At 53.2% G+C, this 92,867-nt stretch carries 90 protein-coding genes and 1 CRISPR repeat array; of the genes, 24 read left to right on the top strand and 66 right to left on the bottom strand.

Annotated features, from left to right (window positions below; translation table 11 throughout):
• Positions 1-29: 29 nt before the first annotated feature.
• Genes HY272_14285 through rluC form a run of 3 tightly spaced genes read right to left on the bottom strand, consistent with a single transcriptional unit; the run spans position 30 to position 2,696 of the window.
• Complete coding sequence (locus tag HY272_14285; protein ID MBI3773849.1) at positions 30-1,061, bottom strand: S49 family peptidase; 1,032 nt, start codon at positions 1,059-1,061, stop codon at positions 30-32.
• Positions 1,062-1,083: 22 nt separating this feature from the next.
• A complete protein-coding gene (locus HY272_14290; protein MBI3773850.1) occupies positions 1,084-1,746 on the bottom strand; it encodes an HAD-IA family hydrolase in 663 nt (220 codons plus the stop codon).
• Positions 1,746-2,696, bottom strand: coding sequence for a 23S rRNA pseudouridine(955/2504/2580) synthase RluC (rluC, locus tag HY272_14295; GenBank protein ID MBI3773851.1), 951 nt, complete (start codon positions 2,694-2,696; stop codon positions 1,746-1,748). Before rluC ends, HY272_14290 begins: the two co-directional genes overlap by 1 nt.
• A 646-nt stretch (positions 2,697-3,342) precedes the next feature.
• On the opposite strand from rluC, the gene rne reads away from it, so the two are divergent.
• Positions 3,343-5,757 carry a ribonuclease E gene (gene rne, locus HY272_14300; protein MBI3773852.1) on the top strand — a complete coding sequence of 805 codons (2,415 nt, stop codon included), beginning with the start codon at positions 3,343-3,345 and terminating at the stop codon, positions 5,755-5,757.
• Between the two features lie 65 nt (positions 5,758-5,822).
• On the opposite strand, the gene HY272_14305 is transcribed toward rne, so the two are convergent.
• Positions 5,823-6,302: a low molecular weight phosphotyrosine protein phosphatase gene (locus HY272_14305; GenBank protein ID MBI3773853.1), complete on the bottom strand. Its 480-nt coding sequence runs from the start codon at positions 6,300-6,302 to the stop codon at positions 5,823-5,825.
• Between the two features lie 90 nt (positions 6,303-6,392).
• Here HY272_14305 and HY272_14310 point away from each other — a divergent pair, with 90 nt between their 5' ends.
• Positions 6,393-6,665: a hypothetical protein gene (locus tag HY272_14310; GenBank protein MBI3773854.1), complete on the top strand. Its 273-nt coding sequence runs from the start codon at positions 6,393-6,395 to the stop codon at positions 6,663-6,665.
• Here HY272_14310 and kdsB read toward each other — a convergent pair.
• The 6 genes from kdsB to HY272_14340 are packed head-to-tail and all read right to left on the bottom strand — an operon-like array spanning position 6,657 to position 12,006.
• The gene (kdsB, locus tag HY272_14315) at positions 6,657-7,412 is read right to left on the bottom strand and encodes a 3-deoxy-manno-octulosonate cytidylyltransferase (protein MBI3773855.1); all 756 of its coding nucleotides are present in this window, start codon (positions 7,410-7,412) and stop codon (positions 6,657-6,659) included. The genes HY272_14310 and kdsB overlap by 9 nt on opposite strands.
• A complete protein-coding gene (locus HY272_14320; GenBank protein ID MBI3773856.1) occupies positions 7,409-7,591 on the bottom strand; it encodes a Trm112 family protein in 183 nt (60 codons plus the stop codon). The genes kdsB and HY272_14320 overlap by 4 nt, the downstream gene beginning before the upstream one ends.
• Positions 7,581-8,570, bottom strand: a complete 990-nt coding sequence (locus HY272_14325; GenBank protein ID MBI3773857.1) for a tetraacyldisaccharide 4'-kinase — start codon at positions 8,568-8,570, stop codon at positions 7,581-7,583. The genes HY272_14320 and HY272_14325 overlap by 11 nt, the downstream gene beginning before the upstream one ends.
• A 28-nt stretch (positions 8,571-8,598) precedes the next feature.
• Positions 8,599-9,015: a biopolymer transporter ExbD gene (locus HY272_14330; protein ID MBI3773858.1), complete on the bottom strand. Its 417-nt coding sequence runs from the start codon at positions 9,013-9,015 to the stop codon at positions 8,599-8,601.
• A complete protein-coding gene (locus HY272_14335; protein ID MBI3773859.1) occupies positions 9,012-9,647 on the bottom strand; it encodes a MotA/TolQ/ExbB proton channel family protein in 636 nt (211 codons plus the stop codon). Before HY272_14335 ends, HY272_14330 begins: the two co-directional genes overlap by 4 nt.
• Before the next feature lie 55 nt (positions 9,648-9,702).
• Complete coding sequence (locus HY272_14340) at positions 9,703-12,006, bottom strand: DNA internalization-related competence protein ComEC/Rec2 (protein ID MBI3773860.1); 2,304 nt, start codon at positions 12,004-12,006, stop codon at positions 9,703-9,705.
• Between the two features lie 58 nt (positions 12,007-12,064).
• On the opposite strand from HY272_14340, the gene HY272_14345 reads away from it, so the two are divergent.
• Positions 12,065-12,613: a DUF2062 domain-containing protein gene (locus HY272_14345; GenBank protein MBI3773861.1), complete on the top strand. Its 549-nt coding sequence runs from the start codon at positions 12,065-12,067 to the stop codon at positions 12,611-12,613.
• 57 nt (positions 12,614-12,670) lie between these two features.
• Here the strand turns inward: HY272_14345 and lolD are convergent, their stop codons facing one another.
• Both lolD and HY272_14355 read right to left on the bottom strand, forming a co-directional pair.
• Positions 12,671-13,351 (bottom strand): lipoprotein-releasing ABC transporter ATP-binding protein LolD, encoded by a 681-nt coding sequence (gene lolD / locus HY272_14350; GenBank protein MBI3773862.1) that lies wholly within the window; start codon positions 13,349-13,351, stop codon positions 12,671-12,673.
• Entirely contained in the window at positions 13,344-14,591 is a 1,248-nt protein-coding gene (locus HY272_14355) for a lipoprotein-releasing ABC transporter permease subunit (GenBank protein MBI3773863.1), read from the bottom strand. The genes lolD and HY272_14355 overlap by 8 nt, the downstream gene beginning before the upstream one ends.
• A 234-nt stretch (positions 14,592-14,825) precedes the next feature.
• Between HY272_14355 and HY272_14360 the strand changes: the two genes are divergently transcribed.
• A complete protein-coding gene (locus tag HY272_14360; protein ID MBI3773864.1) occupies positions 14,826-15,227 on the top strand; it encodes a hypothetical protein in 402 nt (133 codons plus the stop codon).
• On the opposite strand, the gene HY272_14365 is transcribed toward HY272_14360, so the two are convergent.
• The 8 genes from HY272_14365 to HY272_14400 all read right to left on the bottom strand — a co-directional run bounded on the left by HY272_14365 (position 15,221) and on the right by HY272_14400 (position 22,247).
• Positions 15,221-15,910: an endonuclease III domain-containing protein gene (locus HY272_14365; GenBank protein ID MBI3773865.1), complete on the bottom strand. Its 690-nt coding sequence runs from the start codon at positions 15,908-15,910 to the stop codon at positions 15,221-15,223. The genes HY272_14360 and HY272_14365 overlap by 7 nt on opposite strands.
• A 50-nt stretch (positions 15,911-15,960) precedes the next feature.
• Positions 15,961-16,797 carry a pseudouridine synthase gene (locus HY272_14370; protein ID MBI3773866.1) on the bottom strand — a complete coding sequence of 279 codons (837 nt, stop codon included), beginning with the start codon at positions 16,795-16,797 and terminating at the stop codon, positions 15,961-15,963.
• A gap of 198 nt (positions 16,798-16,995) precedes the next feature.
• Positions 16,996-17,784 carry an SMC-Scp complex subunit ScpB gene (scpB, locus tag HY272_14375; GenBank protein ID MBI3773867.1) on the bottom strand — a complete coding sequence of 263 codons (789 nt, stop codon included), beginning with the start codon at positions 17,782-17,784 and terminating at the stop codon, positions 16,996-16,998.
• Positions 17,768-18,592: a segregation/condensation protein A gene (locus HY272_14380; GenBank protein ID MBI3773868.1), complete on the bottom strand. Its 825-nt coding sequence runs from the start codon at positions 18,590-18,592 to the stop codon at positions 17,768-17,770. Before HY272_14380 ends, scpB begins: the two co-directional genes overlap by 17 nt.
• A gap of 39 nt (positions 18,593-18,631) precedes the next feature.
• Positions 18,632-19,849: a tryptophan--tRNA ligase gene (locus HY272_14385; protein ID MBI3773869.1), complete on the bottom strand. Its 1,218-nt coding sequence runs from the start codon at positions 19,847-19,849 to the stop codon at positions 18,632-18,634.
• Between the two features lie 38 nt (positions 19,850-19,887).
• On the bottom strand, positions 19,888-20,541 hold the full coding sequence (locus HY272_14390; protein MBI3773870.1) for a site-2 protease family protein: 654 nt from the start codon (positions 20,539-20,541) through the stop codon (positions 19,888-19,890).
• Between the two features lie 60 nt (positions 20,542-20,601).
• A complete protein-coding gene (locus HY272_14395) occupies positions 20,602-21,189 on the bottom strand; it encodes a threonylcarbamoyl-AMP synthase (protein ID MBI3773871.1) in 588 nt (195 codons plus the stop codon).
• 200 nt (positions 21,190-21,389) lie between these two features.
• Positions 21,390-22,247 carry a PHP domain-containing protein gene (locus tag HY272_14400; GenBank protein MBI3773872.1) on the bottom strand — a complete coding sequence of 286 codons (858 nt, stop codon included), beginning with the start codon at positions 22,245-22,247 and terminating at the stop codon, positions 21,390-21,392.
• Positions 22,248-22,355: 108 nt separating this feature from the next.
• On the opposite strand from HY272_14400, the gene HY272_14405 reads away from it, so the two are divergent.
• From HY272_14405 to HY272_14420, 4 genes are read left to right on the top strand one after another with little or no spacing between them, the layout of a single operon-like run.
• Complete coding sequence (locus HY272_14405; GenBank protein ID MBI3773873.1) at positions 22,356-22,910, top strand: septation protein A; 555 nt, start codon at positions 22,356-22,358, stop codon at positions 22,908-22,910.
• The gene (locus HY272_14410; protein MBI3773874.1) at positions 22,910-23,209 is read left to right on the top strand and encodes a YciI family protein; all 300 of its coding nucleotides are present in this window, start codon (positions 22,910-22,912) and stop codon (positions 23,207-23,209) included. Before HY272_14405 ends, HY272_14410 begins: the two co-directional genes overlap by 1 nt.
• Positions 23,209-23,487 (top strand): BolA family transcriptional regulator, encoded by a 279-nt coding sequence (locus HY272_14415; protein ID MBI3773875.1) that lies wholly within the window; start codon positions 23,209-23,211, stop codon positions 23,485-23,487. Before HY272_14410 ends, HY272_14415 begins: the two co-directional genes overlap by 1 nt.
• A gap of 18 nt (positions 23,488-23,505) precedes the next feature.
• Entirely contained in the window at positions 23,506-24,339 is an 834-nt protein-coding gene (locus tag HY272_14420; GenBank protein ID MBI3773876.1) for a peptidyl-prolyl cis-trans isomerase, read from the top strand.
• 56 nt (positions 24,340-24,395) lie between these two features.
• Here HY272_14420 and HY272_14425 read toward each other — a convergent pair whose 3' ends face one another.
• Positions 24,396-26,324, bottom strand: coding sequence for a cytochrome c/FTR1 family iron permease (locus HY272_14425; GenBank protein MBI3773877.1), 1,929 nt, complete (start codon positions 26,322-26,324; stop codon positions 24,396-24,398).
• Positions 26,325-26,418: 94 nt separating this feature from the next.
• Positions 26,419-26,940: a peptide deformylase gene (locus tag HY272_14430; protein MBI3773878.1), complete on the bottom strand. Its 522-nt coding sequence runs from the start codon at positions 26,938-26,940 to the stop codon at positions 26,419-26,421.
• Between the two features lie 175 nt (positions 26,941-27,115).
• Here HY272_14430 and HY272_14435 point away from each other — a divergent pair, with 175 nt between their 5' ends.
• Positions 27,116-27,739, top strand: a complete 624-nt coding sequence (locus tag HY272_14435; protein ID MBI3773879.1) for a peptidoglycan binding protein CsiV — start codon at positions 27,116-27,118, stop codon at positions 27,737-27,739.
• 87 nt (positions 27,740-27,826) lie between these two features.
• A CRISPR array of direct repeats spans positions 27,827-28,259; the repeat unit is 36 nt; unit sequence GTTCCGGTCAGTGCGCATATCCCGATGATGTATACT.
• A 71-nt stretch (positions 28,260-28,330) separates the two neighbouring features.
• On the opposite strand, the gene cas2 is transcribed toward HY272_14435, so the two are convergent.
• Genes cas2 through cas9 form a run of 3 tightly spaced genes read right to left on the bottom strand, consistent with a single transcriptional unit; the run spans position 28,331 to position 32,739 of the window.
• Positions 28,331-28,657, bottom strand: coding sequence for a CRISPR-associated endonuclease Cas2 (gene cas2, locus HY272_14440; GenBank protein MBI3773880.1), 327 nt, complete (start codon positions 28,655-28,657; stop codon positions 28,331-28,333).
• Between the two features lie 6 nt (positions 28,658-28,663).
• Positions 28,664-29,593: a type II CRISPR-associated endonuclease Cas1 gene (cas1, locus tag HY272_14445; GenBank protein MBI3773881.1), complete on the bottom strand. Its 930-nt coding sequence runs from the start codon at positions 29,591-29,593 to the stop codon at positions 28,664-28,666.
• Positions 29,594-29,598: 5 nt separating this feature from the next.
• Positions 29,599-32,739, bottom strand: coding sequence for a type II CRISPR RNA-guided endonuclease Cas9 (cas9, locus tag HY272_14450; protein ID MBI3773882.1), 3,141 nt, complete (start codon positions 32,737-32,739; stop codon positions 29,599-29,601).
• A 545-nt stretch (positions 32,740-33,284) separates the two neighbouring features.
• On the opposite strand from cas9, the gene yjjJ reads away from it, so the two are divergent.
• Complete coding sequence (gene yjjJ, locus HY272_14455; GenBank protein ID MBI3773883.1) at positions 33,285-34,685, top strand: type II toxin-antitoxin system HipA family toxin YjjJ; 1,401 nt, start codon at positions 33,285-33,287, stop codon at positions 34,683-34,685.
• A 100-nt stretch (positions 34,686-34,785) separates the two neighbouring features.
• Here the strand turns inward: yjjJ and HY272_14460 are convergent, their stop codons facing one another.
• The 11 genes from HY272_14460 to HY272_14510 form a co-directional block, all read right to left on the bottom strand.
• Positions 34,786-35,526: an S-methyl-5'-thioinosine phosphorylase gene (locus HY272_14460; GenBank protein MBI3773884.1), complete on the bottom strand. Its 741-nt coding sequence runs from the start codon at positions 35,524-35,526 to the stop codon at positions 34,786-34,788.
• Between the two features lie 141 nt (positions 35,527-35,667).
• Positions 35,668-36,219 carry a hypoxanthine-guanine phosphoribosyltransferase gene (locus tag HY272_14465; protein MBI3773885.1) on the bottom strand — a complete coding sequence of 184 codons (552 nt, stop codon included), beginning with the start codon at positions 36,217-36,219 and terminating at the stop codon, positions 35,668-35,670.
• A gap of 14 nt (positions 36,220-36,233) precedes the next feature.
• Positions 36,234-36,596: a DsrE family protein gene (locus HY272_14470; protein MBI3773886.1), complete on the bottom strand. Its 363-nt coding sequence runs from the start codon at positions 36,594-36,596 to the stop codon at positions 36,234-36,236.
• Between the two features lie 9 nt (positions 36,597-36,605).
• Positions 36,606-37,655, bottom strand: a complete 1,050-nt coding sequence (locus HY272_14475) for a c-type cytochrome (GenBank protein ID MBI3773887.1) — start codon at positions 37,653-37,655, stop codon at positions 36,606-36,608.
• Between the two features lie 8 nt (positions 37,656-37,663).
• Complete coding sequence (locus tag HY272_14480; GenBank protein ID MBI3773888.1) at positions 37,664-38,770, bottom strand: mechanosensitive ion channel family protein; 1,107 nt, start codon at positions 38,768-38,770, stop codon at positions 37,664-37,666.
• A 53-nt stretch (positions 38,771-38,823) separates the two neighbouring features.
• Positions 38,824-39,867 (bottom strand): beta-N-acetylhexosaminidase, encoded by a 1,044-nt coding sequence (nagZ, locus tag HY272_14485; GenBank protein ID MBI3773889.1) that lies wholly within the window; start codon positions 39,865-39,867, stop codon positions 38,824-38,826.
• A 184-nt stretch (positions 39,868-40,051) separates the two neighbouring features.
• On the bottom strand, positions 40,052-40,861 hold the full coding sequence (locus HY272_14490; protein MBI3773890.1) for an ABC transporter permease: 810 nt from the start codon (positions 40,859-40,861) through the stop codon (positions 40,052-40,054).
• Positions 40,858-41,787 (bottom strand): ABC transporter permease, encoded by a 930-nt coding sequence (locus HY272_14495; GenBank protein ID MBI3773891.1) that lies wholly within the window; start codon positions 41,785-41,787, stop codon positions 40,858-40,860. Before HY272_14495 ends, HY272_14490 begins: the two co-directional genes overlap by 4 nt.
• A 231-nt stretch (positions 41,788-42,018) precedes the next feature.
• A complete protein-coding gene (locus HY272_14500; GenBank protein ID MBI3773892.1) occupies positions 42,019-42,522 on the bottom strand; it encodes a L,D-transpeptidase in 504 nt (167 codons plus the stop codon).
• Positions 42,506-43,996 carry an ABC transporter substrate-binding protein gene (locus tag HY272_14505; protein MBI3773893.1) on the bottom strand — a complete coding sequence of 497 codons (1,491 nt, stop codon included), beginning with the start codon at positions 43,994-43,996 and terminating at the stop codon, positions 42,506-42,508. Before HY272_14505 ends, HY272_14500 begins: the two co-directional genes overlap by 17 nt.
• Before the next feature lie 17 nt (positions 43,997-44,013).
• The gene (locus tag HY272_14510) at positions 44,014-44,493 is read right to left on the bottom strand and encodes a CYTH domain-containing protein (GenBank protein ID MBI3773894.1); all 480 of its coding nucleotides are present in this window, start codon (positions 44,491-44,493) and stop codon (positions 44,014-44,016) included.
• Positions 44,494-44,577: 84 nt separating this feature from the next.
• Between HY272_14510 and HY272_14515 the strand changes: the two genes are divergently transcribed.
• Positions 44,578-45,450, top strand: a complete 873-nt coding sequence (locus tag HY272_14515; protein MBI3773895.1) for a hypothetical protein — start codon at positions 44,578-44,580, stop codon at positions 45,448-45,450.
• Between the two features lie 17 nt (positions 45,451-45,467).
• Positions 45,468-46,466, top strand: coding sequence for a zinc-dependent alcohol dehydrogenase family protein (locus tag HY272_14520; GenBank protein MBI3773896.1), 999 nt, complete (start codon positions 45,468-45,470; stop codon positions 46,464-46,466).
• 174 nt (positions 46,467-46,640) lie between these two features.
• Here the strand turns inward: HY272_14520 and rlmD are convergent, their stop codons facing one another.
• The 21 genes from rlmD to mtnA form a co-directional block, all read right to left on the bottom strand.
• Positions 46,641-47,966: a 23S rRNA (uracil(1939)-C(5))-methyltransferase RlmD gene (gene rlmD, locus HY272_14525; GenBank protein MBI3773897.1), complete on the bottom strand. Its 1,326-nt coding sequence runs from the start codon at positions 47,964-47,966 to the stop codon at positions 46,641-46,643.
• Between the two features lie 13 nt (positions 47,967-47,979).
• The gene (locus HY272_14530; protein ID MBI3773898.1) at positions 47,980-48,759 is read right to left on the bottom strand and encodes a 3'-5' exonuclease; all 780 of its coding nucleotides are present in this window, start codon (positions 48,757-48,759) and stop codon (positions 47,980-47,982) included.
• Positions 48,760-48,776: 17 nt separating this feature from the next.
• A complete protein-coding gene (cysM, locus tag HY272_14535) occupies positions 48,777-49,667 on the bottom strand; it encodes a cysteine synthase CysM (protein ID MBI3773899.1) in 891 nt (296 codons plus the stop codon).
• Between the two features lie 61 nt (positions 49,668-49,728).
• Positions 49,729-50,607, bottom strand: a complete 879-nt coding sequence (gene galU / locus HY272_14540) for a UTP--glucose-1-phosphate uridylyltransferase GalU (GenBank protein ID MBI3773900.1) — start codon at positions 50,605-50,607, stop codon at positions 49,729-49,731.
• 2 nt (positions 50,608-50,609) lie between these two features.
• The gene (locus HY272_14545) at positions 50,610-52,484 is read right to left on the bottom strand and encodes a polysaccharide biosynthesis protein (protein MBI3773901.1); all 1,875 of its coding nucleotides are present in this window, start codon (positions 52,482-52,484) and stop codon (positions 50,610-50,612) included.
• A 57-nt stretch (positions 52,485-52,541) separates the two neighbouring features.
• A complete protein-coding gene (locus tag HY272_14550; protein ID MBI3773902.1) occupies positions 52,542-54,005 on the bottom strand; it encodes a mannose-1-phosphate guanylyltransferase/mannose-6-phosphate isomerase in 1,464 nt (487 codons plus the stop codon).
• A 29-nt stretch (positions 54,006-54,034) separates the two neighbouring features.
• Positions 54,035-54,319: a ComEA family DNA-binding protein gene (locus HY272_14555; GenBank protein ID MBI3773903.1), complete on the bottom strand. Its 285-nt coding sequence runs from the start codon at positions 54,317-54,319 to the stop codon at positions 54,035-54,037.
• A gap of 50 nt (positions 54,320-54,369) precedes the next feature.
• Positions 54,370-55,095, bottom strand: a complete 726-nt coding sequence (gene pyrF, locus HY272_14560) for an orotidine-5'-phosphate decarboxylase (GenBank protein MBI3773904.1) — start codon at positions 55,093-55,095, stop codon at positions 54,370-54,372.
• On the bottom strand, positions 55,095-56,261 hold the full coding sequence (gene lapB, locus HY272_14565) for a lipopolysaccharide assembly protein LapB (protein ID MBI3773905.1): 1,167 nt from the start codon (positions 56,259-56,261) through the stop codon (positions 55,095-55,097). The genes pyrF and lapB overlap by 1 nt, the downstream gene beginning before the upstream one ends.
• 6 nt (positions 56,262-56,267) lie before the next feature.
• Positions 56,268-56,555, bottom strand: coding sequence for a LapA family protein (locus HY272_14570; GenBank protein ID MBI3773906.1), 288 nt, complete (start codon positions 56,553-56,555; stop codon positions 56,268-56,270).
• A gap of 30 nt (positions 56,556-56,585) precedes the next feature.
• Positions 56,586-56,894 carry an integration host factor subunit beta gene (locus HY272_14575; protein MBI3773907.1) on the bottom strand — a complete coding sequence of 103 codons (309 nt, stop codon included), beginning with the start codon at positions 56,892-56,894 and terminating at the stop codon, positions 56,586-56,588.
• Positions 56,895-57,028: 134 nt separating this feature from the next.
• Entirely contained in the window at positions 57,029-58,792 is a 1,764-nt protein-coding gene (rpsA, locus tag HY272_14580; GenBank protein ID MBI3773908.1) for a 30S ribosomal protein S1, read from the bottom strand.
• A 50-nt stretch (positions 58,793-58,842) separates the two neighbouring features.
• Positions 58,843-59,529, bottom strand: coding sequence for a (d)CMP kinase (locus HY272_14585; GenBank protein MBI3773909.1), 687 nt, complete (start codon positions 59,527-59,529; stop codon positions 58,843-58,845).
• A 3-nt stretch (positions 59,530-59,532) separates the two neighbouring features.
• The gene (aroA, locus tag HY272_14590; GenBank protein MBI3773910.1) at positions 59,533-60,843 is read right to left on the bottom strand and encodes a 3-phosphoshikimate 1-carboxyvinyltransferase; all 1,311 of its coding nucleotides are present in this window, start codon (positions 60,841-60,843) and stop codon (positions 59,533-59,535) included.
• A 243-nt stretch (positions 60,844-61,086) separates the two neighbouring features.
• Complete coding sequence (locus HY272_14595; protein MBI3773911.1) at positions 61,087-61,956, bottom strand: prephenate dehydrogenase/arogenate dehydrogenase family protein; 870 nt, start codon at positions 61,954-61,956, stop codon at positions 61,087-61,089.
• 26 nt (positions 61,957-61,982) lie between these two features.
• The gene (gene aroF, locus HY272_14600) at positions 61,983-62,999 is read right to left on the bottom strand and encodes a 3-deoxy-7-phosphoheptulonate synthase (GenBank protein MBI3773912.1); all 1,017 of its coding nucleotides are present in this window, start codon (positions 62,997-62,999) and stop codon (positions 61,983-61,985) included.
• A gap of 47 nt (positions 63,000-63,046) precedes the next feature.
• Positions 63,047-64,135, bottom strand: a complete 1,089-nt coding sequence (gene pheA, locus HY272_14605; protein ID MBI3773913.1) for a prephenate dehydratase — start codon at positions 64,133-64,135, stop codon at positions 63,047-63,049.
• Between the two features lie 9 nt (positions 64,136-64,144).
• Positions 64,145-65,320 carry a phosphoglycerate dehydrogenase gene (locus tag HY272_14610; GenBank protein MBI3773914.1) on the bottom strand — a complete coding sequence of 392 codons (1,176 nt, stop codon included), beginning with the start codon at positions 65,318-65,320 and terminating at the stop codon, positions 64,145-64,147.
• Between the two features lie 36 nt (positions 65,321-65,356).
• Entirely contained in the window at positions 65,357-66,439 is a 1,083-nt protein-coding gene (gene serC / locus HY272_14615; protein MBI3773915.1) for a 3-phosphoserine/phosphohydroxythreonine transaminase, read from the bottom strand.
• Positions 66,440-66,457: 18 nt separating this feature from the next.
• The gene (gene gyrA, locus HY272_14620; protein ID MBI3773916.1) at positions 66,458-69,019 is read right to left on the bottom strand and encodes a DNA gyrase subunit A; all 2,562 of its coding nucleotides are present in this window, start codon (positions 69,017-69,019) and stop codon (positions 66,458-66,460) included.
• Positions 69,020-69,170: 151 nt separating this feature from the next.
• The gene (mtnA, locus tag HY272_14625; protein MBI3773917.1) at positions 69,171-70,226 is read right to left on the bottom strand and encodes an S-methyl-5-thioribose-1-phosphate isomerase; all 1,056 of its coding nucleotides are present in this window, start codon (positions 70,224-70,226) and stop codon (positions 69,171-69,173) included.
• A 121-nt stretch (positions 70,227-70,347) separates the two neighbouring features.
• Between mtnA and HY272_14630 the strand changes: the two genes are divergently transcribed.
• From HY272_14630 to hpnD, 6 genes are all read left to right on the top strand, one after another.
• Positions 70,348-70,911: an OmpA family protein gene (locus HY272_14630; protein MBI3773918.1), complete on the top strand. Its 564-nt coding sequence runs from the start codon at positions 70,348-70,350 to the stop codon at positions 70,909-70,911.
• 87 nt (positions 70,912-70,998) lie between these two features.
• Entirely contained in the window at positions 70,999-72,330 is a 1,332-nt protein-coding gene (locus HY272_14635; protein MBI3773919.1) for a TRZ/ATZ family hydrolase, read from the top strand.
• A 192-nt stretch (positions 72,331-72,522) separates the two neighbouring features.
• Positions 72,523-73,248 (top strand): bifunctional 2-polyprenyl-6-hydroxyphenol methylase/3-demethylubiquinol 3-O-methyltransferase UbiG, encoded by a 726-nt coding sequence (ubiG, locus tag HY272_14640; protein ID MBI3773920.1) that lies wholly within the window; start codon positions 72,523-72,525, stop codon positions 73,246-73,248.
• Positions 73,249-73,309: 61 nt separating this feature from the next.
• A complete protein-coding gene (locus HY272_14645) occupies positions 73,310-73,996 on the top strand; it encodes an HAD-IA family hydrolase (protein MBI3773921.1) in 687 nt (228 codons plus the stop codon).
• A gap of 8 nt (positions 73,997-74,004) precedes the next feature.
• Complete coding sequence (locus HY272_14650) at positions 74,005-75,156, top strand: DNA recombination protein RmuC (protein ID MBI3773922.1); 1,152 nt, start codon at positions 74,005-74,007, stop codon at positions 75,154-75,156.
• A gap of 71 nt (positions 75,157-75,227) precedes the next feature.
• Positions 75,228-76,094, top strand: coding sequence for a presqualene diphosphate synthase HpnD (gene hpnD / locus HY272_14655; protein ID MBI3773923.1), 867 nt, complete (start codon positions 75,228-75,230; stop codon positions 76,092-76,094).
• Between the two features lie 206 nt (positions 76,095-76,300).
• On the opposite strand, the gene HY272_14660 is transcribed toward hpnD, so the two are convergent.
• Positions 76,301-78,046: a type II/IV secretion system protein gene (locus HY272_14660; protein MBI3773924.1), complete on the bottom strand. Its 1,746-nt coding sequence runs from the start codon at positions 78,044-78,046 to the stop codon at positions 76,301-76,303.
• 201 nt (positions 78,047-78,247) lie between these two features.
• Here HY272_14660 and HY272_14665 point away from each other — a divergent pair, with 201 nt between their 5' ends.
• The 5 genes from HY272_14665 to HY272_14685 all read left to right on the top strand — a co-directional run bounded on the left by HY272_14665 (position 78,248) and on the right by HY272_14685 (position 82,726).
• Positions 78,248-79,192, top strand: coding sequence for a GGDEF domain-containing protein (locus HY272_14665; protein ID MBI3773925.1), 945 nt, complete (start codon positions 78,248-78,250; stop codon positions 79,190-79,192).
• A 63-nt stretch (positions 79,193-79,255) separates the two neighbouring features.
• Positions 79,256-79,543: a hypothetical protein gene (locus tag HY272_14670; protein MBI3773926.1), complete on the top strand. Its 288-nt coding sequence runs from the start codon at positions 79,256-79,258 to the stop codon at positions 79,541-79,543.
• A 74-nt stretch (positions 79,544-79,617) separates the two neighbouring features.
• On the top strand, positions 79,618-80,646 hold the full coding sequence (locus HY272_14675) for an agmatine deiminase family protein (GenBank protein ID MBI3773927.1): 1,029 nt from the start codon (positions 79,618-79,620) through the stop codon (positions 80,644-80,646).
• 12 nt (positions 80,647-80,658) lie between these two features.
• Positions 80,659-81,549 (top strand): carbon-nitrogen hydrolase, encoded by an 891-nt coding sequence (locus HY272_14680; GenBank protein ID MBI3773928.1) that lies wholly within the window; start codon positions 80,659-80,661, stop codon positions 81,547-81,549.
• A gap of 55 nt (positions 81,550-81,604) precedes the next feature.
• On the top strand, positions 81,605-82,726 hold the full coding sequence (locus tag HY272_14685; GenBank protein MBI3773929.1) for a 3-deoxy-7-phosphoheptulonate synthase: 1,122 nt from the start codon (positions 81,605-81,607) through the stop codon (positions 82,724-82,726).
• A 158-nt stretch (positions 82,727-82,884) separates the two neighbouring features.
• On the opposite strand, the gene HY272_14690 is transcribed toward HY272_14685, so the two are convergent.
• Complete coding sequence (locus HY272_14690; GenBank protein MBI3773930.1) at positions 82,885-83,679, bottom strand: glutamate racemase; 795 nt, start codon at positions 83,677-83,679, stop codon at positions 82,885-82,887.
• 354 nt (positions 83,680-84,033) lie between these two features.
• Between HY272_14690 and HY272_14695 the strand changes: the two genes are divergently transcribed.
• Complete coding sequence (locus HY272_14695) at positions 84,034-85,359, top strand: hypothetical protein (GenBank protein ID MBI3773931.1); 1,326 nt, start codon at positions 84,034-84,036, stop codon at positions 85,357-85,359.
• Positions 85,360-85,427: 68 nt separating this feature from the next.
• Here HY272_14695 and HY272_14700 read toward each other — a convergent pair whose 3' ends face one another.
• The 7 genes from HY272_14700 to HY272_14730 form a co-directional block, all read right to left on the bottom strand.
• A complete protein-coding gene (locus HY272_14700; GenBank protein ID MBI3773932.1) occupies positions 85,428-86,363 on the bottom strand; it encodes a hypothetical protein in 936 nt (311 codons plus the stop codon).
• Positions 86,364-86,621: 258 nt separating this feature from the next.
• Positions 86,622-87,050, bottom strand: coding sequence for a hypothetical protein (locus tag HY272_14705; protein MBI3773933.1), 429 nt, complete (start codon positions 87,048-87,050; stop codon positions 86,622-86,624).
• Between the two features lie 86 nt (positions 87,051-87,136).
• Positions 87,137-87,751, bottom strand: coding sequence for a class I SAM-dependent methyltransferase (locus tag HY272_14710; GenBank protein ID MBI3773934.1), 615 nt, complete (start codon positions 87,749-87,751; stop codon positions 87,137-87,139).
• A gap of 104 nt (positions 87,752-87,855) precedes the next feature.
• Entirely contained in the window at positions 87,856-89,634 is a 1,779-nt protein-coding gene (mutL, locus tag HY272_14715) for a DNA mismatch repair endonuclease MutL (GenBank protein ID MBI3773935.1), read from the bottom strand.
• 64 nt (positions 89,635-89,698) lie between these two features.
• The gene (locus HY272_14720) at positions 89,699-91,084 is read right to left on the bottom strand and encodes an N-acetylmuramoyl-L-alanine amidase (protein MBI3773936.1); all 1,386 of its coding nucleotides are present in this window, start codon (positions 91,082-91,084) and stop codon (positions 89,699-89,701) included.
• Positions 91,085-91,315: 231 nt separating this feature from the next.
• On the bottom strand, positions 91,316-91,783 hold the full coding sequence (tsaE, locus tag HY272_14725; protein ID MBI3773937.1) for a tRNA (adenosine(37)-N6)-threonylcarbamoyltransferase complex ATPase subunit type 1 TsaE: 468 nt from the start codon (positions 91,781-91,783) through the stop codon (positions 91,316-91,318).
• Positions 91,784-91,873: 90 nt separating this feature from the next.
• Positions 91,874-92,614: a cytochrome b/b6 domain-containing protein gene (locus tag HY272_14730; GenBank protein ID MBI3773938.1), complete on the bottom strand. Its 741-nt coding sequence runs from the start codon at positions 92,612-92,614 to the stop codon at positions 91,874-91,876.
• Positions 92,615-92,867 lie beyond the last annotated feature (253 nt).

The following is a 92,867-nucleotide window of genomic DNA, read 5'->3' on the forward strand; positions in this document are numbered from 1 at the left end:
AATCGCCCCTACGTAATCCCAACAAACTGTTAACGCAGTTCTGTCGGCCCTAACCCCACAATTTTCGCAAACGTAGCCGCCATCGACATGCCGAGACCATGGGTAAACTTCTCAAAGGGATCAGGTGTACGCGTGTAATCGACTATTTTCTCCTCGCCGATAATCTCCCGCGCCACGTAACTGGCACTACCCAAACCATCCACCAGGCCTAATTCGATACCCTGCTCGCCCGTCCAGACCAAGCCCGTAAATAATTCATCGCCACCCTTCAGGCGATCACCACGGCCTTCTTTCACCGTTTTGATGAATTGCGCATGGATATTGGTCAACATCCCTTTCACATGCTGCACATCCTTATCCTTCATCGGTGAAAATGGATCCATGAATCCTTTGCTTTCGCCCGCAGTCAACAGACGACGTTCAACACCCAGTTTGTTCATGGTCTCGACAAAACCAAAGGTGCTCATCAACACACCAATCGAACCTACCATGCTGGCCTTGTCCGCATAAATTTCATCAGCAGCCACGGCAATGTAATAGCCACCCGACGCGCAGACATCGCTAATTACCGCATAAATCGGGGTTTTCGGATATTCTTTGCGAAGACGCTTAATTTCGTCGTTAATGTATCCCGCCTGCACTGGGCTACCTCCGGGACTATTAATCCGCAAAATGACACCTACGGTATTCTTATTTTCAAAGGCATCACGCAGACTGGGAATAATATTGTCCGCACTGGCTTCGGAGTCGGAAGCGATTACACCATTCAAGTCTATCAACGCCGTATGTTTCCCAACAGAAAGATTTCCATCCCCCGACGACAATAGCGCGAACAATATCACCACCAGATAAAGCGCCATAACTGACTTGAAAAAAATGCCCCAGCGCCGGGCGCGGCGTTGCTCTGTCACCGCCGCCATTGCCAGCTTGGAAAGCACTTCACGTTCCCAATCCCGGTTCTTGTCCGGTTCAACATTGTTTTTTTCGGCGGGCGTGGTTTCGCTTACCTGTGGATTATTGGTCCACGGATCCTGAGATGTGGGCTTTTGTTCTTCCGTCATATGCTGTTTCGCCTCAATTAAATCAATTCAAATTTGATAATAACCATTGTCTCATATGCGCAATACTATCAACACAGCCCAATGCCCCGAATTGTTTCAGGCGCAGCGGTTCATGGGCGCCATACGATACCGCCAGCGAAGCGACTCCTGCTCGACGCGCCATGTCCAAATCGTATTCGGTATCCCCGACCATGAGGGTGTTATCGGGAGCAACCCCTAAATCTTCAATAATTTCTCGCAGCATTTGCGGATCAGGTTTGGAGCATGTTTCATCGGCGCAACGTGTGACCTGAAAATAGTGGTGGCTCCCGGTTTCGGTTAACACCCGATTCAATCCGGCGCGGCTTTTGCCCGTGGCAACAGCCAACAGGCGGTTATGGGTGCGTAGCTCTTCCAACAATGGAATCACGCCCTCGAACAACGGCGCCGGGGTTGGACAGGCCTCCAAATAGTGATAGCGATAGCGTTCCACAAAACGGTTATAGGCAACCACATCAAGATCCGGGTACAAAGCCATAATCGCCTCGCGCAATCCCAGGCCAATGACATTCCGCATCTCGACCTCGGTCAATTCCACCAAAGCCAGATCGACGGCTGTCGCCCGCACGGAATCGACGATGCGCCCCGCCGAATCCATCAAGGTGCCATCCCAATCGAAGATGATAAGATCAAAGCGTGAGCGCATTACTTCGGAAGCCGTTTTAATACTGCGCTCAAATCTTCATCAAGTGGAGCGCGGATTTCCAACATCTTCCCGTCATCCCCCCAGGGGAAACGCAAGACTTGGGCATGCAAAAATAGCCGCTTCAAGCCAAACTCACGCATTTGCTTATTAAATGTCTTGTCACCGTATTTTTCATCTGCCGCCAAGGGATGACCACTATGCGCAGCATGCACCCGGATTTGATGGGTGCGACCGGTATAGATATCGACTTCCATCAAAGTGGCATCGGCAAAGCGCTGTAGCGGCGTGAATCGACTCTCGGACGCCTTGCCATCGGCGCTCACCGTAACCATCCGTTCGCCAGAGCGTTGCACATTTTTCCGGAGCGGGACATCGACCCTCCCCCCTTTCCAGCGCCCCATACACAAGGCCAGATACTGCTTTTCCATCTGACCATCGCGCATCAGTTCGTGCAGCTGACGCAGGGCACTCCGGCGCTTGGCGATGAGCAGGCATCCCGAAGTTTCACGGTCCAGCCGATGCACCAACTCCAGATGATCCTTCTCCGGCCGCAAGATCCGCAGCGCCTCGATCACCCCAAAGCTTAAACCGCTGCCCCCATGCACAGCCATCCCCGAGGGCTTGTTGATCGCTAATAGGCCGTTGTCTTCATAGAGAATCGTCCCCTCAAGCTGCTCCTGGGCACGCCTGGTGGGCACCACCGCCTCCGGGGTATCACTGGTTCTGACAGGCGGGATTCGAATCTGATCCCCCGCCTCCAGGCGATAAGAGGGCTTGATCCGCCCCTTGTTCACCCGCACCTCGCCGGTACGCAGGATACGGTAGACAAGACTCTTGGGGACACCCTTGAGACAGGTCATCAAAAAATTGTCGATGCGTTGACCTGCCCGGTCAGCGTCTACTTCAACAATACGAATACTTGGGGTATCAGGGTCTTTAATATCGGTCATCGGGGACGGTTGCTCAGTCTTTCATGGCGCGAGGGATCATGTTATAGTACGCCGTGGTGGTTACTGGGCTTGTGGTTAAAATTGCCTTTAGCTCATGCACTTAGCTACCGGTTGAGGACGCACTTGGAGATCGGTGCTGCCCACTAGAATAGAGTGTGCGGATCATCTTCACTGGGTATCAAACGTGTCATCACGTTCGCCCCGCTTCAATGCCGTAAGAGTTTACCATCTTCAGCCGTTAGTATAAATGGCTTGAAAGATGTGATGTAAAAACGCCCGGCGCTGACAATAAAATTTCAGCGCGGCATAGTGAACACAAACTGATATTGAAAATAATGCTCCTGTGCGTTGCGCTGGAGATGCTGAATAGGCGAAACGATATTAAGGCTGTTGGACCGCGTGTTGGTCGAAAGAGCTAAGGAAGTGCTGATTTATCCGCTTAAGCGGTACTTCCCTGACGAATTTACCGCCGGTGCCGCCCCGATACATGACATGGCTGGCACGGCCGACAATTTGACGACCCTCCGTCCATCATCAGTCTTAGCTGAGATGGCTACTTAAAACGCGAACTCCGCGTTGCCATTCTTGCGCCTGACAATTTAGCACTCCTCTCGCGGCCCGCAGCTGAGCCAAGGAGAAGCTATTAATGAAAAGAATGTTGATTAACGCAACTCAAAAAGAAGAGTTGCGCGTTGCGATGGTTGATGGACAAAGACTCTACGATCTCGACATAGAAATCCCCGGCCGCGAACAGAAAAAGGCCAATATCTATAAAGGTAAAGTAACCCGCGTCGAGCCCAGTCTTGAAGCGGCGTTCATCGATTACGGCGCCGACCGTCACGGTTTTCTGTCCCTGAAAGAAGTCGCGCCCTCCTGCTTTATGGGCGCCGTTCCGCAGGAAGGCGGTCGCGTCAACATCAAGGAAGTGTTGAAGGAAGGCCAGGAATTATTGGTCCAGATCGACAAGGAGGAGCGCGGCAACAAGGGCGCAGCTCTGACCACTTACATCAGTCTCGCGGGTCGCTATCTGGTACTGATGCCCAATAATCCGCGGGCTGGCGGGGTCTCTCGCCGCATTGAAGGCGAGGATCGGACCGAGATCCGTGAAATCATGGCCGCGCTCGCCATCCCCGAAGGCATGGGGCTGATCGTACGTACCGCCGGCGTTGGCAAAAGCAGTGAAGAACTGCAGTGGGACTTGGATTACCTGTTGCGCCTATGGCAGGCCATCGATCAGGCCGGCAAGGAGCGTTCGTCCCCGTTTCTGGTCTACCAGGAAAGTAGCCTTATTATCCGCGCCATCCGCGATTATTTTCGCCAGGATATCGGCGAGATCCTGATTGACGACAAGGACGTATACGACAACGCCCGCAACTTCATGCAGCAGGTCATGCCGCATAACCTGCGCAAGTTGCGTCACTATGAAGACCATGTGCCGCTCTTTTCGCGTTATCAGATTGAAAGCCAGATCGAGACGGCATTCCAACACGAGGTACGCCTGCCCTCCGGCGGGGCGATCGTTATCGACCGCACCGAGGCCCTGGTCTCAATCGACATCAACTCTTCGCGTGCCACCCAGGGTGGCGACATCGAGGAAACCGCGCTCAATACCAACCTTGAGGCCGCAGACGAGATTGCCCGCCAATTGCGCCTGCGTGACTTGGGCGGCCTGATTGTCATCGACTTTATCGATATGACTCCCACCCGCAATCAACGCGAAGTCGAAAATCGCATGCGCGATGCCTTGAAGATGGATCGGGCGCGGGTGCAGGTAGGCCGGATCTCGCGTTTTGGTCTGCTGGAGATGTCACGCCAGCGCCTGCGACCATCACTAGGGGAATCGATTCAGGTTGCCTGCCCGCGGTGCAAAGGCGAAGGCTCGATCCGCAACGTGGAATCGCTGTCACTGGCGATCCTGCGTCTGATCGAAGAAGAAGCCATGAAAGAAACCTCAGCCCGGATCGAGGCGCAATTGCCCATCGCGGTGGCGACCTTCCTCCTCAATGAAAAACGGGCGTCGGTATCGGCGATTGAACGTCGCCATGGCACGCATGTCGTGCTGATCCCAAATCCTGATCTCGAAACACCTCACTATGATGTCAAACGGATTCGCGTCGATGAGGTGGAGGCCGAAGATTCTGTTGGCACATTGAGCTACCAGAAGATCAAACCGCTGGACACGGAAGATGAAATTAGCGCCTTTCGTAAAGTGAAAATCCGTGGCGAAGAGCCTGCGGTGCGTGGTGTTCAACCGGCGACGCCGGCACCGGTCGTTGCCACCCCCGACGCCGCCCCGGGCACTACGCCAGCGGCTTCCACCGCTCAACGTGAGGCCGAAGCTGGCTTCCTGAAACGCTTGTGGACTGGGTTATTCGGGGCTGCCAAGCCAACAGAAGAAACTGGCGAACAAACGCGGGATACGCAACAAACCCAACGCACCGAATCAGGACAACAGCGACGCCAGGGTCAAGGCCGTGGCACCACTACTACTGATCGCCAAGGCCGCACCCGTCGCCGTGGCGGACGTAACCAGCGTGATCGTGGCGAACGCACCGAGCGTGGCGATCGTAAACGCGTAGATCGTCCTGAACTCAGTGCAACACCGGCTGAGCAAACGCCTGTTCAAGCCCTCAGCCAGGCACCTGAACCGGTCATGGCCGAACACCTACCAATGATTATTACCCCTGACACTGGCGAAACCAGTGCTACGCCAGTCGCAGTGACGGGGGAGACTCCACGCCGTGAAGGCGCGGGTCGCCGCGGCCGTCGTGGTGGCCGTCGTCGCGGGGGGCGCCGTGATCGCAGCAATCCTGACGCTACGGGACAAAATGCCGGCCAGGAAAGTGGCAGTGCATCGTCTTCTCAGCACGACAGCGAAACATCGTCTCGCACCGAGTCCAGCGGCAATGGCAATGGTAACAGCGATGCCCCTCGGGAATCCCGTTCTTATCAGGCCTCGTTTGATCTAGATGCCAGCAACCGGGAACGTAGCGCTGGCGAAACCAGCGCTCGTCCGGCCGTGACCGAATCGCCCTCTGGCAGCGGCGCAAGCGATCATTGATCACTCATCGCCTGACTCGTCAGTAAGCGTACGCGTAGGGGCGATTCATGAATCGCCCCTATAATTCACCGCAGATGTTTTTCGCGGATATCGTCTAACAGCCCCTGCGCTGCTGCCTCGACTAGATCAAGCACCTGTTCAAAACCGCGCTCACCGCCATAATACGGATCGGGCACTTCCTCTTCCGGTAAATGCGGGGCGTATTCGAGAAAGAGCTGTAATTTATACTTATATTGAGCAGGACATTGCTCAACGATAATTTCGAGATTATCGTTGTCCATCGCCAGAATGTAATCGTAATAGCCGAAATCACTCTGCTGCACCTGGCGTGCCCGTAACGGACTGAGATCAACACCCCGCCGCAGGGCGGCGGCCTGTGACCGCCGATCAGGTGCTTTGCCGATGTGGTAGGCATGCGTTCCTGCAGAGTCGACTTCGATGTGATCGCTAACAGACTGATCTGCAATCAGTTTGAGAAACACACCGTGCGCCGCGGGAGAACGGCAGATATTGCCCATGCAGACAAAGAGTACTTTCACCATCATCAGTCACCCAACATTCTGTGATCCAGTTAACGTTTTTAATTCCCGAAATGGGTAGTATAATTAAAATTATTTTAAACAAAATGATTGCTTATGACTGACCTTATCATTGACATCGATGTCAATCGGCTTGCTGTTCTGATCGGGCGCGAGGTTAACTATAGTGGCAATCCGTGCCAGATAGTCGAAATACTGGAAGACGGCCCGGCCTTGGTGTTGCAATACCACAACTACACCATTCAAGCCGATCAGCATGGCGAGGCACATCGCAAAGCGCCCAACACGGTCATTATTCCGATCTACGATCATGAAGGCAATGGCTGGCATCCGGAGTTTGCCGCCCTACGCCTGACGCATCTACTTTAATTTCGAGCGTACCCGTTCCAGATCCTGCTCCGTATCCACCCCCGGAACCGTTGCTGTGGCTACCTCAGCCACATGTATACGATGACCATGCCATAGCGCCCGTAATTGCTCCAGTGATTCCTGCGTCTCCAAGGCCACGGCTGACCAGGTGACATATTCACGCAAAAATGCGGCACGGTAGGCATACATGCCGATATGGCGATAGTGTTCGCCTGTCGGTGGCAATGTTGATTTGCTCACCGCGAAGGCATCACGATCCCACGGAATCGGCGCGCGACTGAAATAAAGTGCATAACCCTGGTGATCGAACACAACTTTAACGATATTCGGATCGAATAATTCTGCCGCACCGGTAATCCGTTCACACAATGTTGCGATACTGGCGTGTGTAAACTGCGCTAAATTGGTGGCCACTTGCTGAATCAATTGCGGCGGCATCAGCGGTTCATCGCCTTGTAAATTGACGATGATCTCATCTTTTTTCCAGCCACGTTGGGCACTGACTTCGGCAATACGATCAGTACCCGATCGATGTTCACTCGATGTCATGCAGACATCGGCACCGAATCCCTGTACCGCATCAAACACCGCTGAATGATCTGTCGCAATCACGACTTCGTCAGCACCACTTTTTAACGCCTGACGATAGACATGCTCGATCATCGGCTTGCCGGCAATCAGGGCCAGCGGTTTAGCCGGTAAGCGCGTTGAGGCATAACGCGCCGGAATCACAACCTTGAAACTCACCGCACTTCCTCGTCGGAAGCCAGACGACGAGCGGAATCTTCAAGCATCACCGGAATATCATCATGGATAGGATAAGCCAGTCGGTCGGCAGCACAAATTAATTCTTGTTCGGATTTGCGATACAACAAGGGCCCTTTGCAAACCGGACACACTAAAATGTCGAGCAATTTACTGTCCATGCGCGTTCCTCAGTTTCGTTAGCAACCGATGTTCGAATTCGGCTGGCAATTGCGCCACCACAGGAACATACCAATGTGCGAGGGTGGCATATGGGCGGTATTTTACCGCATCCTTCTCGGTCATCAGCACTGGTAAATTATCATTAAATTGCATATCTGCGGCCTGATAGGGGTGGTGATCCGGAAACGGATGCTCGATCACTTGCAGCCCCCTCTGCCGCAGCTGGGCAAAAAACCGTGCGGGATGACCAATACCGGCTACTGCATGCACCCGCTCCTTCGCAAAATCCAGTAGCTCCCGGGCGCTCCCCTGCCCCTGTAAGGCGTGCGCCGGCCCTTGGATGAGCGTCATTAACACTTCTCCTGATCGTGCTCCGCCATTGGCGATCACAAAATCGACGTCCTCTAACCTGGCAGGTGGCTCACGCAAGGGGCCCGCCGGTAGACAGTGGCCGTTGCCGAGACGGCGTTCGCCATCAATGACAACAATTTCAATGTCGCGCTGGAGACGATAGTGCTGCAAGCCATCGTCGCTGACGATGACATTGCAACCTTGCGCTAACAATTGCTGCGCGTCCTGCACGCGATCCGGCCCGGCAACGATGGGACACCGGCAACGTTGCGCCAATAATACAGACTCATCTCCCACTAGCACCGGATCACTGGTCGCGGTTACCGATTGCGGCCAGAGCTTGGCCTGGCCGCCATAACCGCGTGTGATAATTCCCGGCCGATAACCGGCGTGTTGCAAGCGCTCGACCAGCCAGATGACTAACGGTGTTTTACCCGTGCCACCGACGCTGATATTACCGACGATAATTACTGGCACAGGCAATCGCACGCGTTTTTTCAGACCACTGCGATAGGCCCATCGCCTGAGCGCGGCAATACCACGGAACAGCCATGACAGCGGCAACAAAGGCCAAATGGGCCTGGAACCATACCAGGATTTTTCGATTGCTTTCACGTTGTTGACGATCTCTCAGCTTACCAAGAGATCATTGTGATCAATCACTATTGCGCGTGGCAATAGATAACTGCGTGAGACCTACTTGGCGGGCGGCATCCATGGCGGTGACCACGGATTGATGCGGCGCCTGACCATCGGCGCTGATGATCAGCATGGGATTGGCGGGTTGATCGGCCATCACCTTGCGCAGGGCACGGCGTACCGTGTCGAGCTGGGTGTTGATCAATAATTGTTTATCCACATAGTAGCGACCGTCCTTGTCGATGGTAATTTCCAAGGCCTGTGGCGGCTTGTCAGCGGGATCATTCGAGGCCTGAGGCAGGGTGATCTGCACCTGAGCCTCATTCTTGAATGTGGTGGTCACGACGAAAAAGATCAACAACATGAGCACCACATCGATCAGTGGAATCAAATTGAGTTCGATCTGATCGCGGCGCTGCTTGCGAAAATTCACCGCCCGCTCTCCATCGGTAAATCGCGTTCACGCATTCCGGCCAACACTTCAACCAATTTCAGTGCTTCCTGCTCCATGGAGAGCACAAGCTCATCAACGCGGCGTTGAAAATGACGATGAAACAGCAATGCGGGAATTGCGACAAACAAACCGCCAGCGGTTGTAATCAGCGCCGTGGAAATCCCGGCCGCCAATTGATGCGGGTCACCCATACCGGAGGCGCCGACCACCGAAAAGATATTGATAATTCCAAGTACCGTACCAAACAGGCCGAGCAAGGGAGACAATACGGCGATACTTCCCAATGTTGTCAGAAATCGCTCCAGCTCCACCACTACCTGGCGCCCCGTCTCCTCAATCGCTTCTTTCATTACCGAACGATCGTGCGCACGATTGATCAAGCCCGCCGCCAGTATCCGGCCCAGCGGGGAACCCGCCTGCAGCTGCTTGATGTGTGCGCTATCCAGTTCATTGTTCTTGATCCAGGTCCACACCTGCGCCAACAAGTGCTTGGGACAAATCTTGTTTTGCTGCAGGGCCCAGAATCGCTCGCCGATAATGGCCAGCGCAAATATCGAACTCAGGATGATGGGGATCATCACCCATCCACCTGCTTTGACTATCTCCAGCACTTTGCATTTCTCCCTTGTAACGATTATTAAATCATACTCGATCTACGACGCTGATTCACTCTGGAATCCGGTGGTGCCAATAGCGGCGGCCGGTCTCACGGTATTGAGTGATTCCCCCGATCCCCGAATGGCTGTCCACGCGTATATTAACGGCACCCATGCGCCCAGACTGAAATCCGATGATATCCCGGGCCCGGTAACGTGCCAGCACATCCGCCTTGGGAAACCGGAAGCGATTATAGTAACCGGCCGGGAACAACGCATAACGCGGGGCAACGGCATCGATAAACTCAGCCGTTGAGGAGGTCGCGCTACCATGATGCGGCACGACCAACACATCTGCCCGCAAATTTTGCCCACTCTCCAGCAAGAAACGTTCGGCCGGTTTTTCAATATCGCCCGTGATCAAGATGGCATTTTCGCCCGCGATTATCCGCATGACGCAGGAATTATCATTCTCGCTGGTCAGCGCATCACTCGATGGGTGTAACACCTGAAATTCGACGCCATCCCAGCGCCACTGTTGCCCCCTGGTGCAACGTTCTACATGATTAGAGGGGAGCTTTTCGGGCACGCTGCTGAGCACCCTTGTCACCGGCAATTGCGCCAGTAAGGCACGGGCGCCGCCGATGTGATCGTTATCGCCGTGACTGATAACCAGTGTATCAACTTGATCCCGTCCCTGGCTGCGCAAAAAGGGCAGTATCACGGCCTTGCCTGTATCAAAGTCTTCACTGAACTGGGGGCCGGTATCGAAAACCAGGACGTGATTTCGGGTCTGCGCGACGGCTGCCAATCCCTGACCCACGTCCAACAGGGTAAACCAGACCTCCCCCTCGCGCGGCTGCGGATAGGGCACCAGAAATGCTGACGCCAACCAGATTCCGCCCACCCACTTTCCCGGCACTCCACGTGGTGCCAGCAGCCACAACGCACCGATCATGGCGGGTATCACTAACCAGGGAGCAGGCATGGCGTAATACATCTGCGCCAGATCCCGTGCCGCGAACCATTCCAACAACGGCCAAATCCACGACAAGGTTTGCTCGGCAGCGATCAACAAACTCTTTCCTAGAAACGGCACCACATCCATCAACGTCGCACCGAGCAGCGTCAGCGGCGTGACAACAAAACTGAGCCAGGGAATGGCAAAGAAGTTGGCAATCGGTGAAATCAGCGACGCCGTCTGAAATAAAACAAGCGTCACTGGCATCAATAACAAGGCGATGGCGACATGAATTCGCCCCCAGCGCCACCAGATCCCCTGCGCTGCCGGACGCCCACCCATGCTGAACAAAATGGCAGCGACGGCAGCAAACGATAACCAGAAACCACCGTCCATCACCGCCAATGGATCAAACAACAATACACCCAACAATGCCAGCGCCAACGCATGGCTTGTCGTTTGAAAGCGCTGACTCAGCGTACTCACCAGCACTGCGGCGAGCATGATGACTGTCCGTTGCGTGGGAATCGCAAACCCAGCCAACGCTGAATAAATCAGTGCCGCAACCAATCCCGCGACCGCCCCCGCCTTGACCGCGGGCCAGCGTAGGCATAGCCGTTCCGAACGTGACCATGCGCGCTGCACCAACCAGAACAACAATAACGCCACCATACCCACGTGCAAACCTGAGATTGCAACGAGATGATTTGTTCCTGTCTTTAGAAAGACATCCCACTGATGGGCATCAATCCCATCCGCAACTCCGATCGCTAATGCGACAATGACACCCGCCCCCGGACTATTACCAAGAATGGAATGCATACGGTCATACAAATGTTGCCGCACTCGCTCAATGCGATAACCAGAAACTTCCGATTCAACACGCACATTGTCTTCGCTGCTGCGCACATAACCCGTGGCGCGGATTCCATTGCGGAATAACCAAGCTTCGTAGTCATAACCTCCTGGATTCATCAGGCCATGCGGCTGTTTCAGCCGCACCTTGAGCCGCCAGCGCTCACCCGCACGTAACTGCGGTGCATCCTGGTACCAACCAAGGCGAATCCGTGATGGAAGTTGATGCAGATCAATCTCAGGCTCTTGCACTGTGGAAACATCAAGCATGAATCGTTGCCCACGCTCAACGGGTTCCGGGATCGAGGCCACCACGCCGGTCACGATCAAATCGCGCCCTTCTAATGATGGATCAAGCCCTGACGACATCAGGCTTTGTGCGTGTAACAACGCCACCAGAAAACCATTCACCAGCCAAAATGGCCAGCGTAGTGGTGACAATCCTAAACTTAGTGGTACGCTTGCCAGTAATAGCCAGGCCCAACGGCCATCAGGCATTTCAGCCAGTTGCTGAAAAACCAGGACACCAAGTAAAAAACTGATCGCAGCCAGCCGCATATTTTGCTGCCGTTGACTCAAACAAGTGAAGAAGAATTATTAATACACATTCTGCTAAATGCCAAAAAAATTCATCAAGCGCTTTTTACCTGATCATCGCACGATACGCGATCACAAACATCTGAAGATGTTTGGTCGGCTGTTATATGATCCCAATTTATGGCATCTCAACCGACATTCCGTACCTGGCGCATTCTCGGTCGGCCTGATCGCGGCCTTCGTACCGCTGCCGATGCAAATGGCGCTAGCCGCTGCCGGGGCGATAATTTTCCGGGTAAACTTGCCGATTGCAGTCGGCCTGGTTTGGTTGACGAATCCCTTCACCATGCCACCACTGTTTTACCTGCAGTACAAGATCGGCGCCTGGTTGCTGCAAGCACCGGCCACGCCCGGCGTTAGCTATCAACCCGAAACCAAGATCACCGATTTCTCATTCGACTATCTGATACACGAACTAGGCGACATCTGGCAACCCTTCCTGCTCGGTACTGTAATTCTGGCGCTTGCCAGCGCCTTAATCGCCAACATAGCCATCCGTGCCTTGTGGCGGCTACATATCCATCGCTATTTGAGAAAGCGGCGGGGGCGCACTACGGGTTCACACTAAAACGCGACCAGGTGACTCGCCCCTACATAAACCCGCGATACACGCCGCAGCGCATTTTCAGCAGACGGTTAATACGCCATCTGCCAGCCGATAACGCCGCTCCGCACGTGCCGCCAGCTCAGTATCATGGGTAACGATCACCAGACTGGTTCCCAGTTCACGATTGAGTTGCAGCATTAATTCAAAAACATGCGCTGCAGTTTGGCGATCAAGATTTCCCGTCGGCTCATCGGCTAAGACACAGCCGGGGCGCGTCACGATCGCCCGCGCCACGGCAGCACGTTGCCGTTCACCGCCGGAGAGTTCACCGGGTTTGTGTTGCAGACGATGACCAAGCCCGACACTTTCAAGTATGGCCTTCGCCTGTTGCCGCGCATCCGGTACGGTATCACCGCGGATCAACAACGGCATCGCCACGTTTTCCAACGCGGTAAATTCCGGTAACAAATGATGGAACTGATAGACAAAACCCAGTTTTTGATTGCGCCAACGACCTAATTCCGCTTCACCCATGCCAGATAAATCGCGACCACCGATTTTAATCTCACCCGAGGTGGGACGATCCAGCCCGCCGAGCAGATGCAGCAAGGTACTCTTGCCGCTACCGGAGACACCCACAATGGCGACGCACTCGCCACGCTGCACGCTGAAATCCACACCCAGTAAAACATCCACCTCCAGCGGCCCTTCGACGAAGCGCTTGCTCACGCCACGGCATTCCAGCACGATCTCACTCATAACGCAGCGCCTCCGCCGGCTGGGTACGCGAAGCACGCCAGGCAGGATAAATCGTAGCCACCAGACTTAAACCGAATGAAAGAGCACTGATCAAAATCACATCTGACCAATGCATCTCGGAGGGTAAATCACTGATGTAATAAACATCTGGCGACAAAAACTTAACATTAAAGGCCTGTTCGATTGCGGGCACCAGTGTCTCGACATTTTGCGCCAAGGCAACGCCACCGATAACACCGAGCAAGGTGCCAAAGACACCAATCACCACCCCTTGCACCACGAAGATCAGCATTACACTGCGCGGACTAATACCCAAGGTTCGTAAGATTGCAATATCAGATTTTTTATCGGCGACCACCATCACCAAGGTCGAGATGATGTTGAAGGCTGCCACCGCAACGATCAAGGTCAGGATCACAAACATTACCGTCTTTTCGGTCTTCACTGCCTTGAAGAAGTTGACATGCTGCCGCGTCCAGTCAGTGACCACGTAACCATACGGCAACTCCTGCACCATCTTATCCGTCAACGCCGGGGCCGCGAACATATCCTCAAGCTTTAAACGCAGACCAGTCACCTCCCCCGGCACTAAAAATAATTTAGCCGCATCGTCGAGATGAATCAGCGCCAGCGCACTGTCGTATTCATACATGCCTGCTTCAAAGATGCCGACGACGTTAAAACGCTTGAGTCGCGGCATGATGCCCACTGGCGTCATCGTCGCCTGCGGCGTTACCAGCGTCACCTTATCCCCAGTCTGCACCCCCAGCTTGCGCGCCAGTTCGATGCCCAGAATGACATTGAATTCGCCAGGCATCAGGTCTTCGAGCCGCCCCACCACCATATCCTGCGCCAGACTCGAAACCTTAGGCTCATCTGCTGGCAATATCCCGCGCACCAGACTGCCGCTGACACTGCCATTGGCGGTGAACATGCCCTCCGCGCCGATGTACGGCGCCATTCCCACAATCTCGGGATAATGCTTGAGCATGGGGGGCAGAAGTTGCCAATCGCGCATCCCGGCGTTGGCCGAGGTGATCACCGAGTGCGAGGCCACGCCCAGGATACGGGTGCGCAGCTCATGCTCGAAACCATTCATCACCGACAACACCGTGATCAAGGCCATCACCCCCAGGGCGATGCCCGCCATAGAGATAAAAGAAATGAACGAAATGAAGTGATTACGCCGCTTGGCGCGGGTATATCGCAGACCGATAAAGATTTCTAGAGGACGGAACATGGGCACACATTAAAGCACAGCTCACCATAAAATGCGCCTGCTTCCGGCTTAATAAATACTGACTCGACCCACCATCGAATCCCTGCTCATTTAACTTTTTTTTACAATTGCCGACAACCATATCCCGCACGAACAAACGGCGAATGTTCAACAGTCCTCCCCGGCCAGCGATTCCCCGGGATCGCTGGCGGATAACTACCCTCCTTATTGACCATGCCATGTAAAGGGACTTGTATGCAAAAATCACTAGCTGCAGTTAGACAAAGTTTCGGGCGGGCGCTGACCAAGCGTAGCTTCATGCCCCGGTTCTATGAAATTTTCACCAAGAGCAACCCGAGCATACCCGCGATGTTTAGTAATACCAATTTTGAAAAACAACATGAACTCTTGAGCCAATCGATCAATATGGCGATCTTGTTCGCCCAGAACAATATCATCGCCAAAAACGCCATCACCAGAATCAGGCAATCACACGATCATGAACATCTCAAGATAAAACCTGATCTATATCCACTGTGGATTAATAGCCTGATCGCGGCCTTGAAAGAGTCTGATCCAGAATTTAGTCCAACCCTGGAGAAACAATGGCGCGAGATTCTTGCGCCCGCGATTGATCACATCACGGCCGGTTACTGATCCAACGACGACGGACAGCTCGACTTTAGGCAACAAGTACCGCACCGGGGCTTGGTGCGGCAAACATCCTTGCCATGACACACGATCAAGGCATGGTATTCGTTAAAGAGTCTGATCCGTTGCTGGCGGCTGCCACGCGCCAAGGCCTTTTCAAAGATCTGCCGCAGTTGCTCATAGGTTTCATCGCCGGCGATCAACCCTAAGCGCGAAAAAATCCGCCGGGTATAAGCATCGATGACAAACACCGGCCGCTCACAGGCATAGAGCAAGATATCATCCGCCGTCTCCGGGCCAACACCATTCACGGCCAGTAATTCGTGGCGCAATGTTTTGTCATCCAGAACTGCCATGCCCTTTTCGGCGCCGACGGCGAGATACCAGGCACAAAAATTATGCAGACGTTTGGCTTTGACATTGAAATAACCGGCCGGACGGATCAGCGCTGCCAGACGGGCGGGTGTGAGCGCCATAATACGTTCGGCATCGAGGCAATCATGGTCACACAGATTGGCGATAACCTTTTCGACATTGGTCCAGGCCGTGTTTTGCGTCAACACGGCACCGATCATGATCTCAAACGGTGTTTCACCCGGCCACCAATGTTGGGGGCCGCAATGTTTGAAGAGTTGTTGATAAACGGATCGAAATGTCACCTTGGTATTAACCTGGCCCGCAACATACATCCAATTAAGTTCCCTCCCCCTTTCAGGGGGAAGGCGTTTTCTGACTACCGTTAATGACGCCGCCGCGCAGATGGTCCTCTTTCACGTCCCTGCCGCGCACCCGGCAGTTTCCTTTGCATCCGTCGCGGGGCTGGGGCTTCATCCAGCAGCGGCGCCAAACCAACACTCACCCGCAAAGTATCGATTGTTTTCTGATCCAGCTCATCGAACTTGCCGGGTTTAAGGCCACGGCGCAACGTGATTGCTCCATAACGCACACGAGTCAAGCGGCTAACGACCAGACCTTGCGACTCCCACAAACGCCGCACCTCACGCTTGCGACCTTCACGGATAATCACGTGGTACCAGTGATTGGCGCCTTGACCGCCGACATCGACCACCGATTCAAAATGCGCTTTGCCGTCTTCCAGCTCAACACCTTGTTGCAGGCGCTGAATAATTACGGCATCGACCTCACCCATCACACGCACGGCGTATTCACGTTCGATCTGACTCGAAGGATGCATCAATCGATTGGCGAGTTCACCGTCGGTCGTCACCAGCAACAGACCACTGGTATTGATATCCAGCCGACCGATGGTAATCCAACGGCTACCTTGCAACTTCGGAAGATTGGCGAAGATAGTCTCCCGGCCTTCGGGATCGGAGCGGGTGCAAATTTCGCCTTCCGGTTTGTTGTAGGCCAGCACACGATGTTTGATGGTCGCCTGCGGGCGCAGTTTGATGATCTGGCCATCGACACGAATGGTATCGCTCGGCTCCGCCTTGGCGCCGACGTTCACTACGGTGCCATTGATACTGATGCGCCCGGCCTCGAGCATCGCCTCGATTTGACGGCGTGAGCCAATGCCCGCTGCTGCCAGCAGTTTTTGTAGACGTTCTGCCATGTCCAGTTTTAATCTCTATGGGTTATTGACGCGGTATCACTCTCTCCCGGCCCTTAGGGCCACCCCCTCTCCCGCACGCGGGAGAGGAAATGCTTGCTCAGCAGCAGACTCTTCGAGAGCTGCCCCCTCTCCCACTTGTGGGAGAGGGTTGGGGAGAGGGCGGGAATTTCCTAAATGAATCTATTGAGCAAGCCGGGTTCAGTTTGAAGCCATAGCCTCAGTTTCGAGTTCTTCTTCCTCGACATTTACTTTTTCCATTTCAAAAACTAATGCTTCTTCAGTCTCAGCCGTTGTTGCCAATTCCGCCGATGCGGGCATTGCTTCGCCGTCTGCGGGAGTTTCTGTTTCCAGCAACGACTCCAGCACCTCGGCACCCGCCGCCGCTGCATCGGGCTCGTTGGCAGCATCTTCCTTGCCAGGTTCAGGACCAAAATCAAGCGCATGCTCGATGCTGTCGATGTTCTTGAGATCCGCCAGCGTCGGCAGGTCGCTCAAGTTCTTCAGATTGAAGTAATCCAGAAATTGACGCGTGGTGCCGAACAAGGCGGGTTTACCCGGCACATCGCGATGACCCACAATCCGCACCCACTCACGTTCCATCAAGGTCTTGACGATATTGGAGCCAACGCTGACACCGCGAACATCTTCGATCTCGGCACGAGTAATCGGTTGCCGGTAAGCGATCAGCGCCAACGTCTCCAGCACGGCGCGTGAATAACGCGGCGGCTTTTCTTCCCACAAACGCGCTATCCAGGTAGCAAGCGCGGAACGCACTTGATATCGGAAACCAGTAGAGACTTCCACCAATTCCACCGCCCGTGATTCGCAATCGGCCTTCAGGCTATCAATTGCTTCACGAATTTCTTCTCTTGACGGCTGTTCTTCATCCATAAACAGCGATAAGAGCTGATCAATACTCAGCGGTCGACCTGCCGCCAACAACGCACCTTCAACAATCTGCTTCAATCGATCACGATTCATGGACATGTTGTCTTGCCTTCACATAAATAGGGCCAAAGGGTTCGTTCTGAATTAATTCAATCAACGATTCCTTGATCAATTCGAGTATGGCAAGCAGTGTCACCACCACTCCCATGCGCCCTTCCTGGACATTGAATAACGATGCAAATTCGGTAAATACATCGGGCTTTACCGCGGCCAGGACATTGGTCATGCGCTCACGTACCGACAACGCCTCGCGCTGTACATGATGATGGGCGAACATCTCGGTGCGCACCAGGACATCCTTGAACGCCAGCATGATTTCTTTCAAATCGACCTCAGGATGCGGCTTGACCAGCTTCAGTTCAGGCGCCTTGGCGCTGGTTTCAAACACATCGCGTCCCACGCGCGGCAGCGTGTCAATGTCTTCCGCCGCTTTTTTGTAACGCTCGTATTCCTGCAAACGGCGCACCAGCTCGGCACGCGGATCTTCTTCTTCGCCCTCCGCCGCTGCCGGTCGCGGCAGCAACATCCGCGACTTGATCTCGGCCAACATCGCCGCCATCACCAAATATTCCGCCGCCAGCTCCAGCCGCATGTCCTTCATCAGCTCGATGTACTCCATGTACTGGCGGGTAATCTCGGCGATGGGAATATCGAGGATGTCCAGGTTCTGCCGGCGGATCATGTACAACAGCAGATCCAGCGGACCTTCGAAGGTTTCCAGGAACACCTCCAGCGCATCCGGCGGGATATAAAGATCCTGCGGCAACTGGAACATCGCTTCACCCCTGATAAAGGCGAAAGGAATTTCCTGTTGCAGGGCAATTTCGGTTGTTACGGGTTCGCTCATGTTTTGCCTATATTTATCGGACGGGTTTGAAACCCGCCCCTACCGGTATTCCAGCCCCATCGCCTGGCGCACTTCTTCCAACGTCTTACGTGCTTCGTCGCGCGCCGCCTCGCAGCCTTCATTGACTATGCGCCGCACCATCTGTGGATTGCGGATATATTCTTCGGCACGCTCCTGGATCGGCTTTTGCTCCAGCAACACGGAATCGATCACCGGCTGCTTACACTCCAGACAACCGATCCCCGCCGAACGGCATCCCTGCTGCACCCACTGCTTCACCTCCTCAGAGGAATAGACCAGGTGCAATTGCCAGACCGGACACTTCGCCGGATCACCCGGGTCCGTGCGCCGCACGCGTGCCGGATCGGTCGGCATGGTGCGCATCTTCTTCTCCACCTCTGCCGGCACTTCACGCAGGCTAATGGTGTTGCCATAGGACTTGGACATCTTCTGTCCGTCCAGGCCGGGCATTTTTGAAGCCGGTGTCAGCAACGGTTGCGGCTCGGGCAGGATGACTTTACCGCCCCCCTCAAGATAACCGAAAAGCCGCTCCCGGTCACTCAATGTGACGTTCTGCTGACCTTCGAGCAGCGCCCGCGCCGTGGCCAGCGCTTCATGATCACCTTGTTCCTGAAATTTAGTACGCAACTCTTTGTAAAGTTTTGCGTTCTTCTTCCCCATTTTGACAATAGCCGCTTCAGCCTTGGCTTCGAAATCCGGTTCGCGACCATAGAGATGGTTAAAACGCCGCGCCACTTCGCGCGTCAGCTCGATATGCGCCACCTGATCTTCACCTACCGGCACTAAGCCAGCGCGATAAATCAGGATGTCCGCACTCTGAAGCAGTGGATAGCCGAGAAAGCCATAGGTCGAGAGATCGCGATCTTTGAGCTTGTCCTGCTGATCTTTGTACGTCGGTACCCGTTCCAGCCAGCCCAGCGGCGTCATCATCGACAATAGCACGTGCAGTTCGGCGTGCTCCGGTACCTTGGACTGAATAAAGAGCTTGGCCGAACCGGGATTCACGCCCGCGGCCAGCCAGTCGATCACCAAGTCCCAGACGCTCTCAGCAATGATCGCGGGATGTTCATATTGCGTGGTCAGCGCGTGCCAGTCGGCAACAAAAAAGAAACACTCATATTCGTGCTGCAGCCGCACCCAGTTCTTGAGCACGCCATGATAATGGCCCAGATGCAATTTACCGGTGGGCCGCATCCCGGAGAGGACGCGCTGATGATGAATGGCTACTGTATTCAAAGAGTTAATATTCCAAGTTTATGTTAATTATTATGGCCTCAACCACCCACCAAACTGATGACCAGGTTGTTCATGATATCCATGAGCGGTTGCATAATCTTACCCAATAAACCCGCTGCCAGCAGACCCAAGATGATAAAGAAACCATAAGGTTCTATCTTGCTATATGGGATCGCATAGCGAACCGGCAACAGACTGGTCATGATCCGTCCGCCATCCAAAGGTGGCAATGGCAACAGATTTAACACCATCAAGGCAATATTGATGGTAATCCCGATACTGCCCGTCAGTACCATCCACTCGCCGTACATGGGCTGGCTGGCAGCGACGCTGATACCGATCTTGGCGACCACCGCCCAGAAAATGGCCATCGCCAGATTCGCCATCGGCCCCGCCAGGGCGACGAAGGCCATATCGCGTTTCGGATGCCGCAAATTACTAAAATTGACCGGCACCGGTTTGGCCCAACCGAACAAAAAACCACCCAGCGCCAACAACAATATCGGAACTAACACCGTCCCGATCGGGTCGATGTGTTTCAGTGGATTCAGCGACAAGCGCCCCATCATATAAGCGGTCGTATCGCCATAGTGGCGCGCCACCCAGCCATGCGCCACCTCATGGAGTGTGATGGCAAACAAGACCGGCAACACGCCGATGGCAATCTTCTGGATCAGACTCAACTCTATCATCTGTGCAATAAGTTAATTATATTTAATAGGTTATCATTAATAGTTAATGTCGATTATAAATCATGCCGCACTCGTGTCACCTACAACCAAATCAATCCGCTGCGGCGGATCGACACCGCAATAGCCACCGTCAATCACCAGCTCCAGGCGATTACCTAAGGTCGCCTCGATGTCGTAAGGATCGGTCAGCGGAATATCGTCCCCCGGCAACAGCAAGGTGGCACACACCAGCGGCTCGTCCAGCGCCTGCATCAAGGCCATCGCGATTTCATTTTTCGGCAGGCGTAATCCTACCGTTTTTTGTTTCGATTGCCATAACCGGCGCGGCAATTCCCGGGCCGCAGGCAAAATAAATTCATAGGGCCCCGGCACCTGACCGCGGATCTGGCGAAAGGCAACATTATCCACCCTGCCATAGCGCGACAGTTCCGCCAGATCACGGCACATCACACTCAGCGGAAAGCGCTCATCTGCCCCCAGAATCCGCCGCAGCCGCTCTTCACCGGCCTTGGCATTCAGGGCGCAGGCCAAGACATAACAAGCATCTGTCGGCATGGCGATCACCCCACCCCGGCGCAAGATATCCGCCGCTTGCTTGATCAATCGCGACTGGGGATTGTCAGGGTGTATTTGCCAAAGCTGACTCATAACCCTGAAAACAACCTGTGAACCACAGAGGCACGGAGAACACAGAGAAAATCCATAACGCAATGCGCGTGCAGGATCGGCCGTACCGCAATCGCGCCAAAGACAACTTTCCATTGTAAGCCAAGGGAAAGCGGCGCTGTTGAGATCGAAGTTTTATCTTCTCTGCGCACTCTGTGTCTCTGTGGTAAATAATTTAGGAATTAAAGTGAACCCCACGTGCTCCAGATCGGCATACACCCCTCCGGCAACACTGGCAACGCGGCCATCTTGAGCCAGGTCTGGCTCGGCCCGTGATAATCCGTGCCCCGCGAGGCATAAAGCTCATGGCGTTGGGCCAGCTCCGCCATATGACGGGTGTGAACACTGTCCTGGCTTCCCGAGACCACTTCAATCCCGATGCCGCCCACCGCTTTAAATTCTTCGATCAGGGTGCGAAGCTTGGTTGCCGTCATATTGTAACGCCCGGGATGAGCAATCACCGCCTGCCCACCGGCCGCCGTAATCCAGGACACCGCCTGCGCCAGTGTCGCCCAATCGCTGCCGACATAGGCCGGCTTGCCCTGGCCGATGTAACGGTCAAAGGCGCCTTGCAGGGTTTTTACGAAACCCTGATCGTGGAGAAAACGGGCAAAGTGGGTACGACTCAACACTCCACCGTTGGCAAGCGCCTGAGCTCCCGCCAAGGCTCCGGCAAAGCCCAGTTTTTCCAGGCGCCGCCCCATCTCTTCGGCCCGCTCCATTCGCATCTGACGCAATCCGGCCAGCCCACGCTTCAATTCCGGGTACTCCGGATCAAAGCCAAGCCCTACGATGTGAACCAGATATTTCTGCCAATTAACCGAGATTTCCACGCCATTGATGAAACCGATACCGGCCGCTTCGGCCGCCAGCCGTGCCTCAGCCAGTCCGTCGGTGGCATCGTGATCGGTGAGCGCCAGCACCTCCACCCCCGAGGCGGCGGCATAGGCCACCAGGGCGGCGGGCGCCAATTCGCCATCAGAGGTGGTCGAATGATTATGGAGGTCATAACGCGCCTTGCGGGTCTGCGAATCCGTCATCACCGTGAAAAACCACCCTCAAGAACAAGACGCGCTATGATAAGATGTTTGACTGATTAAAGCCATTAAACGCCCAATATCAAACCACAGTAAGGAAGAGAATTTTTAATGAAGTTTCTATTCGATTTTTTCCCGATATTACTCTTTTTCGTCGCCTACAAGGTCTCCGGTATTTTCGTCGCCACCGCAGTGGCGATCGTCGCCTCGTTCGCGCAACTGGCGTGGTATTGGCTACAACACCGGCGCTTTGAAACCATGCATCTGGTCAGTTTCGGACTGATCGCTGTGTTTGGTGGCGCAACACTGGTGCTGCAAGATGAAACCTTCATCAAATGGAAGCCCACCGTCTTGTTCTGGCTGTTCGCCGTGGTCTATCTTGGCAGCCAATACATCGGCAAAAAGACGATCATTCAACGTATGCTCGAAGCCAACATGTCACTACCCTCGCCAATTTGGAAACGACTCAATCTGGCATGGACCGCATTTTTCGTTGCCCTCGGTTTCATCAATCTTTATGTCGCCTACAATTTCAGCACCGACACCTGGGTCAACTTCAAAATGTTCGGCTCGACGTTATTGATCCTGGCATTTATTTTCGGCCAAGCAATGTACATCGGTCGTTACGCCAAAGATCCGGTTGCCGACAATCAGGAGAATTCCTGATGCTCTACGCCATCATTGGTGAAGATGTTCCTGGCAGTCTGGATAAACGCCTGAGCGCAAGACCTGCGCACATCGCACGCCTGCAACGATTGAAAGATGAGGGCCGCCTGCTCCTGTCCGGGCCATTCCCGGCCATCGACAACAACGATCCCGGTCCGGCTGGGTTTCTTGGCAGCCTGATCGTAGCCGAATTCGATTCACTCACCGCAGCCGAAACATGGGCCGCCGCTGACCCCTATATCGAAGCCGGGGTTTACGCCCACGTCAGCGTCAAGCCCTTCAAGAAGGTGTTACCCTGATGACCACTGATCGCGTTGCCATGATCCGCAGCCGGCTGGAGCAGGCACTTGCGCCTACGCAGCTGCAAATCGTCGATGACAGCGCCAAACATGCTGGCCACACCAGTGCTGGCGGCGCCGGTCACTTCAATATACTCATTATTACCCCCGCCTTTTCCGGAAAGGGCTTGTTAGAACGGCATCGAATGGTCTACGCTGCCGTTGCGGATATCATGCCTCATCATATCCACGCCCTCAGCATCAACGCTAAAACACCGGAAGAGATCAACACATTCTAACTATTAAAGGACTATCCCATGTTTAAACGCTCAACCCTCGTTGCCTTAGTTTCCGCCGTCATTGCCGGCGCCTCATTAACCTCCCATGCTGCCACCGACCCTGTGGTTGCCGTCGTGAATGGACAAAATGTGACGCAATCACAATACATCACATACGTCCGTAGCGAGACCCCAAACAGCAATCTTAATCTCAACGATCCTGCGGTCCAAAATCAGTTGTTTGATACCTTCCTCAAGCGTGAAATTCTATTCCAGGAAGCGCAAGCCAAAAAGGTTGATCAAGATCCAGGCGTGATCGCCGTCCTTGAAGAACAACGCCGTGCTGTCATTACCAAAGCACTGGTGGGGCAGCTGCTACAAGCCAACCCGATCAAAGAAGAGCAGGTTAAGGCCTTTTACGATAAAGAAGTTGCTGGCAAAAGCACCCAGGAATACAAGGTACGCCACATCCATGTCGAGTCTGAAGATGCGGCCAAAACCACCATTGCCCGCCTCAACAAAGGCGAGGCATTTTCCAAGCTGGCCAAGGAAGTTTCTAAAGACGCCTCTGCGACCAATGGCGGCGAATTGGGATGGCTGCAACCCGAGGCATTGCCGGCACCGGTTGCAACCGCCATCAAAAACACGCCTGCCAAACAGTACACCCGCACTGCCATTAAAACCGATAATGGCTGGCATATCATGATGGTCGACGAAACCCGGCCGCTGACTCCGCCGCCCTTCGACTCCATCCACGACCGGATTGCGGGCATGCTGCAAGGCCAACTCATTGATAACTACGTTAACAGCCTGTCCCAGAAAGCCAAGGTTGAAATCAAGCTGCCGACCAAAGACGCAGCCAAACCTAACTAATTTCTTTTTAGACCCGAGATCTACGCCCCGGAACATAAATTCCGGGGTGATTTTTGTTAATTGATTTGCTGTCGCTGATCTCGATATCGCGAAAACAACATCCACCCCACCGCCAACACCACCAACACTAATTGCAGTCCCACGCCCTGAATGGTGGGATACACGCCCAGGAATTCCACTTGCGGGACATTCAAGGGATTGACCGCCAACTTACCGGCTGCCTGCAATACCGCAACTCCCTTGCCCGCGAATACTACCGCCAACACAAACAACAGGGCTGCGTTAACGCGGAAAAACAAGGCCAATGGCAAACGCACGCTATAGCGGAACAACAGCCAAGCCACCAGGACCAATAACGCTGCCGCAATGGCAAAACCGGCAAGCACATAACCGCGCCCGCCTTCATCCACTTGCCACCACAGCGTTTCATAAAACAGCACCGTCTCGAATACTTCACGATACACGGCGATAAACGACACCAACACCAAACTCCACATCGTGCCTTTATCCAACACCGTGCTCACTTGGTCATGGATAAAACCCTTCCAGCGTTTGGCGTGCGAATAGTTATGCAACCAGAAGCCCACATAGATCAGCATCGCAGCCCCCACCAGGGCCATGACACCCTCGGTCAATTCACGACTCGCACCGCTGAATGACACCAGATATTTCGCGACCGCCCATGTCACGCCACCCAACACCAGTGCCACAATCCAGCCGATATGAATGTAACGTACCGCATTCTGACGCCCAACCTTGTTCAAAAACGCCACAATCGCGGCCAATACCAGGATCGCCTCCACGCCTTCGCGCAGCAAAATGACCATGGCGCTACCCATGGCCGCTGCCGGTGAAAACTCCTTGTTGCTCACTTTGGCATCGGCTTCGGTCAAGAGATGATTGATGTCCGATAATTGCACTGTAATCTCATTAACAGAGACTCGATCACGAATCGATTGCCGGAAGGCCGCCATCTTTTGTTCAATGGTTGCCTTTAACTCCGGAGCACCAACACGCAAACCCGGTTCTGCCAATTCAAAACCTTCAAGATAAGCACTGACGGCCAGGTTATAGGCCACATCAGGCCGTCCGGCACGATACTCTTCCAGGCTCTTGGCCAAGTGATCTCTGGCGATATCCAGTGGCGCTGAACTCTTTGCCTGGGACTGTGGCAACACTTCGGGATGTTGCCGCAAATATGCCAATACCGACGCGCCATCACCACCAAATCGCCGATCGATCGCTTCAGGCGTTGTCTGTGTCAAATCTGCGAGCGAAGCAATCATCTCGCGACCTTTCCCGCTCTGCCACAACTGTTCTCCGCGAAAACGGTCATCCGGAGCAGCAAGGAAATTACTGACATAAAATGCAAGCGCCCAGCGTTCCTCCTCACTCAGCTCAGTAAACGGGCGCATTTTGGTTCCGGTCACACCCAACGAAATGGTGCTGTAGAGACTATAAATATTGCGTTGTTCTTGCCGTTCCCGCTTGTGGAAATTGATGGGCGGCGGACTCAACCCGGCACCCGCCGGGCCATCCCCAAAACCTTCAGCCCCATGACAGCCTTTGCAATTACGCTGATAAAGCGCTTCACCCACCCTCAGTGACGGCGCCTTTGTCGGAACAATGACCACCTGATACGCAGTCACAAACGCTGACGCGAGTTGCGCACACAATTGTTTTACCTCTTCGCCTGGACGCTTGGCTTCGATAGCCGCCACCAGTTGCTCGGCACGTTGCTGTAGCATTGGCTTTTCATTTACTTCAGGCGATTCAGCAATCAGTTTACGGACTTGAAGCACGAATTCATGTTGCTCCGAATATTCGTCTTGATTAAGCACAGCGCCATTTTGGACAACACCAGGGTAATCCACCGCGACGTAATCCAGCGCGTGTAAAACAGTCTGAGCGGAATCTGCCGCCCAGACATTTGGCGCCCCCACCAATAACCAAACCAGAGCCCAGATAAACTTTCTCGCAAACATGACTGATCATCCAATGCAAATACGAATCGTTCTCAGTAAGATTTTAAAGCGGATATCGGGGTTTTGCAAGCCCTATTTCACTTATTTTGACGCGTTATTTTGAAGTGGCCGCCAGCTCTTCAACAAAGCCGAACTGGGTAAAATCCCGCAGGCGGCGGGGATAGAGAATGCCATCCAGATGGTCGACCTCATGCTGGACGACACGGGCATGGAACCCCTCTGCCAGACGCTCGAATTTTTCACCTTTTTGATCATAGCCCCGATAACGAATCCGGGTATATCGAGGCACCCGGCCGCGCAGCCCCGGCACACTGAGGCAGCCCTCCCAATCCTCGTTGAGCTCATCATCGAGATATTCAAGCTCCGGGTTAATCAGCACCGTCATCGGCACCGGCTCCTCGTTTGGATAGCGAGGATTCTTTTCGACGCCAAAGATCACCACCCGCAGACTTTCGCCGATTTGCGGTGCGGCCAACCCTGCCCCATTGCGATCGGCCATGGTATCGAACATATCCTGGATCAACGTATCCAGGGCCGGTGTGTTAAAATTCGCCACAGGTTTGGCGACCTGCAACAACAATGGATGCCCCATACGTAACACTTGCCGTACTGCCATCTTTACCTCCGAGATATGGCCGATGAAAGATATTTTAACCGGCCAATGAAATTTCACACCCCCTCTCCCGCACGCGGGAGAGGGCTGGGGAGAGGGCCACGACTTCAAGTCTGACTGGAATGATTATAACGTGTGGACGCGATATTTGACTTTAGCAGCAAGCACAGGAGCACCCTTGAATAACATCATTCGTTTGTTTGTCCTTTTGTTCGGCATCAGCCTGATAGGGGCCGCTCATGCCCAAGATAATAGCGATGACTGGTACGACGTGGAAGTCATTGTTTTCGAGCGCCTCAATCCGCAAGACTATGCCCCGGAAAAATGGCCCCAGGGACCTGGATTCCCCGATTTGAATGGTGCAGATGAAATTACCGCCGCAGAAACCAGTCCACATCGCCTGTTGCCGCGAGAACGCTACCGCCTCAATAATGAATACGACAAAATCGCCAAGAGCAAAAACATACGCCCGTTAATTCATATTGCCTGGCGCCAACTCGTCCCCAACCGTGAGCGCGGCGACCGTGTTCATCTGCATAGCTTTAGCGGCTCCGGCAAAACGACCAGCAATCGTCAGGCAACCCCGCTTGATGGCGTGATCAGCATTGGCAAAGGCCGCTATTTACATATCGATTCAGATCTTGTGCTGCACAGAAACAATTCAGGCAGCACGGGCACACCCGAGTTTATCCGCATGAAAGGCGATCTGCGCATGCGCAGCAATGAACTGCACTACCTCGATCATCCGATGGGGGGAATGTTGATTCAGTTTACGCCGGTGAAGGCGAAAGCGGGGACTTAATCGTCTAATATAATCCTGAAAACCTGCAATAAAATGGCCGCTAATGCGGCCATTTTATTGCAGGTTTTCGTACAATCACTTTCTCGTGCTCCGGTCAGTGCGCATATCCCGATGATGTATACTTCGAGGACGATGCCTGCACCTGCACAATTTAGTTCCGGTCAGTGCGCATATCCCGATGATGTATACTCGTGACAGTCACGGCAGCAAGAGAAAGCGAGTTCCGGTCAGTGCGCATATCCCGATGATGTATACTTCCGGTAAAGAACGCTCGCAGGAAGAACTGGTTCCGGTCAGTGCGCATATCCCGATGATGTATACTACAAACTCACACTGGCATCGGCTAGCATGAGTTCCGGTCAGTGCGCATATCCCGATGATGTATACTGCGGAATGTCGTGAGTCAAAATCAACTTGAGTTCCGGTCAGTGCGCATATCCCGATGATGTATACTTTTTAGATACCTATGTCGCCGCCCTTGAAGGTTCCGGTCAGTGCGCATATCCCGATGATGTATACTACGAATGGCATAACCCACTGAATTGTCAGTGGGTTTTTGTCTTATCAGGCTTGAAAAATGGGCGTCCATATTCAGAACAAGTTAAATTGATCCGGTGATTTTTTGGCGGCTTGCTTGGCCTTGCCACAGTAAGAAATGATTCGTTCGTATTGTTTATCGGTAAAGATGAGAATATTGACCTTCCCTCCCTCTGGCAAGGCCTGTTCCACCCGTTTGCAGAAAGTGTCTATCTGCGCCTGGCTGGTACAGAAACGCATATAAACCGAGAACTGCGCCATTTCGAATCCCATATCCAGCAGTGTATTGCGAAAATCGGTGGCTGCCTTGCGCTCACTCCTTTCCACTACAGGCAGATCGAACATTACCGTAACCCACATTAGTCGATACCCGCTAAGCATCACGCTTCAGTCATCAGACAGACTTGCCGCCATGGAGAGCGGAAGCCCTGGCAAGGGGAGATCGAGCTTGTCCCGATCGCCAAGGTAAACCTGAGCCAGAGACACAGCCAGGCGCTGCATACAGACCATGACGGGCGTGGCGCCTGAACTGGTTTGCATGTCATCGTAGAGAGTACGCACCAAAGAGCGTTTGGTATCTGACGTGACATTAACCTCTCCTGTTCGTTGCAAATGCCACACATGCAGGTCCATAACGGGGCGGAATGGCTCCATCAGATCATCAACTAACCGCATCGGATTGCCTTCATTGGAGTGATGCAGCCCCAGCGTAGGATGAAGCCCCGCTGCAATGACGGCACGTGCGGTAGCAGCACGCAGCACTGTGTAGCCGTAATTAAGCAAGCTGTTAAGCCCTCCTCCATTCTGATCGCGCCGAAAATCGTCGCCAAACAGTAGCCCCCAATAACGGCGAGCCCCCTGAGCCTCCAGATTATCTGGATCGCCAGAGCGTACCTTAGCTGTCAGCGCCGCCAATGGAGCAACGGGTGCCCCCGCTGCTTCGAGGGCAGCAGCCTGTTGTTGCAGCTTGCTGCGCACCACCTCTGCCCACAGCCGTTTGTGGGTGGGGCGCGATGCTGCAATCTGCGCATCGAAACGTTTGGCTTGCTGAAAATTACCGTCCACCGGCCACAACATGCCGATGGCATTGTGATTGGCCGCACACAGCACAAACGGTGCACCACGCTCAGCCAATGCCACCAGCAGGTTGTTGGTGTAACTCAAGCCATGCGCATTGACGATGACAGCCGCAATATCATCCAGCGGCACCTGCCCCAGCTCTTTACGCTCCCCCTCCGTATCCTGTACAACCATAAAACCACGGGAAACAAACAGGTGCCGCCGGTCATCGGCCACTTCAACGATGCGGCCTATCATGGTGATTACCCTTTGAAGCCTGGATCACGCAGGTCGCCTATAGGTGACAATGTAATCTTACGGGCCCTACCTGCTTTCAGATCAGACACCCCAATTTGGGACAATACAAACTCATCATTCAAGGCAATTCTTTCCACCGTACTAATCTGATCGACTGTTTTTCCCTCTTTTTTGATCAGATTTCTGGCCTTCCTTCTCTCATCATATCGCTTGCTAACATTGGCCTCGCTCAGCTCTGTAAATGTCGCACCACCTTCTACGCTCATCTTCACAACAGATAAGAGGCGATTCTTGATGCCTTTATAATCCATGCGAATTACATCACCAGGCATAAGCTTCATAATCAAGCTTCCTGGCTTGCTTGATAATTTTGTGTTGATCATTTTGTGAAGAACGTGTGCTTGATAAACTTTCCCATAACCAAACTCTCGTGCAAACTGATATGCCTTGAAGACTGGAATCGTTTCCATCACCCATTCTCCTGCATCGTCCTCTATGATCTCCAGGCAATAATTTCCATCCGGCGCATAGCCCTTATATGGTCTAGGACCGCCATCTACTGAGGTTCCATGTCTCGCCATCTGATTCAGTGAATAAACTGGAACAACATACTCAATCGTTCTAGTTTTTCCACCCTCATCTCTCTTCTTCTGAATTACCGAACCATCTGGCCTTATGCCATAAGCCGTATCTTTAAACATGGAGCCTTCAAAACCATGATCCGGTTTATGACTAACAACAATATTGTTCAGCGCCCGCTCTACATGCTCGCGGTAATTAACCCACGGCAGTGGCATCTCCTCAACCAACCGGTCAAGCTGTCTTTCCCGCGCACTGGCACTGGCCTTGGCAAAGCGCTGCAACAACCCTTGATCGGTAATACCAATCACGGCGGCATCGAGCGCATGGTGGCGATGGTCATTACGGTTCTTTATCTCGGAGCCTGACAGCAGTTGATTGAGGCCAAACTTGCCGCGCAGCAATGCCGTCATACGGCCAGGAATGGCACGCACACTGTTGGGCGGGCAAATCAGCGATAGATACTCCTTGGCAATACGCGACAAATAGGCGGTATCGTTCAGCGACCTGGCAAGAAAATCTTTATCTTCTTTGAGCCAGCGCTGGTAACCATCGGGCGCAAAACGCTTGGCTTTTTCCTTGGGCATGAGTGCTGCACGCTGAAGGATGGCGACATAGTCATACTCGCTGTTATCGGCAAATGCCTCATAGGGCGCGCGATTACCTTTGTCGCGGTTGGCTCGACGTAACGACACCGTTTTGTTGTTCATACTGTCATCCAGTGTTTTGGAGAAGGGCAGAATATGCTCGATCTCTACATCATTGGATAACAACCGCTCAATACTGATCTGCTCACCTGTATAGGGGCATTGCCGGTCAGCAATGTTATTAATATTGAGCTCTCTCCAGAGCTGCATTTTTTGCGATAGTTCACGGCGCTTGGCCTTATCGAGATTGTCAGGAGTCAGCCCCAGCACCACACATGCTTCGGCGACATGCTTGTTATTGAGGTCTTGTCGCTCCTTTTGTTCACGCTGTATTTCCTGCTTTCTTTCATGGCCAAGCTTAAGATCACGCGCCACCTCCACAATAATTTCGCTGGGATGGCCATAACGCTTGATGAGAGTATTTACCACCTTACGCAGCTCGTTCAGGCCAATATGCACCGTAGGGTTGGCGATCTTGCCATAACGCTCTTCATCATTACGCGGGTTGTCCTTAGCGAAAGCGACATGGCGAAGTAATGGAATGCCGTAATAGGGCAGAGACTCCATGATCTCGCCAGTTTGCTGCGCATGTGAAAGTTCACTGTGGCTATCAAACCCTGCCCGCGTAACTGCTCCTGAGTAAACAACCACATCATTGACCAGCTCTGGTAGTATCCGAGCCAGGGCTGCACGACTCAAACTGCCATAGCCTTCTGGCAGACCGACACTGGCAATGCGTTCTGCCGTTGGCTCATCCACGCCGGTATTATCCTGTAACCACGCCACCAGCGCAGATTCGCTGGCTTCATTCAGCAACTTTTCCACTATATTGTCTTGCAGTTCAGGAACAAAGCCATGCCACCGATCGCCGAAGGTCATCTCTTTTGAAAGCATTACCGAGGTAACATTACCCTTCAAGCGATCACGCTTAATGTCCTCAAGATTAAATTTGGTAGTTCCCGGTAATTTCAGCTTCTTAAGCATCGCCGTAAATCTCACTTCACTCTGATGTTCAAGAAGATCAATGATCTGATTTCGCTGCTCAAGCGTTAACTCCTGTTCCCGCAGGTCAGAAGTTAGGTATCGCAGGTTATTGACCTCCTGATAAATGCGGAAGCGTTGTGTACTTGGCAGGGCCTGCGGCGCGCGCTCCTCATTAGGCAACAGCGTACAGCGTCCTGGTTTGATCGGCTTGAGTGGACGCTGATGCAGCAATATATCTTTGAATTCATCACGGGCTGCATCATTGAACAGCAATGGATTCAAGCTATTCTGTTTGGCCCATAGCATATCGAATTCATGCTCGATCATAGCTCGGTTAGCATAAAAATCGTAAGCCTTGTCCTTCTGGGTTTTGCCGCGCAAACGTGCCCGCACACTTAGGCGCGCCTCATGGCGTTTTGCTAGCCATTCGCCCAGGGTCTGACAGTTTTCCTGTTCCAGTTTGGTGTACAAATCCTTGATAGCCTTTTTGAGTGCGCCACTGTCGTTGTCTTTCTTGTCTGTCTTACGGTTACTTAAAAACCCACGCCGCTGGTTGATGTGAAACAAGGCACGGGCGAATTCGGGGCCGCTCAGGGATTCGTACAATCCCTTTTTGCGCAAGGCATAGGGATCGAGCTTCACCAGCTCTCGACGTTGACCATCATCCTTCGGAAAAAAACCAAGCTTAATCAGCGATGCCATCATGCGTTCTTTGCGTTTCAACAGCCGGTCGCGGCGGCGGCGCATCTGGCGGGCATTGCGGCGGGTGACGGCAAGAGAGCTGCCATCTTTGGGATTCCGCCCATCGGAGAAGATGCGAACCCCCATCCTGATAACGGCAATGGGTTCATCGTTGGCATTCAATCGAATCAGACACCAGCCGATTGACGTTGACCCCATATCCAGAGCCAACCGGTATCGCATTTTCGGTAGCATACTTCCCCTCCCGTTGATTTTTATTGAACCACCACTTTATACTGGTACCCGTTACTACATCGGGATATGCGCTCTGTCCGCTAACAAGCTGAAAGATGCACCAAATGAAAGGCCGCTATATGCGGCCTTTTTCATGTTTGGCGATATAAACCTTATAGATAATACTTATTGTCGTTGGGTTGGTAAATGTGTATTTTTAAGCAACTTTTCGAATAAACCAAACCCCCAGTGATTATCAATTCCTCGTCACAGAATGGTCGTTCTAACGAGTATCTCCAACATCTCGCACACTTGACTACAGCTTCCCTTAAGACAGTTTTCGATTTCTTCCATGATAACCACTCCACTGCTGTGGTGAACGGGATAGTATGGCCATCGCCATGCCGGGGGTGACTACCCCGGCGGGAACACCACAGATAAGCAAGGGTGAAAAAATTCAAATAGTTATTAAAGTCATAACTGACAACATAATTAAACAAAACTAATTGACTATTAATAAGTTAATATCTATTATTTTTATCATAACTAATTAACTAACTACCCTCATGAGACCCCAAAACCAAGCGGCAAGAAATCAATTGACCACGGAATTGCGGCGAAACGCCCCTGTTTCGGCGGCTGATCTGGCCGGTCACCTACGGATCAGCGTACCTACGGTTTTGCGCATACTGCGGGAACGAGGGGATCAAATCGTCCGCATCGGCACAACAAAGAAAGCGCGCTATGCTTTACGCCGCCCGTTGCGCGGTATCGCACACTCTATTCCTGTCTACCGCATTGATATTCAAGGCAAGGGTCATAGCTGTGGAACACTGGAGCTCGTGGAACCCCATGGCTCGGTCATGGATCTGGAGATCATGGGTTGGCCTGTCGATGTTGAACATAGCAGCGGTTATTGGGATGGCCTGCCCTACCCGTTGTACGACATGCGGCCGCAGGGCTTTCTCGGTAGAAGTTTCGCGCGTCAGACCTACCGGGATCTTGCGCTTCCTTCCAACCTGAGTGACTGGTCAGACGATGATATTGTGCACGCGCTTAGTCAGCGCGGGTCAGATACTATCGGCAATTTGATTGTGGGCGATCACGCCTATGAGCGCTGGCTAACAAGTGTTGCCAGTCCTGAAGCCCCCCCACTGCCTGAATCTGGGCTGGCTGAGTGTTATGCGGACCTTGCCGTTCGTATCATGAACCTGGGCATTGCCGGATCGAGTGCAGCAGGTGAATTTCCCAAGTTCACGGCCAGCCGCGAACTGCCGGGGGCGGCGGCACCGCACGTCATCGTTAAATTTTCAGGCACGGAGGATTCAGGTGCGGTCAAACGCTGGTCAGACCTTTTGGTGTGTGAACATATCGCGTTAACAACCCTGAGGGAAACTACACGTTTACCTGCCGCTCATAGCAGAATCCTGAACGCGCAAGGGCGCACCTTTCTTGAAGTGGAACGCTTTGACCGTCACGGAATGTTTGGCCGCAGCGAAATCGTGACCTTGGCGAGTATCGATGCCGCATTTCTGGGCAGTGCGGAATCGCTCTGGCCAGAATCAATCCGGCGCCTAACCAAGATTAAGCTGGCCAATCAGCTTCTGGAAAACAAGGTACGTGTGCTGTGGTGGTATGGAAAGCTCATTGCCAATTCCGATATGCACATGGGTAATCTGTCTTTCACCTTTACACCAGAACCGGGTAAGCAGCCTGAATTAAGGCTGGCGCCCACCTACGATATGTTACCCATGTTCTATGCGCCTCTCGCGGGAGGGGAAGTTCCTGTGCGCACTTTTGAACCCGTGTTGCCGTTACCGAAGGAACGGGAAGCCTGGTTGATGGCATGTGCAGCAGCGCTACATTTCTGGCAGCAAACGAGTACCGATACACGCATCAGTGATGCATTCAGAAAAGTTTGTGGTGAGAATTACCAGCGATTAAACAACTTGGTACAGCTGGTTTGATGAACAACCTCCCCGGGTTACGCCGCTTGCGCGGCTAATCCAGGCTACATTAATCCCTCACCCCAACCCTCTCCCTGAGGGAGAGGGAGTTAGTAATTTTTTACAGAATCGGTACGAGCTTCTCCAACATCGCACGCACTTGGTCCATGCCACCCTTGAGGCAGTTTTCGATATCTTGCATGGTGATTACGCCACCGCTACGGCCTGCGGCCCAATTGACGCTGACGGCGCAAGTGGCATACGCCATACCCAGTTCGCGTGCCAGTGCCGCTTCCGGCATGCCGGTCATGCCGACCATCGTACAACCGTCACGCTCCAGACGATTGATCTCGGCGGTGGTTTCCAGGCGCGGGCCTTGGGTAGCTCCATAGGTTCCGTACTCACAGCAGTCGATCTTGGCTTGTTTGCTGGATTTGATCATCAGCTGCCGCAAACCTTCATCATAGGGATTGGTGAAATCGACGTGTACGACTTCGTTGAGGCCTTCTTCGAAAAAGGTGTGTTTACGCGACCAGGTGTAATCGACGATCTGATCAGGAATGGCAATGCGCATCGGCGGCAAGTCTTTATGAATTCCCCCGACAGCGGCGACGGCTACGATACGTTCGACGCCGACGTGTTTGAGCGCCCAGATGTTGGCGCGATAGTTGATTTTGTGAGGCGGGATGGTGTGGCCATAGCCGTGACGCGCGAGGAATACCACTTCTTTGCCGCACAATACCCCATGCGTGAGCGGCCCGGAGGGTTCGCCATAAGGTGTGTGCACGACTTCACGCTTAACAATTTCCAGATTCTTGAGTGAAGTAAGTCCGGTACCGCCGATGATGGCGACGTTGCTCATGTGTGGTTGTTTTTCCATTGTGGACATTCACTCCTTTGAGTTAGAGGTAAGGATATTATGGTTTATCCCCTCACCCTAACCCTCTCCCGGAGGGAGAGGGAATAAAAAATTTCTCGGTTTCAGGGGAAATACCCCGCCCTTTTATTCTTTAACGGCATAAATACCGGCAGCATTACGCAGATATCCCTTGTAATCCATGCCATAGCCAAACAAATAGCGGTCTTCGACTTCCAGGCCGACAAAATCAGCCTTAATCATTGCCTCTCGCTTACGAATCTTTTCGACCAGGACCGCTGAATACACTGCCTTTGCCCCGGCATTGCGGCAATCTTCCACGATTGCCTGTAAGGTTAAGCCTTCATCGAGGATGTCGTCGATCAACAAGATGACCCGGTCTTTGATCGGCTGCGAAGGACGGACGATCCAGTTCAGATGCCCGCCCTGCGTTTTGTTTCCATAACGAGTGGCATGGATGTAATCGAGATTCAGAAGAAAATCCAAACGTGTCAGTAGCGTTCCGGCGGTGATTAATCCTCCGGTCATGACGCAAAGCAGCAAAGGATCCTGATCGCCGATTCGGTCTTTGATTTCGACGGCCATTTTATCCAGCGCTGCCTCGACTTGCTGATGCGAACAGAGCAGATCGGCATCTTGCAGGATTTTTCGTGATTCTTCTCGATATTGTTGTGACATAGTCCGACTTTCTTCTAATAGGTAAATGTTACCGTGGCACTATCCATCGCTTCGCTGATGATATAAGCGCCCCCCACGGTTTCGCCAATTTCCGGAATAATATCTTCGCCCCAGTATTCCAGTCCCATCGCACACACCTTGAAACTAACACCGGCAGCGACGGCTTCCTTGATCACATCATACACACTGCGCCCTTCTTTCAACCGCAATCGTTCGGCATGACCTTTACGAACAATGCCAGCCGCGCGCCCGGAAAAAATCACTTCCACATCAAACTCCATTGCAGCAGCGACGGTGGCCTGCGCCAGTGGTGGCACCAGCTCCATGGCGTTTTCCGGATCGCTGTTCATCATGACAATAATTAGCTTATCGGCCATTGTTCACTCCTAGTCGTCGTGTCCGGCCAGCGCACTACGATTAGGCGTCTGGGGTAAGCGTGGCAGGCGAATCTCCGGAAATTCACCCGTCAAGGTATTAAGAAAAGCGACAATATCCGATATCTGCGCATCAGACAGTTCCCGTTTGAGCTGGGTCATCGCCATGACACGCACGGCTTCATCCAGTGTTTTTACCGCTCCGTTATGAAAATATGGGGCGGTGACCGCAATATTGCGCAAACTCGGCATGCGCCACATGCGTTGATCACCTGAATCGAGCGTAAGGTGATAACGCCCCAAGTCCTGGGCTAAATTATAGCGCCGTTCATAGTCGGTGCCTGGATAATTGGGGAAAAGCTCGTAAAAACCTTCGCCCTGCTGAAACGCCAAGCCGGGGATGGGGCCTGCCAAATTGACCCAGAAGTGGCAGGAGGCACAACCTATATCAACAAATTCCTGGAATCCACGCTTGGCCGATGCTGAGATGACAGTTTTATCGCCACGCAGATAGCGATCAAACGCGCTATTGGGTGTGACCAAGGTGCGCTCGAAACTGGCAATGGCGTTGGCCATGTTGTCATAGCTGAGTCCGTCGCGACCGAATACTTGTTCAAACTGGCTGCGATACCCCGGAATGGTATTGATTCGTGCTACCAGTGTCGCGCCATCCGCCATGCCCATGATGCGTGAATCGAGCACATGGCCTTTGAACTGTTCTTCCAGCGTCTTGGCGCCGCCATCCCAATTATGTGCCGTGTGATAGGCCGCATTCCAGATGGTTTGTGTATTTCGCATCCCGACCCGACCATTCACTCCCGTCGAAACAGCACGACCGTCTTCGCCACCGGCACTGATGTTATGGCAACTGATGCAGGCGTGTGTGCCGGTGATCGAAAGCCGCGGGTCAAAAAACAATTGTTTGCCAAGTTCGATCTTTTCTGCCGTTTGCGGATTATCTTTTGGAATTGGCGGTTGCGCTGGCAAGGGTTGAAACGGTTCGATTGCCTGAGCGACAATGCTCATCCCCAATAAAATAATACTGCCTAAAAACTTAACCATAACCCCTCTTAGTTGTTCTGAGTCAGCGCTTGTCCATGAGCGGATTTAAGCGCGATTTCGTTGGCGATGTGAATCGTTGACGTTGGGAAGGCGATGTCGGCGCCGTGTTTACGGATTACGGAATAAATCGCGAGTAGAATTTTATGCTTATCCCGATGATATTCGTGTACCTCGGAAACCGGGGTATATACAGACACCAAAATATCCAATGATGACGGTCCAAAGGCATTAAAACTAATGATCATCTTTTCTTTATGATCGACTTCAGAAGAGTTTCTCAGCATTTCACGTATGTCGTCGACGATAGCATCGATCTTTCCGGCATCTTCATAACGTAAACCGATGGTCTCGGAAATCCGGCGATGGCTCATGCGCGAGGGGTTTTCGACGGCGATGTTTGCGAACACCGAGTTGGGGACATAAAGAGGGCGTTTGTCCGGCGTCATGATGCATGTCTGGCGCCAGCCGATAGTTTCAATCGTACCTTCAATATTACGATCCGGAGAGCGCACCTGATCTCCGACGGCGAAAGGCCGATCAAGATAAATCATCAAACCGCCAAAGAAATTGGCGAGCAAGTCCTTGGCAGCAAAACCGACGGCGATACCACCGATGCCGCCAAAGGCCAGAATGCCGGAGATGCTATACCCCAATGTCTGGAACATCACCAGTGCGGCGATGATCACCACGGTGATGCGCAGCACTTTGGTGACGGCATCAACGGTCGTGCGGTCGATCGCTTCACCGGCCTGTATTCGGCGGCCGATAACTTCGCGCTGGGCATTATTAATGAATCGCAGCAGGAACCAGGCGATGATCACAATCACACCCATATCGCGCAATGGCGCGACTGCCGAGAAAATTGCGGCACCGGTGGATCGCTCAACGATGTTGGCGGCAAAGGCCAGGCCTACGATCCAGATCAATACTGATAGCGGCCGCTTGAGCGCTTCGATCAGTGCATCATCCCAAAGGGTCGCCGTTTTGGTGAAATACAGGTGCGCCCGGGCTATGATCCGGCGTTGCAACCAGTTAACGAGGATAGTGATTACAATAACCGCCAGCACCTGGCTTACCCAGATGTCCCAGTGTTTGTAATCGAGAATATCCTTAATGAGTTGGTCGAACACTGAAATGCCTTGGCCTGAATTAATTGAGTCCGGCGATTTTACAACAGATCAATGGGCTTGGGCTCGAAACAACACTCGAGTGAATGAAGTGCCTGCTTCCAAAGTGGGTCATTGTGCAATTGGTCGCGGTGATAACCCTGGCGGCCATGCATCCGCACCAGGCGCAGCTGTGATGCCGGACTTTCGTAAGCCTCGAGCCGCTCCAGGGTGCTGGTGATGGCATCAAAATCCTTACACACCAGGGCCATGTCACAACCTGCCTCCAGCGCCGCGACGGCGCGATCGCTCACCGAACCCGCCACTGCTGCACCTTCCATCAATAAATCGTCGCTGAAGATCACACCCTGGAAACCCAGGCGCTTGCGCAACACCTCTTGCAGCCAGAACGGAGAAAATCCCGAAGGCCGGGCATCGACATTGGGATAAATCACGTGCGCGGGCATGATGCCGGCCAGGCCATTCTGGATCAGACGCGAGAAGGGAATGATGTCTTCCTGTTCGATGTCGGCATAGCGGCGCTGATCACGGGCAATCGCCTCATGGGTATCGACCTCAACCGCGCCATGACCGGGGAAGTGTTTACCGACCGCCGCCATCCCCGCCTTGTTCATGCCATGCATGTAGGCGACCGCGAGATCGGTCACGACGTTCGGATCGCGATGAAACGAACGATCGCCAATCACCTTGCTAACGCCATAATCCAGATCCAGCACCGGGGCAAAACTGAAATCGACGCCGACGGCGCGTAGCTCTGCGGCCATGAGCCAGCCTGCCGTCTCGGCTAAATGCTTGGCACGTTTCGGTTCTTGCTTATAAAACTGGCCGATCGTCCCTGGCGGTGGCAGCCGGCTGAACCCCTCACGGAAGCGCTGCACGCGGCCCCCTTCGTGATCCACACTCACCAATAAGTGCGGGCTGCGTAAGCCATGAATTTCGGCGACCAGGCGTTGAATCTGCGCCGGATCCTGATAATTGCGCGTGAACAGGATCACGGCCCCGACCTTGGGATGCCGCAACATCTCCCGTTCTTCGGCGCTCAATTCCGGCCCGGCTAGGCCGACCATAACTGGTCCTAATGACATCGCAATTACTCCATTAAAATCTAACGCGGAGGCGCAGAGGACGCAAAGACAGTACTGGTTTTCACGATTGCTTGCTGAAAAACTTCCACTCTCGCGAGGAGCGTATTAACCAAATTTGTCTTCATACTCTGCGTCCTCCGAGCCTCCGCGTTAAATCTATTATCAATCATGAAATCTATGTCGATCATACCCTACCCCGTGGCCGCGCCCGCACATCCATCCAGTCGCGCAGGGCATCGCCCAATAGATTTACTGCCAATACTATCAGCATCAGCGCTACCCCCGGTGCCAGCACCATGTGCGGCGCGACCAGCAGGTAGCGGGCGCCGTCGCGGATCATACTGCCCCACGAGGCTTCCGGCGGCTGGACGCCCATCCCCAGGAACGATAGCCCGGCCTCGGCGATGACGACACCGGCAATGGCGAAGGTCGCCTCGACGATCAGCGGTGCCAGGATCAGGGGGATAATGTGACGGAGGATGATGCGCGCCGGATTGCTGCCCAGGGCGCGGGCGGCGACGACATGGTCGCGATGTTTGACGGTGAGCACCTGCGCCCGCGCCAGCCGGGCAAAACCGACCCAACCGACCACGCACAGGGCGATCACTACGTTATTAGTGCCGGGCCCAAGCAAGCCGGCCAGCGCGATCGCCAGCAGAATGCCGGGGAAGGCGAGAAAGATGTCGATGATGCGCACAGTAACATGATCCCACCAGCCACCCAGATAACCACTCACGGTGCCGATCAGCGTGCCTAGCACCACCGAGATGCTGACCACCATCACTGCGACCAAGAACGAGGTCTGCGCACCATCGACCAAGCGATCCCAGATCGGCCGACCAAGGTCGTCATAGCCTAACCAGGCAACTTGACCGGGCGTGAGGAGAATTTTATCCAGTTCGATCCGGTTGGGGTCTAACCCCAATAATCCGCCGCCCAGCGCAAACAACGCCCATAATGCGACGATAGCGGTTGGCCACCAGCGCCGCTTCATGCGCCCTCCTCCAACCGCACACGCGGATCGAGCCAGCCGTAGACGAGATCGGTAAGCGTGTTGACGAGCACGTAAGTCAGACTAATCAACAGGACACACGCCTGCACTACCGGATAATCGCGAGACTGGATCGATTCCACCGTCAGCTGGCCGAGGCCGGGCCATGAAAACACGACTTCGGTAATCACCGCACCGCCGAGCAAGGCGCCTAACTGCAAACCCAACAACGTGACAATCGGCAACATCGCATTGCGCATCGCATGACGCCAGATGACTACTCGTTCGCTCAAACCTTTGGCGCGCGCAGTACGGATGTAATCTTCATTCAAGACTTCGAGCAAAGTTGCACGCACCATGCGTGACAAAATTGCGGACATCGCACTGCCTAAGGTTAGCGCAGGCAGTATGATCGACCCTGCCCCTTCACGACCACTGACCGGAAACCAGCCCAGCCACAATGAGAACACCAGGATTAAGATCGGGCCCAACAAGAAATGCGGAATCGAGACACCCAGCAGCGATAACGACATCGCGCCTTGATCCCAAACACTGCCTTTGCGCACGGCTGCCAGCGCGCCTAATGGGAAAGCGATGGCTACCGCGACCAACAACGAAACCAAGGCCAACTCCGCCGTCGCTGGGATGCGTTCCAGCAACACATCAATGATCGGACGCTTGGAATACAGCGATTCGCCAAGATTGAGATGGAGCAGATTTGAAAAATAATTACCAAGCTGTGTCAGTAATGGCAGATCCAGTCCCAGTGCATGCCGTAGTGCTTCACGATCCGCCGGTTGTGCGGCTTCGCCGAGCATCACTTCGACCGGATCACCCGGCACCAGATGCAGAAACATGAACACCAGGCACGTGACGCCAATGATCACGATCAGGGCGCTGAGCAAACGTGAGAACAAAAAATGAACCATGTGTAGTATCTATCTCATGTGGTTTTATCAGCATTGCTATTAGACGCACCTATGGTCTCATCCTCTCCCCCTCTTTGAGGGGGAGGGTTAGGGTGAAAAGCCCGGAAATGCCCTGCAATTCGCCCTCTCCCCAACCCTCTCCCGCCAGGCGGGAGAGGGAGCGTCCTGTGTACTCTTTAGCTGTGTCCCAAATATTTTGGATCAGCATTCCGATGTTGAGTTAGGTGCTTGCTATTCAGTGATCAACACTTTCGTCCCCACCGGCACCCGTTCAAACAACTCGATGATCTCACGATTACGCATCCGCACACAGCCGTGCGAACCCGGCGCACCCATCGGCACTGAATCCGGTGTACCGTGGATGTAAATGTAACGGCGCATGGTGTCGACCTCGCCCAGACGATTACATCCCGGCTCCAAGCCGCTGAGCCACAGGATGCGAGTTAAAATCCAATCTCGTCCCGGCCCGCTGGCGGCAAGTTCCGGCGTATAGATTTCGCCTGTCGGCCGGCGGCGGATAAACACGGTATTTTCCGGTTGCCCGGCACCGATCTTGGCGCGAATCTTGTGCCAGCCGCGCGGCGTACATTCGCTGCCGCGACATTCACCGGGACCATTCTTGGCGGTGGAGATAGCGATGTCCATTAACACCTGATCACCCCGCCGCAACCACAAATGTTGCTGTGCGATACTGATCTCGATCCATAATTCATTAGAACTAATGGCGTGTGACATATTTCAATCCATCAAAATTACCATCACGTGCGATGCGATATCCTTCAAGCCCACGCCGTGCGATATACACATGATCTTCATACCACAACGGCACATAAGGCAATTGCTCCAGCAACCGTGCCTGAATCTGCCGGTAACCGGGCACTTGTGCCTCGGTCGTGGCATTGACTTCCGTCTGATCGATCAGTTGATCCGTTATCGGGTCGGCGTAACGGCCGCGGTTCGCCCCATCCGGCGGGATTGCAGTACTATAAAAAGCATAGTGAAAGATATCCGGCGTCTTGATCCCGATCCAGCTCAAACTGAACATCTGAAAACGTCCCGCCTTGATATCGCCATAAAACGTACCCCAATCATAACTGCGCAGATCGACATCAATCCCCACTTCATTGAGTTGCTGCTGTATCACCGTCGCCAGCCGAATCCGAAACGGATCGCTCGAAGTCTTGTACATAATCCTGGGCCGGCGACCACCGGTGTAGCCTGCCGCCTTCACCAACTGCCGCGACTTGTCAGGATCATATGCCAGCAACGGCAAATCCGGATTCCCCGCCCACAAGTCCGGCGGCAACAAGGCACTGGCGGGGCGCGCTGCATCACCCAATACATATTTGATAATCGCAGGCCGATTGATGGCATGGGCGATCGCCTGCCGCAGTTTGAGATTACGGGTCACCGGGTCCTGCATGTTAAAACCCAGATATGTGAAATTCGAACCTGCACCGCGAATTACCCGCACCGTATCCTGTTGCTCCAGATAACGCACCAGCTCCGGCGGCATATCGTTCTGAGTCATATCGATCTCACCGCGCATCAGCTTTAACGCCATTACCGTCGGATTTTTTACTTCAATGAAGTCCAGCAATTGGCCATCGTTACGCCGCCGCAGTTGCAACACGCCTTCCACCGGCCAGGCGACAAGCTCAAAAGTACCACTACCCAGTGCTTTCGTATTGAAAGAATAACCCGCCACCAATTGCCGCGCGGGCATGATGCCGATCACCAAGCGGCCAGGAAACAGCGGATCAGGTTTGCTGAGATGAAAATCGACCGTGTTATCGTCCACCACCTCTACCCGAGCGAGCATGTCAAAGATGGCGCTGTGCGGCGAGGCTGTGGCCGGATCGAGAATAGCGTCATAAGTCGCCTTCACATCGCGGGCCGTCAGGGTGTTGCCATCGTGAAAACTTGCCCGATCTGGACGCAAAATGAACCGATATTGAGTGGGCGTCAGCAATTGCCAATCCGCCAGCGCCGGAACCGGCCGGTAACTGTCATCGAAATCCACCAGTCGTTCGTAGAACAAACGATTGATCCGCGCCGAAGCGGCATCGGTGGCAAAACGCGGGTCCAGCGTCAGCGGGGCACGGGAAATGCCAAAGCGCAGGCTCTCGCGCGGCGTCTGGTCACAACCCGAGCATAGAAGCGCAATAATGCCCGCCAGGGCCAATCCGATCCAGAAGCGCCAACTCAATCGACCGCTTAATCGAATCAGGGGTTATCCTTCCATTCCTTGTAGGGATGCTGCGCCAAACAGACGTTATAGTAGCGTGAATCATGGGAAACTTCCTCCCCCGCCCATGGCGGCAGTTCGAAAGGCTCGTCCTCAGCCTGGAGCTCTATCTCCGCTACCACTAGCCCGGCGTTGTCGCCCTCGAAAACGTCAATCTCCCACAGATGACCGCTATGCTGCACCCGGTAGCGGGTCTTCTCGATCAGCGGCCCGACGCAGAGGTTATTCAGCATCTCCTCCGCCTCCGCGAGCGGGATCAGATACTCGAATTCGTGGCGCCGCACACCAAGGGTCATACTCTTGATATTGAGATAACCCTTCCCCTCCGCCGCTCGCACCCGCACCGAGGCACCCTCAGAGTTCGCCAGATAGCCTTGGCGGTAAAAGGCCTGGCCCGCCATATTCGCCCGCCACTGATCATTTACCACCAGGAACTTACGTTCAATTTCAGTCGCCATACTCAATTCCGCTTCCAATCACGTTGATTTTAATTAAAATAGCAGCCTACAGTAAAACTGCTTACGCAACCGGAGTAGCATCGCGTGAATGACCCCAAACCACCTTTTACCCAACCCGTGTCCCAGAACACGTACGAAGATGAGATCAGCCTCGTCGACTTATGGCTGACACTGGCCAAACATAAGACCGTCATTCTCTCCATCGCCGCGACCTGCACCCTGGGCGGGATGGTCTTTGGCTTTATCAGTTCCGTCAAACATACTTATGTCACCGCCATTCAGCTGGGCACACCCAGCCTCGAGTCGACAAAATCAACCATCACCAAACTGGAAAAGCTGTTTATCCCAACGACACAAGCCGCTCTCGATTCTCCCGTCGGCCTCAAGGTCGACTCGCCGGACGATAAGTTAATTCTTTTGGAATCCACGACTACAGAAGATAAAGTGGACGCCGTGCGCACCTTGCACACAGCGATCAGCAAACGACTGATTGAGGATCACGCTGTCCTTTTTGAGAAACAATTAACTTCGCTAAAAACCTTGGCTGACAACTACGCCACCACCCTCCGCGACCTGCAAAACAATAACTATGCGGGTGCTCTGGGTGAAAACATTAATGCATTGAAAGATAAAATCGCTCACACCAAGAGCGCAACCGATACGCAGGATCGCCTCAAGCTCGAACTCAAATTCGCCCATTCCGAACTCGCCCGCGAACAGCAACAGATCAAAGTGGCCGGCATCGATACTCAGACCAAGCTCGATCAGTTGCGCATGCAAATCGCCACCGCTCAGAACACCTCGCTGATTTCAACGGCCAGCGAATATGAACGCAAGGGTAAATCGCCACTCGTCATGGGCGTTCTGGGCTTGGTACTGGGGGGAATTTTGGGAGTTTTTGCCGCCTTCCTGATGGAGTTTGCCCTTAAGGTTAAATCTGCCAAAGCACAGGCATAGCGCTTGAATCTATGAAAATGCGTGCTGTTGTCATGAATACTCCGGGGAAGCCGGAGGTATTGCGACCCGCCGAAATCGCACGTCCGGTTATTACCCAGCCGCAGGAAATCCTGGTCCGCCTCAAGGCCGCCGGTGTTAATCCCGTCGACACCAAACTCCGGGCGCGGGGCACTTATTATCCTGATCGCTATCCGACCATTTTGGGATGTGACGGTACCGGCATAGTCGAAGCCATCGGCTCAGCTGTGACTCGATTCAAACCCGGCGATGAAGTTTATTACTGCTACGGCGGCATCGGCGGCACACAGGGCAATTACGCTGAATATGCGGTAATTCCTGAATACGTTGCCGCGCTTAAGCCGAAATCACTAAATTTTGAACAGGCTGCTGCCGCACCACTGGTACTCATTACCGCCTGGGAAAGCTTGTTTGACCGCGCCCACTTGCAGCCAGGCCAAACTGTGCTCATCCATGCCGGCGCCGGTGGCGTCGGCCATGTCGCAATTCAGCTCGCGCATGATAAAGACGCACGCGTGTGCACTACCGTGGGCAACAGCAGTAAGGCGGAGTTTGTGAATAGGTTAGGTGCCGAAAAGGTCATCGATTACAAGCAACAAGACTTCGTCACCACCGTACTCGACTGGACCAATGGTCAAGGTGTTGATATCGCCTTCGACACCGTGGGTGGCGAAACATTTAATCGAAGTATTTCGGCAGTACGCTATGGTGGTGATCTAGTGACGCTGTTACAACCAGAGGATACTGCCTCGTGGAAAGAAGCGCGCACACGCAATCTGCGCATCAGTCTGGAGCTCATGTTAACCCCCATGCACCAGGGACTCACAGACGCATTGCGCCATCAAGGTCAGATCCTGCAACGCTGTGCGCAACTTTTCGATGAGGGCAAGCTTAAGATCCACGTTGCCCATACCTTCCCGCTCGCCGAAGCGGCAGCAGCCCACCGTCTGATAGAACAGGGTGGAATGACCGGCAAAATCGTGCTGACGATTGATTAAATACAAAAATCTAACGCGGAGGCGCGGAGGCGCAGAGAAAAACAAAAATACCACTCACAAAGGGCACCAGGAAAGAATAGGTAAATTATTATAGAATAGCTTTATCTTCTCTTGCGATCTTGGCAATCAACTTTCCTCTGCGCCTTTGCGTCTCCGCGTTGGATTTTGATCTCATTACCGCTCAAACAGCGCAATCGACTCGACATGCGTGGTATGCGGGAACATATCCATCACCCCGGCGCTCACTAAACGATAACCCGCCTCATTGACCAAGACACCGGCATCACGCGCCAGCGTCGCCGGATCGCAAGCAACATATACGATCTTTTTCGCACCAAACTCGGCAATGTGCTGCACGATCTCATACGCTCCAGTACGTGGTGGATCAAGCAAGATCTTATCAAAGCCCTGCCCAAACCAGGGCTGCGCGTGCGGCGCAAGCGTTAAATTCGCGCCATGGAACTCGACATTAACCAAGCCATTACGCCGCGCATTTTCTCGCCCCTGTTTGACCAGCAACTCATCACCCTCGACGCCGACCACATGGCGAGCGTGGCGCGTTAGAGGTAAGGTGAAGTTACCCAGCCCGCAAAACAAATCCAGCACCCGATCCTGGGGCTGAATATCCAGTAATTGAATTGCCCGGCTGACCATCGCCGGATTGATCGAATAATTAACCTGCGTAAAATCGGTAGGGCGAAAAAACAATTCAAGATCAAATTCTGACAAGCGGTAGCTCAACTCCGAATGATCCGGCCACAACAAATGCACACTGTCCGGCCCCTTGGGTTGCAAATAAATATGAAATCCGGTCTTGACGCCGAAATCGCACAACTTGGCCAGATCATCCTCTATCAACGCATCCAGGTGACGAAACACCAGCGCTGTAGCAGTATCACTCACCGCTAGTTCGATTTGCGGAATTCGATCAAAAATCTTCAGACTATGCACTAAGACCCGTAATTCATCCAACCGCTGACCAATAGCAGGATGCAACACCTCGCATGTTTCCAGATCGGCAAGAAACGCACTCCGTTTTTCCCTAAACCCGATTACCATTTTCTGTTTCTTAATGACATATTTGCAGCCCAGCCGCGCCTTGCGCCGATAACCCCAAACGTCACCCGTTAATGGCACCAACACTTCAGTCGGTTCAACCTTGCCAATGCGACGAAAATTCTCGAGCAGAATTTTCTGCTTGACCAGTATCTGATCATGAGCATCGAGGTGTTGCAGACTACATCCACCGCAGATCTCGAAGTGTTTACACTGCGGCGCTACACGTTGTGGCGATGGTAGTTTAATTTCTACCGACACGCCCTCGTCAAAATGCCTGTGCCGCGCCAAATACTTGAACATCACCTCCTCACCCGGCAAGGCCCCCTCAATGAAGATCGTTTTGCCCTCAATGTGCGCAACACCACGACCATCATGAGATAGCGATCCAATCACCGCCGGGAACGTTCCCGCGGGTACAGGCTTGAAGTTTCTGCGGCTCATGCCTGATAAATCCTTACACTTCGCCGCCAGTCCAGGCGTTAAGAAACTCGATGAAATGGGGTTTGGCCTCGTGCGTCAATACTTCACGCACCAATCGGCATTCAGCAGTATATTCCTCGATTGTCAAATTACCGCGCATCAATTCAAAACGCAGATACACAAGATAGGTATTGAGCACATCGGTCTCACAATAATTGCGAATACCTTCCAAGTCACCCGCCTGAAAACTGTCCCACACCTTGGCGCCACTCATCCCCATCTTGCCGGGAAAACCCAATAAGGTCGCAATGTCATCCAGTGGCGCATTGGCGCGCGGCTGATAGGCTGCCAACACGTCCATCAGATCGGTATGTCGATAATGATAGCGGCTAAGATAATTATTCCATTTGAAGTCCCGGTCACCCTCGCCGACATCCCAATAACGCGGCGCCACCACGCCATTGATCAGTCCTCGATAATGCAACACCGGCAGATCAAAGCCACCGCCATTCCAGGAAACCAATGTCGGTGTGAATTTATCGATGCCATCGAAGAAGCGTTGAATCAATTCTTTCTCGGAAGACTCAAGCGTTCCCAATGACCAGACCTTGAGTTGATCACGGTTACGAAATACCGCAGAGATTGCCACGACGCGATGTTGATGTAATGGCAGGAAATCATTGCCCGTGTCCTGCCGACGGCGATGAAACATGACCTCCGCAACGTCCTTATCTGCCAAGCCATCCAAATCATAGAGTTTGCGGCCACCCGCAACATCCGGCACAGTTTCAATATCAAAGACAAAGACATTCATGCGTGACTCTCGGAAGCTTACTCAGGAAACACACCCGTCGATAAATAACGATCACCGCGATCACAAATAATCGCGACAATCACGGCGTTCTCAACCTCTTGTGCTAAACGTAAAGCCGCGCTTACGGCACCGCCGGATGAAATCCCGGCAAAAATTCCTTCCTGCGCCGCCAGAGCCCGCGTAGTTTCTTCCGCATCTTGCTGAGTGACATCAATAATTCGATCCACCTGTGCCGGTTCGTAAATCTTGGGTAAATATTCAACTGGCCAACGACGAATACCCGGGATACTGGCGCCATCCACCGGCTGCACTCCGATAATCTGAATCTTGGGATTTTGCTCGCGTAAATAGCGGGAGGTCCCCATAATGGTGCCGGTCGTACCCATTGCGCTGACGAAATGCGTTATCCGGCCCTGGGTATCGCGCCAGATTTCTGGGCCTGTGCCTTCATAATGCGCCAGTGGGTTATCAGGATTTGCAAATTGATTGAGTACCCGGCCCTCACCGCGTGACTCCATTTCACACGCCAGATCAATCGCTGCTTCCATACTACCTGCCTTAGGCGTCAGAATAATCTCAGCGCCAAATGCCTTCATCACCGCCCGCCGCTCGACGCTCATATGCTCGGGCATAATCAACACCATGCGATAGCCCTTCATTGCCGCCGCCATCGCCAGGGCAATACCTGTATTGCCGCTCGTCGCCTCAATCAGCGTGTCACCTGGCTTGATTTCGCCACGCGCCTCAGCGTGTTTGATCATACTCAAGGCAGGACGATCTTTGACTGAACCCGCCGGATTGTTTCCCTCGAGCTTTACCAGCAAAGTATTGGTGCTGGCACTCAGCATGCGCTGCAGACGCACTAAAGGCGTGTTACCAATGAATTGTTCCAAGGTAGGAAAGGTCATGTTGTGGATTTTACCGGAAGCCGATCAAACGGGCGAATTTGCCCCATGGATAGAGGAGTCCTCAATCCACGGTACAAATAAAGGATTTCAAATATCCGCGAAATGCACCACCAAGCTCCGGATGCTGCAAGGCATACTCCACCGTTGCCTGCAAGTAGCCGAGTTTGCTACCGCAATCATAGCGTTTACCCGTAAATTGATAAGCCAGCACCTGCTCTTGTCTTAATAGCTCGGCAATCGCATCGGTCAGCTGAATCTCACCACCCGCACCCCGCTGCGTCCGTTCCAGCAAATCGAATATTTGCGGCGTGAGAATATAACGCCCCACCACAGCGAGATTGGAGGGTGCAACTTCGGAACGAGGTTTCTCGACGATTCGATCAACCTTCCCCAAACGCTCATGGAAACTACCTGTTTTGACGATGCCATACTTATCTGTATCTTCCGCCGCAACGGGCTCGACCCCTAAAACACTGCACCGATGCTGTTCATATACCTGAGCCATCTGCGACATGCAGGCCCCTCCCGCACCATCGATCAAATCGTCGGCCAGAATCACGGCAAATGGCTCATCTCCGACCACAGGCCGGGCGCAGAGCACCGCATGCCCCAATCCCAACGCCTCTGGCTGCCGCACATAGACGCAGGAAATTCCCTCCGGCACTACACTACGAACCAGACTTAGCAACTCATGCTTGCCGCGCTTTTCAAGTTCGGCTTCAAGCTCATAATTTTTATCAAAATGGTCTTCAATCGCCCGCTTGGAACTGCTGGTCACAAAAATCAATTGGGTGATACCGGCTGCAATCGCCTCTTCTGCCGCATACTGAATCAGTGGCTTGTCGACAATCGGCAACATTTCCTTGGGATTTGCCTTCGTTGCAGGCAAAAATCGTGTTCCCATGCCTGCCACTGGAAATACCGCCTTTTTGACCTTCATAGTTATGCCGTCACCTTTTCAAAGGGAATCACGTTGTTCTGATTAGATTGCATGGGGAGTACCGACGCCATTTCAGGCACCAATCCATGAAGCAATGCCGTTAGTCGCTCTATGTCATACATTGCGCACGATTGCTCCATATCAATCAGTACGGAATCGACAAGCTGACACTCGACCGAGCGGCTGTGAGCTTGGAATATTTTCTCATGCGCGGTCTCGGCAAGATTCTCCTGATCATGAAACAATTCTTCGTACAGCTTCTCGCCAGGACGCAAACCGGTATAGACAATCTCAATATCCTGCCCCGGTACTTTGCCCGACAAACGAATCATTTGTTCCGCCAGATAATTGATCTTGATCGGCTCGCCCATATCCAGCACAAAGATCTCGCCGCCATCCCCCAACACAGCCGCTTGCAAAATCAATTGCGAAGCTTCCGGAATCGTCATGAAATAACGGGTAATATCAGGATCGGTCACGGTCACCGGCCCGCCTGCCTCGATTTGGGCGCGGAACAAAGGCACCACGCTACCGGCAGATCCGAGGACATTCCCAAAGCGCACGGTAATAAACTTCGTCTGCGAATGTCGGCTCAGCGTCTGACACAATATTTCAGCCACCCGTTTGGTTGCACCCATCACATTCGCCGGATTGACGGCCTTATCGGTCGATACCAGCACAAATATTCCGCAACCATGGCGATCCGCGGCCGATGCCAGAAGATGACTGCCCAACACATTGTTACGCACTGCTTCGCGAACCTGCGCCTGTAACATCGGCACATGTTTGTAGGCTGCCGCGTGGAAAACCACTTCTGGCCGGTACTCTTCAAACACGCGTTCAATCGCAACCTTGTCACAGACATCTATCAAACAGGGATAAAGCACCAAGTTTGGAAAATGTTGCCGCAGCTCCAGCTCGATAGAATAGAGATTGAATTCCGACCTCTCCACAATCACGAGTTTGGCAGGCCCCAAACGGGCAATCTGGCGACACAACTCTGACCCAATGGACCCACCGCCACCGCTCAACAAAACAACCTTGCCCGCCAGGCCGTCGCTAATCCGTTTCCAATCAAGTGCCACGGATTCACGCCCCAGCAGATCATCAATCGATACATCACGTAATTCCTGCAATACCGAATATCCGGAAACCAGATCCTGCAACCGGGGCAAGGTACGAAACGGCACACCCGCCGCATTACACAAAGCCACTACGCGCCGCATCTGGATACCCGTCGCCGAAGGTATCGCAAGCATCACAATATCCACACTCCGTTCAGCCACCACATTTCCCAGGCAATCGACCGCGCCGAAGACCGGTAAGCCGTGAATGTTTGCCCCTTTTAGCCGGATGTCATCATCGAGAAAACCAATGGGTTGATATTCTCTATTGCGACGCATATCACGCACCAGCATCTCACCGGCCCGTCCGGCACCAATCACCAACACTCGTTTCGCTTCGGAAATTTTGATCTTGAGCCCATGATCCTTCCATAAGCGATAACAGAGGCGCGGCCCTCCTAACAAAAAAACCAGAAACAAGGGATAGAGCATCAGTGCGGTACGTGGCACACCTGCCATTCGATTGAATAGAAACAAGGCAAGCGTAATCGCCAAGGCACCCAACACTGCGGCTCGAATAATATTCCAGAGGTCCGGAATGCTGGCAAAACGCCATACGCCACGATAAAGACCGACCTTCCACAACACTGCTCCTTGCGCCAACAATACTGTTGCAATCACGCCAGGACTGGGCATTAATCCAATGGAATACCCTTCATAACTGCCACGAATCAGGTTGGCCAACATCCACGCCACCATGACCATAAAAACATCATGCACTAGAACCAATGTGCGTCGATTGATTTCTCGCATACGCGATGCCCCTATCCCCTTATATGCAATATTTGATTATCTGAATGATTTTGAATATTAGCGCCCATAGACATCTTCAAACCTGACAATATCATCCTCGCCCAAATAGCTTCCCGATTGCACCTCGATCAACTCCAAGGGAATTGTTCCTGGATTTTCCAAACGATGTTTCATTCCCACCGGGATATAGGTCGATTGATTTTCACTCACCAACAGGATTTCATCCCCGCGCGTCACCTTGGCCGTCCCCTTAACCACAATCCAGTGCTCGGCACGATGATGGTGCATCTGTAACGATAATGCCGCCCGGGGATTAACGGTAATACGCTTGACCTGAAAGCGCTCGCCATTGTCGATCGATTCATAACATCCCCATGGGCGCGAGACACGACGATGGGTTTGGTATTGAGTTTTATTGTTTCTCTTTAATTCTTCGACAATCTTTTTGATATCCTGCGAGCGGTCTTTGTGGGCCACCAGCACGGCATCCGCCGTTTCAACCGCAATAATGTCTTCCAAGCCCACCGTCGCCAGCACCCGATGCTCGGCAATCAGCACATTATTTTTCGAATCAATCGCGTGTACATCGCCTTTTTTGACATTTCCCGCCGCATCATGCTCACTCGCCGACCACAAGCTGGCCCAGGAGCCCACGTCCGACCACCCAGCATCCAGCGGCACAACAACAGCATCCCCGTGCTTAGCCGATCCAACAATTTTCTCCATGACTGCATAATCGATGGAATCACTGGGGCAGGCAGCAAACACTTTCGCGTCAACGCGAAAGAAATCACGATCCGCCGCACCTTGTTCAAAGGCCTGCACGCAACTTTGTGCAATGTCGCTGCGATATTGTTTGATTGCCGTCATCCAGGTAGTAGCCGTCATCATGAAAATGCCACTATTCCAGAGATAGTCACCGGAGTTGAGATATTTTTCTGCAGTCTTTAAATCCGGTTTTTCGACAAAGGCGGCGATGGTAAAGGTATCACCATCGCCCTGACGCGCGCCCTTTTTGATGTAACCGAAACCCGTTTCTGGCGCATCCGGCACAATACCAAAGGTCACGACCCCCCCCGCACGGGCATGCGGAACCGCCAACACAACTGCCTGGTGAAACGCCGTCACATCCTTGATTAAATGATCAGCGGGCATGACGAGCAAAATCGGATCCGTCTCACTACCAGCGGCCGCCAGCGCCGCCAAGGTCATCGCTGGCGCGGTATTGCGCCCAACAGGTTCCAGAATAATTTTGGAATAATTTTTCTTGATTTGCCGGACCTGCTCTCCGACCAAAAAACGATGTTCTTCGTTGCAGATTATCAGCGGATTGAGAACGTTGACTTCATCGCTCTGCGTCTTAGACAGGCGGCTATCCAGTCCATCCATACGCATCACCGTATTCTGCAATAGACTCAATTCGCCAAACAGGGCGATCAATTGCTTGGGGAAATGTTCGCGCGACAATGGCCAGAGCCGGGTTCCTGAGCCACCGCTAAGAATTACAGGCTGCAAAATCATCTTTCTCGTATCCAATTACTGTTTCAGCTTCATTGCGAAAACTCATCGGAGTCCGCGACCACAATCTTGGCACGATTTTTCTCGATGAGTTTGGGACCAATCCCTTTTACCCGGGTTAGATCGTCGGCCGATTTGAATGGCCCATGTTGCCGCCGTTCCGTCACGATGGCCTTGGCCTTGGCGGGACCGACCCCCACCAATTCCCGATCCAATGTTGCGGTATTGGCGCGGTTGATATTCACCACCTCTGCCGCAGCGGCAACGCCAACCAGCGCTATCAACAAAATCCCTAAAATGGCTTTCACGGAGCGCACTCCTTTACCTCCGATTCCTGTCTTTAAAACAAAAGGATGCCGAAAAATCCCTATTTAGTCAAGGCATTAGCGATTCCTAACTGAATCGACCGTAGTGCCGCCAACGGATCCGGCGCCTGGGTAATTGGCCGACCAATCACAAGATAGCTCGCCCCCGACTTGAGCGCCTCACTGGGGGTCAATACCCGATTCTGGTCGCCTTTGTCACTCCCCGCCGGACGCACTCCTGGCGTCACCAAACAAAATTCCGCCCCGATTGCTTGGCGCAGCAAAGCTGCTTCTTGCGGTGAACAGACCACTCCATCCAAGCCACTACTCTCGGTTAACTGCGCCAAGCGCAAGACGTTAGCCGCAAGGTTCCCCCCCAGCCCCGTTTCATGGATCTCGCGTTCAGTCAGGCTGGTAAGAATAGTGACCGCGATCAACAAGGGCCGATGCTCACCCGCCGCAGCTACGGCCTCCCGCGCCGCTTCCATCATCCGCCGCCCGCCCTGGGCATGCACATTCAGCATCCACACCCCAAGATCAGCCGCGGCCGCACATGCGGCCGCGACAGTGTTGGGAATATCATGGAATTTGAGATCCAGAAACACCTCATAACCGGCGTTCACTAAGCGCTTAACAAAAGCAGGCCCCTCACGGGTAAACAACTCCTTACCTACCTTCACTCGACAACCGCGGGGATCGAGTTTTTCAACCAGCACCCACGCCCGGTCGGCAGTGGGAAAATCCAAGGCAACAATGATCCGTTTGGGATCAGTCTCAAAAAACGGCATTAATTGATAACTCCACGCTCCTGAACTGAACGAATACTCGACCAACGCTTACAACTCGGGCAAGACCAATGCATGGCATTTCCAGTAAACCCACAGTTAGCACAACGATATACAGGCTTCGCTGCCAATAATTTATTTAAAGTCGTTTTGATCAGCGCATAGTTCTCGGAAACGGGCGGCTGACGCTGCATTTCCAACTCCAGCATATAATTCACTCCATGCAGCGAAGGACGTTTGCTAATTTCCTGCCCCAAAAAATTTGCCGCCGCAGACTCGCCCTCAAGATCAAAAATCATGCGCGAGGCAGCCAGTAACAACTCAACATTGGAATGATGATGTATTACTTTTTTAAGAAACCCGAGTAATTCTGCTCGCTGCCCGCAAGCTTCATGACATTTCACTAATGACGCCAACACTTCGGCCAAATATTGAGGTGCCCGTTTTTCCAAGCGCTGATAATGTTGGATTGCACCTGACCAATCACCTGCATCACGTCGCAAATCCCCTTGCATGATCATTGCCCTTGCACAGCCATCATCCTGCGCAATGGCCCGCTCCAGCATCCGTTCGGCCTGAGCGATATCGCCTTTTTTCTGGGCATTATCAGCAATTTCACAATAATACTGCGCGATTAATTGATCTTCCGCCTTACCGGTGCAAGTCTCGATTTTGCGCACAACATCCACTGCCCGGAACCACTCTTTTTCCTGTTCGTAAATATCGCGCAATAATTTCAGGGCGGGTAAATGTCGACTCTCGGAATCGATAATTTCCTGACACAACTCTTCAGCCCGATCCAGCAAACCAGCACTCATATAATCCTGCGCCAGCTCAAACAAGACCTGACCGCGTTGCACCGCAGATAAATTGGAACGTACAATCAGATTTTGATGGACGCGTATGGCCCGCGAGACTTCACCGCGGCGCCGAAAAAGACTGCCCAAGGCCAGATGAATATCGACGGTATCTTTATCGACCTCGAGCATCCTGACGAAGACATCGATCGCTTTATCCGGCTGTTCATTGATCAGGAAGTTCAGACCCTTGAAATATTCTGGATTAAAACTTCTCGCCTCAGCCTCCAGGCACTTACGATATTCACGTCGTGCCACAAGCCAGCCGGAAACAGCAGCAACAGGCAACAATAACCAGATTAGCTCCTGCATAATCGACTATGACTCCTTCGTCGCGGAGCGAGTGTGCGTCAAGCGGCGCTCAACGTGTTTCATGCCTTTCTTCAGCTTGCTGATTTCTCGCTTCAGCCGAATAATCACACCCACACTACCGAGCAAGCCTAATATTGCACCTGTCCCCAGCGTCAGCATTAACGCCAAGGACAATGGCAAATCCCAACTCCCAAAATAATAATTGAGATGCACCACTTGCGAATTGAGAACGGAAAAACTAATCCCGACCAATAATATGAAGGCCAGGAAGATCAGGGTGAAGATACGTGTCATACCTTACGCCCCTCCGAGGACACCTGAAATTTAATTGTCGGTAATGGGAACTCGGGTAACACTTTCGTTAACCCGCTCCCGCATTTCCTTACCCGGTTTGAAGTGGGGGACGTATTTTCCGGTCAAGGGCACCGATTCACCCGTTTTAGGATTACGTCCTACACGCGGCGGACGGAAGTGCAGTGAAAAACTACCAAATCCCCGGATCTCGATGCGATCCCCGGTGGCCAAGGTTAGAGCCATTTGCTCAATCATGGTTTTGATAGCGAATTCAACGTCTTTCGAAGTCAAATGACTCTGACGTTGCGACAAAATTTCGATCAGCTCAGATTTTGTCATTATTAGTCTTCCCCTGGTTGCTAGGGGCCAGAATCACCCCCTTGGTCAAGCTATAATACTGATAAGACAAGTGTTTTCGCAACTCCCCCCTGAAAAAAAAGCCGGTCACTGGGACCGGCTCCGGGTTGGTGCGATTAGACGTTCTGTTCGCCCTGAGTTTCCATCTTTTCTTTAAGGATATCACCCAGGGTAGTGGAGCCAACACCGCCGCGAGTGTATTCCTGAATTGCTTCGGCCTCTTCGTCACTATCTTTAGCCTTGATCGACAGCATGATAGTACGGTTCTTGCGATCAACGCCAATGAACTTGGCTTCAACCGCATCCCCCACGTTCAGCAGCGTACGCATATCTTCGACATGCTCACGCGACAATTCAGAAGCGCGCAGATGACCTTCCACGCCTTCTGTCAGTGTGATCACGGCACCCTTGGCGTCAACTTCAGCGACCACGCCTTTCACGATGGTGCCTTTTGGATGCTCACCAACATACTGGGAGAATGGATCCTGATCCAGCTGCTTGATACCCAGCGAAATACGCTCGCGCTCAGGATCGATTGCCAGAATGACGGACTCGAGTTCATCGCCCTTCTTGTATTTACGAACGGCGTCTTCACCGGTCTCATTCCAGGAAATATCAGACAAGTGCAGCAGGCCGTCGATGCCGCCTTCCAGACCAACGAAAATACCGAAATCGGTGATCGACTTGATTACGCCCTTGATCTTCTCGCCCTTGTTATGGGTGACCGAGAAGGATTCCCACGGATTCATCTGGCACTGCTTCATGCCCAGAGAAATACGGCGACGCTCTTCGTCGATATCCAGCACCATAACTTCAACTTCGTCGCCAACGTGTACAACCTTGGACGGATGGATGTTCTTGTTGGTCCAATCCATTTCAGAAACGTGTACCAGACCTTCAACACCTTGTTCGATCTCAACAAAGCAACCGTAATCAGCAATGTTGGTGACTTTGCCGAACATGCGGGTACCTACTGGGTAACGGCGCGAAATTGCAGACCATGGGTCATCGCCCAACTGCTTGAGACCCAGAGAAACGCGTTGACGCTCTTTGTCGAACTTCAATACTTTAACGGTGATTTCGTCACCGACATTGACGATTTCTGACGGCTGACGTACACGACGCCATGCCATATCGGTGATATGCAACAGACCATCAATACCGCCCAGATCAATGAAAGCGCCGTAATCGGTGAGGTTCTTGACCACACCCTTGATGACTTGGCCTTCGACCAGATTGTCGAGCAGCACTTGACGCTCGGCGCTACCTTCTTTCTCAACCACAGCGCGGCGTGACACAACAACATTGTTACGGCGGCGATCCAGTTTGACAACCTTGAATTCAAGGGTCTTGCCTTCAAGATGCGCTGCATCGCGCACGGGACGTACATCAACCAAAGAACCGGGGAGGAAGGCGCGGATACCGCTCATTTCGACAGTGTAGCCGCCTTTGACCTTGCCGGTGATGACACCGATCACGGCCGTAGATTCGTTCATTGCTTTCTCGAGATCAACCCAAGCCTGGGCGCGCACGGCTTTTTCACGTGACAAGCGAGTTTCGCCGTAACCGTCTTCAACGGTTTCCAGAGCGACTTCGATTTCGTCACCGACGTTAACATTGACTTTACCGGTTTCGTTGTAGAACTGTTCGACCGGGATTGCGCTGTCTGATTTCAAACCGGCATTAACAACGACGACGTTGTCATCGATGCTCAATACAGTCGCGCGCAAAATTGCGCCAGGCTGCATGCGCTCGTTAACCAGACTTTCCTCAAGAAGTTTTGCAAAGCTTTCCATTGATGGTTTACCTTTTCCTCGCCGGGACTGACGTCCTGACTTTGATTGCTGTTGCACCGCAAGAATGCGGTGTGTGTTTATCATCGGTCTGGCGTTGCCAGACCCCCGTAGTAATATTGCGTAACGCGTGTGCCCTAACCTGAAACCTGCTGCCAAAGTGCCTTCACCCGCGCCAATACTTCGGCTACGGGTACACCGGAGGTATCCACCACAACGGCATCTGCCGCCGGCATCAGCGGGGCTACCGCCCGCTCCTTATCGCGCGCATCGCGCTGGGCAAGTTCCTGATAAAGGGCCGCCATATTAACATTAACCCCCTTTTCCTTCAACTGCTTATGGCGCCTGGAGACGCGCTCATCCAGACTTGCAGTCAGGAAGATTTTAAGCTTGGCATCCGGAAACACTACTGTTCCCATGTCACGGCCATCGGCCACCAGTCCCGGTGGCTGACAGAAGGCCCGTTGCCGCTCCAGCAGCGCACTGCGCACCATAGGAATCACGGCCACCTTCGAGGCATCATTACCACACTCCTCGCTACGGATGACATCGGTAACTTCTTCTCCCTCAAGGAAAATTCGGGTCGTGGCGCCGGTGTCGTCGCCCGTAAACTGGACATCCAGGTGGGCCGCCAGGGTTTCCAGCCCCACCGCGTCCCCAAAGGGAATCGAATGCCAGCGTGCGGCAAGTCCCACCAGGCGGTAAAGCGCTCCACTATCCAGAAAATGCCAATCCAGATCCTGGGCCAGAAGACGGCTAATCGTGCCTTTGCCCGATCCGCCAGGACCATCGATGGTAATTACCGGGGGTTTTTCTTCTATCATGGCTTAACCCTTGATCTCCAAGCCTGCGCCACGCGCCAGCTGAATAAAACCCGGAAACGAGGTCGCCACATTGGCACAATCGTTGATAACGACCTCTCCTTCCGCCCGCAGTGCCGCCATGGCAAAGGACATGGCGATCCGGTGATCACCATGACTATCGATCTCGGCACCTCGCAGACCACCGCCCTGTATCATGATCCCATCCGCTGTCGGGCGAGCGTCAATACCCATTTTGAGCAGCCCATCGGCCATCACCTGAATCCGGTCACTTTCTTTCACCCGTAGTTCTTCGGCACCGGTCAACACGGTTTGGCCTTCGGCGCAGGCCGCTGCCACGAACAGTGACGGAAATTCATCAATCGCCAGCGGCACCAATTCTTCCGGAATTTGAATACCACGCAACTTAGATGCACAGATACGGATATCGGCCACCGGTTCGCCTCCGACTTCACGCTCATTCATGACTTCGATATTGGCACCCATCAAACGCAAAATATCGATCACACCCGTACGTGTCGGATTGATGCCCACATGTTCGAGTACGATGTCTGAACCGGGCGCGATGCTGGCACCGACCATGAAAAATGCGGCAGACGAAATATCGGCCGGTACATCAATCGCCGTCGCCTTGAGTTTGCCGCCACCGACCACACAGGCAGTCGCACCACGACGTTCCACAGGATAACCAAATCCTGTCAACATACGTTCGGTATGATCGCGCGTCGGCGCAGGTTCGGTAATGCAGGTTTTTCCTTCGGCATACAAACCTGCCAATAACAGCGATGACTTCACCTGTGCACTGGCCATCGGCATGATGTAGTCAATGCCTTTGAGTTTGGCGTTGGCCTGGATATGTAAAGGTGGCGTTCCTTTTTCTGTCGCATCGATCCGCGCGCCCATTTTTGCCAGCGGATCAGTGACGCGCCGCATCGGCCGTTTTGACAGAGAGGCATCGCCGATCATTTCAACTTCAACACCAGCACCCGCCAGCAACCCCGCCATCAATCGCATCGAGGTGCCGGAATTACCTAAATCCAGTGCCTTGCTTGGGCGCTTTAGCCCATGCATACCAACACCATGGATCGTGACGCGACCTTGATCCGGTCCTTCGATCTTGACCCCCATATCGCGAAACGCGCGCAAGGTACAAAGACTGTCTTCGCCTTCCAGGAATCCGGTAACGTGAGTCACGCCTTCCGCCAGCGCACCCAACATAATCGAACGATGGGAGATGGATTTATCGCCAGGCACGCGTACCCGGCCATTCAGGGCACCGCCTGGCTTCACAAAAAAACGAACGTTTGATCCACTCATTGAAACTCTATCTCTTGGAATATTTACTCACCACAGAGGCACAGAGTACACAGAGTGGTTACCATTCGTAAGCAGAAAATACCTTGCTTCATCTCAAATACATTATTGCAACACAGAAAACTGCATCTATTTAAGCTTCTATTACCTGCCACACTCTACACTTCTCATTACCTCAAATAACTCGGCACCATCAAAATCTCTGTGTTCTCGATGTCTCTGTGGTAAATAATCAATAAATCCAGATTAATTCTCGAGCTGTTTCGCGTAACGGTCACGCGCGTCTTTGGCACGACGAAAAACGGATTCCAGTGCCGCACCATTACCATCGCGCACGGAACGCGTAAGCTCGGCAAGGTCCTCTGAATAATGTGCCAGTACTTTGAGAATTGCTTCCCGATTGGCAAGGCAAATATCGCGCCACATCAATGGATCACTGGAGGCAATGCGGGTAAAGTCACGAAACCCGCCAGCGGCAAAGCGGAAAATTTCTTCGCTTTCATCCATCCCCACCAACGAGTCCACCAACCCAAAGGCTAACAGATGCGGCAAATGACTGGTTGCGGCCAGAACCTCATCATGATGCTCAACGTTCATTTCTTCGACCACGGCACCGGTTTGTTCCCACATCTGGCGCACTTTGGCTACCGCACCAGGCGCCGACTCCGGCACAGGGGTCAGAATCACTCGCCGCTTATGAAACAATTCCGTAAATGATGCTTCAACTCCGCTTTTTTCCGTGCCTGCGATAGGATGTCCAGGCACAAAGCCTGCCGGCAAACGCCGAAATGCAGCGCGAGCAGCAGCCACAACACTGGCTTTGGCACTGCCGACATCAGTAATGATTGCATCATCGGCGACATGACCTGCCATGGCGCGAAAACACATTTCCATTGCACCCAAAGGTACTGCCAGCACTACAACATCAGCGCCTTGAACCGCGGTTGCGATGTCGGTGCTGGCACGATCAATCACGCCCAACTCAAGCGCACGTTGTAATTGAGATTGATCGCGAGCACAGCCAACCACTTCCTGGCAATAACCGGCCGCCTTTAGCGCCCGCGCCAGCGAACCGCCGATCAAGCCTACGCCAATAATGGTCAGTTGTCTGATCATGATCGATAGCTAAATCGAGACCTTACTTACAGCTCGCGGCCAACCACTTGGGCAATACCACGCAATTCACCCATCAAGACTTCGAGTTGCTGCGGGCTCAGCGCCTGATCGGCATCACACCAAGCCTCGGAAGGACAAGGATGCGCTTCGATCAATAAGCCATCGGCACCGGCCGCAATCGCAGCTCGGGACAAAGCAGGCACCATCCACGCCTTACCACCGGCATGGCTGGGATCAATAATTACCGGCAAATGCGTTTCCAGCTTCAACACTGGGATTGCCGTGACATCCAGCATATTGCGGTAATAAGTTTCAAAGCTGCGCACACCGCGCTCGCAGAAAATAATATTGTGATTGCCTGCGGCAGCGATATATTCCGCCGACATTAGCCATTCGGAAATCGTCGCCGACATACCTCGCTTTAAGATAACAGGTACTTGTACTTTGCCGACCTCCTTGAGCAGGTCAAAGTTCTGCATGTTGCGGGTACCAATCTGGATCACATCCACGCCATATTCAAGGAAGGTATCCAGCATTCGCACATCCATTAACTCAGTCACAATCGGCAGCTTGTGTTTGCGCGCTGCGGTCTGGAACATTTCCAGCCCCTTAACGCCAACACCTTGAAAGGTATAAGGACTGGTGCGTGGTTTAAAGGCGCCACCACGCATCAGACGACAACCGGCCTTGGCCACTGCCGCTGCCGATTTATCCATCTGATCCTGGGTTTCGACCGAACAGGGGCCAGCAATGATTTGAATTTGTTTGCCCCCCAACGGGATGCCTTTGATATCGATGATGGTATCTTGCTTGTGTGATTCACGGGCCACGATCTTGTACGGCTTCATTACCCGCACAACATTTTCGACCATTGGCAACGCTTCGAGCGCCTCTTTATCGATCTTGCGCTCATCGCCAATGGCACCAATCACCGTCCGCTGGATACCTCGCGACACATGCGGCTGCATCCCCATGGCGAGCAACTTTTCTTCCACGGCGTGGATCTGCTCGTCGTTCGCTTCGGATTTCAAAATAATAATCATTGGGACATCTCCAGATGTGTCTAACTCAATTCAATAAAAATTTAAAGTCACAGGACTGCAACCGGGTACGATCCCAACACTTTCAACATCGCGGCTTCCTTGCGCAACATATCCAGCGCAGTAGCGACCTTGGCATCAATAGCATGCCCCTCGATATCGACAAAAAACACATAATCCCACATACCGCGTCGTGACGGACGCGATTCAATCCGCGTCATCGAAATACCTGCTTCGGCTAACGGCACCAACAATCGCGCCAAAGCCCCCGGCCGGTTGGTGGTGGATAATAACAAAGATGTCTTATCCTTGCCGCTGACACCTGGTGATTTACGGCCAATAATCAAAAATCGGGTGGTATTATCAGGCTCATCCTCGATATTGGCCACCAACACTTCTAAACCGTAAATTTCAGCCGCTGTTGCTGAGGCAATTGCTGCCGCACCTGCTTCCTCAAACGCTAGACTAGCGGCCTTGGCATTACTGCTGACCGCAATGCGAGGAATATTTTTAAGCTCCTCATCTAACCATTCCCGACACTGTGCCAACGCCTGCTGATGACCATACACCTTGGTAATCTTAGAGATATCCATCTCGCGCGCCAGCAAACAGTGATGGATGCGCAGCTCTACTTCACCACAAATCTTCAATGGCGAGTTGAGGAACATATCCAGGGTATGATTCACCACGCCCTCAGTGGAATTTTCCACGGGCACCACGCCATAATTCGATAATCCGGATTCGACATCGCGGAAGATTTCATCGATGGCACCATGCGGCACAGTGACAACGGCATGGCCGAAGTGTTTCAGCGCGGCATCTTGGGAAAATGTGCCTTCAGGGCCTAGAAATGCGATGCGCATTTTCTGTTCCAGCGCCAGACAGGAAGACATGATTTCGCGAAACAGGCGCGCAATATCTTCATCTGTTAGCGGCCCTTGATTGCGCGCAATCACTTGCCGTAACACCTGTGCCTCGCGTTCGGCACGATAATAATCCACATCATGACCGACGCCAGACTTAATCTCAGCCACCTGTTGAGCACACCGTCCGCGTTCGTTAATCAAGTGCTGGATTTGCTCATCAAGCTCATCGATACGCAGCCGGATCCCATCGAGATTTTTCGGTTTATCGGTCATAAACGACAACTACTTCCCTGATGGCAACACGCGCAACGACAAGACGCCATTAATCGCTTTAATGCGACTCAGCACAGAATCTAACATCTGACCTTCAATATCGATCAAGGTATAAGCGACTTCACCTTTTGACTTGTTGATTAGGTCAATAATATTCAACCCGGCCTCAGCCAAAGCAGTGGAAATCTGCCCCACCATATTCGGCACATTGGCATTTGCAATCGCCAGTCGGGTACCGTCAGTACGCGGCATCATGACTTCAGGAAAGTTCACGGCATTGAGAATATTGCCATTTTCAAGAAAATCTCGTACCTGATCCGCCACCATGACTGCACAATTATCTTCAGCTTCCTGGGTCGATGCCCCCAGATGGGGTAATGCAATAACCTTTGGATTTCCCTTGAGACGGTTGCTGGGAAAGTCGCAGACATAGGAATAGAGCCGATCGGCACCCAGCGCATCACAGACCGCCGTCTCGTCAACAATCCCTTCCCTCGCAAAATTCAACACCACAGCGTCTTTCTTCATCAGCTTGATGCGATCTGCGCTCAACATATTGCGCGTGGCATCCACCAACGGCACATGAAAAGTGACAAAATCCACTTGCCGCAGCAAGTCATCGACACTATGCGCCTGCTGCACCTTGGCTGATAACTTCCATGCACTTTGGACTGTGATTTGTGGATCGTAACCAATGACTTTCATACCAAGATCTAGCGCCACGTTGGCTACTTTGATCCCTATAGCACCGAGGCCAATTACCCCGAGGGTGCGGCCAGGCAACTCAAAACCGGCAAATTTGGCCTTCCCTGCCTCCACTTCTTTGTGCAATTTGGCATCGTCTCCTTCCAGCTTGTTAGTGTAATCCCACGCCTGGCATATGTTACGAGCTGCAAGCAACATCCCGGCGACAACCAATTCTTTTACAGCATTGGCATTAGCGCCGGGCGCGTTAAACACAGGGATACCGAGCTTGGTCAGCTTATCCACTGGAATATTGTTAACCCCGGCACCCGCTCTGCCGACTGCCTTTAAGGTGTCAGGAATAGGCATCTCATGCATTTTGAATGAACGCAGCAATATTGCATCCGGATGCTGAATCTCGGAGGCGATTTCATAACGATCGCGTGGCAATCGATCCAGCCCGATGACCGCAATGTTATTTAGCGTCAATATTTTATACATGCCTGCACTCCCTAGCCTGCCGGGTTACTTATTAGATCAACCGTTGCGTTTTGCGAAATCGGCCATGAATGCAATCAACGTATCGACACCAGACTCCGGCATTGCGTTGTAAATGCTGGCACGCATGCCACCCACCGAGCGATGCCCCTTGAGTGTCTTCAGACCCGCTTTTGAAGCTTCAGACAGGAACTGAGAATCAAGCTCTGAGTTACGCAAGGTAAACGGCACATTCATCCATGAACGACATTTTGGATCGACGGGGTTGCGATAGAAACTGGATTCATCAATGGCCTTGTACAACTTCTCAGCCTTACGCTGATTAATACGCGCCATTGCTTCCAATCCACCCTTGCGCTTCAACATATCGAATACCATGCCTGCCAAATACCAAGCATAGGTAGGTGGGGTGTTGTACATCGAATCATTATCCGCATGGATCTTGTAATCGAGCATCACAGGCGCTTCCGGCAATGCCTGACCGATCAAATCTTCACGCACAATCACCACCGTCAATCCAGCCGGACCAATATTCTTTTGCGCACCAGCGTAGATCAATCCAAACTTGGTGACATCAATCGGCCGCGAAAGGATGGTCGAGGACATATCCGCAACCAACGGCACATCCCCGGTTTCAGGGATATATGGAAACTCGACGCCAGCAATTGTTTCGTTCGGCGTGTAATGAACATAAGCTGCGTCGGCCGATAGCTTCAGCTCATTCTGCATCGGCACCGAAAAGAATTTACTTGCTTCGGAAGTACCGGCGATATTAACGGTGCAAAAACGCGCCGCTTCTTCGATAGCCTTTTTCGACCAGGCACCGGTATTGATATAATCGGCCTTCTTCTTGCCGCGCAGCAGATTCATCGGCACCATTGCAAACTGGCTACTGGCACCACCTTGCAGGAACAGCACTTTATAGTTCTTCGGGATCGACATCAAATCGCGCAAATCGGCTTCGGCCTTTTCCGCGATCGACATGAATTCCTTGTCGCGATGACTCATCTCCATTACCGACATGCCGCTATCATGCCAGTCCAGCATCTCCTGCTGAGCTTGAATCAATACCTCTTCCGGCAGTACCGCCGGTCCCGCGCTGAAGTTATATACACGTGCCATATCGTCCCTCTGCCTGCGTTAAGATTCTTGTTCCTGGTTCTGGTCCTGTATTTCGTCTTGCTCAAGGATGGGGGCCACACCGCACAGACTTTCGTTTTCATCGAGCCGAATTAAACGCACGCCTTGGGTATTGCGCCCCATCCGCGAGATCTCTGCAACACGGGTGCGCACCAGCGTCCCGGCGTTCGAGATCAACATGATTTCATTGTCATCACTTACCAATGCCGCGCCGACGACCTGGCCATTGCGTTCGCTGGTTTGGATTGAGATTACGCCTTGGCCGCCACGGCCATGCAGCGGATAATCCGCCACTGATGTCCGTTTACCATAACCACATTCGGTCACGGTCAGCACATCACCGCTATCGGCGATCAGCAGCGATATAACTTTTTGACCAGGGCCCAAGGTGATGCCACGCACACCGCGCGCGGTGCGCCCCATCGGCCTGACGTCTTCTTCATTAAAGCGTACCGCCTTGCCAGCATCGCTGAACAGCATCACTTCTTTGGTGCCGTCAGTGATTTCAACGCCGACCAAGCAATCATCCGCCAACAACTCAACGGCGATAATCCCGGCACTACGCGGACGTGAGAAATCCTGTAACGGCGTCTTTTTCACCGTGCCGCTGGCGGTTGCCATGAAAATGAATTTGCCGGCTTCATATTCACGAATCGGCAACACGGCATTGATGCGTTCGCCCTCTTCCAGCGGTAATACGTTGACGATAGGTTTACCACGCGCGGTACGGCTGGCCTGCGGCAATTCATAAACCTTTTTCCAGTACATTTTGCCGCGACTTGAGAAACATAACAGCGTGTCATGGGTATTGGCCACGAACAACTTGTCAATAAAATCTTCTTCCTTGACGCTGGCCGCCGCCTTGCCCTTGCCGCCACGCTTTTGCGCCCGGTACATCGACAACGGTTGCGCCTTGACATAGCCGGCATGCGACAAGGTGACGACCATATCTTCTTCGCTGATTAAATCTTCCAGCGTCAAATCCGAATGATCGACGCGGATTTCAGTGCGGCGCTGATCGCCATATTCATCACGAATCGCGACCAGCTCGGCGCGAATCACCTGCATTAAGCGCTCGATGCTACCCAGAATTTCCAGCAGTTCACCAATCTTGAACAGAATTTCCTTGAACTCATCGCGAATCTTGCCTTGCTCAAGCCCTGTCAAACGATGTAAACGCAAATCCAGAATCGCCTGCGCTTGCACATCAGACAGATGATATGAACCTTTGATCAAACCAAACTCAGGGGACAAATCTTCCGGCCGCGAGGCATTGGAATCGCTGCGCGCCAGTAATTCGGTGACAATCCCCGGACCCCAAGGCTTGGTCATCAACGCGGCCTTGGCTTCCGCCGGGCCGGGCGCCGCCTTGATCAGTGCAATCACTTCGTCAATATTGGCGAGCGCAACCGCCAGGCCTTCCAATACATGCGCCCGTTCACGTGCCTTACGCAATTCATACAGCGTACGCCGGACCACTACCTCACGACGGTGGCGAATGAACGCTTCCAGCATCTGCTTGAGATTGAGCAGACGCGGCTGACCATCAACCAGCGCGACCATGTTGATGCCGAAGACGTTTTGCAGCTGCGTGTATTGGTACAAATTATTAAGAATGACTTCCGCCACCTCGCCGCGGCGCAGCTCGATCACGACGCGCAAGCCATCCTTGTCGGATTCATCACGCAGTTCAGTAATGCCTTCAACCTTCTTTTCTTTCACCAGCTCGGCGATTTTTTCCAGCAGATTCGCCTTGTTTACCTGATAGGGCAGTTCGGTGATGATGATGCTTTGCTTATCGCGCGCCTCGTCGATTTCAATTTCGCTGCGCGCACGCAAATAGATGCGGCCGCGGCCGGTGTAATAGGCCTCGCGGATACCGCGCCCACCGTTGATGATGGCGGCCGTCGGAAAATCCGGGCCCGGCACGTGCTCCATCAAACCGGCAATATCCATATCGGGATTGTCGACCAGGGCGATACAGGCAGTAACGACTTCGGTGAGATTGTGCGGCGGGATGTTGGTGGCCAAACCCACCGCGATCCCCGCCGAGCCGTTGATCAGCAGATTCGGCACGCGCGCCGGAAACACTGTCGGTTCACGCTCGGATTCATCGTAATTGGGGACAAAATCGACGGTCTCTTTATCGAGATCGGCCAGCATTTCATGCGCGATTTTGGCCATGCGCACTTCGGTGTACCGCATGGCAGCTGCCGCATCGCCATCGACAGAACCGAAGTTACCCTGACCATCCACCAGCATGTAACGCATCGAAAACGGCTGAGCCATACGGACGATGGTGTCATAAACGGCGGAGTCACCATGAGGATGGTATTTACCGATCACGTCACCGACGACGCGGGCTGATTTTTTGTAGGGCTTATTCCAGTCGTTGCCCAGCTCGCTCATGGCAAACAGAACCCGGCGATGCACGGGTTTCAGACCATCGCGAACATCCGGCAGAGCACGCCCGACAATAACGCTCATGGCGTACTCCATGTACGATTGCTTCATCTCCTCCTCGATCGCAATCGGGAGGACTTCCTTCGCAAATTCAACCATGGATAATCAATCGCTTATGTTATGTAGGTCCGCAGCCAGGCTACCACTGAACCCCACGCTCAGGCGGTCCTGACAACTCAGTATATAAAGGAGAAATTTTAGCATAGCCCCCACCCTCGTCGCACCTTATCTGGCGAGGTATTGAAACGTGCTAACCCCCCATCATTTTCCTCATCTTGGCGACATCCGGGGCCAAGACCACCCCCCGTTCGGTGACGATGGCATCGACCAGTGCCGCCGGAGTCACGTCAAAGGATGGATTCCAAGCCCGTACGCCTTGCGGCGCAATCCGCTGACCGACCAGTGACAACACCTCTTCCTCGGCCCGCTCCTCAATCGGGATCTGATCGCCGGAGCTCAAATTCATATCCACGGTAGTGGTAGGCGCCACGACCATGAACTTGACCCCATGATGGCGCGCAATCACCGCCAGCGAATAGGTGCCAATCTTGTTGGCCACATCGCCATTGGCAGCGATCCGGTCGGAACCGACGATCACCCACTTCACCTGCCCCTGGCGCATCAAGCTCGCTGCCGCGCTATCAGCAATCAAGGTAACCGGGATCTCGTCCTCGACCAACTCCCAGGCTGTCAGCCGTGCCCCCTGCAGCCAGGGCCGGGTTTCATCGGCATAGACATGCCTGATCTTGCCAGCGCCATAGGCGGCGCGAATTACGCCCAGAGCCGTTCCGAATCCCCCGGTCGCCAGTGAACCGGTATTGCAGTGTGTCAACACCACCGAATCAGACTTGATCAGCTCCGCACCCAAGGCGCCCATCCGGCGATTGGCGGCAATGTCTTCGTCATGGATACGGGTGGCTTCTTCCAATAAGGCCACGCCTGGATCCCCCTCAGGCAGAGTAGCGATGAAAACCTTCATCCGCTCCAGGGCCCAAAACAGATTCACTGCCGTCGGCCGTGATTGGGCCAGCGTTTGCAAGTCGGCTTCGATATCTTGTTTCCAGCTGCGTGGTGAAGCGACATAACGCGCCCGGCCCGCCAACACCATGCCATAGGCCGCCGTCACACCGATGGCAGGCGCACCGCGCACCACCATGTCACGAATCGCATTGGCGACACCCTCGACATCGCGCAAAGTGACCCATTGTTTGAGCATGGGCAATAGCCGCTGGTCGAGCAGTTTGAGCCCGGCCTCACTCCACTCCACGGCCCGGATTCGGTCGTGCAAAATTTGTTGGTCGCTCATTCCTATCCCTCCACGAAAAGTGCATGATACCGGCTTCCGGGGCTGACGCCAAAAGCTTGTTAAGCCCTCGCGCCGGAGCGCCGATAACCTAATTAAGATGTGCATATTCAGCGGGTAAGCGATGAACAGACGAATAGAGACGATGGCATTAGCCGGTTTCATAACGGCTTTGGCAGTGATGCCTGCTTGGGCAGCCGATCCTGCGCCCCCGCCTCCCATCCTGTCCACTAAAGACTTGTGGGGTGACCTGCCGCCGCCACCTCCCGAAACCATTATCGTTCCCGAGGCCGGGGCCACCCCTGCCAGCAAACTGGAATACGTTGCCTTGTCACCTATCTATTTTGAAAGCGGCAAGGCCACACTGACCCATGAAGGCCAACAGGCGCTCGATGCCGCCGTCACTTATATACGCAAACACAAAACCATCAAACGGTTATTAATTGAAGGCAACGCCGATTCTCGCGGCTCGGTGCGTTATAACGATCGTCTGTCTGACCGCCGCGCCGAAATTGTCCGCTCTTATCTCACCGTCAACGGCATCGATCCCAACATCATGGCCCCGATCGGCAAGGGCGAACACGTCCCGGCGGATCAAAACTGGAGTCGTGATGGTCAACGCCGTAACCGCCAGGTGGCGATTATTGCCGTGCAAAGGAATGAATCCGTTACCGCCCAGCAAGACTAAGTTCTCGGTCATCTTCCCCTGCTGCTCCAATATCCCGCTCAGGTTATACTGACCGGCAACTGAATATTTTTTGCCAAAGGACAGGCCATGGAGCAGATCGATACCCTTATTCATGCCCGCTGGATCATTCCCGTAGACCCGGAGGGTTGGGTATTGGAAAACCACAGCCTTGCCATCCGTGACGGCCGGATCTGCGCTCTTTTACCACACGGTCAAGCCCGTCAGACCTACCGCGCAGAAACCGAGATCACGCTCAACGAACACGCGCTAATCCCCGGCTTGATCAATGCCCATACCCACGTCGCGATGTCTCTGTTTCGTGGCCTGGCCGACGACCTGCCATTGATGGAATGGCTCAACAAACACATCTGGCCGGCTGAAGCGGCCTGGGTCGGCCCCGAGTTCGTGCGCGACGGCACACGATTGGCAATCGCCGAAATGCTGCGTGGCGGCATCACCTGTTTCAACGACATGTATTTTTTCCCGGACGAAACCGCACGCGTCGCCGCCGAATGTCACATGCGCGCCACTGTTGGCATGATCGTGATCGATTTCCCCACCGTCTGGGCCAGCAACGCCGACGAATACCTTTCCAAAGGTTTGCGCCTGCATGACGAATATCGCAATCATCCGCTGATCCGCACCGCATTTGCGCCACATGCGCCGTACACAGTTTCGAATGCGCCCTTGCAACGGATACAAACCCTGGCCGATGAACTCGATGTCCCGATTCACATGCACATCCATGAAACCGCCGATGAAATCAGCGGCGCGCTCGGCCAACATAACGAACGGCCACTGCAACGTCTGACTAAACTGGGCTTGGTTTCACCTCGATTACTCGGTGTGCACATGACACAACTCACGGATGACGAGATCGCGGCCTACGCCCAGGCAGGCGCTCATGTCATTCATTGTCCGGAATCGAATCTTAAACTCGCCAGTGGCTTTAGCCCGATTGCCAAGCTCATCAAGGCCGGTATCAACGTTGCCATTGGCACTGATGGCGCAGCCAGCAACAACGATCTCGACATGTTCGGCGAGATGCGTACTGCAGCGCTCATTGCCAAGGCCGTCGCTGGCGATGCTAGCGCTGTACCTGCTGCGACGGCCTTATGCATGGCCACGCTCAATGGTGCCCGCGCCCTGGGCATCGACGACGAAACCGGTTCTTTAACGCCCGGCAAGGCCGCCGATATCACCGCCGTGCATCTTGGTGGACTCGATAGCCAACCGATTTATCATCCACTCTCACAATTGGTGTATGCCAGCGGCCGTCATCAGGTAAGCGATGTCTGGATCGTTGGCAAGCAGATGGTGAAAGACGGTGTGCTGACCACCATCGACAATAACGAAATCCATCGCCGGGCGCAGGAATGGGGTAAAAAAATCGCCGACCGCGATAGCGGAAAAATCTAACGCGGAGACGCAAAGACGCAGAGAAAAAATGAAAATTAACCGCGAAGGACACAAAAGGGCACGAAGAAGACCATGTGAGATTTTCCCTCTTAATGATTCACAGTGTCGCTCTTGTTCGCAGTTACTAGATCTTCTCCGCGTCTTTGCGTCTCCGCGTTGGATTTTTGTCTCCACAATGAAGGATTAGTGCACATGACAACTCACGCCAGCAATGAAAAGCTCAACATCGATCAAAGCGAAGTCAATAAATTCGAAGCCGTCGCCTCGCGCTGGTGGGATCCGCACAGCGAATTCAAACCGCTGCATGACATTAATCCATTGCGACTTGAATATGTTGAACGTAACGCCGGCGTCAAGGGTCGCCGCATCGCCGACATCGGCTGCGGCGGCGGCATCCTCGCCGAAAGCATGGCCGCTCGCGGCGGCGATGTATTAGGCATCGACGCCGGTGGCGCACCGATCAGTGTTGCGCGTTTGCATGCCCTGGAATCCAACATCAAGGTGGAGTATCGCCAGTGCACCGCCGAACAATTGGCCGCCGAACAACCCGAATCTTTCGAAATCGTCACCTGCATGGAAATGCTCGAGCATGTCCCCGATCCCGCCTCGGTGGTGCAAGCCTGCGCGCGCTTGGTCAAACCCGGCGGCCATGTGTTTTTTTCTACGCTCAACCGGACACCGAAGTCTTACCTGTTTGCTGTCCTCGGCGCCGAATACGTGTTGCAGATGCTGCCCAAAGGTACCCACGACTATCGCAAATTCATCCGCCCGGCGGAACTCGAAGCCTGGGCTCGCCACGCCGGATTGACGTTCCAGAATCTGAGCGGCATGAGTTACAACCCGCTGACCCGTCACTACAGCCTGGGCGCTGGTGTTGACGTGAACTATCTGGTACACGCCACCAGATCAGCCACCTGATCCATTAGCAAATCCTGATTAATAAATAAGACTTTTGCCCCAAAAGCCGATAAGGCTTGAAATGGCCCAAAACAAGGAAAACTGTATTTTGCGCACGGTTTTATTCGACCTCGATGGAACGCTGGCCGATACCGCACCTGACCTGGCCTACGCGCTTAACGCCGTGCTCCAGGAAAACGGCCATCAGCCTTTGCCTTTTGACATTATTCGGCCCGTGGTTTCGCACGGCGGCACAGCTCTGATTCGGCTCGGTTTCCACATTGGACCGGATCATGCCGACTTCAACCGCCTGCGCGACCGGTTATTGGAAATCTATCGTGCCAACCTGGCTCGCCACACCCGCCTCTTTCCAGGAATGGAAGCGGTGTTGGACGAGATCGAGCAACGCGGCATGCGCTGGGGTGTGGTCACCAACAAACCGGCCTGGCTCACCGAGCCTTTGCTTGAAGCGCTTGAGCTTAGCCAACGCGCAGCGTGCATCGTCTCCGGCGACAGCACTGCCAAACGCAAACCCGATCCAGAACCCATGTTTTATGCCTGTCATCTTGCCGGCAGCCATGCGGCGGAATGCGTTTACATCGGCGATGCCGAACGCGACATCGAAGCCGGGCGCCGCGCCGGAATGCAAACCCTGGTCGCCATGTTCGGTTATGTCGGCATTGACGATCGCCCGGAACAATGGGGCGCCGATCACTTGATCAATGAACCGCTTGAGATACTCGCTTGGCTCAATAACCGCACGGGATAACAATCGCCATGAGTGAATCGATAGTCTTTGCCCTGATTGGATTGTGTACCATCATCGCCCTGGCCTTGGGCTATGTGGTCTCGCATCTGCGCAGCCGCAATCAGATTGATGAACTACGACAAAAATATTCCGATCTCAACATCAAACTGGATCAAGAGCGCACTTCCGCCACCGAAAAAATTGCCTCCATCGAAAAGATGCGCGGCGGGATTCAACAAACCTTATCCAACTTCGGCAGTCACGACAAAGCCGACGAAACCCTGGAAAACATCGGTCAACCCGGCTTTGTGCAATCACTACTCAAACCGTTGCAAATCACGCTTCAGAATGCCGATCAACAAATCCGTCGCATCGAGCGTGAGAGCGAACGCGCGCAGCAACTGGTCAACCAGCAATTGGAGATGCTCAAAGCACCGCAGCAACTGGGTCGCGGCAGTGCCAAGGAAATCGCCGCCGTGCTGGGCAATGCTGAAACTCGCCACCATTGGGGAATTAATACACTGAAGCGGTTATTAGAACTGACTTATATGACCGATCATTGTCGCAGTAATCCTGCCAATGAAGGAGCAAAACCTGCACCCTGCATCGTGGAAACCCCTAACGGCAAACTGATTGCCATCGACACCCATTCACCTCTGGAAGCCTACGCCAACGTCTGTGAAGCGCCTGATCCTTCGGTTCGCACCTGGCATATCGAAACCGTGGCCCGCAAATTGCGCGAACGGATTCTAGAAATCGGCAGTCACACTTATCAGAGCCAGTTCCAGGAGCCGCCTGAACTCACTATTTTGCTCGTCATCAACGATCACTACCTGGCCATTTCCCTGGAAAATGATCCCGACTTGCTCCAGGATGCCGCCAAGCAAAACATTGTCCTCGCCACACCGACCGACCTGCTTAATCTGTTACAGACCTTTTCCTTCGGCTGGCGGCAACAAGCCTTTTCCAGCGATGCGCAAAAACTGCGCACCACCGGCATTAATCTTTATAAACGTTTTGGTACCTTTACTAAACTGCTGGAGCAAGTCGGCAATCAGCTCAGCGGCGTCCTGATCAGCTATAACAAAGCCGTCAAATATTTCGAGACCCCGGAAAGCAGTGCTGACACAGAGGCAACGACCAGCGAGGACGACAATACTAAACCTCGTAAATCAGCCTGAAATTCGTTTTGGCCTCGCTTCAGCGGCCCCACTGCGGTATTCTTAGGGGCTACTATAATCAACGCTGCCCCATGAACCCCAATCAATATTGCCAGGAAGAGGCCGCCAAAAGCGGTTCCAGCTTTTATTACAGCTTTCTCTATTTGCCTCCAGAACAACGGCAGGCGATCATGGCTCTCTATGCTTTTTGCCGTGAGGTAGACGATATTGTCGATGACTGTGATGATGCCAATGTCGCCCGCATTAAACTTGAATGGTGGCGTCATGAAGTGGGGCAACTGTATCAAGGCCAGCCCCAACATCCGGTCACACAATCCCTGGCGACTGCGATCAAGCATTTCAACCTGCCACAGGAATATTTTCTTGAAATCATCGATGGCATGGAAATGGATCTGGAGCAATTCAGTTATCCCTCATTCAAGGAGCTGAACCTTTACTGTTACCGCGTTGCTGCAGTCGTTGGCTTACTGGCCGCTGAAATCTTTGGCTATGAAGACCGGCAAACACTCAAATATGCCCATGACCTAGGCATCGCCTTTCAGCTCATCAACATCATTCGCGATGTCGCCGAAGATAGCCACCGGGGCCGGATTTATATCCCACTCGATGAAATGGAACGTTTTGGCGTCAGCATCGACGACATCCTCCAGCGCCGCATGTCAAACAAAGTGCGCGACCTGATGGCGTTTCAAGCCCAGCGCGCCCGTCAATATTACGAAAAAGCGCTCGCAGAATTACCTGATGTTGACCGCTACCGTCAACGCAGCGGGCTGATCATGGCAGAGATTTATCTGGAAACACTGCAAGAAATCGAAAATGACGGTTTTCGGGTCGTCGATCGCCGCACCTCACTCACGCCGGTACGCAAATTATGGCTGGCCTGGAAGACATCGCGCCGCGAAAAAAAACGCCACCGCAAACTGGCGTGGAGAAAATAAAGACAATCCAACGCGGAGACGCAGAGTTGCAGAGAGAAGGAAAAACATTTAACCACGAAGGCTGCTAAGGAACATCAAGAAACCCGAGAAATAGATTGTTTTAAATTATAGTTTGAGTAGACCTTCCGCTCTATTGAATTGAATGCCTCTGTGACCTCCGTGGTTAACTTTTCCTCTGCGCCTTTGCGTCTCCGCGGTAGATCTTTTTACTCACTACACAAGGCATAAACTTCTTCCATGGAGGTTTTCCCTGCACGTGCCAGCGCCAAGGCATTTTCCCGCAAACTACGCATCCCGTTCACCTTGGCCACCGCCGCTATCTCACGCACCGGTCGGCCTTTAAGAATCAAATCCTGAATCTCCGCCGTCACGGGCAGCAACTCTGTCACTGCGGTACGTCCCTGATAACCGGTGTAATGGCACTTATAACAACCATCGCCCCGGAAAAATCGTTCCTGTGCACTCAGATTCAATACTTTACGCACATGCGGCTCGACGATCTCCTCTGCGCTGCACTCCGGGCAATTGAGCCGCACCAAACGCTGTGACATCACACCAAGTAAGGTCGAGCACAATAAATAAGGTTCGATGCCCATATCAACCAAGCGCACAACAGTCGATGGTGCATCATTGGTATGCAAGGTGCTGAATACCAGATGTCCGGTCAGCGCCGCCTTATTGGCAATATCCGCAGTTTCGGCATCACGAATCTCACCAATCATGATCACGTCCGGATCATGGCGCAGAAAATGTTTCAGTGCTTCGGCAAAGGTGTAACCTTTAACCAGACAAACCTGCACCTGTTCGGCGCCATCCATGTCATATTCAACCGGATCTTCCACCGTGAGGATATGCGGATTATTACGTTTGATCTCATTGAGAAGCGCATACAAGGTGGTGGATTTTCCCGAACCTGTCGGCCCTGCCACCAGAAACATACCGGTGGGTCTTGCCATCAAGCGCCGCAACATAGCCAAATCACTGTCACTTAATCCCAACTCATCCAGCGGCCGCAAACCCACGTCTTTATCGAGAATACGGATGACCACACTCTCGCCATGAATGGTGGGAATCACCGAAATCCGCAAATCAATCTGTTTACCGGCACGTATCAAACGCGCATGCCCATCTTGTGGCACCCGCCGTTCGGCGATATCCATCTGGCCAGTGATCTTCACTCGGCTGACCAACGCCGGCAGCAGATTGCATGACAACGTCCGCACCAGTAACATGTGTCCATCGACACGATAATAAACGCTGACTTTACTGCGCTCAGGGCGGATATTGATATCCGATGCCCCGCGCAACACGGCTTGCAGAACGATGGCATTGAGCAGGCGCACAATCGGTTTCTTCTGCGCCTCTTGTTCAATCAAATGAATGGATTCACTGCTCGGGATCGGGTCAGCGATCGGATCCATCTCCAGATCTTCCAGTGCCTCAAACTCTTCATGACGGCTGTAATACTTGCCCAGCGCGGTGGCAATATCATCCGCCGAGGCCATCACCACTTCGAGCTTGCGCTTGCTGCCGAAACGCAACGCCTCCACGGCCGCATGATCCAGCGGATTCATCATCGCCACCACCAAGGCACCATCAATCTCCGCCAGCGGCAAGACCCGATACTGCACCGCCACCTCTGGCAGAATGGCGGTCAACAAGTTTGGTGGGACCTCATAGTTTTCAAGCTTGACGTAGGGAATCGCCAGCTTGCGCGCCAAGGCGATATTGAGCTGCTCGGCAGTCACACGTCCGGCCTCGACTAAAACCTGCCCCAGATGGCGACGGCCAGTCAGAAACCGGCTCTGCGCCTGTAGCGCCTGATCGAGCTGGTCGTGGGTAATCAATTCCTCATCCAGCAACACCTCACCCAGTCGCCGATCCGGCATTCTTCTGTGCACGCTAAGCAAGACCCGCAGGTCCGCCGCTCCCTTTAAGACAAACTCCCTCATTTTCCCTCCCTGTCTCCACCCTATCACGGCCTGAATCCGCCGGAAAACCGGGCAAACCCTTGCCCCCAATGGCGCCAATACCTTGACAAACCCCCTACCTACCCTCAGATAGGGTTTTATAATCTATTGATTTTTAATAAACAGCTCGCTAAAATGCGGACTTGGCACGGGTTTCGCATTACCCTAAGCAGGAGGTCGACTATGACGACTGCAACGCTGGAAACCACTCAATTCAAACAGCCCCGCTATGACCGGCTGGGAAATCTTGCGCTCGCTTTGGCGCAGGAAGAATCCGCAGGCGGCCAAAAGGATCTTGAAAAAGCCCTGCGCATCTCGGGAATCCTGCAAACCAGTCTCGAAGTCAAAGATGTCATCGAGATTTTCGCGCATCAGATTTCACGCCTGATCAAGTACGATCATCTGCAATACATCAATGCCGATCATAACATTGACCAGCTCATTGGCACACCCGGCAGCAACGCCTACACTTATCGTTTGGTGGTATCCGGTCAGTCGCTAGGGGAAATCATTTTCAGCCGCGGCCGCAAATTCAGCCCCAAAGAAACCAACCTGGTCGAAACCCTGCTCTGTGGCCTGGTGTACCCCCTGCGTAATGCCCTGCTTTATCGCAAGGCGCTGGACACCGCTTACCGTGATCCGCTGACCGGCGCCCACAATCGCGCTGCCTGGATCTCCACCATCAACCGTGAAATTGGCCTTGCCCATCGTTACGGCACACCGCTGGCACTGCTGGCCCTGGATATCGATCACTTCAAGAAGATCAACGACACCTTCGGCCACACCATGGGTGATTGTGTCATCCGCGCCGTAGTTGAATCAGCAGCGGCTACCATTCGCAGTTCCGACATGGTATTCCGTTACGGTGGCGAAGAATTCCTGGTACTGCTCAGCAATACCAGCGTCGAGGGCGCTTCCTTGCTGGCAGAACGTTTGCGCCAAAAGATCGCAGACACCACTATCATTTGTGATGGCGTACATGTCTCTGCCACGGTCAGTATCGGGGTTTCCTATCGGGAAGTGAACGACACGCCTGAAACCCTGTTCGTCAAAGCCGACAAAGGTCTCTACATGGCCAAAAACAGTGGCCGCAATTCGGTCAAGCTCTATACCGGGGAAGCCCCCTAAGCCGTGAACTTGATCGGCCGATAACTTCCTTGTAAAAATCTCACCCAGGGAGGGTTATCGGCCATGATCCACCGTCTGCTTCTCATCGGCGCCTGTTTAATCTGCCTGGCACCTCCCAGTTATGCCGTTGATACCCCAAAGGCTACTGAAGAAAACACCCTGACTGTCGGCAGCATGCCTGCGCGCGGCATGACGATGCCCCAGGTCGAGCAATATTTCGGCGCTCCCCAGCAAAAAATCGATGCCGTCGGCCGCCCGCCCATCAGCCGCTGGGTGTACGAAGGATTTATCGTCTATTTTGAAGGCCAACACGTCATTCACGCCCTGGCTACTAGCGAAGCCTCCGAATAAGTATAATTCCTTCCTCGTTTTCCCCTGCGGCCGGATACAGCGCGCTGATAAAGGTTGCCACTGAGGATGATCTAATGCATTTACCCGCCGAATGGGCGCCACAAAGCGCCGTAATGCTCACTTGGCCCCACAGTCATAGCGACTGGCAGCCGTGGCTCAAGCGCGTCGAACCGGTATTTACCGAAATTGCCTACCAGGTCGCTAGGCGCCAGAAATTACTTATTTCGTGCTGGGATGATGAACACGCGGCCCATGTCCGCCGCTTGCTGATTAATCGCAAATCCACGGAAGAAAACCTGCGCCTGTTCATCGTACCCTCCAACGACACCTGGGCCCGCGATCATGGCCCGATTACTGTCCTGCAAGATGGAAAACCCATGCTGCTCGATTTCGGTTTCAACGGCTGGGGCAAAAAATACGATGCCAATTTCGACAATCAGATCACACGCCAGTTACATAAACTCGGCGCTTTTGGCGATACCAACATCGAAACTATCGACATGGTGCTTGAAGGCGGCAGCATCGATGTCGATGGCAAAGGCACTTTGCTCACCACCAAGCACTGTTTGTTGACCCCGACGCGCAATCCGCATTTAAGCCAACAGGATATCGAAAAGCGACTGCAGCGATGGCTGGGCGTCGATCACATTTTATGGCTGGAACATGGCCATCTCGCCGGCGATGACACCGACAGTCACGTCGATACCCTCGCCCGGTTTTGCGACGCACACACCATCTGTTATGTCAGTTGTGATGATCCGCAGGATGAACATTATGCCGATCTCAAGAAAATGGAGCAGGAACTGCAAAGTTTCCGCACTAAAACGGGTGAACCCTATCGTCTGGTACCGTTGCCTTGGCCCAAAGCCAAATACAACGAGGATGGCGCACGTTTACCGGCGACCTATGCCAATTTTCTGATCATCAATGGCGCCGTACTGCTACCCACTTATGGCGATGAAAAAGACATGCTCGCCTTTGCGCAACTCGCGGAATGCTTTCCCAACCACGAAATCATTTCCATCGATTGCGCGCCGCTGATCATGCAATATGGCAGTCTGCATTGCGTTACCATGCAAATTCCTGCTGACGTCGTAAAATAAGGGGCCTCGGCAATGACGCAGAAGAAACTAAAAATCGGTTTGGTACAGCGTGCATGCACCAGCGATCTAAAAGCAAACTTACAAGGCAACCTTGACGGCATCCGCCAGGCGGCCAAGCAAGGCGCGCAACTGGTACTGCTTCAAGAATTACATAACAGCCTTTATTTTTGCCAAACTGAAGACACGGCGCAATTTGATCTTGCCGAAACCATTCCTGGCCCCAGCACCGAAGCCATTGGCAAAGTGGCGGCTGAATGTGGCGTAGTCGTCGTCAGTTCACTATTTGAAAAACGCGCTGCCGGCCTTTATCACAACACCTCCGTTGTCTTCGAACGCGACGGCAAAATCGCCGGTCGTTATCGCAAGATGCACATCCAGGACGATCCTGGTTTTTATGAAAAATTTTATTTCACGCCTGGTGATCTTGGATTTGAACCGATTACCACTTCCGTCGGCAAACTCGGCGTCTTGGTATGCTGGGATCAATGGTATCCCGAAGCAGCGCGGCTGATGACGCTGGCTGGCGCTGAATTACTACTCTACCCCACCGCCATCGGCTGGGATCCGCGTGACAACAAAGATGAACAAAACCGCCAGCGCGATGCCTGGGTCACCATTCAACGTGCGCATGCCATCGCTAACGGCGTCCCAGTGATCGTCGCCAATCGCACCGGCCACGAGGCTGATCCTTCCGGCCACAGTAAGGGCATTCAATTTTGGGGCACTAGCTTCATCGCCGGGCCTCAAGGCGAAATCCTTGCCGAAGCATCTATCGATAACCCAGAGATTCTGGTCACAGAAGTCGATCTCGGCCGCAGCGAACAGGTACGCCGCATCTGGCCCTACCTGCGCGATCGCCGCATCGATGCCTACAGTGATCTCACTAAACGATATCGCGATTGATAAAAACGGCTAAAATGGATCTAGCCATCCCAATTTTTAATACATCGAGAAAAATATGATTGTCATTCTGCAACCCAACATCGACAAAATCGGCCAGGAATACGGCAACATCATGGCCTACCTGGCCAACCAGCCACGGATTCAGGTGCGAGTCCATGAAGAGACTGGCGCCCAGCAAGTACTTACCGAACTCTATTTAATTGGTGACACCAAGACCCTGAGTGCGGATGAGATCAAAAGCTTTCCCGGTGTCGAACGTGTGGTACGCGTATCGCAGGAATATCGCGTCCTTGGCCGTCACAAAGATGATACCCGCTCCACCCATTTTGAATACAAGGGTGTCAGATTCGGCCAGGACACGCTCAACATCTTCGCCGGCCTCTGCGCCGTCGATAATCCGACCCATGTTGAGTTGATGATGAAGGCGTTGCAGGAACACGGCCAGGTCTGCACTCGCATGGGCGCCTACAAACCACGCACCAATCCCTACGCCTTCCAGGGCCACGGCGCCAGCTGCCTGCCCTATGTTTTCGAATTGGCAGGCAAATACGGCATTAAGGTAATCGCGATGGAAGTTACCAGCGAACATCATGTCGAAGAGATTAAAGCGGCGCTCGAACAAACCGGCCATCCTACTGGCGTTATGTTACAAATCGGTACCCGCAACACTCAGAATTTCGAACTACTCAAGGTCGTCGGCCGGCAACAGGAAATGCCCGTGCTGCTCAAGCGCGGTTTCGGCATCACACTGGAAGAATCGCTCAATGCTGCTGAATATCTGGCCAGCGAAGGCAATCGCAAAGTGGTGTTTGGTTTGCGCGGCATGAAAACCAACATGGGTGATCCGCACCGCAACTTCGTCGACTTCGCCCATGTGCCGGTGGTCAAACGCCTCACCCGGATGCCAGTCTGTATTGATCCTTCACACTCGGTCGGCAACCGTGAACGTTCACCCGAAGGCATCCTCGATGTTTTCAACGTCACCGCGCAAGGCATCATCGCTGGCGCTAACATGGTATTGGTCGACTTTCACCCTGTGCCGAGCAAGGCCTTGGTCGATGGCCCACAAGCCCTGCTGATGGAAGAACTACCCAAGTTCCTGGAAGACTGCCGCATTGCGCGCGAGGCTTATGAGAAACGCTGCAAGCTGCTGGCGCCATTGAAGCTAACGACTTAGGCGGTCAAAACCTAACGCGGAGACGCAAAGACGCGGAGGAAAAAACGTCAATCCACGAATGACGATAAGAAACACTAAGAAAACCGAGAGATAAATATTGAATATCTTTGTGGTTAGTTTCCCTCTGCGTCTTTGCGTCTCCGCGTTGGATTTTTTCACTACACCGGCAGCAATTGAACTTTCACTTCATTGGCCCACAAGCGGCCAATAATCTCTTCTGCACTCACAACATCACCACTTGTCCACCATTGCACAGATGCATCGCCGTTAACTGGCGACAACAAATGATGTTCATCCAATTGCTGGCGCAAACGGCGCGCCACGGCGGCTCCGCTGTCGATAATCTGCACGTTGTCACCAATTATGCGAGCGATCTGCTGCCGCACCAGCGGGTAATGGGTACACCCCAGAATTAACGCATCTACCTCCGCTGCCAACAAGGGCACGAGATATTGCGCTAACAAACGGTTCAACGCCGCCGATTCAAAATCACCCTTTTCGATTTCCTCTACCAAGCCCGGACAAGGTTGACTCACAACCTGCACCTGGTCCGCATATTGTTTCACCAGCACATCAAACTTTTCACTCTTCAGCGTTCCTGCCGTTGCCAATACACCAATCCGGCCATTACGGCTGGCTAGTACCGCCGGTTTAACTGCTGGTTCCATGGCAATGATGGGGATAGCGTAACATGCCCGTAGCGCAGTCACCGCAGCCGCCGTTGCCGTATTACATGCCATCACAATCGCCTTTGCCCCACGACTGACTAGAAACTCAGTGCAGGCCATACTGCGTTGCACAATAAAATCCACACCCTTATCACCATAGGGGGCGTATTTCGAATCGGCGATATACAGCAAGGATTCATCCGGTAACAGCGCGTGGATTTCCCGAAGCACGGAAATTCCGCCAATCCCGGAATCAAATACCCCAACAGATGAAAAACGATTCATGTTGTTTAATACGCTTAATTCTGACTCTAAAGACACTGGCACAACGCGCTACCGGTAATATCTGAGACCAAGTGAGTAAAAAACCATGCCCATTTTACCTGAGCGATAGCATCCGATACAGCCATCCCACTTGCGACCGGCAACACCCCTGCGCTAAAGCCCCGACAATCTTGACCGATAAATTATACAGGCAGTTCAGACGGTTAGACTTCGTTTCTCTGGCTTTGCTCTAAATTCAGAACAAACGCCATTGAACACCAAACATGGGCATGAATCAGTTGCCTCGATCTCTCCCTGAAGCCAATCCCAGCCCATGACAACAGCTTTAGTTGTAATCAACAAGGAGAATAACAAATGAAAAGGCATTTTGTTTTAGTGACTTTAGCAGTTGCAACCGTGATGTCACTCTTGGCATCTTCTGTTGCTGAAGCTGTTCCCGCATTTGCACGGCAAATGGGCGTAAGCTGCAATACCTGCCACTTCGAACATTTTCCCATGCTGAATGCGTTTGGCCGCTCATTCAAGAGCAGCGGCTTTACCATGATCACAACGCCCTTGATCGAGTCAGATCATTTCTCCTTGCCGGCGAATCTAAATGCTGCGCTATTCAGCAACATCCGATATCAGAAATCAAATGGACCCCGTACCAGTAATCCCACCATCAGCACTTCGAATGATGGTGAATGGGTCATACCCGGAGAAACCTCCCTGTTTGTCGCCGGACGCGCCAGTGAAAATTTAGGAGTACTGTTAGAAGGTGATATTGGGGGGGCGGGTGCCGCCGCAGGCGCTGGTTTCTTAGCCAGTATCAAACTACCCATTGTCTTTCCCGCCAACAACACTTTAAATGTCGGCCTGGTACCGTTCAGCTCTGGCCTTGGCCCAGCATATGCCTTTGAACTACTCAATACCGGAGCCGTAGGCAATCATATCATGACGTTAATCCATCCAACCGAGGTATCGGCACAACAATATATTCAGGCCGGTGCTAAAACAACATTCAATGACTATGGTGGTGCTGCCGAGGGCGTCGGTTTCTTTGCCGTAACAAGCGACTACTTCATTACAGCTGCCAAGTGGCAACCAAACCACATCGCACTAAACCAAGATAATCCTGGCAGTGCGCAATCTAACTCCAGCTATCTTCGCGCCGCGTTCACACCGCAATTCGGAGGCTGGGATTTTGGATTGGGTGTTCAGTACTTCGGCGGGCAATCAGCTCTCGTCGACACCGCAGTAGCACCAGCAACACTGACCCCGGTACGCACCGAAGCACTTGCATTCGATGCCCAGGCTCAGGGCGTCGTCAACCGGATACCCATCGGCATCTATTTGAGCCATGCCAGTGCACCCGCGACTAATCCAGGGGAACTGCCAAATCTCTACAATCCCAACCCCAATAGCAAGACTGCGACATCCATCGCTACCGAGTGGGGCATCTTTGCCGGTGGCCGGGGAACACTGGAACTTGCTTATCGACGCGCCGACGACGGTGCCGCGACCAATAACACCGATAATGCATTGACGGTTGGACTTACTTACCTTATCTCACACAACATTCAATTTTCCATCCTTGATACCAAATACACTGGCAATGCGCATGACGGAAACATCTACACGCTACCGGCAACCGGTTCCGGCAACCGGCTAGTGTCGCTCAACCTAGCCGTTGGCTTCTAAGACATCGGACCGCATCTACCTACGCAGATGCGGTCCGATTTTGGTTGGCTATTTGCCCGCCATGTAAATCAAGCTTTAAGATCCCTGAGAATCCCCATCAATGCCTTACGCTCCGTTGGATCCTGGCTGGCATTGAGCCGCTGTTCGTAGTCGAGGATCAGGCGCACTTTCTCCTGTTCATCATGGGCAGGATTAGTGCTCTCACTCTTTTTCGGCAATATTGCCGCCAGTATCCGATCCAGAGTTTGAAACAAAAATTCAATGCTATACCCCGCCAGAAAACCCAAGGCCCCTTCTGAAATTTTAATGGTGGTATTCTCCGCCCCTGGTAATTGATTGACGAACAATACCACCATGCCGCCACTCAGAGTGCCCAGCACGAAACGGTTCCAGTGTTGAGGAATGCGCCCGATATCGAAATCGCGTGCCTTTAACCGCTGTTCCACCACCCGCAACAGATAGGCGCAGGTCCCCAGTGCGCCATAGGTAAACGGCACCAGGAAACCCAAATAATTCTGCAACCGCACCCAAAACAGATGCGCCTCAGTGATTTGTGCATCTGCGCCAAGATCAAAATAACTGACACGATACTGCAACATGGCGTAACCGAAGATCAATGCCCCCACCAGCAACGTCAACCCCCATAAACGCAACAAATGCCGGCCAATAGTAGACCGTAAATATCCCGACTCACGCACATCATCGGTCAGACGAATCGAATCGGGCGTCACTTCGCCGGTAATATTATTGACGTAATCATAACTCTGGATCAGCTCGGCAATATCCGCATCAGTCAAATCCTGAGCTGACATCTTGCGCTGAAGAATTACCAAACGTTCTAGTATTTTTGGATCAGAAAGAATCCCTGCATTAAGCGCATAGCAGCCCAGGAGCAACGCATCGTCAATAAAATGCCCCAGATGCGTCATCGATAATGGCTGCTGCTGAGGAACCTCAGCTTGATCCGCCGTTACCGTTGAAAAGACTCGCGCTGCTGTTTCCATACCCTCCTCCTTGGCTTAAAAATCCAGTATCGCGCATACTGCGCCGGGCCATCAAAACACACCCTTATAAAACTATAGAATAAGCGCTGTAAAATGCCAGCAGAACAAGCATAATAAATCACCCCGTCGCAAGCGGACGGAGTATTAAATCGTAGGGGCGGCTTCGCCGCGATAACGCCGCAAAGCTCCACCTGGCGGCGTTATCGCGGCGAAGCAAGCTGCGGGGAATTACACCCGCAGAGATTAAAGAGTCCTTACCTAAACCAAACACTCCGCATGCTCTTCGGATATCTGGTTAAACAGTAGCAAGGCATCTTCTGTCGTCACGCTGGCAGTTGCCAACCTAAGTTCCAAGGCGCGCAAGCGGGAGATGCACTTCACCGCAGCGTTGACCTTGCTCGAGATTTGCAGTGATTTATGAATGGTTCCGGCAATGGCGCCTAAGGCGGTAATCACTGCCACCAGCAAACATAGACCTTGCCAACCACCAAACGCGGGTAACGCCGCATCACCCCGCAGTGCCGTGCCACCGGCCAACACTGTGGCGATTGCACCGCAGATGATATTAAGCATCAGCAGCGGGGTGTCCCATAAGCTGAATCGTGACCGATAGCGTTCGGCCCGTGTCAGGGCCTCACGCACCAAGCTATTGAGATGGTCTGTTCGTAGTTCTTGCGCATGTTCCATTGCGTTAGTCCCTTCCCTATTAATCCGCTGTCCGATAACGTTACCTTCTCCCGGAGGGAAAGGAGAATTCGGTAACTTGCTGACTACTATAATTTACGCCGAAACCGGCAAACGATGAATCTCTGTTCTTTGTTAGCTGGCGTGATGTGCACGGGGGTGTGCGTTGCCTCAAGCACGAAATCTTCTCCCAATAATGCCTGCATCGCCTTGGCGTCATAACGCTTCACATCCAGGCCGCTGCATTTCTCCGGGCCATCAAGGGCGAAGGTGCCGATGATGACGTGGCCACCGGGCTTTAGGCTAGCGCGTAAATTTTTGACGTAAGCGGTACGATCTGTTTCTTCTGTTAGAAAATGCAATACGGCGCGATCATGCCAGACATCATAGGTTTGGTTTGGCAATGATGCCTGGGTGATATCCGCCTTGAGCCAGCGCACTTGGGCAGCTTTGTCACCTAATCGCTGCTTGGCTTTTTCCAGTGCTGTGGCTGAGATATCGAGCACGGTGAGATGTTGATAGCCCACTGCGAGCAGGTCATCGACCAGGGTTGCGGCACCACCACCGATATCAATAATGTGCGACCCTGGCATGGCCACTTCACGTATCAGGCGTAGCGATAATTCCAGATGCTGCGCGTACCAGCTGACCTCTGTGGTGGCTTTGGTTTGATAGACGGTTTCCCAGTGTTGTTGCCGATTCATTTTACTATTTCCTGCTTCAAATGTTATGGTGTGCTTCGCAGGGCCTGCCCCGCGAAGCACTTTGGGTACGCCCGGATGGGCTAACCCACCCTCCATTTATTCGGCTACCGACCCCGCAAAAACAATTTATCGAGTTCGGTCATACTCAATGGCACCCACGTCGGCCGTCCATGATTGCATTGGCCACCGCGTTCGGTGCGCTCCATGTCGCGTAATAGTCCATTCATTTCCGGTACGGTCAGCTTGCGTTGGGCGCGCACGGAACCGTGACAGGCGATGGTACCCAGGATTTCATTGATGTGTTCTTTTACCCGTGTACTGTCGCCGGTACTGTTGAGATCGGTCAGCACATCTGCCACCAGGCGTTTGGCTTCTGAATGGCACAACATGGCAGGGACGGCACGGATCAATAAGGTCTCTGGCCCCACGGTATCAATTTCAAACCCGAGTTCTTTCAGAAAATCGGCATGGCGTTCGGCCAATGCGGCTTCACGTGGCGTGATGGCCATGGATTCTGGCACCAACAATGGTTGCATGCGAATGCCTTCACCTTCCCATGATTGCTTCATGCGTTCATAGGTGATGCGCTCGTGGGCGGCATGCATATCGACCAGTACTAATCCCGTTGCATTTTGCGCCAGGATATAAATGCCATGCAGTTGTGCCAGTGCGTAACCCAACGGTGGCGCTTCGGTTTCAGTTTCCGGCATCGAAAGCATTGCAACATCTGCCTCTGACTGATGCAGGCGACCGTAATCGGCGAGTTGTTCGCGCACTGCGAGTGCAAAATTGGCTTGGGTGGGCATGGGCGCTTGCGGCGCGCGGGGTGTTGTAAAGATGGGCGCTGTTTCCCGCTCCGCAGTAATCGGTGCTGCCGCAGTCGGACGTGTCTCGGCCAGCGCCCGATGCAGACTGCGAAACAGAAAATCATGCACCAAACGGCCTTCACGAAAGCGCACTTCATGCTTGGTGGGGTGGACGTTGACATCGACCTCGCTCGGCGGCAAATCCAAAAACAGAACAAACGCCGGATGGCGTCCGTGGAACAACACATCCTGAAACGCCTGGCGCACGGCATGGGCGATGATTTTATCTCTCACCATGCGACCGTTGACGTAGAAATACTGCATGTCGGCCTGACCGCGGGCAATGGCGGGCAACCCGACCCAGCCCCACAGCCGCATGTCATTGGCTTCGAATTCAATCTCCAGTGCATTATCGAGAAAGGCATTGCCGCAGATGGCGGCTACACGGCGGCGACGTGCGGTTTCATCGTCGCCTGCACGCCATTGCTGTACGTCGCGCTGGTTATGGCGCAATACAATGCCAACATCGAATCGACTCAATCCGATGCGACGCACCACTTCTTCGAGGTGATCGAATTCGGTACGCTCACTGCGCAGGAATTTACGCCGCGCCGGGGTATTGAAAAACAAATCACGGACTTCAACGGTCGTGCCTTGTGGATGCGCGGCGGGTTTTGGCGCTGGCGATATGTCTCCGCCATCAATGCTGTACAGCCAGGCTTGATCTTGATCGCGATAACGCGAAGTCAGGCGCAGCCGCGATACGGAACCGATACTCGGTAATGCTTCGCCACGAAAGCCGAGACTTTTGACTTGGGTTAAATCTTCAAAGCTTTGAATCTTGCTGGTGGCATGACGGCTGATGGCCAGCGCCAGATCATCGGCATGGATGCCGCAACCGTCATCGCGTATTCGAATCAGCGCGGTGCCACCACGTTCGATATCAATCTCGATCTGACTGGCACCGGCATCGAGGCTGTTCTCGATCAGTTCTTTGACGACGGACGATGGCCGCTCGACCACCTCGCCGGCCGCGATCTGGTTCGCCAAATGGGTAGAAAGCAGTTGAATACGCATAGAGGATGACCGTCGATTTATCGATCACCCATTATACGAAATTGGGCCCGCCTAGGCGGACAAATCAGGAACCGCTGGTCACATTGCGCGGGATATGCAGGACTTGGCCGGCACGGACTGCGTCACCATGCAGCTTGTTGACGGCACGTAAGCTCTTGACGCTGATATTGTACTGCTCGGCAATGGCGGCCAGGGTATCACCCTGTTTGATGATATGTTCACGCGCGGCGAAGTGCGTCCCCGGCGGCGGGTAATCCTTGAAATAACTACGGATGCCATCCAGGATCGCCTCGGCCAGCTGCTGCTGATACTCAGGAGACTTCAGGTTCTTTTCTTCGGTAGGGTTTGAAATGAAGGCCGTTTCGACCAACATCGACGGGACATCCGGCGACTTCAGGACCACAAAGCCCGCCTGCTCCACCCGGCGGCGGCGAATCTTGCCCAGATCATCCAACCCCTTGAGTACGCGGCCCGCGGCATCCAGGCTGGCCTCGATGGTGGCGCTTTGCGACAAGTCCAGCAACACTGAGGCCAGCATTGCGTCCTTGTCGTCCAGACTCACACCGCCCACCAAGTCGGCGGCGTTTTCACGATTGGCCAGCAAATGCGCGGCCTCTGTGGTCGCGCCTTTCTGCGATAAGGTGTAGACCGACGCACCTTGTGCACGCTTATCAGGGAAGGAATCTGCGTGAATGGAGATGAAGATATCCGCGTTGGCGGCACGCGCCTTGTCCATGCGGTTGCGCAAGGTGACGAAATAATCGCCGTCTCGGGTCAATACCGGCCGCATGCCCTTTTCTTTGACAACCAATGCTTCCAGACGCTTAGCAACCGCTAGCACCACTTCTTTTTCATAAGTGCCGCTATCGCCGATGGCACCGGGATCAACACCACCATGGCCGGCATCAATCGCCACCACAATATCGCGCAACGGCGCAGTGGCGAAGACTTCTTTCTCTGTCACAACAGGGGCTTGTTTCGCTGGTTCTTGTTTCACTGGCGCAGCAGGTTCAGGTACCAGTAACGCAGTCTTGGCAATCACGGGAACGGGAACCGATTTGGCCGCGACAGGGGCCATCTTTTTCGTTTCTTCAACATTGGTGAATTCGATTACCAGCCGGTGCCCGTCGTTACCGGCAGGCGGCAATAAATAGGCACGGGCCTTAACAGTACTTTGCGCCAGATCCACCACTAGCCGCAGATCGCGGTCATTACGCGGCGCAGTGCGCACGCCTTTGATCGGGGTACCATTGAAATCGACTACGGATTTTTTACCGGTGCGTTGCACATCCACCAGATCGACCACAAACCGGTCGGGCTCATTCAGGGTGAAAAATTTGAATTGAGGCGCACCACTTAAATCGAGGACGAGATTGATCCGCCCCGGCTCCTGCCCCAGGCGCATGGTTTCAAATTTCACCACCTCGCCCGCTGACGCTGTCGTGGCCATGAAAAAAACAAAAATCCAGAGAATGCGTCGCATGCCCTAGCTCCCTAATCCTTTTGGCTGTCTTTCTATCGCTCTGGCATGCATTTTTCTCATATTTTCCAGAAAGATACAAGACTTAGTTAATCTACAGTCAAGAATTCCCTCGTTCCTCTTTGTTTTTCGGCCCCAACCGTAAATTCTTTAGAGGCAAGATTGCAGGGGCGATTCATAAATCGTCCCTACCACTGGCCGCTAAAGCTTGCTAACAGCTTTCTGACCAACGTCACTGCAGGGGGTGATTTCCACGTATCTGCCACCTTTATCAGCATAGTCCAGACGCAGTTCCAAATCCGCGACCGGGAGCACACCTTGGCCACGTTGTGGCCATTCCACCAGCAGAATCGAGGGGTTAACCAACCAGTCCCGCAGGCCGAGGAACTCCAGCTCCTCGGGATCGACTAGCCGGTAAAGGTCCAGGTGATAGATCTCGGCTGTCGGCAGCTCGTATTGCTCGACCAGGGTGTAAGTCGGGCTGCGCACGGCGCCCTGCCAGCCCAAGGCCCGGAGGAAGCCCCGCACCAGGGTCGTTTTACCTGTCCCTAACTCACCGATCAGATATACAACACACGGCCTCGCACAAGCATGGGCCAGCGCGGCGCCGAAGGACTGCATCGCCTCGTCATCGCTTATTAGCAGCGTTTTTGAATCTTGCTCGGACATACCGCCTATTTTACGGCTTAAACCAAAAAAAAGCCCCGCCAAGGGAAGGCGGGGCAAGCAACGTTCCAGAGAGGGAGAACGTTTTAGGGATTATGGATTTGGTTGCTTCGCGCTGCTATCCAGATTATCTGAATGATTTTCGATGGTCTTGGGCTTGTAACCTGTCACCATCGCCCGCACCAGATTTTCACGATGGACAAAGCTTTCGAAGGCGACGCCCAGCAAGTGGATAAAGACCAGGAACAAGGTGAAGTTGGCAAAAAATTCATGCACTTCTTTTATCAAGCTGTCCTTTTCGTGTTTGTAGCTCTTTGTGCCTGCAACACTACTACCAGCAGCTTCCTCATCACCATCGTTATCCGCCCAGGCAACGGCCATCAGTCCCGAAGAATACTTAAGCTGCTCATACTTGACCGGCTGGCTGCGGGTATCTTTCATGGCACCCAACGGACCTTTACCTTCATCTACGCCATAGGTCACCAATCCGGTCAAGGTGGTGGCAAACAGGCTGAAGATCAAAGCAATCACCATCAAGCCGCCGACTGGATTGTGACCCATGTAACGCTTGGCACGACCGCTTAAGGTGTCGCCGGCATACGCCACCGCCTCGCGCGGACTGCGCACAAAATCGGCAAAGCGAGAATGTTGCGAGCCAACAAACCCCCACACCAGCCGAAATATGAGTAACGTGATAATCGCATAGCCTGACCAGGCATGAAGCGGGGTTTCTTCTTCACCGCTTAGATAAGAAAAAGTGAAGAACGCCACTAAGGCCCAGTGGAAAATACGTACCGGTAAATCCCAGATTTTAACGCTGTGTTGAGTTTCCATAAGTCACCTCTCTGACCATTGAACTGGGTTCAGATTAGCAATAGCGGTTAAATCCAGACTTAATGGAAGATAAATTGAAGATTAAATTACCCGCCGCAAGCGGCTAAATGTAAGGGGCGGGTTTCAAACCCGCCCCTTGTATGATCGATTTTAATGAAAATGTTGTTGAGGAGGTTAAGTAAGATTACACGCTTCACCGGGAAGGCCGTCCGCTCCTGAGGACTGGTTTTTAACCAGAGCCTGTGCTGTAGAT

The organism is Gammaproteobacteria bacterium, assembly GCA_016200485.1.
Classification (GTDB): Bacteria; Pseudomonadota; Gammaproteobacteria; order Tenderiales; family Tenderiaceae; genus JACQEP01.

Bases quoted from the DNA above. Each gene is read 5' to 3' on its own strand.
- HY272_14285 (MBI3773849.1), bottom strand. From the start codon at position 1,061: ATGACGGAAGAACAAAAGCCCACATCTCAGGATCCGTGGACCAATAAT.
- HY272_14290 (MBI3773850.1), bottom strand. From the start codon at position 1,746: ATGCGCTCACGCTTTGATCTTATCATCTTCGATTGGGATGGCACCTTG.
- rluC (MBI3773851.1), bottom strand. From the start codon at position 2,696: ATGACCGATATTAAAGACCCTGATACCCCAAGTATTCGTATTGTTGAA.
- rne (MBI3773852.1), top strand. From the start codon at position 3,343: ATGAAAAGAATGTTGATTAACGCAACTCAAAAAGAAGAGTTGCGCGTT.
- HY272_14305 (MBI3773853.1), bottom strand. From the start codon at position 6,302: ATGATGGTGAAAGTACTCTTTGTCTGCATGGGCAATATCTGCCGTTCT.
- HY272_14310 (MBI3773854.1), top strand. From the start codon at position 6,393: ATGACTGACCTTATCATTGACATCGATGTCAATCGGCTTGCTGTTCTG.
- HY272_14320 (MBI3773856.1), bottom strand. From the start codon at position 7,591: ATGGACAGTAAATTGCTCGACATTTTAGTGTGTCCGGTTTGCAAAGGG.
- HY272_14340 (MBI3773860.1), bottom strand. From the start codon at position 12,006: ATGCGGCTGGCTGCGATCAGTTTTTTACTTGGTGTCCTGGTTTTTCAG.
- HY272_14345 (MBI3773861.1), top strand. From the start codon at position 12,065: ATGCCAAAAAAATTCATCAAGCGCTTTTTACCTGATCATCGCACGATA.
- lolD (MBI3773862.1), bottom strand. From the start codon at position 13,351: ATGAGTGAGATCGTGCTGGAATGCCGTGGCGTGAGCAAGCGCTTCGTC.
- HY272_14355 (MBI3773863.1), bottom strand. From the start codon at position 14,591: ATGTTCCGTCCTCTAGAAATCTTTATCGGTCTGCGATATACCCGCGCC.
- HY272_14360 (MBI3773864.1), top strand. From the start codon at position 14,826: ATGCAAAAATCACTAGCTGCAGTTAGACAAAGTTTCGGGCGGGCGCTG.
- HY272_14365 (MBI3773865.1), bottom strand. From the start codon at position 15,910: ATGTATGTTGCGGGCCAGGTTAATACCAAGGTGACATTTCGATCCGTT.
- HY272_14370 (MBI3773866.1), bottom strand. From the start codon at position 16,797: ATGGCAGAACGTCTACAAAAACTGCTGGCAGCAGCGGGCATTGGCTCA.
- scpB (MBI3773867.1), bottom strand. From the start codon at position 17,784: ATGTCCATGAATCGTGATCGATTGAAGCAGATTGTTGAAGGTGCGTTG.
- HY272_14380 (MBI3773868.1), bottom strand. From the start codon at position 18,592: ATGAGCGAACCCGTAACAACCGAAATTGCCCTGCAACAGGAAATTCCT.
- HY272_14390 (MBI3773870.1), bottom strand. From the start codon at position 20,541: ATGATAGAGTTGAGTCTGATCCAGAAGATTGCCATCGGCGTGTTGCCG.
- HY272_14395 (MBI3773871.1), bottom strand. From the start codon at position 21,189: ATGAGTCAGCTTTGGCAAATACACCCTGACAATCCCCAGTCGCGATTG.
- HY272_14400 (MBI3773872.1), bottom strand. From the start codon at position 22,247: ATGACGGATTCGCAGACCCGCAAGGCGCGTTATGACCTCCATAATCAT.
- HY272_14405 (MBI3773873.1), top strand. From the start codon at position 22,356: ATGAAGTTTCTATTCGATTTTTTCCCGATATTACTCTTTTTCGTCGCC.
- HY272_14410 (MBI3773874.1), top strand. From the start codon at position 22,910: ATGCTCTACGCCATCATTGGTGAAGATGTTCCTGGCAGTCTGGATAAA.
- HY272_14415 (MBI3773875.1), top strand. From the start codon at position 23,209: ATGACCACTGATCGCGTTGCCATGATCCGCAGCCGGCTGGAGCAGGCA.
- HY272_14420 (MBI3773876.1), top strand. From the start codon at position 23,506: ATGTTTAAACGCTCAACCCTCGTTGCCTTAGTTTCCGCCGTCATTGCC.
- HY272_14425 (MBI3773877.1), bottom strand. From the start codon at position 26,324: ATGTTTGCGAGAAAGTTTATCTGGGCTCTGGTTTGGTTATTGGTGGGG.
- HY272_14430 (MBI3773878.1), bottom strand. From the start codon at position 26,940: ATGGCAGTACGGCAAGTGTTACGTATGGGGCATCCATTGTTGTTGCAG.
- cas2 (MBI3773880.1), bottom strand. From the start codon at position 28,657: ATGCTTAGCGGGTATCGACTAATGTGGGTTACGGTAATGTTCGATCTG.
- cas1 (MBI3773881.1), bottom strand. From the start codon at position 29,593: ATGATAGGCCGCATCGTTGAAGTGGCCGATGACCGGCGGCACCTGTTT.
- cas9 (MBI3773882.1), bottom strand. From the start codon at position 32,739: ATGCTACCGAAAATGCGATACCGGTTGGCTCTGGATATGGGGTCAACG.
- yjjJ (MBI3773883.1), top strand. From the start codon at position 33,285: ATGAGACCCCAAAACCAAGCGGCAAGAAATCAATTGACCACGGAATTG.
- HY272_14460 (MBI3773884.1), bottom strand. From the start codon at position 35,526: ATGAGCAACGTCGCCATCATCGGCGGTACCGGACTTACTTCACTCAAG.
- HY272_14465 (MBI3773885.1), bottom strand. From the start codon at position 36,219: ATGTCACAACAATATCGAGAAGAATCACGAAAAATCCTGCAAGATGCC.
- HY272_14470 (MBI3773886.1), bottom strand. From the start codon at position 36,596: ATGGCCGATAAGCTAATTATTGTCATGATGAACAGCGATCCGGAAAAC.
- HY272_14475 (MBI3773887.1), bottom strand. From the start codon at position 37,655: ATGGTTAAGTTTTTAGGCAGTATTATTTTATTGGGGATGAGCATTGTC.
- nagZ (MBI3773889.1), bottom strand. From the start codon at position 39,867: ATGTCATTAGGACCAGTTATGGTCGGCCTAGCCGGGCCGGAATTGAGC.
- HY272_14490 (MBI3773890.1), bottom strand. From the start codon at position 40,861: ATGAAGCGGCGCTGGTGGCCAACCGCTATCGTCGCATTATGGGCGTTG.
- HY272_14495 (MBI3773891.1), bottom strand. From the start codon at position 41,787: ATGGTTCATTTTTTGTTCTCACGTTTGCTCAGCGCCCTGATCGTGATC.
- HY272_14500 (MBI3773892.1), bottom strand. From the start codon at position 42,522: ATGTCACACGCCATTAGTTCTAATGAATTATGGATCGAGATCAGTATC.
- HY272_14510 (MBI3773894.1), bottom strand. From the start codon at position 44,493: ATGGCGACTGAAATTGAACGTAAGTTCCTGGTGGTAAATGATCAGTGG.
- HY272_14520 (MBI3773896.1), top strand. From the start codon at position 45,468: ATGCGTGCTGTTGTCATGAATACTCCGGGGAAGCCGGAGGTATTGCGA.
- rlmD (MBI3773897.1), bottom strand. From the start codon at position 47,966: ATGAGCCGCAGAAACTTCAAGCCTGTACCCGCGGGAACGTTCCCGGCG.
- HY272_14530 (MBI3773898.1), bottom strand. From the start codon at position 48,759: ATGAATGTCTTTGTCTTTGATATTGAAACTGTGCCGGATGTTGCGGGT.
- cysM (MBI3773899.1), bottom strand. From the start codon at position 49,667: ATGACCTTTCCTACCTTGGAACAATTCATTGGTAACACGCCTTTAGTG.
- galU (MBI3773900.1), bottom strand. From the start codon at position 50,607: ATGAAGGTCAAAAAGGCGGTATTTCCAGTGGCAGGCATGGGAACACGA.
- HY272_14545 (MBI3773901.1), bottom strand. From the start codon at position 52,484: ATGCGAGAAATCAATCGACGCACATTGGTTCTAGTGCATGATGTTTTT.
- HY272_14550 (MBI3773902.1), bottom strand. From the start codon at position 54,005: ATGATTTTGCAGCCTGTAATTCTTAGCGGTGGCTCAGGAACCCGGCTC.
- pyrF (MBI3773904.1), bottom strand. From the start codon at position 55,095: ATGCCGTTTTTTGAGACTGATCCCAAACGGATCATTGTTGCCTTGGAT.
- lapB (MBI3773905.1), bottom strand. From the start codon at position 56,261: ATGCAGGAGCTAATCTGGTTATTGTTGCCTGTTGCTGCTGTTTCCGGC.
- HY272_14570 (MBI3773906.1), bottom strand. From the start codon at position 56,555: ATGACACGTATCTTCACCCTGATCTTCCTGGCCTTCATATTATTGGTC.
- HY272_14575 (MBI3773907.1), bottom strand. From the start codon at position 56,894: ATGACAAAATCTGAGCTGATCGAAATTTTGTCGCAACGTCAGAGTCAT.
- rpsA (MBI3773908.1), bottom strand. From the start codon at position 58,792: ATGATAAACACACACCGCATTCTTGCGGTGCAACAGCAATCAAAGTCA.
- HY272_14585 (MBI3773909.1), bottom strand. From the start codon at position 59,529: ATGATAGAAGAAAAACCCCCGGTAATTACCATCGATGGTCCTGGCGGA.
- aroA (MBI3773910.1), bottom strand. From the start codon at position 60,843: ATGAGTGGATCAAACGTTCGTTTTTTTGTGAAGCCAGGCGGTGCCCTG.
- HY272_14595 (MBI3773911.1), bottom strand. From the start codon at position 61,956: ATGATCAGACAACTGACCATTATTGGCGTAGGCTTGATCGGCGGTTCG.
- aroF (MBI3773912.1), bottom strand. From the start codon at position 62,999: ATGATTATTATTTTGAAATCCGAAGCGAACGACGAGCAGATCCACGCC.
- pheA (MBI3773913.1), bottom strand. From the start codon at position 64,135: ATGACCGATAAACCGAAAAATCTCGATGGGATCCGGCTGCGTATCGAT.
- HY272_14610 (MBI3773914.1), bottom strand. From the start codon at position 65,320: ATGTATAAAATATTGACGCTAAATAACATTGCGGTCATCGGGCTGGAT.
- serC (MBI3773915.1), bottom strand. From the start codon at position 66,439: ATGGCACGTGTATATAACTTCAGCGCGGGACCGGCGGTACTGCCGGAA.
- gyrA (MBI3773916.1), bottom strand. From the start codon at position 69,019: ATGGTTGAATTTGCGAAGGAAGTCCTCCCGATTGCGATCGAGGAGGAG.
- mtnA (MBI3773917.1), bottom strand. From the start codon at position 70,226: ATGAGCGACCAACAAATTTTGCACGACCGAATCCGGGCCGTGGAGTGG.
- HY272_14630 (MBI3773918.1), top strand. From the start codon at position 70,348: ATGAACAGACGAATAGAGACGATGGCATTAGCCGGTTTCATAACGGCT.
- HY272_14635 (MBI3773919.1), top strand. From the start codon at position 70,999: ATGGAGCAGATCGATACCCTTATTCATGCCCGCTGGATCATTCCCGTA.
- ubiG (MBI3773920.1), top strand. From the start codon at position 72,523: ATGACAACTCACGCCAGCAATGAAAAGCTCAACATCGATCAAAGCGAA.
- HY272_14645 (MBI3773921.1), top strand. From the start codon at position 73,310: ATGGCCCAAAACAAGGAAAACTGTATTTTGCGCACGGTTTTATTCGAC.
- HY272_14650 (MBI3773922.1), top strand. From the start codon at position 74,005: ATGAGTGAATCGATAGTCTTTGCCCTGATTGGATTGTGTACCATCATC.
- hpnD (MBI3773923.1), top strand. From the start codon at position 75,228: ATGAACCCCAATCAATATTGCCAGGAAGAGGCCGCCAAAAGCGGTTCC.
- HY272_14660 (MBI3773924.1), bottom strand. From the start codon at position 78,046: ATGAGGGAGTTTGTCTTAAAGGGAGCGGCGGACCTGCGGGTCTTGCTT.
- HY272_14665 (MBI3773925.1), top strand. From the start codon at position 78,248: ATGACGACTGCAACGCTGGAAACCACTCAATTCAAACAGCCCCGCTAT.
- HY272_14670 (MBI3773926.1), top strand. From the start codon at position 79,256: ATGATCCACCGTCTGCTTCTCATCGGCGCCTGTTTAATCTGCCTGGCA.
- HY272_14675 (MBI3773927.1), top strand. From the start codon at position 79,618: ATGCATTTACCCGCCGAATGGGCGCCACAAAGCGCCGTAATGCTCACT.
- HY272_14680 (MBI3773928.1), top strand. From the start codon at position 80,659: ATGACGCAGAAGAAACTAAAAATCGGTTTGGTACAGCGTGCATGCACC.
- HY272_14685 (MBI3773929.1), top strand. From the start codon at position 81,605: ATGATTGTCATTCTGCAACCCAACATCGACAAAATCGGCCAGGAATAC.
- HY272_14690 (MBI3773930.1), bottom strand. From the start codon at position 83,679: ATGAATCGTTTTTCATCTGTTGGGGTATTTGATTCCGGGATTGGCGGA.
- HY272_14695 (MBI3773931.1), top strand. From the start codon at position 84,034: ATGAAAAGGCATTTTGTTTTAGTGACTTTAGCAGTTGCAACCGTGATG.
- HY272_14700 (MBI3773932.1), bottom strand. From the start codon at position 86,363: ATGGAAACAGCAGCGCGAGTCTTTTCAACGGTAACGGCGGATCAAGCT.
- HY272_14705 (MBI3773933.1), bottom strand. From the start codon at position 87,050: ATGGAACATGCGCAAGAACTACGAACAGACCATCTCAATAGCTTGGTG.
- HY272_14710 (MBI3773934.1), bottom strand. From the start codon at position 87,751: ATGAATCGGCAACAACACTGGGAAACCGTCTATCAAACCAAAGCCACC.
- mutL (MBI3773935.1), bottom strand. From the start codon at position 89,634: ATGCGTATTCAACTGCTTTCTACCCATTTGGCGAACCAGATCGCGGCC.
- HY272_14720 (MBI3773936.1), bottom strand. From the start codon at position 91,084: ATGGCCACGACAGCGTCAGCGGGCGAGGTGGTGAAATTTGAAACCATG.
- tsaE (MBI3773937.1), bottom strand. From the start codon at position 91,783: ATGTCCGAGCAAGATTCAAAAACGCTGCTAATAAGCGATGACGAGGCG.
- HY272_14730 (MBI3773938.1), bottom strand. From the start codon at position 92,614: ATGGAAACTCAACACAGCGTTAAAATCTGGGATTTACCGGTACGTATT.